Source organism: Coriobacterium glomerans PW2 (assembly GCF_000195315.1).
Taxonomy (GTDB): Bacteria; Actinomycetota; Coriobacteriia; order Coriobacteriales; family Coriobacteriaceae; genus Coriobacterium; species Coriobacterium glomerans.
Genome location: NC_015389.1, coordinates 2017554 through 2115681, shown reverse-complemented (window position 1 = coordinate 2115681; position 98128 = coordinate 2017554). Strand labels below are relative to the sequence as shown.

The following is a 98128-nucleotide window of genomic DNA, read 5'->3' as shown; positions in this document are numbered from 1 at the left end:
TGAAATCATATGTTCACCGATATGCATGATGCGGGTTATTTTCATGTGTGATTACGATGGAACTCGGCGTTTCTCTGCATCAATGGTGTGCTCATTGACATTCCCGCACGGTATTCCTACAATCTTGAGGCTTACGTCTCTACTTCTTAGGTAAAGAAAACCGCAGCAGGAGGATATCTATTATGAAGCGTACGTATCAGCCGAACAAGCGTAAACGCGCCAAGTCGCATGGCTTCCGCGCCCGCATGGCGACCAAGGGCGGTCGTGCCGTTCTGGCTCGCCGTCGCGCCAAGGGCCGCCGTCGCCTGACCGTCTAGCGCCGTGTGCGGCGAGCATGAGGACCATCGCATCTCATTCTGATTTCGAGCGGGTGTTCAGTCGCGGATATCGACTCAATCATCCGTTGATGAGAATGGTCATATGTCGTCTCGACGACGAGGGCGCGCCCGGGCGGGTTGCCTTTGCTGCAGCGAAGCGCCTCGGTTGCGCGCCTCGCCGCAATCGCGCGAAGCGCGTCATGCGCGCGTGCGCGCGCAACCTTGGTTTTCCCGTTCAGGGCTTCGACGTCATTTTATTTGCGACGCGCGCAACGGGGTCGGCATCGCAGGCAGATCTGACTTCGGCACTCACCTCTCTTTGCGGAAGGGCGGGCATGCATGCGCACTGAGATCGCAAATCGCTCTCGCGGCGGGTGCCGCCTCGATTTAGCTCGGAGGTCCTGCAGAAGAATCGCGACGGTACCCATCCGGCTGTATCAGCGAGGGATCTCTCCCCTGCTGCCGGATGCGTGCATATATGAACCGAGCTGCTCGCGGTATGCGATAGAGGCTATCGAGAGGCACGGGCTCGTCCGTGGCTGCTGGCTCGCATCTTGTCGCATCCTGCGCTGCACTCCTTGGCACGCCGGGGGCTATGATCCCGTTCCTTAGTGAACAGACAGTATCGGAGGACTTCCCATGTGGGATTGGATTGTCAATATACTCTTTCAGATCTTGAAATTCATTCAGTCGCTCGCAGGCGACTGGGGGCTTTCGGTTATCATCTTGACCCTCATCGTGCGTCTGGTCCTGGCCCCCGTGCTTTTGAAGTCGACGAAATCGACAGCTCGTATGCAGGTCTATCAGCCCAAGATGGAGGAAATCAAGCAGAAGTACGCAGATGACCCGCAGCGGCAGCAGCAGGAGATCCAGAAGTTCTACGCGGAGAATCATTTCAACCCACTCGGCGGATGCATGCCGTTGCTGTTGCAGATGCCGATCATGATCGCCCTGTTCACCTTGTTGAAAAGCTTGCCGACGTATTTCCCGGATTTTGACAAGGGCAGCTTCTCGTTCTATAACCTCTTGCCTGATCTGACAACCTCTCCAAGCGCCTCCTTCGCGCAAGGGGGAGCGTCAGGAGCCGCTCCCTACCTGGTCATACTCGTGCTGTTTGGTTTGCTCAGTCTGATACCTCAGCTCTATATGGCTAAGAATCAGACGGGCTCGCAGGCTCAGTCGATGAAGATGATGTCCGTGGTCATGGCGGTCGTGATGCTGTGGTTCGGTTGGGCTCTTCCCGCCGGCGTTCTTCTCTACTACGATGTCTCCAGCGCCTGGCAGACCGTTCAGCAGATTTTTGTCACGCAGAAGATTCTCGAGCGCACGAAGGCCGAGGAGGAGCAGCGTTTGGCGAACGCGCCGATTGAGGTCGATGTCGTTCGCCGTGAGCACAAAGTGAGACCCAAGAAGAAGAATTGAAAGGTTGCACTATAATTAGGTACCTTATTAGTGGAGGATGCCATGGACGTTCAATCATCTGCTGTGTTACCTGTGATCGGGCAACCTGAAGACCAAACGAGTGTCGAAGCCATTTCCGATCTTGCATCTCGCTATAGAAGCGGTGAGCAGCTCAGTGAGGCAGATATCGATGTCATCGCTGATACGGCGATCACTGTTCTTCGCGACTTACTTGGTTATTTTGATGCTTCCGATGTCTCGATCGATGAATATGAGAGCGATGAGGGCGAACTGATTCTTGATATCGGCGCTTCAAATCTCGCCGTTCTGATCGGTCGACATGGACGCACACTTGATTCCCTTCAAACCATGCTGTCCTTGCTTGTGAGCCGAAAATTCGGTTTCAGATATCCGATCTCTGTTGATATCGAAGGATATAAATCTCGTCGGCGCCATAAGCTGATAGATATGGCGAATTCTGCCGCGATGCGCGTGGTCGCGCAGAACTCCTCTCTTTCGCTTCCCCCTATGAATCCCTATGAGCGTCGCATTGTTCACATATGCTTACGGGAGCATGCGGGTATAGAAACACATTCAGAAGGTCTTGAACCTGATCGGCATGTTGTCATCTCCCCCGTATAGACCACTAGTGAATTTCTGGGTACGCGATAAGCCGTACCACTTTTCTGCCTCAACTTCACGAAGCATAGAGGACTGTCATTCAGGAGGTAATTGTGGGGAGGTCATTCGATCCATTGCCAGTCGATGAAGATGAATTGAATGATCTCTGCATCAGGCTGCTTTTATATTGTGAATCCTGCCGGTTAGAGCTTTTCACGGATCAAGCAGAACTCTGTGTCAGGCATCTGCTCCTTGTTCTCAAGTTGAATCGAACCCAAAATCTTACACGCATCACCGATCCCAACAAGGGACTTATACTGCATGTTCTGGATTCGCTGCTTCTCAGTCGCTATATTCATAGCGATGAGCAGGCTTCACTGCTTGATATGGGTACCGGCCCGGGATTTCCTGGTATTCCTTTACATATCCTCACTCGTTACCCAACTGTTCTCGTTGATTCTGTCCGAAAAAAGATCGAGGCGGTCACTGACATCATTTCTGCCCTTGACTTGAGTTCTGTTTCCGCTATCCACACGCGGTTAGAGGACTTTGCTTTGTCTGATTACGATGGCTTTCCATTTGTTGTTGCACGAGCTCTTGCTCCTTTACCAACGTTACTAGAACTTGCAGCCCCGCTTGTACCTCTTGGTGGTCGCTTGGTACTTACAAAAGGGTTACCGAAACCTGCTGAAGTTACTTCAGGTTTGAGGGTTGCAGATATTGTCGGATTTGCTCTTGTTGACTCTGATGAATTCGATCTACCGGAGAATCTCGGGCATAGATTGATTTTTGTGTTTCAGCGTACTGCTGAATCTCGTGTGAAGCTTCCCCGTCAAAACGGTCTTGCGAAAAAGAATCCTCTTGCATAGATGTTTCACGTGAAACATAATTGAATAGTACCTGATGCCCCTACAGATGTTTCACGTGAAACATCTGTATATAAACTCCGTATCGTGAAAACTACAGTCCTTGGAGGAAATGTGACATATAAAGATGTCAAAAGATCGAAATCTGGAAAAAATACGAGAATAATTGCAATAATCAATCAAAAGGGCGGAGTTGGAAAGTCGACAACAGCTGTCAATCTCGCTGCTGCATTAAGTGAAATGGGCAGAAAGACACTGCTGATCGATTTCGATCCACAGGGAAATTCAACAAGTGGATTCGGAATTGAAAAAGAAGAGCTGGACCAATGTATCTACGACGCTCTTCTGCATAACACTCCCGCTTCCGATCTGATAATACAAACGAATTCCAAACGCGTGTTCATAGTCCCAGCGACAATTCAATTAGCTGGTGCGGAAATAGAGCTTGTCTCAACAATGGCGCGTGAGACCCGTTTAAAGGAACTGATTGCACCAGTGAAGCATGAGTTTGATTTCATCTTGATCGATTGTCCTCCTTCACTTGGATTGCTTACGATCAATGCATTGGCAGCAGCTGACAGCGTGTTGATTCCGATCCAATGTGAATACTATGCACTTGAGGGAGTCACGAAGCTTCTTGAATCTATGAAAATGGTCAAAGGAAGAATCAATACAAACCTTACGATCTATGGCGTCGTTCTGACCATGTATGATTCAAGAACCTCGCTTGCAAATCAGGTTGTTGAAGAAGTCCGTTCGTTTTTTGGAGCAGAAACCTTTAAGACATTGATACCTCGGACCGTTAAGCTATCAGAGGCACCTTCTTACGGGTTGCCCATCACAACGTACGCACCAAACAACAAGGGATCAAAAGCATATATGTCATTGGCAAAAGAGGTGATAAAACGTGCCTAACTCAAAGAGAAAGACGGGATTGGGAAAAGGGCTCAACGCGTTGGTTGATGAAGCCCAGTATGAGACGGGTAACGGGTCTGGTGATATCGCTGTACCAATAGAAGAGGTTGTGCCCAATCCGCATCAACCGAGAACTCAGTTCCATAAGGATGAGCTGAATGAACTGAGCGATTCTATACGGGAGCATGGCGTACTTCAACCGCTTCTGGTGCGGAAAACGAAAAAAGGTTATGAAATAATCGCAGGTGAAAGAAGATATCAAGCTTCAAAACTCGCCGGTTTACGTGAAGTTCCGGTTATCATACGAGATGTAGACAACGAAGAGATGCTGACGCTTGCCCTGATTGAAAATCTTCAACGGTCAGATCTCAATCCGATCGAGGAAGCAAGAGGTTACCAACAACTGCTCAAAGAAGGTCATCTGACCCAAGAGGCATTGTCGAAGGCTGTCTCAAAATCGCGCTCTGCAATAACAAATACATTGCGTCTTCTGGATCTTCCAGTTCAGGTGCAAGATCTACTTTTCGGGGGAAAACTTACAGCGGGTCATGCGCGCGCAATTCTTGCGGTTCCCTATGAAGATGAGCGCATCCGACTTGCGGAAAAAGTAGTCAACGATGGCCTGTCGGTCAGAGCGACTGAAACCCTCGCTCCATTGTTCTCAGTCGAAACCGCATCGCGCTCGCCACGCCCTCTGACCCCCCATTCATTCAAGAAGGCTGCTCGGACTTTACGTCAGAAATTCAATACCAATGTACGAGTCAAAACACTTCGGGGTAAAAATAAGATCGAAATCGAGTTCAAGGATGAGGAAGAGCTGATGCGCATCCTCGCACAAATCATTGATCAAAAGGAGTAGACAAGATATGACACGAAACATTGCAAAAGGAATTTTGGTTGGAGCTGCGATCGCTGCGGGATCCTATATCGGATACCATATAATCGGTGATGAGGAATTCAGAAGCAGCGTCGCAGATAGTTTTCAGCGGGCGAGAGCATCTTCTCAGCAAAAACTTGATGCATTCAACGAGGACGTCGCATTAAAGCGTGCAAAGGTGACTCGCAATCCCGGGGTAAATCAAGGTTGGGTTGAAAAGCAGTGGCATGAAATTGGATATTAAGGTACCTAAGTATTAAGGAAACTCTCTTCCTCTCGTTCCGGAGTATCTTGCCTCGGTTCTCATCGAGCTGCGATAGTCCGGAACAGATGAAGAGAGCACCAAAAGAGGCTATCGTGCGTTGGGCCGTCTCTGCTTCAGTTGTCCGCATGCCGCGTCTATATCCGCACCGCGCGAGCACCTGATTGTCGTCTGAACACCGCGTGCGGTCAAACGCTTCTGCAGCTCCTCCAGTTTGAAGAGCGGTGAGGGATGAAGTTCGCTGTCGGGGAAGTCGCTCAGTTGGATGAGATTGACGTGGCACAAGGTTCCCTCGCAGAAGTCGCAGATAGCACGCATTTCTGGATTCGTATCGTTTATACCCTCGATCATGGCGATCTCATATGTCGGTCTACGTCCGGTTGCCTCGACGTACTCTTGAAGCGCCTCGTACAGACGCGGTAGCGTGTATTTCTTCACGCCGGGCATAAGTTGGTTGCGTGTCTGCTGAGAGGCCGAATGAAGCGAGATCGCGAGTGTGAACTGTTCGGGAAGCTTTGCAAAGGCCCGAATTCCCGGAATGATGCCGCACGTTGAAACAGTGAGATGGCGTGCGCCTATCTTGAGTCCCCGAGGATCGTTCAGCGTGCGCAGGGCTCGTACGGTCTCGTCGAAGTTGGCAAAGGGTTCGCCTTGACCCATGAAGACGACACTGGTCACTCGCTCGTTGAAGTCGCGAGCGATATGAAGAACCTGGTCGACCATCTCGCGCGCCGTGCAGGAGCGGGCGAGACCGGCCAGTCCGGTGGCGCAAAACGCGCAGCGCATACCGCATCCCGCCTGTGTCGAGATGCAAGCCGTCAGTTTGCCTCTTCCCGGGATGCCCACCGCTTCGACCGAGACGCCATCTGAAAACTCAAGGAGGTACTTGCGGGTTCTGTCGCGTGAAATCTGTTGTGCGATCTGACGCGGGACCGCGAAAGAGAACCGTTCGGCCAGTTGCGTGCGAAACGATTTCGGCAAGTTCGTCATCTCATCGAATGACGAAGCATTCTTCTTGTGAAGCCACTCCAGAACCTGAGTGGCGCGAAACATCGGCTGATCAAGCTGGGCAACAGCTGAGCGGATATCGTCATCGCTGAGAGAGCGTATGTCCCTCATCTGATTTGTTTGTTCCATCATGCACCTTTCGGATAACCGGAACGCTCGCGTATATCTATACAATAGGATAGCGTGGGCAGCAGCGCACACGAGATTGAAAGAAGGCGGGAGGAATCATCGCATGCCGATAAGTCGTCGAGAGTCCATGAGCATAGCGGTACTTGCCGGAGGCACATCACCGGAGCGCGAGATATCATTCGCGTCGGGTGAAAGCGTCTGTCGAGCTCTGAAACAGGCAGGTTACGGCAGGGTTGAGACGTTGGATCCGGCCGATAGTGGGTTTTTAAAAGAGATTGAATCGGCATCATTCGATGCGGTGTTCATTGCCCTGCACGGCGCGGGCGGAGAAGACGGAACAATTCAGGGAGTCCTTGACTATCTGCATATACCCTACACTGGCTCAGGTGTCCGCGCGAGCGCTTGCGCAGCGGACAAAGACGTGTCGAAGATTATCTTCGAGCATGCGGGCATCCCTGTGGCACGAGGGGTCACTCTTTGTCGTGGAGATGAGCTGAATCCCGATAGTCTGGTTGCCGAGCTCGGAAAAGAGTGCTTTGTGAAACCGGCGATGAACGGTTCCAGTCTGGGTGTCTCCCTCATCCGTCATCCGAGCGAGTTGCCGAAGGCCGTCGAGAGGGCCTTCGAATCGAGTGACAAGGTGCTGATCGAGCAGCGCTTGATCGGTACCGAGATCAGCGTCGGCGTTCTCGGTGGTCGCGATGCAAAAGCGCTGCCGGTGGTCGAAATCATGGGGCAGGAGGGCACCGACTTCTACAACAAAGAGGTCAAATATATCGATCCCGCGCTCGTGCATCGCATCCCGGCCCGGTTGCCGACCGGAATCTGCGAGACCGCGGGCGCCCTCGCGCTTGGAGCTCATCGAGCGCTGGGCTGCTACGGATTCTCCCGCAGCGACTTCATCGTGACAGAGGAGGGGCCGGTGATACTCGAGACCAATACCATACCCGGCATGACCGAGGCGTCGCTGTTTCCCGACGAGATCCGGCATTGCGGGCGGACGTTCGCGGAGGCCTGTGACGAGATGATCATGCTCGCGCTACAACGAGTTCGCGCATGATATCGTCCGCGTCGTCCTCGCGACTTGCCTCCAGAATCGCCCGGGCGGTGCTCCCGGGGACCCCGTCGGCCGTCATCGAGGCCTACCAGAGTCTTCCGGATAGAGCTCGCACGCGCACGTTCGGTCTCATCGAGCAGGACGTTGTCGTGCTCGATACCGAGACCACCGGTCTGTCTCGCCAAGATGACGAGCTGATAGAGATATCGGCTGCGGTCCTGTCCGGTCGAGAGGTGACAGAGCGCTTCGAGACGTTCGTGCGCCCCTCGAAGCCCATTCCCGCCGAGATCGTCGAGCTCACCGGTATCCGCGACGCTGATGTCCGCGACGCTCCCCCGGCGACCCAAGCTGTCAGGGATCTGGCCCGCTTCGTGGGAGGACGGCCCGTGATCGCCCATAACGCGGCGTTCGATCGCGCGTTCATAGAAGCGGTCCCCGGGGGCTCGGATGCGAGCGATATCTGGATCGATTCGCTCGCGCTCTCGCGCATCGCCCTGCCGCGGCTCGCATCGCACCGCCTGTCATCTCTTGCCGAGACGTTTGGATGCGCCGACGTATCGCATCGCGCCGGAGATGATGTCCGCGCGCTCTGCGGGGTCTGGAGGATCCTGCTGTGCGCCCTGGCCGACCTGCCCGCAGGCCTGCTTCGCCGTCTTGCGGACATGCACCCCGATGTCGCATGGAGCTATCGGCCGATCTTCTCCCATATCGCCAGCGAGAACCCCGGTGAGCACTTCTCGCTCGCTCAGTCGCGCTCCGATGTTCTGCGCGATGACGCATCTCGAGACCATGTTGATGCCGACGAGCTGCCTGCCCTGGATCTGCCGGCGCGCTCGGAGATCGCTTCCATGTTCTGCCCGGGAAGTCTGGTAGACCGGATGTATCCGTCTTTCGAGCCGCGACCCGAGCAGACGGAGATGGCCCTGAGCGTCAGGGACGCACTTGAAACCTCGACGCATCGTGTGATCGAGGCGGGCACCGGCGTGGGCAAATCCATCGCCTATCTCATTCCGGCGGCGGAGGCGGCGAAGCGCAATCGCATTACCATCGGGGTGGCGACGAAGTCGAACAACCTTGCAGACCAGCTTATGTTCCACGAGCTTCCGAAGTTGGCCGCCGAGCTGGACGGCGGCCTCTCCTTCTGCGCTCTCAAGGGCTCCGATCACTATCCGTGCCTGCGCAAGCTCGAGGCGATGAGCAGAGGATCGGCGGAGATCAAGACCCGTCGCGATCCTGCCGATACCCTGACGGCGGTGGCGGTCATCTATGCCCATGTGTGCCAGGCACCCGCCGGTGATCTCGATTCTTTGGGAATTCGCTGGAGAAGCGTGAGTCGAAGCGATCTCACGTGCGCATCGCGCGAGTGCGCGCGGCGTCTGTGCCCGTTCTTTCCGGACAAATGCCTGGTGCACGGCGCCCGCCGCCGCGCCGCGCGAGCGGATATCGTTGTGACCAATCATTCGCTTTTGTTTCGCAATGTCGCGGCGGAGGGCAAGATCTTGCCGCCGATCAGGCATTGGGTGATCGATGAGGCACATTCGATCGAGGGCGAGGCGCGACGTCAATGGGCGGTGAGTGTTTCGGCGGACGAAACCCGATCCGTCTTCGAGCGGCTCGGCGACGAGCGGGTGGGGGTTCTCGGTCGTCTCATTCGCGACGCGGCCTCATCGGAAGCGGCCACGCTTCATATGGGTCTCGCAGCGAAGGCGGCGGCGCATGTCTGCCGTGCGGGAGCAGCGATGGCGGAGATGTTCGATGCGGTTCGCGACGCGGCCTCATCGAGCCGGACGGGGGGCTTTGACAGATCCGTGCTCTGGATCGGCCCGGAGCTGCGCGCCTCGGATGCTTGGAAGAGACTCGACCGCTTCGGGCGCGCGGCGCGCGATGCCGTCCGCGATGCGGCGCGCGATCTCGTCGCGCTGACGGAGGCGACGGCAGATGAGACCGGCGAAGGCCTCATCGAGGTCGCTGACGGCGCGCGCAGGCTCAAGGATCTGGCGGCTGCGATTGATCTTATCGTCTGCGGTCAGGACGATCGGTTCGTCTATTCCATCCGCATCAATCGAAGGTCCAAAGCGGGAGGGGAGGAGCTCGTCGCAGAGCGCATCGACATCGGTGAAGCCCTCGCCGAGCAGTGGCTGCCCGAGGTGCACACCGCGATCTTCACTTCGGCGACCATCTCCGTATCTGGATCTTTCAAGCATTTCGATCATCAAGTCGGTCTGGATCGTCTGGGCGCCGACGCGCATCGCGATCTCCATTTGGAATCGAGCTACGACTTCGACGAGAACATGGCGGTCGTCGTGGCGGCAGACATGCCAGATCCCCGAGATCGGGACGCCTACATCGACGCGCTGGAGAACATACTGTGCGATGTGCACATGGCCATGGGAGGCTCCACGCTCACCCTATTCACGAACAGGCGCGATATGGAGACGCTGTTCGAACGCGTGGAGCCGCGTCTGGCTCGTGCGGGTCTGGAGCTCGGCTGCCAGCTGCGCGGCGCGCCCGGCAAGCAGCTCCGCGATAGATTCGTTCAAAAGACGGAGTCCTCGCTTTTCGCCCTCAAGGCGTTCTGGGAGGGTTTCGACGCCTCGGGTGAAACCCTGCGCTGCGTGGTGATCCCGAAGCTTCCGTTCACGAGTCCCACGGATCCGCTGTCCTGCGAGCGGAGCCTGCGCGAGGATCGAGCCTGGGCGAAATATGCGTTGCCCGATGCCGTCTTGGAGATCAAGCAGGCTGCCGGTCGGCTCATCCGCTCCTCGTCCGACAGGGGGGTGCTCGTCTTGGCTGATTCTCGTCTCATGACGAAGGGCTACGGAAAGAAGTTCCTGCACTCTCTTCCGAACAGTTCCTATCAGCGCATCGAGACCGCGCAGATGGGCAGGTTCCTGAAGCTCTGGAGGCGCTCGCATGAGCACCGGCGCGGCTAGTCGTCTCGGGGGCTCTCCCAGCAGCAGCCGACCTGTCGTTCCAATCGATATGGAGATAGAGGGTATATAACAGTCAGACTTGCCGCCGCTCTGCTCGATAGCTGCAGATATCATGGAATCGCGGTATACTTGCGAGAATGTATGGGCGCAGCGCTCCGTGCGGGGCCTCGCCGATGACTATATCGGTACATGGATGCGGAGTCCAGATGGCACAGACCCGGAATTACCTCAACCACCTACTTCAGAGTACGGGGATAACGCCTGCGTGCAGCATGGAGGAGCGAGCAGCTGCCGACGAGATAGCAAAGACGTTCAGGCGCCACGGCTTCGCGCCCGAGGTGCAGGAGTTCAGCGCCTCGGGTTCACCGAGGATCATATCGGCGGTTCTTGGCGTGCTCGTCTTCATCGCCTCGGTGCTCGCCGGATTCGGCGGGGCAGCGGGGGTCATCGGATTTCTTCTGGTCATCGCCGCTTGCGCGCTCTTCACGCTCGAGAGGCATGGCCGCGTCGTTTTGCCGAGCATAGGCGCCGGAGGGCTGAGTCAGAACGTCATCGCCCATCATGAGGCGTCAGGACCGATGGCATCGCCGCGCAATCGTCCGGTCGTCGTCGTCGCCCATTATGATTCTCCGCGCGCAGACGTGTTCGCTCAGATGCCGTACGCGACCTATCGTCCCCTGATCGCCAAGCTCATGCCCGCGGCGATGGTGCTGCCGGCGGTATTCATGGTCATGAGGATTCTTCCGCTGCCCGCTGCGGTGAAGATCATTCTTTGGATCCTCGCGATTCTGACGGCGGGCGTGCCGCTTCTTCGCGCGATCGCCATTCTGCTCAATCGGGTCGCTCTGCCCTACACCTCGGGCGCGGTGTGCAACAAGTCTTCAGTCGCCGCGCTGCTCGGCATCATGGACGAGGTCTGTCCATATCGAGGCGAGCGCGAGTTCCCCGACGACATTCCATTCGATACCTATATCGCCGATCAGCGCCGCAGCTCCGAGCAGCAGCTTCTCGCAGAGAAACCCGCTGCGGTCGAAACCGCGCCCTCTGATGGGCTGATCCCCGTCGACGGGCTCGATTCTGCCGCCGCGAACCCGGATGCCGGGCAAGGCAGGACGGGAATCTTGGAGCAGCCCGCCGCAGGCGACGCTATCGAGAACAGCGATGAGCCCGCTGCGACATCATCGATCCCACCGACGGTCGAACCTGCAGCGACCTCTTCGATCTCATCGACGGTCGGGACCGCTTATCAGGCCGAGACGAGTGAGCGCGAGCCCGTGCGGACGCCGAGCGCGGAAGAGCCGGCCGCAGATACCGAGTCCGGTGAGGAGAGCGCCGCGTCGGCGCAGCCTGCGCCGGCAGACGCGGCTCGCACCGACGAGCAGGACAGCGCGCAAATCTCAGCTGAGCCGAAGACGCCATCTCTGAAAGATGAGGGGAACCCCGCCTCCGACGGCGCAGACGATCGATCCTCATCGCACGCCGAGCGAGATGCCGCCTTCGCCCAGAGCGCCGAGCAACCCCGCGCGAGGCACACCGAGCCAGGCTGGCGATTCGGCCCGGGCGTCGTCAGAGATCTGGGTATGATCCCGCAAGCCTGCGAGTTGGTCTATGTGGATGAGGACGTGAAGGAACCGGATCACATCGACGAGCACCCCGCCGCGTCGTCCGGTGCACCCTCTGAGGAAGCCGCCGCGCACGTACCGGTTCTCGAGACCGTTTCCGCCGGCGTCGAGCCAGTCCGCACCGATATAGCTGAATCATCTGACACGGACCACGCGGAGCTCGGGGGGTCACAAGAAAACGGCCTCGCCGATCATCGCAAAGAATCCAAGAGTTCTCCCGTGCCCGTTCAAGAACCTTCCGTCAAATCGGGATTGGTCGGGACGCTCTCAGAGGTCGGTGCCGGTGCCGCACGTATCTTCGATGCGACGATTCGTGCGGGACGGGGCCTGATCCAAGGAGCGACCGGCGACATTGCCGCAGCTGCGCGCGATGGTGAACCGGATTCGGACGCCAAGGCGCGTTCGAGCGAATCTTTTGCCGAGCGCCCCGAAGGTCGAGATGAAGATCTGTCCGATCAGGGTGTTGCAAAACAGAGTGAACCTGATGGGGACCGCGAGCCCAGCCCCTCGCAGCCCCTTTCCACGCCCGAGCAGCTCATAGATGATCCGGGCGCAACGGTCGCTCACGAGCCATCCTTCGCTGAGCAGACCCCGCCTCAAGATGATGCGCATACTCAAATGACTGAATCAGGCGAACCGAAGCAGCCCATCGAGCGATCCAACTCGGAGCAGAGCGTCTCTGAGGTCGCGAGCGACGAGGCATCGCGCGGAGTCGCCGCGGCGGATACCGTCGACTCGCTCATGGCTCAGATATCGCAAGACACCGTTCGCACCTCAAGGCGCTCTCGTCGCATCCCGGCGGTTCCGCTTGTGACCGGAGACGCGGCGCAGGTCGTGCCTTCAGCCCCCGGTTGGGATCTGCCGCGCGCGAATCCGCAGATAGCTGTACCCGCGCCCTCTGCTCCCGCATCTGTCGATCAGGCGACATCGACAAATCGTTCGTCTCTGTTCGATCTTCCCGATCCCGCTATCTCCCCGGCGGACCCGTTCTCACCCGATACCGGAGACATGTCTTCGGAATCGGATCCTGTGGTCGCGCCGACACCGAACGTCGCGCCCGCGCATCCCGAGGGCACTTCGAGTGCGGGGAAATTCGAGGTCATTTCCGTCAAGGAAAACAGCTCCGTCGTCGATACCGACGGCTCGCCGCACGATACGGACAGAAGACGAGGACTTGGACGGCTGTTCGGCAGAAAGAGCAGGGAACATGACAGCATGTCCGACTGGCTCGGCATCGAGAAGGATTTCGATGCCAAGAAGTTCGGGCGCGATGCCGGTTCATGGGATAACTTCGACGATGGCGATGAAGACTGGAAGGGCGGTGCAACCGGGGAGGAGGATGCCAGCCCAGCCGAGATGAGAAACGCGATCGCCTCTATGGGCGACGAGGAGCTGCTCGGTCACGATATCTGGTTCGTGGCGACGGGGGCTTCCGAATTCGGCAACGCCGGGATGAGGGCGTTTCTTGAAACGCATCGCGATAGCCTGCGCGGTGTGTTTCTGATAAATCTGGATTGCGTCGGCGCCGGTGAGCTCGCGATGGTCGCGACCGAGGGGGAGGAGCGCGTCCTCAAGGGTGACAAGCGCATCATGAACCTCGTCCGCAAAGTCTCCGCAGCCTTCCATCATGAGTTCGGTGCGGTGAACATGCCCTATCTCAGCACCGATGCGCACGCTGCGATGTCCATGAGCCTGCGCGCTCTCACGATAGCGGGAGTCGATGGGCCCGGTCTCGCCCGCTCGCACTCTGAAGATGACATGCCCTGCAACGTGGATGTCGACAACATCGCATTGGTCTGCGATGTGGTGACCGAAGTCATCCGCAGGTCCTAGATATAGGATACCGATAACGGACGAGGGGCCCAGCTGGGCCCCTCGTCCGTTATACGCCTGCTCGTGTCGAGCAACGGCGACTTTGAAATCGATGACTATTGATCTAGTCGCCGGCCTCGGTTTGCACCACGTCTTGGATTGACTGGTCGCCCTCGTCATTCACGTGGAACGCCGTCTCCAGAAACGTGATGATGTCATCTGACTCGAACAGCGGCTTTCCATTGATGAACAGACACGGAACCTGCATCTTGCCGCCTTGCTCCTCAAGGGTGGTTCGAGCAGTCGGTTCGGAGGTGATATCATGACGGGGAATATCGATGTTGTGAACTTCCATGTAGTTGAGCACCCTTCGACAGAAGGGGCATGTCGGCATGTAGTAGAGCTCTAGGGTATCGGACATCGCTGTGTTCCTTTCATCGTCTGCTGACCGTGTCCTGATCTGTACCCACAATCATACGCTTCGTATCGGCTGTCTTCCCTGAAGGTTGCCGAGCAGTCAGCTGGCTGATGCCGCCATGTCCGACGACTGCGGGAACGATTGTATGATCGACCATCGGGGAAAGCTGATAGCATAGGTCCCAGACGTATTCTTTGGAGGATCCATGTTCGCGTTCATCAAACGACATTGGCTGTGCTATCTCATCGGGCTCGCGATCGCTGTCGCGCTCGGTCTGGGTGGCGCATTCCTCGTGGGGGTCAAGGGGTCGACGCATCGCGATGGGAGGCAGACGGTCGATCAGCTCGACGGAGGATCGTCCGGATTATCCGGCGTCGCCGGATCAGGAGCTGACGCAGCCGCATCGTGATCCGGCGCGCCTCAGGATCGTCCGAGCGCATCCGTCGCGCACCGAGTCATGTTGAGCTTGCGAACACGATCAGGGTTCGCAGCCGCTCGGATGGGCGAGCAGATGAGCACGTGACCAGTGTCAGCACCCGTCTGGCATTCCCCGCGGTCTTGTGCCAGTCGGCTATGGCGGCTTGGGACTCGCGTGCGATCGAGCAGACCCATTCGCGCAAGTCGGCCTCATCGCTGAATCCGAAACGCTGCACATCGGCATACCTCTCGTTGACCCGCTCGGCGCATATCGGGGAGAACTCCGTCGTGGTTCCATCAGGCAGATAGAGCACCGCATCACCGATCGCTTCAAGAATTCTTTGGTGCCATGCATCTTCAAGTTCGGAGAACATACCTGAACCGGCACCGAGATTGTGGCCGTATATGAGAATGTGACGAGCGTCGAGCGAGCTTCTGCGATCGATGAAGGGGCACCCGGATCGCCTTGGTGCGCCCGAGGGGTCATGGGAGAGGAAGAAGCCATCTGCGAGATCGCTGCGATCCTGCGCGATGGAATAATCTATCTCGGTCCCCCTTACAAGGATGCGGGGCATCTCGGGCACCGCATCGCCCCGCGTTCCTTGAATCTCGCGGTATCGAGTCGATTCGGCGTCCACCCCGGTGTTGTGCATCTGCGCCATCTGCTGGAATGAAGCTTGGATCGAGCAGGTTTCAACCGAGACCAGCGCGAGAAGCGTCGCGGCGCACAGAAGGACTCTCCGTCTCGGATCTCCGCGATCCGTCGTTTGATGCCGCCCGCTCACGTCGCGCGCCGTCGCCGTCGGGCTGCCCTTCCCACTCCGCCGCTCCGCGTCCGATGACGCCATAGACCGATCAGGCAGGCCGCCGATGCCGCTGTGGCGCTGAGGGCGCATGTAACATAAGCGAGCGGAGCGGCCCCGGTTTGCGGCAGGGGCACGGCAACGGTTCCCGGCGTCTGCGTGACCCGATCCGTATCATGGTCCTCGAGGTCGTCTCCGCCTCCGTTGCGATACAGATCCACCCTGCCCGATGTGTTCAGTGCGACGCCCTCGGTGTATGAGGCGCCCGCGCGCAGATGCAAAACGGCTCCGGCGAGTTCGTTCCGATCGCTTCCGTGCGAATCGCCTCCCCGGTCGCCTCCGATCCAGTCAAGGTCGTCATGGGGATCTTTGATATCATCTCGGTCCCATTCACCTGCGCGCGTGGTGAACCCCGCATCCACGCGACCGTACTCGAAGCGCACCCCGACGATCCGCTGGCCGCTCGCGAGACCGAGGTCGGAAACCTTGAGTTCGGTTGACCTGTCGGTCGAGACGTCGGCTGCCCAGAGCTTCCAGCCCGTGTAGTCAAGCGCGCGACCGTCATCTCCAAGTGTCGAGGAGGTGGAGTCGTCATCGAGCCATGGATTCACATGGCCATCAGATCGCGACGCGTTAGCCGCTTGCGCCTCGTTGCCATCGACGTGTCCGTCCGTCTTGAACCAGACGTTCATCTTGCCATCGTAGTCACCTCGCGCACGCGGGGTGATGAGACGCTCGAGTTCTGAGGCGCCCGCTGAGACGGCATCCAAGGAGCACTCGACGGTGAATTCATCCACCCAAGTGGAGGAGGTGCTGCGGAAGTCGAAGCTGCATGCATAGCGCCCGTCGTCGCGTTGGTTCACGGTGGCGCGATTTCGTCCGTCGCCGTTCGGCCGACTTCCCGCTGCGGTGGGCCGCGCGATCTCCTGCCGCACATCGATCCCACCGGAAACAGCGATCGGTTCATCGTACATGATGACATGCTGTATCTCGCCGGTCGGCTCCACCTTGAAGGGAACCTCGGTTGTCTGGTCGTACGTGTGAGGCGCTATCGTCTCGATGAGGGTATAGCTCCCCGGTGCGAGCCGGTCTATGCGGTGCGGATCCCCACCGCTGACCCATGTCGCGACGACGTCGCGATTCTCGTCCAAGATCGACAGGGTCGCCCCCGGCAGCTCCTGCTCATCGGTTATATCTCGTTTTGAGATAGCCAGCTTGGTGCAATCATCCGAGATTCTGATCGTCCAGATCGGCATGCCCTCGGTGAGGCCGCGATCATCTACGGTGAAGGATCTGGGCTCGGCGTCGATGAGATATCCCGGAGGCGCCGCCGTCTCGGCGATGCGGTAGGAGCCGGCCCTCAGGTGGCCGATGAAGATTCGGCCGCTGTCGTCGGTGGTGAGTTCATCAGGCTGGGCGTTATCCGCAAGCAGGACGGGAAGCGATCGGTATGACCCCGATTCCAAACTGCCGTAGCTCACGCGCCCCGGCATGATCTGCACGGAGCCCGCTTTGGTCTCAGCGGCCCCGTCCTCATCGGTCCCTCGATCATCCCCGCCTGCCGGCCCGCTCGATATGATCTCGTAGTCATCGGGCAGGAGTCGCTCTGCGTGCCAGTATCCCGTCTGCTTGTCTCGTTCGAGCTCCACGAAGGTGCTCGCATCGTCTGCGCGCGGGTCGGCGTCGTCCTCGCTGCTCGCGCGCAGACGAATGCCGGTCGCGTCCGGTGCCAGCAGCGCGATCGCTCCGGTCTCGGCGTCCGGTGTGATGTCGATCTCGTCATCGGCGCACCAAAGCGCGAACGTCGCTCCTGCCAGGGCGGATCCATCGCTGCCGGTCTTCTCGATGACCGTCCGAGTCGGGGCATCATCCACGTCGGTGCCCGCGCTCACGATCGGGGTCCTCGCGTCCTTGTACGTGAGCGTCACCTCGTGAGGCGTGTCGTCGAGCACGTGACCGGCGGGTGCCACGGTCTCGATGAAGGCGTATACGGCGCTGCCCGATCCAAGATACAGCGGTTTGGTGGTGGCGAGCCCGTCCTCATCGGTCGTGACATGATCGACGATCTCTCCTTGGAGGGCGCGCACGCGGCCGTCGGGCCCCACGACGTCGTGCACCGCCTTGACATCGAATTGAGCACCGGCCAGCGCTTTGGCGCAGCCGTTGTCGAAATCGGATCCGCCGGCTCCCCCATCGGTGGCGGACTTCTCCTCAGCGCAGGTCTTTGTGATGGCCGCTCGCCCCATAGCCTGACTGTCGGGGAACTCGACGACGACGATCGGCGCGGCTTTCCTGAAGTCGGCGGGGATCTCAAATTCGACCTCGATGTCGCCGATGAGGTACGGTGCGCTCGAAGCGATTTCTCGAATCCGGTAGCGTCCGCTGGAAAGCCGTTCAGGTAAGGTGACGCTGCCTGAGGAGTCCGTGGTGAACGCATCGAGTTCGGTGGGACTCGGATACGGATCGACCATATGGATGACATGACCGTCTTCGTCGAGTATCTGGAACGTGAAACCGGCCAGCGGAACGGGGGAGTTCGTTTCGGCATCGGTCTTCACGATCTTGAGACTCGAGGTGATCCGCTCGTCGTCCAAGATGTAGCGAAGCTTGACCCCGTCGAGCATCTGCTCCGGTGTGATGGACCACTCTCCGACGCGGTCAAATCCATCCGGCACGGTCGACGCGACCTCTTGGACCCTGTAGCCCGCGCGGTCATAAGGTATGGCTCCCGCGATGCCGACGACGCGCTCTCCCTGTCCGAACCATAGATTCGGATCTGAGGCCGTGTCCACGAATCCGTCAGCCCCCGTTGCGATCGATCCGATCGCCTTGCCCGATGCATTGGAGATGATCTCGAACACCACACCTGCTGCGGGCTGCTCATGTCCGGAGCTGTCATCTTGTGCGGCGTCATCGCCGCCGCCCTTGAATTTTGCGATCTCCAGATCGAACGCGAGGGGAATCTCGGCGAAGTCATCTTTCGGCTCGATTACGGCCTCGCCTTCGACTGACAGGTCGTCTGCGCTGATCTGATAGGAATGCACCTTGGTATCGAGGCGGTATCCCTCGGGCGCCTTGGTTTCGGTCACGGTGATGCTCCCCAAGGGCACGGCATCGAATGCGAGCCGACCCGAGACATCGGTCGTCTTCTCCTGGGATCTTCCCTTGGCGTCCACGAGTCGATAGGTCGCTCCGCTGAGATCCGCGCCGATCTGGATCTTGCCGGTCGCATCCAGCTTCACGATCTTGAAGAGAACCCGTCCGGGCTCCTCGGGCATGTTCACGTCAGCGCCCTCGCTCGCGGTGAAATACCATCGTTTCGTATCGATCTTGAAACCCTTGGGCGCTTTCGTCTCGACAGCGTAATAGCGAATTCCCGGCGACAGCGACAGCTTCGCGTGGCCGTTCCCGTCGGTCACGATGTGTCCCGCGATGGCGTCGTTCTCGGCGCAAAAGATATCATACTCTGCACCTGCGAGCGCGTATTGCGAGTTCCCATCGGTAAAGGACGCGTCAGCTGACACCTTGTCGAATGCTACATCCACATCGTGCTGCGTCTTGATCACGAGATAATAGGTCGCGGGGCTTTTAGGTGTGATGCGCGAGATCATGTTTCCCGGCTGAGCTCCTGCGACGAGACCGTCGCCGTGAAACGCGGAGTGCCAGAACAGGTCCTCGTCGCTTCTGCTTCCCCAGAAGAATCCCATGTGACAATCATTGGAGCCGGTGAAGTCGACGGGATTTATGTAGATGATATCGCCTCGCTTGAGTATGCCCGAAGCCAGCATCTGCTCTTTGGTGGCGAACCTGCCCGCTGCGAATCCCTTCTCGGAGACGTAGAGGTTCCATTTGAATGCGTTCGTGTCGTTGCCGCGACGGTATCCGTTGGCGGCGACGAAATTCGCGATCGGCGAGACGTCGGCACCGCACTCGGTGAGCACCGAGGAGACGAAGCCGGCGCAGTTCATATAGCCGCCGACCCCGGGCTTGGGTCGTCCGTTCGGGTATCTGCAGTCCCAGCTGTCGATGGTGCTGAAGTCACCGAAGCTGCCCGGGGCGATGGTTCCATAGGATGTTCCCAGATAGCAATTGTCGGCAAGATGGGATTCGAGCACCTCCTCGACCGATCGGGTGGCACCGAGAGCTCTGTCTATCGGGACGGCGATCTCGCCGCGCGCAGACGGCGCAGCATTGAGGTCGCCCAGCATCATGCCGCTTGCGATCAGGGTGGCGGCTGTGACGAGCAGGATCTTTCTCGCAGCTAGCGCACAGATGCCTCGCGGGATGCGAAACCGTCGCGGACGGGCTCTTCTTACCATGGTTCTCCCCTCGCCTCAGATGAGGGGAGCCTATCGCGAAGGGCCAGGCGCATCTGCATGATTTTCTCGCACAGATCTCGCTCGAACACGATCGCCGTCTGACCGCTTCTCCGTATCCCGACGCCGGGAGCCTCTCGCGGTGGATGCCGTCGCCCTGTCGCATCCGAATCGCATACGCAAGATCACACAGAACACATCTTGCGATCGCACCGCCGCCGCGCACGAGAGGGTCGCGTGCGAATCACTGGATTTCCAAGGAAAAATAAGTTGACTTGCAAGAATGGACCGGGGTATCATCTCCTAGTGCGATGGACCTGTAGCTCAGTTGGTTAGAGCGTCCGGCTGATAACCGGGAGGTCACAAGTTCGAATCTTGTCAGGTCCACCACTCCTTTACAATAGACACCCCAGCGAGAGCCGAGTCGCCGCTGGGGTGTTTATTACCGTGGGGGTTTAGCTCAGCTGGGAGAGCGCGGGCTTTGCAAGCCTGAGGTCAGGGGTTCGAGCCCCCTAACCTCCACCATTTTTCAATCTCCGGATCGGTCGCATCGCCGATTCTTCGCTTTGCCATCCTCCGGACGTCGCACATCGGCGTCTCCTGTCGGGAAGATCTCTGTGTGAGCGGAACTGGCACCGAAGCTCGTTCACGAGCCGCCCATCTTGTTGCGCTACACTGGGCTGCGCCGTGTGCGAATCGGCATGAGTTGCTCGGTGCGAGGGAGGTGTGCAGCTTTGACCCGTGATGAGGCGTTCAGCGTGATGGGTCTCAGGCCAGAGGCGTCGGCCGATGAGATCGCCATCGCCTATCGCGAGCTGGCTTTGATGCTTCATCCCGACAAGTTCGCTGACAGCAAAAAGCTTCAGGCGCGCGCCGAGCGGCAGATGCGAACCATCAACGAGGCGCGCGCCGTGCTCGTCGGCCGCTCGGCCTCGTGCAGGCCCGGCGGAGACGCCCGCGGGCATACGGCCCGCAGATCAACCGGATCTTCGGAACCGGCTGCCATACGCTTCGAGGCCGAGGCCCGCGCACATGCCGCCGAGACGGCGCGGTTGACGGTCGTGAGCCAGGCGCGCACGATGCGAGAGCGCCGCGGAAGCATGCTCGCGGTGCTCGGTATCGGAATCATGGGTATGATCGTGCTCTCACGCTTTCATGGTGCGGTTGGCAGACTCGGTATGTCGGTCTCATCGATGCTGGCGATCTGGGGTGCCGTGGACATCTTCACGATGTCGAGTCAGATCAACGTGCTCGATCAGCGCGCGCGCAAGCTTTTGGAAACACGTGATCGCGCCCGTGAGATCGCGCGGCAGGCGCAGGAACTGTAGAGTGAGGGTGCGACGGCATATGGATGAGAGCGCGCAGGAGTTCGGAACCGTTTCCCAAGAGCTCGATCGCATGGTATGCGAGCTCATCGGTCGCTTTCTCGATGAGCTTGCCTCAGGCACCGACCCGGGCGTCGTCGTATCCATGCAGGACAAGGCATCGAATTCGCACGACATCGTTTTCTGCGAGGACGACGAGCAGGTGTGTCTCGACGCCGCGAAACGCTTCGTCAGCAGTCACGCCGATGGCGGGGAGGCGCTTCCGATCGACAAGATCGAGCGCTACGCGATCGCCTGCACCGGCAGCATCGAGAGCGCCGGCGCATCTCACGACGCGCTGCTTGTGAGCTTCTTTGAACGCGGGCTTTCCAGTGGTTTCTCGGCTTATGTGCTCTATCGTCGCGTCGGGGCCGGAGCCGATTTTGTATGGAGCGCGCCCGCGCCCGCAGGTGCGGAGCCACCTTTGATATGAGAGCCGCTAAGATAGAGAACGTTTGATCGAGGGCTGTCCGAGCGGCACCGTGTCGCCATCAGGATGGGTAAAGAGACAGGAAGTTTCATGCAAGTAGAGCATTTGAGGAATATTGCGATCATAGCCCACGTTGATCACGGCAAGACCACGCTTGTGGACAAGCTTCTTCGCGCCACTGATGCGTTCAGGTCGAATCAGCAGATCGAAGAGCGTGTTCTCGACTCGAACGACCAGGAGCGCGAACGAGGCATCACGATTCTCGCGAAGAACTGCTCGATCGAATACAAGGGTGTGAAGATCAACGTCATCGATACTCCGGGCCACGCTGACTTCGGCGGAGAGGTCGAGCGCGTGCTCAAGATGGCCGACGGAGCGCTGCTGCTCGTCGACGCGTTCGAGGGTCCCATGCCTCAGACAAGATTCGTGCTTCGCCACGCGATCGACACCGGGCTCAGAATCATGATCGTCATCAACAAGATCGACCGACCCGCCGCAGACCCCGAACGCGCCTACAATGACTGCCTCGATCTCATGGCGGATCTCGGTGCAACCGATGAGCAGCTCGAATTCGCCATGGAGCACGTCGTGTACGCGAGCGCCGTCAACGGATACGCTCGCCGGTCGCCCGAGGATGACAACAACGACATGTTCCCGCTTCTCGATATGATTATCGACGACATGCCCGCTCCCGAGGTCGATGAGTGCGCGCCGCTCGCTATGCAATGCGTGACGATCGATCATTCCAACTTCGTCGGTCGCATCGGCATAGGAAGGGTATTCTCCGGAACGCTGCACGAAGGCGACACGATCCTCGTGCAGAAAAACGATGGCACGACGACGACTTCGAAGATCAAGCAGCTGTTCACGTTCGACTATCTGGGCCGAACGGAATGCAGCGAGGTCGGCGCCGGCGACATCGCCGCGGTCGTCGGCGTGGAGGGCGCCGACATCGGGGATGTCTACACCGATCCCGAGCACCCTGTCGAGCTCGCACCGATACTGATCGATCCGCCGACCCTGTCGGTGGTGTTCGAGGCCTCGACCTCACCGCTCGTGGGCCGCGACGGCGACACCGTCGGCGCCCGCCAGCTCAAGGAGCGCCTGCTCGCCGAAGCTGACAACAATGTCACCATGCGGATAGCTGAGCTCGAGGACAAGTCCGGCGTAGAGGTATCGGGTCGCGGGATCTTGCATCTGTCCGTGCTCATGGAGACGATGCGCCGTGAGGGGTTCGAGTTTCAGGTCGCCCGTCCGCGCGTGCTGTTCCGCACCGGAGAAGATGGCAAGCGCCAGGAACCGATCGAGCAGGCTGTGGTCGAGTGCCCTGATGAGTACTCCGGCAAGGTGATCGAGGTGTTCGGCAATGCCGGCGGCACGATGACGAGCATGCAGACCGGCGTCACCGTCACTCATCTTGAATTCCGCATCCCCACACGCGGCATCATGGGTCTTAAGAACCGGATTCTCAACGTTACCCACGGAGAGGGTGTGTTCTATCACACGTTTCTTGAATACGGTCCCTATGCGGGTGAGATCGGCGGCCGAAACAACGGTGCCATGATCTCGATGACGACCGAGAAGGCCGTGGCATATGCGCTGGGAACCCTTCAGGAGCGCGGGCAGCTGTTCGTGGAGCCCGGTACGGAATGCTACGAGGGCATGCTCGTCGGTGAGCGCAACAAACCCGGGGACATGGTCGTGAACATTGCGCGTACGAAGAATCTGGGCAACCAGCGCTCTTCGACATCGGATATCTCCGTGCAGCTCACCCCGCCGCGCACGTTTTCGCTTGAGGAGGCGCTCGAGTACATAGCAGACGACGAACTCGTTGAGATCACACCGAAGAACGTTCGCCTTCGCAAGCGGCTGCTCTCGGCAAACGAGCGCAAGAAGGCCGCCGTTCGGCGAGGCCAGTGAGCTGCGGTCATTTTCTCCGCAGCAACCAAAGCCGTCTGCGCTGAGTGCTGGCCTCAGCGTCGCGTCTGCGTCCGATATCACGCAAGATGCGCTCGCGTCGATCGGCGAGCGCATCGCCGGAGTGAGACGATCTCGCCGGTGCGGCGCCATCTGCCGTGCGCCTGCGGCGCCGAGAGATTGCCACCACCCGACCGAGATCGATCTCGGTCGGAGACATGATGTTGTACCGCAGGGAAAGCCAGCGAAGCCCCATGGTCACAAGCGTACCGAGGATGAGGGCTGCGATATTGTACAGACCTGTGACTCTGATGAGAATGACATAGCTCATGGCGCCTGCGATCGCGGCTATCGCATAGAAGTTGCCCCGGCGGAAGATGGCCGGCGTCTGGCCCAGGCATATATCGCGCAGCATGCCCCCTCCGACAGCGGTGAAAAATCCCATCATTATGCAGACCGTTGGTTCGAATCCGTACACCATCGCCTTGTCTGCGCCCATGACGGCGTAGATCCCAACCGACATGATGTCCAAAAACGCAATGATGCGCTCGCGTCTGGCCACCACGACGGGAAAGGCGAAGACGGTCGTCGCTGCAGCGACAGAGATCGGCAACGCAAGCGGTTGATTCAGGATATAGACGTTGCCGACCTGCAGGATCATATCTCGTAGGAGCCCGCCGCCAAGTCCGCACACGATGGCGAGTCCGATGGCCCCGACGAAATCGAGCTGGTGCTCGCGTGCTGTGAGCACACCGGATGCGGACGCGACGATCACCGCGATCATCTCGAGCCATAGCGGGACGGGAAGCTGCGGTGCCGTCGCGCGTGCGGTAACGATGGTCGCCGCTGCGGCGGGCACGTGGAAAAGCATTGTCTCAGGCATGGGGTCGCGCCTCTCATCGACGGGTGACAGGTCATCACGATGGATGCACGCCGCTATCTTACATGGTTGCGCCGGCGTCTGCGGTGCCTGCATGAACAGGTCACAAGTCAGATGGGGATTCACCGGCTCGCGCGCCTCGAGGGCCGTCAGATGAAAACCAATCGGCGCGCGTGATCAACGCATGCTGAAAGAGAGATGCTCAGACGTGCCGCCCGCGTGGACCCTCGCCGGCGCGTTCCCAATAGTTGCCAGTGACAGAAGCCGAGACTCGAGCGGTGCCAGAAAACCGATTGACGACGATTCATGATCATCTGGCCCCACATGTCGTGATGAAATGGGGTCTGGTCGGGTGATCATTCTTTCAGTCGAATCGTTGATGCGAACCCGCCTCCATAGAAGAGGAGGCGGTGTTCGTATAAAAAACAGCTGGCGGAGGAGGAGGGATTCGAACCCTCGTATCCGGGGATACCGGATAAACGGTTTTCGAGACCGCCGCATTCAACCGCTCTGCCACCCCTCCGCATGGGGTGAAATACGACGTGCCCCGAGGGGCCCGCCGAGAATACGCTGGCGGAGAGTCAGGGATTTGAACCCTGGAGACGCTTTTGACGCCTACACGATTTCCAATCGTGCTCCTTAAGCCGCTCGGACAACTCTCCGTGAAGTGCACAGGCAATTGTAGCGTAGTTCTTGGCCTTTGCAAATGCGTGAATCGGGGGCACCGGCGAGCGTGACATCGGCTCTCCACAAGCCCGATGAGCCGATCGAATTCTTAAATACAGCTTATCGCTCGGGGAAGCGTCATGTAAACGGGTATCGAGGAGACGATGGAGTGCCGTCGCAATGATAGACTTGAAGGATTCAGAGTGGATTGAGCGCCTCTGACCTCCGGGGAACCGACCGGGCGCGGGGACAGCAGGGATGAAAGGGTGTTCATGCTCTATAGACAAATAAGTTTCTCAACCTCTTGGAAGAGGCTGCTCGGGCAGAGAGACTGGTTCAGGCCCCTTTTGAAAATTGCCCTGCTGGCTTGGATTCCGATTCTTGGTGAGATCGTCGTCTTCGGATACGGCTACGAGCGGGCGCGGCTGATCGCATGGGGTGTTGATGCGTCATCTGACAGACACGGCACCGACTATCGAACGCTGCTGCACACCGGCGTTCGAGCCTTTTTGGTGTCATTCAGCATGCGCGCCGTGCTGCTTTGCCTTCCGGTGCTCTTTTTCGGACTTGACCTGATGCGGGTTCCGCTTCCGTTCTTTCCGCTGGAAGCCGGATCGTACCGCATCTATCTCCTGCTCGACGGCGGGGACGATCTGCTCTATCCGCTGTTGCTCGTCATGCTGTTGCTCGCTGGTACGTTCATCTCCGTCGCAGCCATGCGCGCGACGATCTACGACCAATTCAGCGCCGGCTGGCGCATCGATCGTCTGCTTCAGATGGTCGCGCGTGATCTCACCGGCTTCTTCAGGACCTATGGCGTCGCGCTCATGAGTTCCGCTCTCTCATTCGCCTCGATCGTCTTGACGGGATTCATCGCTCGGATCGCGACCCGCTACCTCGTGTACGCCTTGAGCATCGTGCGCTACGCGCAGGAGCAGGACATGCTCAGCTCTCTGCTCATCACGTACTTCGTTCCGCTCCTGCTGCTCGTCGTGATCACGCTCGCATTCGCCTATGGACTCGCGCTGCTCGCATCGATCATGCAGCTTGTCTCTATCAGCGCCATGGGGCAGTGGTTCAGCGGATTCGAGGTCGATCGCTGGGATGTCTCATCTGCGCCCCTGCCGCCAGCTGTCATAGCCTCAGGACCGGGCGCGCCCGAGCCCCCGCGCGCGCCGGCTGCCGAGGCCACCTCGCCGTCCGCGAGCCCGGCCGCCCCTGCGGATACGGATCGGCAGCCCGATCCCGTTCCGGAGCCGGAGCCGAGAGTCCGTCAGATACCGCTCGCTCCGATGCTTGGCGAGGCGAGCGGGAACGCTTCGGAGAGCGAGCCCGCTCATCGCGTTTGAGAAAGGTGCTCGTGCATGGTGAGCGGTGGCGAATCTCCCGCAGCCGATGAGATGGACCGATGGACATCGCGTGGTTTTCGCCGTCCCCCTCGCGCGCCGTCAATTCTTGCGAGCATCGGTTTATGTGCGCGAATTTGAATCGTGTCAGTCACCGAGGAGATCGCGTCACCCATCAGGCAATCGCAGTCAGATCTACGCAAGGTCGTCGTGTCAGCCTTTGTTATGTGGAGGTCATGAGCGTGTAGCAGCGACTTCTTGTGGTTTCACGACGAGAAGGATATAGTTGCTGAATCCTTTCCTGCTCCGGGCGCGCCTTCACGACCCGGGGCCATATGCCCGAAGGAGGTGACCAAATGAAGGCCTATGAACTGCTGTTCTTTGTTGACCCTGCATTGGATGTCGAATCGCGCGCCGCTGTCATGAAGCGCATCGATGTTGCGATCGCCGATGGCTCCGGCAAGGTTGACAACGTTGAGGAGTGGGGCAAGCGCAAGCTCGCCTACGAGATCAACAAGCTCATCGAAGGTGACTACACCCTCATCAACTTCCATGCAGATCCCACTCAGATCGCCGAGCTCGATCGCGTGCTTCGCGTCACGGACGCGGTGCAGCGCCATATGATCGTGCGGCGTGATGACCAAGAGTAGATCTTTGCTGGAAAAGGCGCAGGCGAAGCGTTTCAGGAAACGACGAGCATGTGCACCGCAATGCATGAGAGGCAGTGATCGTATATGAGCATCAATCGAGTGAACATCTCCGGCAACCTGACCCGCGATCCCGATTTGCGCATGACGCAGGGCGGCACGCAGGTCCTCTCCTTCGGCGTGGCCGTCAACGACCGTCGGCGCAACCCGCAGAGCGGGGAATGGGAGGACTACCCCAACTTCGTGGATTGCACGATGTTCGGTGCTCGCGCCGAGGCGATCTCCCGCTACCTGTCCAAGGGCGCGAAGGTCGCCATCGAGGGAAAGCTGCGCTACAGCAGCTGGGAGCGCGACGGCCAGCGCCGAAGCAAGCTCGAGGTCATCGTCGACGAGATCGAGTTCCTCTCCCGCACTCAGCAGGGCCGCTCCGAGGGCGGATACGCCTCCGCTCCCACAAGCGCCCCCTCAGCACCGAGCGCGGCACCTGTGCAGGCTCCGCCCTCGGTCGAGGTCTACGATGAGGACATCCCGTTTTAAGGGGTGTCGCCCGAATCAGTGAGGACGGCGGGCGCAGCTCGCTTCGTCTGAAGAAAGGTAGTGGTATCCAGACATGGCTAATGATTACGCAGCACGTCAGCCGCGTCGCAAGTACTGCCAGTTCTGCAAGGAGAACACCGAGCATATCGACTACAAGGATATTCAGCTTCTCCGCAAGTATATGACCGACCGCGGCAAGATCAAGCCGCGTCGGGTCACTGGCACCTGCACGCAGCATCAGCACGACATCGCCAACGCTATCAAGCGCGCGAGAGAGATGGCACTTCTTCCGTATACCGTCCCCGTGGTCTCCGCCCGCGGAGAGCGCAATCGCGGATAAGATAGGAAGGTTCTGCAGATTGATGATGAACGAGGCTCCGGATCCACTGCGAAAGCAGATCATACCTGCGCCGCCTGCGGGTCGTTCGAGGCAGCCTCATGATGCTCATGCGGCGCTGTGCGTGCTCGTGGGATCGATTCTGGGCATCGTCTCGCCTCTGATCGGCTGCTGCGCGCTGGGTTGCGGCATCCGCGAGTTCATGGAGACAAGGCAGCTCAAGGGCTTCGCGCTCGGCGCGCTGGAGGGCGCGGCCATCGCCGCGGCCTCTTGGTTCTTTGATGCGGGCTACGCCTTTTCCCTGGCGCAGGGGCTTCTCGTCGCACTTGGTGTGACGTGGTGCATGCGAGACCGCCGCGCGACGGCACTGGGGATCAGCGCCGTGATCGCATCGGTCGCCTGCATCACGATGGTGGCCGTCTCGGTCATCGCATCGATGGCGGGCTCGAACATCGCCGAGTTCTCTATCGCCTACCTTCTGTCGACGGCAAGGGAGACATCGGGAAACGGCATCGAGCAGACCGTGTTCATAAGCTCGATCGCGCCGATCGTCCAGATGCTGTGGCCTCTTCAGTATGTCTTGGAGGCCGCCGTCCAGGCAGGAGCGGTGGGCTTGGGGGTTCAGGTGATGCGCATGCGCGTCGACGGCACCCAGAGCGCAGCGCGTCTGAGCGCGTTTCGCGCTCCTGGTTGGTCGGTCGCGGTCCTCGCGGTGGCGATAATCGGATTCGGCCTCTCTTGGGCCGGTGTTCCATATGCGCATGTCCTGCGTGTCGCGAGCGCCACCGTTGCCATGAGCGTCAGGTTCATCTTCGCCATCCAGGGTTTCGGCATCATGTTCGCGCTCTTTGAACACCACAGGGTGGGATGCGCGATGCGCACCATGCTCGTCATCATCGCAGTCGTGGTCGAGATGGTGTCGTTTGTCTTCAGCGTCGTCGGTCTCGTCGACGTGTGGGCGAACTTCCGCAGTCTGCTGCGGATCGAGCGCCCCTCATCAAGAAACGCTATGTAAGCAGGGCACCGCGCGAGTGCGGTGCGTGTCGCTAGGGAGATTTCATGAAAGTCGTTCTTCTGAGCGAGCTCAAGGGCAAGGGCGGCGAGGGTGACATCGTTGATGTCGCTCAGGGATACGCCGAGAACTACCTGTTCCCGAAGAAGCTCGCCGTCGCCGCCACCAAGGGCAATCTGAAACAGCTCGAGGAGCGCCGCAGCAATATCGAGAAGCGCGAGGCCGCTCGTATCGAGCAGGCTGGCGCGCTCAAAGCAGCCCTTGAGGGCAAACAGGTCATCGTGGATGCCAAAGTCGGCGATGAGGGCATCCTGTTCGGATCGGTGACCGCGGCCATGATCGCAGAGGCGATCCAGAAGCAGTTGGACGTCGAGATCGATCGCAAGCGCGTCGAGCTCGGAAAGCCCATCAAGGTCGCGGGTGTCCACGAGGTCGTCATCGGTCTGTATCGCGATATTCGCGCTTCTGTGGAGGTCCTGATCGGCATCACCGCCGAGGAGGCGGACGAGCAGGCGAAAGCTCAGCTCGCAAAGGATGCCGCCGAGGGCCCTGCGACTGATGGGGCTGACGCAGAGGAAGCCGAGCAGCCCTCTGAGGCCGAGCCGACCGCGTCGAGCGAGTAAGAGACCGAAGAGGCTGATCGAATCAGCCTCTCGCATGCAGCGACTCAAAACCGCGATCTCTGGTCGAAAGCTCTTCGCATCACGCGATCAGCGCGACTGTATTTCAAGATCGGGATGCGAACGCGATCAACCGATCGCGACGCGTCCCGATCTTTTTTCATCCGGTGAGCATTCAAACCCATCGATGTGCGTTTGATTCAGAGAATATCGGAATTCTTTTTTTCTTGACAAATGAATGAGATGAGAAGTTAACAGGTCTTTGGTGCTCCAGCTGAAAAACTCGATTCAAACGGTACTTTGTTCACACCATCGTGCAGTTGTCATCTGCACATTCTTTGAGTGCAATGTACTGCGCGTTTTCTGATATCTATACTCTGAGCTGCCATTTCATGAGATCAGCATATTCGCGACTCCTCCATACCTGCGTCGAAATCTCCAAAATTCAGGCCCCCCGTCAAAAATCTTGCACGTGTGGATAACTTTCAGATATCGGTGTTTTGAATTGTGGAAAACGTTGATAACTTATATTCGCGCTGAACCGACCTATAGGGTTTTCTACACGCCCGTGTGGAGAGCGCGCGACTTCAGATGAGCCTGCTCGCATCTCGCCGCATCTTGGACGGCAGACCCTTGCCAACGTCTTCGGATGCTTTAGTATTGATGCTCGCACACCTCCGAGAAACAACAGTCAGACAGGAGCAGATCGCATGGACGTTGCGTCAACCGACTACGCATGGGCGCCGTCAACCTTCGTCGATCGCGGCTCTAGACAGGGTCTGCCGAACAATCCTGAAGCCGAGGCGAATGTTCTCGCAGCGATGATCCTGTCGGGCGATGTCGTGGAGGATGCCACCGTCGAGCTCGTACCCGATGACTTCTACCGGCCCGCGCACAGGACCCTGTTCATGGCGATGCAGGACATGAGCGCTCGCAGCCTTCCGATCGATTCCATCTCGCTCATCGATTACCTGCGCTCCATAGACAAGCTCGCCGCCATCGGCGGGGAGGCATACGTCTTGGAGCTCATAGGGCAGACGCTGGCGCTGGTGAATTGGCAGCACCACGCCGGCATCGTGCGGCGCGATGCCATGTTACGCGAGATCATCGGGGCCACGAATCAGATCAACGCCCTGGCCTTTGATGCGCCCCTCGACACGCATGAGGTCATCGAGCGCGCGGAGGGCATGCTCCTGTCGGTGACCGCACGCGAGGTCAAAAGCTCCTTTCAACCGCTCACCGCGTTCATGGCAGAAGCGTATGCCGAGGCTGAGGAGGTCAGCCTCGCAGGTGGCGTGGCGCAAGGCGTCCCCACTGATTTCCCGAGTCTCGACCGCTTGCTGCTGGGTCTGCGCGAGGGGCAGCTCATCATCGTGGGAGCCCGTCCCGCGGTGGGCAAAACGTCGTTCTCGCTCAATCTCGCGCTCAATGCCGCCGCGGCCGGTTACCGCGTCGGGTTCTTCTCGCTCGAGATGAGTGGAAAGGAGATCGCCCAGCGACTCATCTGCGCACAGGCTATGATCTCGATCTCAGATTTTCGCTGCGGCAATATTCGAGCCGAGCAATGGGCGAGCATCAATGAGGCGACCAGAGATCTGTCAAACCTCGACATCCTGATCGATGACACCCCCGGGACGACTATCACCGAGGTCAGAGCCAAGGCCCGCCGCATGCTCCATAACCACGAGCGAGCCGTCATCATCCTTGATTATCTGCAGCTCGTGAGCCCGCCCCCCGGCCGCCGCGCTGAGAACCGCGCCGTCGAGGTCTCCGAGATGAGCCGCGCGCTCAAGATCATGGCAAAGGATCTCAAGGCCCCCGTCATCGCCTTGTCGCAGCTATCCCGTGCAGTGGAATCGCGCACGGGGAAACGCCCGCAGCTTTCAGATCTTCGCGAGTCCGGATCCATCGAGCAGGATGCGGATATCGTCATGTTTCTGGACCGATCTTCTGACGAGCAGGAGGCCCAGCGCCCCGATCGTCCCGACACGGGGGTCACCCGAATCATCGTCGCGAAGAACCGCTCCGGCCCGACCGGTGAGGTCGATCTCATGTTCATCCCCGCTTCGACAAAGTTCTATGAGCTTGATGGCGTGCATGGAGAGGTCTGAGGACGCGATATAATGTGAGCGTTTGTCGCTCGTCTTGAGCCGCGCGCGCCGTGCGGCTCACGATGGAGCTCGAGTGAGGAGATGCGATGGCTTCAGCAATACTGGTCGGGACGCAATGGGGTGACGAGGGCAAGGGAAAGATCTGCGATCTGATAGCCCCCTCCTTCGATTGCGTCGTGCGCTACCAAGGTGGTAACAACGCCGGGCACACCATCGTTGTCGGCGAAAAGAGGTTCGGCCTCCATCTGGTGCCATCCGGCGTGCTCTACGAGCACGTCATCCCTATGATCGGCAACGGATGCGTCGTCGATCCGAGCGTGCTCATCCAGGAGATCGACATGCTCGAGGCCGAAGGCGTCAGCTGCGAGCGGTTGAAGGTCTCGGGCAATGCGCACATCATCATGCCCTATCACCTGGATCTTGACGGCGCCTCGGAGCGGCGCCTCGGGAAAAACCTCATCGGTACCACGAAGCGCGGCATCGGCCCATGCTACCAAGACAAGGCGGCGCGCATCGGCCTGCGCATGCAGGACATGCTCGACCCAGATATATTTAGCAAGAAGCTCGCTTGCGCGCTCGACAGAGCCAATCCGGAGCTGGAGCTGCTCTTCGGCTTGCCCACCTACAGCGTGGAGCAGATCTGCGAGGCGTACCTGCCTTTCGCCGAGCGGTTGGCTCCCTACATCTGCGAGAGCTCGCTTGTACTCAACGACTTGCTCGATCAGGGGAGATCCATCTTGTTCGAGGGAGCTCAGGCGACGCTTCTGGATATCGACCATGGAACGTATCCCTTCGTCACATCCTCGAGTTGCACGGCGGGTGGAGCTATCACCGGATCCGGCGTCGGCATGGGTCATGTCGAGCGGATCCTCGGCATCGCCAAGGCCTATGTGACCCGCGTGGGGTCCGGGCCGTTCCCCACCGAGCTCTCCTATGAGGACGAGATCGGTCGGCAGCTGACTGAGACCGGTGCGGAATACGGCGTCACAACCGGTCGCCGCCGCCGCTGCGGGTGGTTCGATGGCGTTATCGCCAATTACTCGGCGCGCGTGAACGGTTTGACCGATATCGCGCTCACGAAGCTCGATGTTCTGTCCGAGCTGCCGATCATCAAGGTGTGCGTGGCCTATGAGTGCGACGGTCGCCGCTACACCTCGGTGCCGGAGCATCAAAGCGCCTTCCATCATGCGCGCCCCGTCTACGAGGATCTGCCGGGATGGCAGTGCGACATCACGAGATGCCGGTCCTTTGACGAGCTGCCCGACGCCGCCCGGGCCTACGTGCACGTCATCGAGGACCTCGCGCACACCAAGGTGTCCATCATAGCTGTGGGGCCTGATCGCGAGCAGACCATCATGCGCAGCTGGGACTGAGCTAAAACGACCAATGGTTCGCCAGGCGCATCGCGAGGAGGATTCATGCTTGAAGCCAAAGATGACATCGATCGATCGATTGATATCCTGCTGCTGGGGGCAGGTGGTCGCGAGCATGCGATCGCATCCCGGCTCAGCGCGTCCGCGCGCGCCGGAGCCCTCTACATCGCACCCGGAAACGCCGGAACTGCGCAGGTCGGCGAGAACGTCGAGCTCGACGAGAGCGATCCCGCCGCGGTGTGCTCCTTCGCCCGCGAGCACGGGGTCGGCCTCGTGGTCATCGGGCCCGAGGCACCGCTTGTAGCCGGCGTCGCCGATGCCGTGCGCGCAGCCGGTATCCCCTGCTTCGGTCCCGGCCGCGATGCGGCTCGGCTCGAGGGCTCGAAGAGCTTCTCTAAGCGGCTCATGGAGCGCGCATCGATTCCCACGGCGCGCTATGCCGTGTTCTCTGAGGTGAACGACGCACTCGCCTATGTTCGCGAGCAGGGCGCCCCGCTCGTGATCAAGGCTGATGGCCTGGCAGCCGGCAAGGGTGTCACCGTGGCCCATGAGCTGGATCAGGCCCTCGACGCGGTTCGCGCATGCTTCTCGGGAAGCTTCGGCGACGCCGGCTCGCAGGTGGTCATCGAGGAGATGCTGAGCGGACCGGAGTGCTCGCTGCTCGCTTTCACCGACGGGCGCGTGGTGCGCGCCATGGCTCCCTCGCAGGATCATAAGCGCGCCTGGGACGGGGATCGAGGTCCCAACACCGGTGGCATGGGCGCCGTGAGCCCGGTGCCCGTCGTGAGCGACGCCGAGCGCAGGGAGATGGAGCGAATTCTCGATGCCGTCATGGTCGCTCTCGCCGAGGACGGCATCGAGTATCGCGGCTGCATCTACGGGGGCTTCATGCTCACCCCGAGCGGCCCCAAGGTGATCGAGTTCAACGCGCGGTTCGGTGATCCCGAGACGCAGGTGGTTCTGCCGCGCATGGAGGGCGATCTGTTGGAGATCATGCTCGCGTGCGCGCGCGGAGGTCTCGATGAGGTCGAGATCGGATGGCGCGAGGATTGCGCGCTCACGGTGGTGCTCGCCTCTGCCGGCTACCCGGGCTCCTACAAAACGGGCAAGCCGATCAGCGGCATCGCCGCAGCCGAGGAGATCGATGGCGTAACGGTCTTTCATGCGGGCACGACCCGTCTCGGCGATCGCGTGGTGAGCTCGGGGGGTCGCGTGCTGGCGGTGACAGCGCTGGGGTCGACGCTTTCGATCGCCCGTGAGCGCGCCTATGCGGCGTGCGAGATGATCGACTTCGAAGGCAAGGTATACAGGAGCGACATCGGCGAGCGCGCGCTTCAGGGTCGCTCCCGCCGGGTTTGAGCTCCTTTTCGCATCGCGGTCTCGGCTTCAGCTTCGAGCCTCGCCGAAATGGGATTCGAAGGTATGATTTCCAGCAGAAAGGAAGGGCGGACAGCAATGAGCGACACAACTGGAGATAGCGGCTCTGAAGCCGGGGATGCACGGTCGGCTTCTTGTGGCCGGTCGAAAGACGACCATGTCGCCGATTCGGAGCCCGACGTCCGCGACGCCGAGCACGAGGGTCTTGTCTTGGGCGATGAAGACGAGCATGATGTCGAGCTTCACGAAGACATTCTCACGCAGGACACCGTCTGGTCCGGCAAGATCTTCAATGTGGAGACCTCCGATGTACGGCTTCCCAACGGGCGCTGCTCACAGCGCGATGTCGTGCGCCACGTGGGCGCGGTCGCCATCGTCGCGCTCACCGAGACGGGCAAGATCGCCCTGGTGCGCCAATACCGGACCGCTCTTGACCGTGTGACCGTGGAGATACCGGCCGGCAAGATCGATCCGGGTGAGGAGCCGTTGGAAGCCGCTCGCCGCGAACTCAAGGAGGAGACCGGCTTCGTGCCCGGTCGCATCGCGTATCTGACGACGATCGCCACCTCTCCCGGGTTCACCGACGAGCTCATTCATCTGTATTTCGCCACGCAGCTCGAGCTCGGCGACGCCTGTCCCGATGAGGATGAGTTCCTGAATGTGGATCTCGTCGACGTGCACGAGCTTGTCGACGCGGTGCTCGACGGCAAGATCGAGGACGCGAAGACGGTGATAGGCGCGCTCGCATGCGATGTCATGGCGCACCGCCTCGAGCAGGAGCTTTCACAGCCACATGAGGACACGTCAGCGGCTTGCGATGAGCGCGATATCTAATCTGTTTCGTCTGAGAGGAGACCGAGCCATCCATGTTTAGACGGTTCATCTCATACTACCGGCCCCAGCGGCTCCTGTTCGCAGCCGACACCGTCTGCGCTCTGGTCATGGCCGGGATAGATCTGGCCTTTCCCAGCATCTTGCGGGCGCTCACAGGCGGGTTGTTCACGCGCGACAGCGACGCGATCACAGGCGCGCTCGGCTATATCGCCGCAGGTCTCATCTGCATGTATGCGTTACGGTGCGGCTGCCGGTACTTCGTCTCGGCTCAGGGTCACGTCATGGGCGCGCGCATGGAATCGAGGATGCGGCAAGATCTGTTCGATCAATACGAGCGATTCTCGTTCAGCTATTTCGATCGCGTGAACTCCGGCGACATGATGAGCCGCGTCGTGAACGATCTGTTCGACATCTGCGAGGCGGCCCATCACGTGCCCGAATGGATCGTCATCTGCGGCACCGAGATCATCGGAGCCTTCGTGATCCTGTTTCTGATCTCGCAGACCCTGGCCGCGGTCATGGCCGCGGTCACGCTGATCTTCGTCATCGTCATGGTGCGCCAGAATCTCACGATGCGAGCCGTCTACACCGACAACCGCATCAAGATATCCGAGGTCAATTCCCAGCTGCAGGATTCGCTGGCCGGCATGCGCGTCGTGAAATCCTTCGCGAACGAAGAGACGGAGCGCCGCAAGTTCTACCGATCGAATGACCGCTATCTCGGGTCAAAGGAATCGATGTACAAGGTCATGGGCACCTATCAGACCACGAGCGCTCTCATGACCGGATCGCTCTACACCATCATCGTCGTCCTCGGAGGCTATCTCGTTGCGCAGCGCTCGATGAGCCCGGTCGACATGGCGACGTTCGCGCTCTACATCACGTTGTTCACAGGCCCCATCGAGACGCTTGTGAACTCCACGGAGGTCTTCCAGAAGGCGATCGCGGGGTTCCGGCGCATGGACGAGGTGCTCGAGAGCATGCCCGAGATCAAGGATCGCCCTGGAGCCACCGATCTGGTCGTCAGGCGTGGCGCGATAGAGTATCGCGACGTCAGCTTCTCTTACGAGAACCGCGAGATCTCCGAGAGGGGACATGCGCGCCCGGTCATCGATCACATGAATCTCGCTATCGCCCCCGGTGAAACCATTGCGCTCGTGGGCCCCTCGGGAGGCGGGAAATCGACGACTTGCGCGCTGCTCCCGCGTTTCTACGATGTGAGCGCCGGTGCGATCACCATCGATGGTCAAGATGTGCGCGATGTGACGCAGGAGAGCCTTCGTCGGAGCATCGGTCTCGTGCAGCAGGACGTCTACCTGTTCGATGGGACGATTCGCGACAACATCGAATACGGACGGCCGGGAGCGACCGACGAGGAGATCGCCGACGCGGCACGCAAGGCGAACATCCATGAGTTCATAGAATCGCTTGAGGACGGCTACGATACCGTTGTCGGCGAGCGCGGCGGTCGGCTCTCCGGCGGGCAGAAGCAGCGCATCGCGATCGCTCGCGTCTTTCTAAAGGACCCGGCGATCCTCATCTTGGATGAGGCGACCAGCGCCTTGGACAACGAGAGCGAGGAAGCCGTGCAGGATTCGCTGGAGCATCTGGCGGAGAACCGCACGACCGTCATCATCGCGCACCGCCTATCAACTATCAAACACGCCGATGAAATCGTCACCGTGGAACATGGTCAGGTCGTGGAGCGCGGTACCCATGAGGAGCTTCTTGCCCGTGGCGGAACCTATGCACGGTACTATCGAATGCAGTTCGAGGGCGTGCGCATGGTGGGGAAATCGAACGCGACAGGCAGATGATGGCGAAGAAACCGCTGACACGTGAAGAGGTCACAGAGCTGTTCTCCGAGCTCGATGCTTCGGGCGTGCTTGATCCAGCTTATGGTCGCTCCCACGAGTCCGCTCGTCAGCGACCCGATGGAGCAGGCAGGCCGACGGCGGGCGCAGGGCCCATCGGCAGACTTCTGGGTCAAGGGGATCGGCCTCGACGCCGTCGAACGATCGACCCGCTTTCCGCCGACGATCCATCCGGCTCAAAGGTCGGGCACACCATCTCCCGCGCCGCGATCGGCTTCGTCGTCGCCACGTTCGCCCTGATCGTCGGCATCCAGATCATCTACGGCGTGATCCGGCGTCTCAACACGGCGAACCTCTCCGAGTCGGTCACGATCGATACCGTGAAGACGGCGCTGAAGGGCGGTGTGGAGTGGGGCAGCGGTTTCACGCAGTTCCCGCAGGAGTTCACTGTCGATCAGGCTGACGAGCGCTCCGGCGACGTCGAGGTGAGCGTCACCGATACGCGCTCTCATAACGAGCTCGAGGTATTTTCGAACGCCCAGATCCAAGGATCTGCATTCGCCACGAATGCTCTGTTGAACAATAAGATCAGCCGAGTGGTTTACAACGTCTGGGCCCGCGTCGACGGCGATGGGAACATCTCGCACAGCTCCCTTTTCGGTCTCTTGCCGGCACAAGGCACCAAGCGCCAGATTCTGACATTCATCTGGACGAAGCAGCGCTCAGCCGCTACGAGCAATATCGATCTTGAGCTCAGGATCGTCGGTATGGATGAACAGATCGCCGATCGCATTCAAAAGCAGGTGAACTCCGTGTCCTCCCTCATCGTGAAACCGGGCATCTCGCAGGGCGATCTTGAAGCGGAGAGAGACGATCGCAACCTCCAGGACGCTCTCAAGGGCGCAGAGACGCTCACGGGGGGCGCCCCCGAGAAGGACCCGGCTGGCGTCGTGAGGAAATTCAAGCAGAGCATGCAATGAGCGAGAACTTCAAAGGGTGGCACGTGAGCGAGACCGAGCAGCCGGACGGCTGCCGACACCGCAGCAGAAGCGCGGTTTTCGACTACTATTTACCGAAAATGTAGCGGAAAATGGTCGAAAACCGCGCTTTTGCGTGTCGCTGGCCATGATGGCGAATCGTACCAAACCGGCGTCTTCGCCAAGACGGGCCACACATTGCTCTATCTGATCTGCGACAAGGACAAGGCCTCGGTGACCGGAACAGCGCTGGCGGGATCCTCTATTACCAAGCTCTATGCGCCCGCTTCTTAAAAAGGGGGACGACGAGCCGGTCGGCCGGTGGCAAGACATTCTCGATAGCGGCGGGCACGCTCATCATCATGGATCCAGTGATGCAGCCGATGAGCAGCTCGCGATAGATGGACACGAGTGGCCTCGCTGTGGTTACGATCACGACGAGCCAGAAATTCAAAATGAATATATCCGCTCCGGGCAAGTCGCTCGTCGACTATCAGGTGAACGCGGATCCGAAGGTGCCGGCTCATGGCGACGGAGAAACTCATTGCCGCCAGGGCGAGGCAGGCGACCAACATGAGCTCGGCTTGAGCATCGTCGCGCGATCCTCTGGCGGCGCTCCCGCCGACCGAACCGATGCGGCCGTTGGTTTTCCCCGCTCTTGCGGTCCGCGGTTCATACTATACTTAGAGGCGATGAGTCGGCTTGCTGCAATGCCGGTCGCGATCTCGCAGAAGAAGGAGCCACATGTCAGATCAAAGCACGCAGTCCCAGATGCACCCGCTCTATCAGCGCGAGGGAGACTACATCCCCCGTGTTGCCGCCGTGCACGACATGTGCGGATATGGGAAATGCTCACTTGGCGTCGCGATCCCGGTGCTCTCCGCGGCGGGGGTCGACGTGTGCCCCGTGCCCACCGCGCTGTTCTCCGCTCATACGAAGTTTCCTTACTTCTATATGCATGATACGACGAGCATGCTCACCGAGTATCTGGACGCCTGGCGCGAGGAGGGCATCGATCTGGACGGGGTGTACTCGGGTTTTTTGGGTTCCGCGGCGCAGGTCGACACGATCCAGCGACTGTACCGAGAGTACCCGCGCGCTCTGCGCATCGTCGATCCCGTCATGGGCGATGGCGGCGAGAAATACCCCACCTACACCGATGAACTGTGCTCCGCGATGGCCGGTCTCGTCAAGGGAGCCGACGTGCTCCTTCCCAATCTGACCGAGGTCTCGATCCTGTCGGGTATTCCCTATGAGGGGCAAGACGTCGAGGTTGCCTTCGTCCAGAGAAACGCCGATGCGATGCTCGAGATGGGAGCGAAATCCGTCGTCATAAAGGGCATCGTGCATGAGGGAGAGCATGTCATCCGCAACTATCTGGCGATGGCGGAAATGGATGGCGGTCGCATCCGAGAGATCGCGAGCGATCTTTTGCCCTTTATGCTGCACGGCACCGGTGACCTGTTTGCCAGCGGCGTCACGGCCGCACTGTTCTGCGGGCGCACCCTGATCGAGGCTGTCGGCTTCGCGGGCGATCTGGTGCGCGACGCCATGCGGGTCACGCGCGCCCAGCCCGACTATGAACTTCGCGGAGTCTCGTTCGAATCGGTGCTCGGCGAGGTGACCGATCTGCTGCATCCGAGCAGGCATGCCTGAGCAGACCACTCGGATCGATCTGGCGCGCGATCTCTATCGGGTGCGCGAGCGCGCGAGCGTCCCGAAGTTAAGAATCGAGCGTCCTCGCGTCTGCAAGAAACGGTACAATACGTGAAACCAATCCTTTAAGCCGGTCCCGAGAGACCGGAAAGGAGCGCATATGCACGACAAGCAGCAGGCAAGCCCGGCAGGTTCCGATGCAGAGTCGAGAAGCATGGCCGAGCGCATCATGGCATCGACATCCAAGGGCATCCGCGGTCCCGCGATCCTTCTTTTGGAGGACGGGACCGTTTTTTATGGCCGAGGTTGCGGAGCATGCGGCACATCGATCGGCGAGGTGTGCTTCAACACCTCGATTGAAGGCTATTTCGAGGTGCTGAGCGACCCTTCCTACGCCGGCCAGATCGTGACGATGTGCTATCCGCAGATCGGCAACTACGGCGTCGCGTCCGCAGACAGCCAGATGCCCGCAGGGGATCGGGCGCGCCCCGCACTCAGCGGGATGATCGTCCACGATATGTGTCCGACGCCATCGAGCTGGCGATCGAACGAGAGCTTGCCGGCCTATCTCAAAAGGCACGGTGTCGTCGCCATCGAGGACGTTGACACGCGCGCACTCGTGCGCCATCTGCGCGATCATGGTTCCCAGCAGGGGATCATCTCGACCGACACGCTCGATCTCGACGAGTTGGCGCGCTCGCTTTCGGAGGCGCCCTCGCTGGTCGGAACGAATCTCGTCAAGAAGGTGAGCGGGCTCGCTCCTGCCAGCTGGGGGACAGCCGAACTGGCCTGTGGACATGCGTTTGCGCTCAATGAGCCACCGCGCCCCCGCCATCGCGTGGTCGTCTTGGACTGCGGGGTCAAGCGTTCGATTCTGGACGGTCTCGTTCGAGCGGGTTGCGAGCTTCGTATCGTCTCTTGGGACACGCCGGCCGCCGAGGTGCTCGCAGCTGAGCCGGACGGTGTGTTCTTGTCAAACGGACCCGGAGATCCCGAGGCGGTACGTGTCACCTATGAACAGGTGGCCGAACTCATCGGGCGCGTGCCCGTCTTCGGCATATGCCTGGGACATCAGATGATCAGCTTGGCCGCAGGCGGACGCACCGAGAAACTCGCCTTCGGGCACCACGGCGGCAACCATCCGGTCATGAATCTCATCAGCCGCCGTGTCGAGATCACGGCGCAAAACCACGGATTCGGCCTCGACTTCTCTTCGCTGGGTCCGATCGCGCCGGCGCTTTCGGGCGGCTTCTCCGCCCATGTCGAGGATGGCGATCTGCGCGCTTGGGTCGAGCGCGGGATCGCTCCGGTAGTGGACAACGAGCGCTTCGGGCGGATCCGCCTCACGCACGTGAATCTGAACGACGGCACACCCGAAGGCATCCAGCTGCTCGATCGATCCGCGTTTTCGGTGCAGTACCATCCCGAGGCGTCTCCGGGGCCAACTGATGCGCGCTACCTGTTCGGCGCCTTCAGCCGACTCATGGACGGCGACCCCGACTATCTGGACATAGATATCTCACGCGACCGCGTCGCCGGCTGGCGTTTTGGAGCCGATCCCGCGCGGTTCGACCGTGCGTCGGCTCAAGCGGATCAGCACGAGGCGACATCTTCGAGAACGGAGGTCGCTCATGCCTAGACGGGACGACATCAAGCGGATTCTCGTGATCGGATCGGGCCCCATCGTCATCGGTCAGGCTTGCGAGTTCGACTACTCCGGCGCGCAGGCGTGCAAGGTCTTGAAAGAGGAGGGATACGAGGTCATTCTTGTGAACTCGAACCCCGCGACGATCATGACCGACCCCGGACTCGCTGATCGCACCTATGTGGAGCCGGTCACCGCCGAGTTCATCGAGCGCGTCATCGCCCGCGAGCGACCCTGCGCCCTGCTTCCGACGCTCGGTGGCCAAACCGGGCTCAATACCGCGGTCGAGCTGGCTGAAAGCGGCGTCCTCGATCGATGGGGAGTCGAGATGATCGGCTGTGATCTGGCTGCCATCGAGCGCGGCGAGGATCGCAGGCTCTTCAACGAGGCCATGGCCGAGATCGGCTTGCCTCTGGCGCGCTCCGGCTATGCCTATTCAGTCGACGACGCGATCGAGATCGCGGCCCGAGTCGGCTATCCGTGTGTCCTGCGTCCGAGCTACACGCTGGGAGGCGCGGGGGGTGGCATCGCGCACGACGAGGAGGAGCTTCGCGAGATCGTCTCCCAAGGTCTCGAGCTGTCCTGTGCCGGCGAGGTGCTCGTCGAGGAGAGCATCGAGGGTTGGAAGGAATACGAGATGGAGGTCATGCGCGACGCCGCAGGCAATGGCATCATCGTGTGCTCCATCGAGAATCTCGACCCCATGGGGGTGCACACCGGCGACTCCATCACGGTCGCGCCCGCGCAGACGCTCTCCGATATCGAATACCAGCGCATGCGAGCCGCTTCGCTGGCCGTGCTCGAGAAAGTGGGCGTCGAGACCGGCGGGTCCAACGTCCAGTTCGCTGTCAACCCCCGTGACGGCCGCCTGATCATCATCGAGATGAATCCGCGTGTGAGCCGCTCCTCGGCTCTTGCGTCGAAGGCGACCGGCTTTCCTATCGCGAAGGCGGCTGCACGGTTGGCGGTCGGCTACACGCTCGATGAGATCGTAAATGACATCACGGGGGCGACGCCGGCCTGTTTCGAGCCTGCGATCGACTACTGCGTCGTCAAGATGCCGCGCTTCGCTTTCGAGAAGTTCAAGGGGACCGACACCACCCTCACGACTCGTATGAAGGCCGTGGGCGAGATCATGGCGATCGGGCGCACATTCGAGGAGGCGCTCGGCAAGGCGATCCGCTCGCTTGAGGACGGACGAATCGGACTCATCAGCGGTGCGCTCGCAGAGGCTGGCTCGCTGACAGACGAGGAGCTGGCGGCGCGGGTGTCCGATCCCACCGAAGGCCGTCTGCTCGCGGTCGCTTGCGCTCTCGACCGGGGCTGGGCACCGACGCGCGTGAACGAGCTTTGCGGCATTGATCCATGGTATCTCGATCGCATCTGCGACATGGTCTCAGCGATGCGCTGCGTGCGCGCCTCGCGCGTCGAAGACATCGACGCCGACGCGATGCGACTGCTCAAATGCTATGGTGCCTCCGATGCGGAGATCGCCGAGCTATGCGGCAGCGATGAGCGCATCGTGCGTGCCTGGCGCAAGGGCCTGGGCGTGATACCGTCCATGCGAGGGGTCGATACGTGCGCCGCCGAGTTCGCCAGCACGACCGAGTATCACTACAAGGCATATGATGGGCTCATGCGCACCTCTCCGAAGGCGAGCCGACGCGCGAGCACGGATGAGTCCAGGGGAGCTTCGCGACCCAAGATCATGATTCTGGGGGCGGGGCCCAATCGCATCGGCCAAGGTATCGAGTTCGACTACTGCTGCGTGCATGCGAGCTACGCGTTGCAAGACGCCGGCTTCGAGACGATCATGGTCAATTGCAATCCAGAGACGGTCTCAACCGATTACGATACCTCGGACAGACTCTACTTCGAGCCGCTCACCTACGAGGACGTCATGGACGTCGTCGATGTCGAGCGCCCCGACGGCGTCATCGTCACATTGGGAGGGCAGACGCCGCTCAAGCTCGCCGGCGCTCTGGCGGCCTCCGGTGTGCCCATCTTGGGCACCCAGCCCGAGGCGATCGATCTTGCCGAGGATCGCGAGCGCTTCTCCGCGCTTCTGGACGAGCTCGGTATCCGATATCCGAAGGCGGGGATGGCGACGAGCTGCGCTCAGGCCGAGCAGGTTGCGGATCGAATCGGTTATCCGCTGCTCGTGCGTCCGAGTTACGTTCTCGGAGGACGTGGCATGATGATCGCCTACGACGGAGAGCATCTGGGAGCCTATATGAGGGAAGCGGCTCGCGTGAGTCCGGATCACCCCGTCTACCTCGATCGGTTCCTGGAGGGTGCCATCGAGTCGGATGTCGATGCGCTCTCAGATGGCGAGCAGGTCTACATCGGGGGCATCTTGGAGCATATCGAGGAGGCGGGCATCCATTCCGGCGACTCGGCCACATGTCTTCCGGCGTTCTCGTTCTCCGACGCTCTGATCGCGCGGTTGCGTCAGACGACGCGCCGGCTCGCTCTGGCTCTGGGCGTGCGCGGACTGGTGAACATCCAATATGCCATCCAGGGCGAGACGGTCTACGTCATCGAGGCGAATCCGCGGGCGAGTCGCACCGTGCCATTCATCTCGAAGGCAACCGGAGTGCCTCTTGCCAAGTGCGCCGCGCGGATCATGGCCGGCTCGACCATAGCCGAGCTCGGTCTGCCCGATGATGAACGCAATCTGGAATGGTTCTGCATGAAGGAGGCGGTGATGCCGTGGGGTCGCTTCCCCGGTGCCGATGTCGTGCTCGGGCCCGAGATGAAGTCGACCGGGGAGGTCATGGGTATCGCGCGCAGCTACCCGGAGGCATATGCGAAGTCCCAGCTTGCGATCAGCTACAAACTGCCGACCCCCGAAGGGGGCAAGGTCTTCATCTCCGTGTGCGATCGCGACAAGCGGCATATCTTGGCGCTCGCGCGCATCTTACGCTATCTGGGCTTCTCCATATGCTCGACGGAGGGCACCGCGCGTGTGCTCACCGGGGGAAATGTTCGCTGCGAGGTCGTGCGCAAGTTCAGCGAGGCTCATCCCAACATAGGCGACATGATCGGCGACGATGAGATAGGGCTCATCATCAACACCCCTTATGGCCCAGGTTCGCGCGGCGACGGCTATCGACTGCGCACCGAGGCGGCACGACGCGGGATCACCTGCGTGACTGCCCTATCCGCCGCCAACGCCTTCGTCGCCGCGCTCGAAGCGGTCCGTCAGGATCGGGAGGTCTGCCGAAGCGAGGCCGGTGCCGAGGCCCTCACGGCTCACGCGGGCCTCGAGGTCATAGCGCTCCAGGATCTGCCGCAATATGATCTCTAGTCGAAGGCGTTCGCCTGCGCCGCGCTATACTTGATCGAGTTCGAACCGTCATTTGGAGGCAAATTATGGCAGAAACTGTCGAGAGGGACCCCCTTGTGGGTATCATTCTAGGGTCGAAGTCCGATCTTCCGGTCATGGAGGGGTGCACATCGGAGCTTGAGCGCTTGGGGGTGCCCTATGAGCTCAAGGTCGCCAGTGCGCATCGCTCACCGGACAGAGTGCACGAGTGGGCGGAAACGGCGGCGCAGCGCGGCTTGCGAGTCATCATCGCAGCGGCTGGAAAGGCGGCGCACCTGGGAGGTGTGGTCGCGGCCTACACGCCGCTTCCCGTTATAGGCGTCCCCATCAAGACGAGTGATCTGGGAGGTCTTGACTCGCTGCTGTCGATGGTGCAGATGCCCTCGGGGGTGCCGGTCGCCTGCGTCGCCATCAACGGCGCCAAGAACGCCGCCATCTTCGCGACGCAGATATTGGGTGCCGGAATGCCAGAGCATCGTCGTGCCATCGAGCGTATGAAACAGGAAATGGCCGAAGCGTAGAGGATGGCGCATGGGAGCATATCAGCCAAAGAGGTTCGCGCACCCAGATGGCCGACGCGCTGGCAGCACCTTTGGTACAGCTCAGAGCGCTGACGCGCCGCGTCACGCCCGCTCCTCAGGGCTCGCACCGATGCCGCGTCGGTCAAGCTGCGGCGCGCACGCGAGGTCCGCTCACGCATGTGCGGATGATCCGCACCGCGGACGTCGCCCGCGCGGAAATCGGCGCATCGTCTCGACGCTGCTGCTCTTGGTGGGTCTCGCGCTCGCGGGCGCGGCGGCGTACATCTTCATCTCCGCGCAGCTGGGCTATCACGAGGCGGTCGACTCCTATAGCGGTCTCACGAAGTACGCCCACATCTCAGAGGGTGACGACGACGTTCCGCCGAAGGTTGATTTCGACCAGTTGAACGCTATCAATCCGGAGATCGTCGGTTGGATCTACATTCCCGGTACGAACATCAACTACCCGGTCGCTCAAGCGTCCGACAACGAGAAGTACCTGACGACGCTGTTCGACGGGAAGAAGAATCCCTCCGGATCGATCTTCATGGACGCGTCTTGCACCTCGCCGGGCATGATTGATCAGCAGACATCGCTGTATGGACACCACATGAACAACAAGACGATGTTCTATCAGGTGAACGATACGACCGATCAGGCGGCTTTTGATAAGATCACGATCGCCTACTATATTACCCGGGAAGGGACCTCCAAACTCAGGCCCCTTCTCACCGCTGTGGTTCCCGACTCCTATTCGAAGGCGCGCGCGCGGACCTTCATCGGTGACGGTGCTCTGTCCGATTATCTGAGGGACATCATGAAAAGCGCGAAGGCGAAGGCTCCTGATGCGGAAGAGCGCTTGGACTCGACAGAGAAGGTGCTCTCGCTCATCACCTGCAGCAGCGAGATCCCCACAAGCGATAGAACCGTCATGGTGCTGACGCTCGAGCAAAGCGACTCCTGAGATGGCGGGTGCGCGCAAGGTTGACAACGAGCTCTCAGCAGGCTACGAGGGCGCAAGCGAGCACAAGAGCCTGCCGCTGATCATCAAAGCGTATGGTCTTCTGTGCTTGGCCGACGGAGCGTTCTCGCTTCCCTCTGTATCGGTCCATATCGGCAAGATGATCTGGGCGCTCCTGCGCGATCCCCGGGCAGCGATCGTGGGAATAGATCCGTCTCTGGCGACGGTGGTCGCCGCTCTCGCGCTCGGCGTGTCGGTCATCGATGGGACCGCGCTCGTGGCATTCGGCATCGCCCTGCTCAGAAATCGACGACGATACGCGGGGCGCGTCTCGCAGATCCTGATCATCACGACGTTTTTCCAGATCGTGCTCGGCGCGATGATGCAGGGAATCGGAACTCATCTGATCGCTCCGGCGATCCAGCTGCTCATCTTGCTGCCGCTTTCGGTCATCGTCGATCCCGCGCTGCTCCAAGAGCGTCGTCTTCAGCGTCGGCTGCGCAACATGGTGGAGCGCGACGCCGCCGACGAGGGGATGCTCGGGCGCGATCTGGATGGGCGAGGCTACATTCAGCTCAACTTCTTCAACCTGTTCTGGGTCTTCATGGTCTCCAGTGTTCTCGGTCTCGCCATCGAGCTCGCATTTCACATGCTTTTCGTGGATCCCGGTTCCTATCAGGATCGCGCCGGGATGCTGTTCGGCCCGTTCTCCCCGATCTACGGATACGGAGCGGTGCTGCTCACGATCGCGCTCAACCGATTCTATCGGAGCAACTTCTTGATCATCTTTCTCGTGAGCGCTCTGATCGGGGGCCTGTTCGAGTTCGCTGTGAGCTGGTTTATGCAGACGGCGTTCGGTGCCGTGGCGTGGAATTATTCAGATGCCGTGATCTTCGGGGTGCCCGATCCGGTCGCCTCGCTTCTGCAGGGCAGGACGAGCACGGAGTTCATGATCATGTGGGGTCTTCTCGGTCTCGGCTGGATTCGGTTCTGCCTGCCCAGACTCCTGCGCCTCATCAACAAGATCCCGTGGAAGATGCGCTACTCGCTCACCACGCTGTGCGCCGTGCTCATGATCATCAACGGCGTTATGACGCTTCAGGCGATCGACTGCTGGTTCGAGCGGATCTCCGGAATTCCGCCGAGCGACCCGGTTCAGATCTTCTACGCGACCTACTTCGATAACAGACGCATGGAGCGCAGGTTCCAGTCCATGTCGATCAATCCTGAGGTCTCGAGCCGCATCGATGCCGATAGGGCGGATCGCGCGGTGAACTCAGATCGATAGCGGCGCTCTCCTGTGATTCACCGAATGGATCTAGAGCGCGTCGATAAAGCGCTGCAGCGCTGCGCGTCCCGCCTCGTCCCACTTGAACACCCCGGCGTCCTCGAGTACACCGGCGAACACGCCACCTACCTCATCGCGCAGCACCTGGGAAGCGGTGTCTCGCGATATGTCCGGGTGCCGCGCGAAGACATTCTCAGCCCAAGCGGCATGCGGCTCGCTCAAGGGATCCGATGCGAGCGCCTCGGCGAGCCGATGCTCTGCGAGGGTACGGTCCTCGGTGTCCTCGGCTGCGTCCACAAGATGGGTCTCGACGGCATCCAGCTCATCGATGAGGCGCGCCGGGAGGATCGCGAGCCCCATCACCTCGATGAGTCCGATGTTCTCCTTTTTGATGTGATGGTATTCGGCATGGGGATGGAACAGGCCGAGCGGATGGGCTTCACTGGCAATGTTGCATCGCAGCGCGAGGTAGACCTCATAACGAGATTCGGGTGCGCACGCCGAGCTCGCGGTCGCGTCCTCGCAGATCCTCATGATGGGCGTCACCGTGTTGTGGGGGATGCCATCCGGTGTGCGCGAAAGGATTCCCTGAGATTCGTCGGACCAGCCCCGCCAGGTATCGATCACGTGGACGCACGCGTCAATCAGGTCGACGCGGTTCGCGCTCCGCAGGCGGATGACCGACAGCGGCCAGCGCAACGTGGCGAACTCCACATCCGGATATGCCGGCACGCCGAAGCGCCCCTCCACCTGAGCGCGCATCATGGGAAACTCGTGCGCCCCCCCTTGGAAGTGGTCATGGGACAGGATCGAGCCTCCCACGATGGGCAGATCGGCGTTGGATCCGATGAAGTAGTGGGGGATGGCATCCAAAAAGTCAAGCAAGCATGCGAGTGCCGCTCGATCGATGTGCATGGGCCGATGTATCGCACTCATGGCGATGCAGTGCTCGCTGAAGTACGCATAGGGGCTGTATTGCAATCCCCAGGGTTGCCCGCCCATCTCGATCGGCACGATACGCAGGTTCTGACGAGCCGGGTGAGCGCCGCCGGCCTCATCTGCAGATCGGCCCGGGTACCCTTCGTTCTCGATGCACAGCTGGCAGGCCGGGTAGTTCCGCTGAAGGGGCCGTGCTTTACCGGCGGCGGCGATCTCTCGTGGATCCTTCTCCGGCTTCGAGAGGTTGATCGTGATCTCGAGATCACCCCAGCGCGTGGGAGCGCACCAGCGCACGTTGCGTGCGATGGCTTCACGACGCACATACCCGACATCGCAGCACATACCGTAGAAGTAATCGGTGGCAGAGCGCGGACCCCGCTCCTCGGCGAGAGCCTTGAAGCGCTCCGCCACCTCGGAGGGACGCGGCGTGAGCGCACCCATGATGCGCATCGAGATGCGATCGCGCGCGCTGGCGGTGTCTTCGACGACACCGCGCGCCACAGCGTCCTCGGCGAGCGTGTGAAGGGTTGCCTGCAGATCGACTTCGATGGCCGGTCGGGTGCCCTCCGCGCTCGTCCGGCGCAGCGTCCAGTCCTCAGAGGGACCCGGCCCGCTGGCATCGATGGCACCGAGAAGGACGTTATACGCCCATGTGCTGTCGCCACCCTCTATGAGATCGCGGGCGATCGCGTAGTCGACCAGCTTCTCGATCGCCTCTGCGCGCCGCTGCGCCATCACAGCCATGTCGCTGATGCCCCCTGAGCAGCGATAACGTAGCGCCGGCATGATCCCGCTCCCAGCCAGGCGTCCATGCGTCGGCTGAATTCATCGGTGAGATCGAGGGGAACGAAGGCTTGAATCGAGCCACCGAACCCACCGCCATGGATGCGCGTGGCCCCGCGTCCGCTGAGCACGCGCTCCGCGAGACCGAGTGCGAGCATCGCCGGCTGGTATCGATCTCCGCTCGAGACATTTTGGAGAAACATCGCCGAGCTCGCGCCCGATTCGCGTGTGAGGTCGAGAAATGCGTCCATATCACCGCGTCTGAGCGCGTCCCACCTCTCATCGACCAGCTCGTTCTCACGCCAGTAGTGGATGGCGCGCAGCACCGCGCGATCACCGAGTTCCTCGCGCAGGCGCATCGCGCGCGCATCGAAGTCCGCCGGATCGACTTCGCACAGCCGCTTCTTGCCAAAGTTAGCGGCGACCTTTTGCATCTCATCGGGAACAGCCGCGTAATCCTGAGTGAAGCGACTGTGGTCGCAGCCGACGTCAATGAGCATCAGAGCGTAGCCGTGCCGCTCGAAGTCCAAATCGAGCTTGGCGCTTCGCGGCTCGTTCGCGATCTCGAAATCCATGAACGCGAGCCCCCCCAAGCACACGGCGAGCTGATCCATGAGGCCGCAGGGTTTGCCGAAGTAGTCGTTCTCAGCTCGCTGGCCCATGCGCGCGAGCGTCTGGGGCTTCAAGGCCACGCCTTCCCAAAGCGCCTCCATCGCCCGACCCAAAGCTGCTTCCATGGCAGCAGAGGACGATAGCCCGCCGCCGTTGGGTATGGTGCTCGCGAGCACGAGATCCAACCCCTGCGGGCTCCGACCGGTTTCCCGCATCGCTTGGGCCATGCCCCGGACGAGCGCCGCGGGACTGACGCGCTCATCGACGTGTTGAGCGAGGTCGTCGACGCAGACGCAGAAGTCGGGATAGCCCTCGCTTGATACGCGGATCTCGCGGCAGCCGTTCGCGGCGGCAACACCGGAGATCGCCGCATCGAGTGCTCCTGCGATCACATGGCCGCCTTCGTGATCGGTGTGGTTGCCGGCGATCTCGGAGCGCGCCGGCGCGTGCACGGCGAGCAAACGTGCTCCATGAGCCGATCCGAATGCCTCCTCAAACAGGTTGAGGACGTGATCAGTGGCGGTCATGATGATCCTTTCTCTGGACACGGCATCTGGAATAGGTTGGATGGATGATGCGAAACACCGGCCCTCCAGAGCATGCGAAGGGCATCCATCTGCTTCGGATGCACCTTTTTCGCGAACAATCCAACCCGCGCAATCGAGAGCTGCGCAAATCCTCTGCGACGCTCTCTTTGACAGTATACGTTCGAAACCGCTCGGAGCGAATCCAGTCGGTCGATTCTTTGATATCGGAGTATTCGGGCAAACCCGTCGCATCTCTCATGTATCGAGCGCGCTGGGATCCCCTTCGATCAGCTTCGTAGCCTGTCGCATCGCTCCGTATAGATTGGCGTCGTTGCCGAGGCGCGCGCGCACGACGCGCGGCGCTGAAACGACCGCCAAGGGACCCAGGTAATCAGCATGCTGCCGCGTGACCTCGGAGGAGATCGCTTGAATCAGCTCGGGTCGGCAGCTGATGCCTCCGGCGATCGCGAAGACGTCAGGATCGAGAATCGACTGAAGGTTGAAAAGATGACCGGCGAAGATGCGCGCATAGCGTCGCAGCCCCCGCAGAGCCGCCTCATCGCCCGCCTCGATCCAGGCGAACAGCTTTCGGCCATCGACGTCAGCGTAGGCGGGGTTCTCCTCTAGACCCTTCTCTGCGAGGATGAGGGAGCGCAGCCCGAGCCATCCGCACTGCGCGGCGAATGCGTTTTCGGAGTCGATGGGTTCCTCGACATTGTTGCGCAGGCCGCTGAACTCACCAGAGGCGCAGTGCGTGCCGTTGAGCACGTTGCCTTCGATGACGATGCCGCCGCCGATCCCGGTCCCGATTGCGAGCACCACGCCCACGTGAGCTCCGGCGAGCGCTCCGGCGGCATATTCGCCCATCGCGCAGCATTTCCCATCGTTGTTCACGGAGACCGGTACATCGAAGCGCTCGCGCAGGATGCGACCGACAGGACAGCCGTCCATATAGGGCAGGGCACCGCCGTAATGGATGGTGCCATCTCGGTCTCCGGCGGCGACGAGGCCCGGCGCGCTCACCCCGATGGTCCCAAAGCAGCCAGCGTGAGCCCGTCCGATCGATGAGATCGCGTCAACGACCTCGTCACATCCATTGAACGCAGTCGGAAGCTCGCCGCGCTCGATGATATCCGATTCGCGTGAGAACAGTGCCCATTTGATGCACGTTCCACCGATATCGATCCCAAGACAGCTTGCCATGCAGGTTCCCCCTCACGTGTCCTGACTCATCTTCGAGCAGCATCCGCATCGGCCAGGAAGCGATGAGCCGAGTTTTTTCGAGTGCCTGACGCGACATAGAGCTATCGTAATACAAGAGCGTATCATCGTTTCTCAAGACGTATGACAGCATAGCGCTCTCGGATTTCTCGAACGGTAATCGTAGATCCTCTGCTCAAAAAATGTAAGCAACCTGATTGATTGAGCAGTTCGGGAGTATCAAAGTCATCGAGAAGAGGCGACAGATCAAACGTACGGTCTTTCCCGTGCGTTCGTGCGAATAGATAGCAGGTGTGATCGCGACGCGTTCCATAAACATCAGGGGGAAACCCATCTGGTAACACAAGCGGTCTCGTCTTATAGATACCTTCCCCGTAGTTAGAAAGCCAGGATCCCAGCCGAGCTAGGATGTCGAGCGCTTCATAGGGAAGCTCTCCGTTTGGCTTTGGCCCGATACCGAAAAGAGCATTCCCTCCTTTGGAAACGATACAAATGAGATCGTCAAGAATCTCTTCAAATGGTTTATACGAGTCTCGAGGAACATAACCCCAGTTTTTTGCGAGCGGAATGCCGCTCTCCCAAGCTTTGATCGGAGTGATGGATGGAATCATGCGTTCAGGTGTGACATAGTTCTCATATTTGCCGCCTAACGTGCGATCAACCACGATGAGGTCAGCTCGTACCGTCCGAAGCGCGGCTACGATATCGTCCATGTCCAGTATTTCGTTGTTATCCCTATTAACCCATCCGCCGTCAAGCCATAGGATCTCCTGCGGTCCATACTTGCTGCAGATCTCCACGAGTTGTCGTTTGACGAACTTGTTGAACGCTCGCCATTTCTCAGGTTTTTGCAAAGGATCGTAGGAAGCGTAGCGTCCCCGAGGCTTAGATCCATGTTCCCAGTAAAAGGGAGAGTGCCAGTCAGGCTTTGAATAATATGCTCCTGTCAGGATATGAGCTCGCTGAAACGCTTCGGAAACAGCACTGAACACATCGCGTTTAAAAGGGGTGTTCAGAACGGAGAATGCTGAAGCGTCGGTTCCGAACATGTTGAAGCCGTCGTGATGCTTCGTCGTGAACAGCATGTATCTGATGCCGGCCTCATTGCAGATGCGAGCCCACTCATCGGGATGGAATCGTGTCGGATTGAACTTGTCTGCAAGGCCCCAATAGTCCCGACGAAGTGTAGAGAGGTCATCGCGCCATGGTTTTTTGCGCGCCCACGTATCTTCTTCGGAGAGCTGCCACGATTCGACTATTCCAGCTAAGGAATAGAGCCCCCAATGGAAGATGACGCCGATTTTGAGATCGCGAAACGCTTCGATTTTCCTGAGCACGACATCGGATACACCGTCATACGTCTCCTGCAAACCAGAGCCATGTTTGACGATATCGAGTCTTTGTGAAGTGTCCGCAGCTTCCATATTCTGTACCTCCATGCTATGCATGGCTGATGAAATCCTCAATGAGCATGAGCGCAGCTCCCAGTGGGATCCCGTACTGTGCGTGTTTACTCAGTATCACCGATGGATAATCATGCGAGTTGAATAGTTTGCGTTCACCTATATGAAGCAAGATGTTATCGAAATGCGGGCCGAGAAACTGACAGATTCGACCCCCGATCACCACTTCGCAGTCGAAGCAGGTGATGATCGTCGCGATACCGCGTGCTAAATGCTCGACGTAATCATTCCAGATCTCACGTTCCTCGGCGCTTCTTCGTCCAAGAGCATCAAAAAATTGGTCGAGTGACAACCCGCTGTCCCGCTCGATTCTAGTAGCGGAGCAATACGTCTCAAGGCATCCGCGATTTCCGCAGGCGCAGGTCTTACCGTTTTCCTCAACGCAGATGTGGCCGAACTCAGCGCTTCTGTTGTTGTTGCCTATATAGGGTCTTCCGTCTAGAAAAACGGAACCACTGACTTCGTGCTCAATTGACAGATACGCCATATTGCAGTCGGAAGGTCTCGTATGGTACTCGGCGCAGCCGCCGCAGACTGCGGCGGCCTCGGCGTATGCGGGTACAGGAAGACCATCGGTGAGCAGGGTGATCGGGATATCCGAGAGCCCTGCAAGGGGAGAATTGAAGATGGTATCGCTTTCGCGGTCTATGAAGCCGGGAATCGCGATCATTACTCCGAGCAGCAGTCCACGTGAGAAGCTCGTGGCCTTGAGAAATCTTTCGGTTTCTTCTTGTAGAAGGTCGGCCAACGCATCTGCGGATCGTGGAAGCTCCCTAGCTATGCAACTCGAGTAGATGGTGTGACCTTGAAGGTCGACAGCGACTGAACTGATGCTATCGCCCGCAAGCGATATCCCTAAAGATATGCGTGCGCCGGCGTTGATGCCGACACTATTTGGTCTTCTTCCTCCGGACGAGCTTTGCTCACCGCAAGAACGAACGAGACCCCTCTCGATCAGTTCGCTGACATTTTGATAAACCGTAGGAAGGCTGACCCCCAAACTCATCGAGAGCTGTTTCATCGTCATGGGTGAAGGGCTTGCGGCAATGAGACGAAAAAGGGAACCGTGAGATTTTGACTGGCGAGATCTCTGGTCTCGCGTATCTGGCATAGGCTTACCTGCCTTCTGTTTGAGAACGCTTCATTCTTCAAACGGGAAACTTTTTAAACAAGTTTAAATTACAATGATTCTACCGTAAAGGGCGGACATCGCCCAAGTGATGCAATTAGTCCGATCTGCTCAAGCCAATGAGGGATTATGCGTTGCCGTTTAAGCTGATCTTCCAACCGTTGATGGAATCGGTATATACGTATTCCATAAAAATGCTAAATTAAATGAGCTTTTTAAATCACTTTGAAAAAGATGTAATGAATCTGAAGGGGGACGGATGAACGTTATCGATAGATTCGCAGACAAACTCATGCCTATCATGGCAAAGGTGAGCAGCCAGCGTCATCTTGTTGCTATTCGAGACAGTTTTATCGAAACGATGCCTCTTATCATGGCGGCGTCGTTGATGACATTGCTAAATGCCCTCGTGTTCACGAACGAGTCGATCGCACACATAGTTGATCTGGGCTATTTATCTCGTTTGGCGATTATCATCACGAATGGAACCATGAACATCATGGCGATCATTGTCGCCTATCAAATTGGTTCGAATCTTGCGAAAGAATATATCCGTCGAGGCTTCATCAACGATCCAGCGTTCAGCGAATTGCACTCCGGCGTACTCGCAGTCGGAGCCATGTTCATAGTGATGCCCCTTGAAACTCTGGTAACCCTTACCGATGGAACGACGGCAACAGCAACAGGGGTGTACTCCACGGCCCTCACCTCATCTTCGGGTGTAGCGACAGCAATGATCTGCGGACTCATCAGCACCGAGCTTTTCTGCCGGTTGGCTCGCGTCAATTGTTTTAAGATAAAAATGCCTGATGGTGTGCCGCCGGCGGTCGCAAAATCATTCAACTCGCTGATTCCGGAAATGCTCGTCGTTCTTCTGTTTGGCATTCTCGTGTATGCGCTCGACACCTTTACGGGATATAGCGTCCCTCAGCTCATCGAGTTAGCGATTCAATTACCGCTCAAGGGTCTCGTGCTATCTGTCGGCGGCATGCTTGGCCTGCAATTCGTCTCCGACACGCTTTGGGTGTTCGGAATGCATGGCTCAAGCATCCTTGCACCGATTCGCCAAGCTCCCATGCTCGAGGCGCTTCAAGAGAACATGCTTGCGCTTCAGCATGGAGCACCAATTCCAAATATCATCACCGAGAATTTTACCAATGCTTTCGGGCTTATCGGTGGCGGGGGTTGCATTCTACCGCTGACGATCGCACTGTTTATCAGTTCGCGACGTCCCGATTATCGAAAGATTGCCAAACTCGGTGTGACCACTACTCTGTTTAATATTACCGAACCCGTGATGTTCGGTCTTCCAGTTGTGTTAAACCCCGTTTTCATGATTCCATGTGCGATAATCCCATCCATCAATCTCATTATCGCCTACGCGTGCACGGCGGTGGGCATTATCGGAAGAATCTCCGTGAGCGCTCCGTGGGTAACTCCACCCGTTTTACAGACCTATATTGCGTCTTCAGGCGACATACCGGCAACGATTCTCACGGTTTTGCTGATCGGCTTGGATATCGTTTTGTTCCTGCCTTTTGTCATAGCGTCTAACCGAACTATGAAGGTTGAAGCGAATGTCTGATTTCCCCTACACAGATTCATCGCTCACGATACGGGCTCGCGTCGAGGATCTGCTTGGCCGGATGAGTCTCGAGGAGAAAATCGGTCAGATAAATCAGCACCTGTATGGTTGGCAGTGCGTGAGTCAGTCACAGACAGGTTCTTGGTATCTTACCGACATGTTTAAACGACATGTCGAGTGGTCCAAGGGATTGGGCGCGCTCTATGGAGCATTTCGAGCTGATCCGTGGTCCAAGATTGATTTCACAAATGGTGTTCGCGGTCGAGATGGCTGGAGAATCACAAATCTCATTCAAGACTACGTCAAAAGCCACTCGAGGTGGGGTATTCCAGCGCTTATCGTCGAGGAGTGTCCACACGGACATCAGGGTCTTGACGGCATTTCATATCCGACAAATATCGGACGAGGTTGCATGTTTAATACGGATCTGATCAGAGAGGGTGCCCATCTAATGGGCCGCGAGCTCTCTTGCATGGGCGTCGATCTTGCGCTCGTGTCAACACTTGATTTGGCTCGCGATCCAAGATGGGGCAGGACGGAGGAATGCTTTGGTGAAGAGCCATATCTATCGGCAAAATACAGCGAAGCGATAGTGGAGGGTTTTCAAGGCAGGCTCATAAGACACGGGTCGAGTTTTCTTGACCGGCCCGTTCACACCAGAGAGCCACAAGAGAGACCGGTCGGTGCCGTTCTCAAGCACTGCATAGCGCAAGGAGATGCGCAGGGAGGACACAATTCGGGCACGGTGGTGATCGGCGATCGCGAATTCAACGATGTGTACATGCCGCTGATGCGCGCTGGACGCGAAGCTGTGGGAATCATGGCGGCCTACAATGATATCGATGGAGTCCCTTGTCATAGCAACACCGCGTTGCTCACCGATGTGCTTCGCACGAATGTAGGCTTCCAAGGGATCGTCATGGCAGATGGTATCGCCCTCGATCGTCTATTCGGACCTTATCCCACAATATCGGCAGCCGCTGCAGCGGCATTGACGGCTGGCGTCGATATGAGTCTATGGGATGATGCATTCTTGCATGTCGATTCTGCCATCAAGCAAAACCTCACCTCGGAGCTCGATCTGAATCGTGCGGTCGCTCGGGTACTTTCAATCAAATTTTTACTCGGACTGTTCGATCGTCCGCCGCTGACTGATCCGGGTGAAGAGTATGAGCGCGTACTCAAACGATCACGCGAGCTCAACTTCGAGACAGCTCGAAGAACGATGGTGCTCGTCAAAAACAACGGAACGTTGCCATTTGATGAGTCTGGTAAATCAATTGCAGTGTTAGGGCCGAATGCTGATTCCGTATACAGCATGCTTGGAGATTACACTGCCCCCCAAGATGATGATTCTCTTGCCGCGACAATACTTCATGAATTACGTAAGATCTCTCCCTCTGCAACTTTCACGTATGCGAAGGGCTGCGAAATCAGACAGATAGATGGTCAGGACGAAGCTCTGGACGATGCGCTTGCTTGTGCTCAAGCGAGCGATGCGGTCGTGCTTTGTCTAGGAGGGTCAAGCGAGCGTAACTTCAACATGGAGTTTCTCAGAAATGGAGCAGTTTCATCACGCGGAGCAAACATGGACTCGGGTGAGAACGTGGACGTTGCATCATTGTCGCTCGGGGGGTGTCAGATGCAGATGGCACGAGAGGTTGCGAAGCTCGGAAAACCGATGGTTAGCGTGCTCGTACAGGGCAGACCCTATGATATCCAAGAACTTGAGCAACTTTCCGATGCCGTGCTCATCGCCTGGTATCCCGGACAGAGTGGTGGGGCTGCAGTAGCGCGCGTGCTTACCGGCGCGGACAATCCAAGCGGAAAGCTCAGTATCTCATATCCTCGGAACGCTTCTCAGTTGCCCGTATATCATCATCAACGCAGGTCGTTTGGAAATGCGGATTATCTCGATGAACCAGGGAGTCCGCTTCATCCCTTTGGCTTCGGACTGAGTTACACCAATATATCGTATCATGATCTGATAGCTCATATTTCAGAAGATAATGTAGAAATACGTGTCCAGGTACGAAACCTTGGTGATAGAGGTGCTATAGAAACGATTTTGGCCTATGTCGAACTAATAGGTGGGGGCGTTCTACAACGTGAGATGCTCCAGGGATTCGAGTCTGTCAAACTGAATCCCGGCGAGGTGCAATCGGTCATCATTCGTTTTGATCGTTCCGCATTTTCTTACATGGATGCGCGCCGTAACCTAGCTACGGCTTCGCGCGCAAGAATTCGGGTCAATGAGCTCGAGACATTAATTGATCTGTCCGAAGGAACTGCCTCTCGCATGACCGATGCATAAACGGAGCCCCTTCGTTGTGCACGCCGGGACCGCGGGGTCACAGCTGTTGAGCGTCACGGTCGGGCTGTGATATCGGTGATGGGCGTTGCATGCATCTGCTGCAATGCCATAATAGGTTGATCGCGCCGCTCGGCGCGGCCATACCACGCCCATGAGAGGATGTTATGTCCCACCAGACCCTCATCGCGGCCGGGGCGCGCGCCTCGCGATTCGTCCCGTCTGCATCGCTTGTGCGAGTGCCCGAGGCACGGGTAAATCCGGAGTCTGATGCCCTCCATGAGGAATGCGGCGTATTCGGCGTATGGGCCCCGAGACGCGACGTGGCGCGTCTCACGTATTTCGGTTTGCGCGCGCTTCAGCACCGCGGTCAGGAGTCCGCCGGCATAGCCGTCGGCGACGGTGCCACGGTCATGGTGCGCAAGGATCTCGGTCTCGTGGGCCAGGTCTTCTCGGAAGCGGATCTCTCCTCGTTGCCCGGCCAGCTCGCCGTCGGCCATGTGCGCTACGGCACAGCCGGTGCGAAGAGCTGGGAGGCCGCGCAGCCGCATCTTTCATCCATCGGCGATGTGATCATCGCCCTGGCTCACAACGGCACCCTCGTCAACACCGACGATCTGCGCGATCAGCTCGCCGATCTCGGCGCGTCGTTCCTGTCGAATTCGGATTCCGAGGTCGCAGCCCAGCTCATCGGCTACTTCACTCAGCGCACGAGCCATCTGCGCGAGGGCATTCGCAAGACGATGGAGATCATTCGCGGCGGCTATGCGATGACCCTCATCAACGAGCAGGCGCTCTACGCCTTTCGCGATCCCAACGGCATCCGGCCCCTCGTGCTGGGGCGCCTGCCAAATCCTGGTTTCGACGACGCAGACGTCTCCATGCTGCCGGCCAAGCAGAGGGACCATGTCGGCGATCGCGGTGTCTCGGTCCCGGCGGAGGAGAGCCCAGATGGCTGGGTCGTGGCTTCGGAGACCTGCGCCCTCGATATCGTCGGCGCCGAGTACGTGCGCGATATCCGTCCCGGCGAGATCGTGCGCATCTCGGCGGAAGGCATCGTGTCCGAGCGGGGCGTCGCTCCCGCTGAGCCGGCGGCGTGCATCTTCGAGCAGGTGTACTTCGCACGACCCGATTCGATCATGGATGGCAAGTCGGTGTACGCGTGCCGCTATGATATGGGCAGGCGCCTCGCGCGGGAGGCTCCAGCCGCTGCGGACATGGTGATCGGCGTTCCCGATTCCGGTCTGCCTCCGGCCGAGGGCTTCGCGCACGAGAGCGGCATCCCGTTCGGTGAGGGCCTCATCAAGAACCGCTATATCGCCCGGACGTTCATCGAGCCTGCGCAGGAGCTTCGCGCGATGGGCGTGCGCATGAAGCTCAACCCGCTGCGCGACAACGTGGCCGGCCGACGCCTCGTGCTCGTCGACGATTCGATCGTGCGCGGCACGACGATGCGACAGATCGTGCGGATGCTGCGCGGTGCCGGCGCGCGGGAGATCCATGTGCGCGTGAACTGTCCGGAGGTCGTCTGGCCGTGCTTCTACGGCATCGATACCGACACGCAGGATCAGCTTATCTCGGCGACCAGGTCCGCAGCAGAGGTCTGTGATTTCATCGGTGCCGATACTCTGGCGTTCCTCTCGATCGAGGGCCTCATCGCGAGCGTGCCGGGGGCAGGCCATTGCGCCGCGTGCTTCACCGGGCGCTATCCCGTTTCGATTCCGGATGACTTCGGTCGCGAGAAGTTTCTCGAGGGTTTTGCGCCGATCTCTCCCGGGCGGGTCGCAGAGGCACCCGAGCGCAGCGTCACGGAGATCGAGGCGGATCGCTGATAGAGACAGTCCACGCGGCCGAGCCATGAGGCGCGCGACCGTCGGGCGCGCGACCTATATAGTTGATGGACGCACTTCGATTGAGAGGATCACAGATGAGCGAGAGCACTGAGCACGTTACCTACGCCCAAGCTGGTGTGGATGTGGTCGAGGGCGCCCGGGCGGTCGAGGCTATCCGGGCGTGCGCGGCCAGCACCGCGCGCCCCGAGGTGATCGGTGGTCTGGGGGGCTTCGGCTGCCTGTTCTCAGCCGAGGCGTTGAAGCGGATGGAGGATCCCGTGCTCGTGTCCGGTACCGACGGTGTCGGCACGAAGCTCGCCTTGGCCCAGCTGCTCGGTCGGCATGACAGCGTCGGTCAAGATCTCGTCGCCATGTGCGTCGACGACATCGTGCCCTCCGGTGCCGAGCCGTTGTTCTTTCTTGATTATCTCGCCACCGGAAAACTCGACGCGACTCAAGCCGCCCGGGTCATCTCGGGTATCGCGCGCGGTTGTCGCATGGCGGGCTGCGCACTCATCGGCGGCGAGATGGCCGAGCATCCCGGTGTCATGAGACCGGACGACTACGATCTCGCCGGTTTCTGCGTCGGTGCGGTCGACCGGCCCAAAATGCTCGGTTCGCATCGCGTGCACGCGGGGGATGTCATACTCGGTCTGCCGAGCTCGGGTATCCACTCGAATGGTTATTCGCTGGTACGACGCGTTTTGGGCACCGTCGGCATCGAGCCTGGTACGCCCGAGGCATCTGCCAAGGCTGCCGAGTTGATGCGGCCTCGCGCCGATCTCGGCGGCCAGAGCATGGCCGACGCGGTAATGGCTCCGACTGCGATCTACGCGCGCGCGATTACAGAGGTCTTGGCCGATGGCTCGCCTATACATGCGATGGCCCACATCACCGGCGGCGGCATCACGGAGAATCTCGCTCGAGCGATCCCGAACGGGCTTTGCGCCGAGGTCATGCGCGGTGCCGCGCCGAACAACCCGGCTTGGGAGGTACCGGCCGTCATCGGCTGCATCATCCAAGCTGCCGCGCTCACTCCCGACGAGGCATATCAGACATTCAACATGGGGGTCGGCATGAGCGTCGTGTGCGACTCCGACGATGAGGCAAAGATCACGTCCGCGTTTCAAGAGCGCGGCATCAAGCCGTTTCCCATGGGGCGCGTCATCGAGGGTCATCCCGGTGAGAGAGCGCAGGTGGTGTACAGATGAGCGACGCCCCCGCGGGGATCTTCACCCGAGTCGAGCCCGGAGGCGACGTGGATGCCGCCGCTCTCGAGGATGATATGATCGAATTGGAGCGCCGCTCGGCACCCTTCTCGCGGCCCACGGGCACGCCCGTGAGCGATCCTCTGAAGATCGGGGTGCTCATCTCGGGGTCGGGCACGAACCTGCAGGCGCTCATCGACCGGATCGATCGAGGGGATCTCAACGCCCGGATCGTGCTCGTGGTCTCGAGCAGAGGCGATGCGGGCGGACTCAAGCGTGCGGCACGCTCGGGTATCCAGACCCTCGCCCTGTCCAAGGAGATCTACGATGCCGATCCGTGGGATGCCGATGAGGTGATCGCAACCGAGATGCGCAGGCTCGAGGCGGAGTACATCATCATGGCCGGCTACATGCGTCGGGTTCACGAGCCCCTGCTCGCACTGTGGCCCAATCGCATCGTGAACATACATCCGGCGCTGCTGCCGAGCTTTCCGGGGGCTCATGCTATCGCGGAGGCCTACGCACGCGGTGTCAAGGTGAGCGGTGTGACCGTCCATTTTGCGAACGCGGACTACGATCAGGGTCCCATCATCGCCCAAGAGCCCGTGCGGATCCGCCAGGACATGGATCTCGAGGCGTTCGAGGCCGCGATCCACGAGGTCGAGCACCGTCTCTATCCGGATACGGTGCAGCTTCTCGCCGAGGGAAGGGTTCATGTGCGCGGCGATCTCACGGTGGCGATCGATCCTCGATGAGCATGGCTCGCGCGCGAGTCGGTCTTCTGGTGTTTTGGGTATCTACTTCAAATCAGAGTTCATGCTCAGGCGATGTGCGACAATAGCTCGCAGTGCAAGGTGATCGCAATGCGAACTCGAGCAGACGAAGGACTTGTTCATGGTAACGAAAAGAAAAGCTCGCCAGCGGCATGAGAAGTCAGCGACCTTTCGCGCATTCGTCAAGCCCGGCGTCAGGGACGGGCATCGCGAGAAGGTCGGCAGAATCGTCAAGATCGTCCTCGTCGCCATCGGTGTCTTCGCCATGCTGCTGTCGGTCACCACGATGGCATGCGCCGGCATCATGAATCAGGCCAAGACGAAGAAGTCCTATGAGCTGACCGGTGGCGTCGCCGCAACGGTGAACGGGGTCAACATCAAAGAGGATTCGATCACAGAGCAGATCATGCAGACGAAAGAGGGCGGCAAATACGATACCGACGAAAAATGGGCAAAGTACCTCGTAGACAGCAATCAGACCCCCGAGGAGCTGCGCAAGACAAAGATCAAGAGTCTCGCGAAGCAGTATCTGATCGAGGATGCCGAGAAGAAGCATGACATTACCGTTTCGGATGATGAGTTGAATGATGACTGGAAGGATCAGGTAAAAAAATACGACTCCGAGCAGGCCTTCATCGATCAGATCAAGAAGATGGGCATGACCGAGGCGTCTTATAAGAGCTCGATCAGAAACAGCCTCATGCAGAAGAAGCTCAAGGAGGAGGTCGCACCAGAGAAGGATCCGAGCGATCAGGATATCATCGATTACGTGAACAAGGATATCTCAAAGTACAACGATGCGCGCCGCTCCTCGAACATCCTGTTCAAGATCGAATCCGGTGCCGATGAGCAGTCGGATGCAAAGGTAAAGGAAAAGGCGCAAGGGGTGCTTGACAAGATCAACTCCGGTGAGCTCACATTCGAGGACGCCGCAGAGAAGTACTCAGAAGATGATGGCTCCAAGAAGGACAAGGGCGATGTGGGCTGGGACAAGCTCACGACCTTTGTCAAGGAGTACCAAGACGCTCTCAACAATCTCGCTGCGGATCAGGTGAGCGGTTTGGTGAAATCGACCTACGGATACCATATCATCCGATGCACCGGCTACTTCCATGTGGACGGCACCGTGAACTCGATCGATCAGATTCCGAAGAACATGAAGGAAAAGATCAGCGACACCATCAAGAAGGACAGCTCCAGCAAGGCGTATACGGCTTGGGAGGACGATCTTGTGGACAAGGCAGATATCAAGATCAACGATATGCCCTCCAATGTACCCTACAACGTGTCACTGGACGGCGTGAAGAAAACCAACGACAACGGAAGCGCGAGCTGATCGAGAGGCGAGCGCATGAATGGAGTCGCACATGACAGGCACCGAGCTGCACAACGAGATGATCGCCGCGATGAAGTCGAAGGACAAGACGCGCCTGTCCATCGTTCGACAGGTAATGGGCGAGCTGAGAAACATCGAGGTGAACGAGAGACGCGATATCACCGAGCAGGATGTCTCAAACATGATCAAGCGGCTCATCAAGCAGACCGGGGAGACCCTCGAGATGTCCAAGAGAGCCGGCAACGATGAAGAGCGCACCGCTCGACTCGCCGAGCAGGTCTCGATTCTTGAATCGCTTCTCCCCGAACAGGTTTCGGGCGAGAAACTGCGCGCTCTCGTCGATCAGACAATCAATGAGATCGGTGCGCGGACGCGCAGAGACACCGGGCGCGTGATGGGTGCGCTCGCCGAGCGGACCGGCGGCGACTTTGACAAGGCCCAAGCAGCAAAACAGATTTCATCGCGACTTTCCTGATCGCCAGATGCTCATGGGGACGTTTTGCGAGACGTGCTGCGCCCATGTTGCCAACTTGTTGCCGAGACGGCACTTCGTTTCGCTGGACTTGCGCGCAATAGCCTCCGCATGGTAAAGTGCTTACCCATCGACCCGCGGGGTATACTGACCAAATCATGACCTTGCCCGGGGTCGCCTCGAAGAAATGTTCAAGATGCCCGGTAGGGCACTCCGGTCGATCACGATCGGTCGCACTGGAGGCAGACATGGGATCTGCCGGAGACCCTTGTGAGGAAGCGCAGAGGCGTCAAGGGCGTGTGTTCGCATCACACCAGAATATCTTGGGCGAGTTCATAGTCGATCGCGAGAGGAGCGCTCATGCCTGTGATGATCGAGCTTGAAGGGCTCAACAAGTATTTTGGCGACCTGCATGTTCTCAAAGACGTGAATTTGCGCGTCGATGAAGGGGAGAAGGTCGTCGTCATCGGGCCATCCGGTTCAGGCAAGTCGACCCTCATCCGATGCGTGAACTTCTTGGAGGAGCCGACGAGCGGTACCGTGAAGATAGCCGGTCAGCTGATCACCAAAAAGAATCACCTTCAGATGACTCGGAAATACTCCTCTATGGTGTTTCAGCAATTCAATCTCTATCCGAATATGACTGTGCTCGGAAACCTGACTCTGGCACCCATCAAGCTACAGAAGAAGAGCAAAAAAGAGGCGAACGAGATCGCGATGGAGAGTCTCAGGCGCGTCGGCTTGGCACAGAAGGCCGGAGAGTACCCCCAGAACCTCTCAGGGGGTCAGCAACAGCGTGTCGCGATTGCTCGCGCCCTGTGCACGAGGCAGCCGATCATCCTGTTCGACGAGCCGACCTCCGCGCTCGATCCGGAGATGATTCAGGAGGTGCTCGATGTCATGATCGAGCTCGCGCATGAGAACATCACGATGGTCTGCGTGACCCACGAGATGAACTTCGCTCGACAGGTCGCTGACCAGGTCATCTTCATGGATGACGGTCAGATTCTGGAAACCGGAACACCCGAGCACTTCTTCACCAATCCCCAGAACCCCCGGTGCAGGGAGTTTCTGGCCAAGATACTGCACTGATATGGTCTTTCGGCGCATGTGCGCCGCATACCTCGGATCATGTCCGTTCTCGGACTTCTCCGAGCTGACTGGAGGGAGCAATGCTCATGAGTGTTTCACGTCGACAATTTATCGAGATGTTCGGAATGGCTGCGATCGGTGTGGCGGCAGCAGGCTCGCTCGTCGGATGCGGGGAGGATTCGGGATCCGGATCCTCCAAGATCGAAGCGATCAAGAGCCGAGGCAAGCTCAAGGCCGGTGTCAAGAAGGACGTACCGGGCTATGGCTATCTCGACCCCGCCAGCGGCAAGTACGAGGGCATGGAGATCGATCTGTGCTATCAGGTCGCGGCATCGGTGCTTGAGGTCTCCTATGAGGAGGCCAAGCAGAAGGATCTCGTTGAGTTCAAGGATGTCACGCCCAAGACGCGCGGACCGCTCATCGATAACGACAACTTGGATATCATCTGCGCCACGTACACGATCACCGATACGCGCAAGGAGTCCTACGACTTCTCCGAGCCCTATCGCACCGATTACGTCGGCATGATGGTCAAGAAGAGCAGCGGCATGGAAGACTTGGACGATCTCGATGGCAAGGTCATCGGCGTGTCGCAGGGCTCCGATACAAAAGCTGCCATCACAAAGATGCTCGCCGATCAGAAGGCGGACGCCAAGCCCACATATCAGGAGTTTCCCGACTACCCATCACTCAAAAGCGCGCTCGATGCCGGCAACGTCGACGTGTTCGCAATGGATCGCTCGACGCTCAAGAACTATATGGACGATTCGGTCGAGCTGCTGCGCGAGGATATCAAGTTCGGACCGCAGGAGTACGGGATAGCGAGCAAAAAGGGATCCGACCTCTCGCCGGTCGTAGCCAAGACCGTCAAGGACCTCAAGTCTGATGGTTGGCTCGACAAAGAAGCCGAGACGTGGAAGCTGATCTAGACGGGTTCCACTCGCTGCGCCAGCGGAACCGCATCGCTGCGTCTCTGCTGCGCGAAGCATGCGAAACCGGCGACGCGATCTCGCGCGACCTGCAGAAAGGAGTACGATGCTTGAAGGAATTCTGAGTGCCAATCGCTGGCATTTGCTCTTCACTCAGATGGATATATTCTGGGAGGGCTTCTTCTTCACGCTTGCGGTCTCGGTGGCGGGCCTTGCGCTCTCGATGATTCTGGGGACGCTGCTCGGCGTGTTCTCGACGACCCGCTCGCGGGCGTTGCGTGCGATCAGCCGCATCTATGTCGAGTTCTATCAGAATACCCCACTGCCCGTGCAGATCTTCTTCATGTACATGGCGGGCCCGCAGATCCTCCAGGCGATTCTCGGCGCTGCGACCCCGGTGCGCATAGCCCCGTTCGCCATCGGCTCCCTTGGCGTCGGCCTCTATCATGCCGCCTATGTGGCCGAGGTCATTCGGACCGGCATCGAGAGCGTGCCCCGTGGTCAACTCGAATCGGCTCGCAGCCAGGGGTTCTCTCGCGCGCAGGCATATCGCTATATCGTGTTGCCGCAGACGTTCAAGATGATCCTGCCACCGTTGTGCAACCAGGCTCTCAATCTCATCAAGAACACATCGGTGCTGGCGCTCATAGCAGGCGGAGATCTCATGTACCAGGCAGATAACTTCGTTTCGAGTTCTGGATTTCTGCAGGGTTACATTATGGCGTGCGCCCTGTACTTCCTCATCTGCTTTCCGCTGGCCATACTCGTTCAAGTGCTTGAGAGTCGATCAAAGCGCAGACCTCGCGCCAAGGTGATACCGGGCATCACGACCGATCTCGATGCGAAGGAGGCGTAGGGCCATGACGGTTTTCGCACCTGAGAACATCGCCTTCATCATGGGCGGGTTTGTGAGAACGGTAGAGATATCCGCACTGGCGATTCTCTGCTCGCTGATCTTGGGTACGCTTCTCGCGCTTGTGAAGCAGTTCTGCACCGGGAGGCTGTGCGTGTTCCGCTGGATCGTGAGCATCTACATCGAGCTGTTCCGATGCACGCCGAACCTGCTTTGGATCCTGTTCATATACTTCACCGTCAAGGGCACGGACATCTTCATCTCGGTTCTCGCCTTCACGATCTTCACCTCGGCGGTCATGGCGGAGATCGTGCGAGGCGGGCTGAACTCCATCCCGGACAACCAGTTCGAGGCCGCGCGCTCCCAGGGCTTCGGCTTCGCGGCCATGCTCAGGCTGATCATTCTCCCGCAGACGTTTCGCACGATCATTCCCGCGCTGTTCAGCCAGTGCACGACGGTCATCAAGGATTCGTCGTATCTTGCCGGTATCAATGTGGCGGAATTCATGTACACCACCAGAGTCATCATGGCGCAGGCGACCAATCTCTCCCAGGTGCTTCTGCTGTACGGGTTCGTGTTCGCACTCTATTTCATCTTGAACTTCGGTATCTCGCTGTTTGTTCGCGCGTACCAGCGCCGACTGGTCGCGGCCTAAAGGAGGCATCATGAGCATCAAATCGAAGATCGAAGCGCTCGCTCCGGGAGGCCCTTCCGCTGTGATCCGAGCCGGGCAGCCCGTTGTGATAACCATCACCCGTGATTTTGGCGCGGAGGCCCATGAGATCGGCAAGATGCTCTCGAACGAGCTCGAGATCCCGCTCTACGACAACGAGATACTCGTGCGCTCCGCCTTGCGCGCCGGCGAGTCCATCGAGAAGATGGCCGACTACGACGAGCGTCTGACTGCGGAGTTCATGGCATTCATGCCCGATCGGGTTGATGCGCGAACTCTGGCGGACAAGCTGTTCGAGAAGATGTCAGAGGTCATCGTCGATCTCGGCTCAACGGAGAGCTGCATCATCGAGGGTCGTCTCTCAGACTATCTGCTGCGGTGCAATCCGAATCAGATCGCGGTCCTCGTGACGGCGCCGCTGGCAGATCGCATCGAGATCGTGCGTCGGAACCGGGGTCTCACACGCCGAAAGGCCGCCACGCTCGTGAAGCAGATGCAGCGCGCTCGCGAGCATTTCTACAGGCGTTATTCCGCCGGCAGATGGAAGATGCGCACCGACAAGGACCTGATTGTGAATCGCGCCAAGCTGGGACGCCAGGGCTGCGTAGACGTGATCGCGGCTGCCTATCGCGCGAAGGCCGCGAGTCTGGGAATCTATGAGGAGGAGTCCGCGATCGCAGTTGAGAACGACTCCGTCAGGACCGCTTGCGAGAAGCTCGAGAAGTAGCGCGCGTACAGGGAGGTCGACGCGGAATGGAATCGCCGCCGCCTCTCTTCTTGGGCGATGAGCGACATGCGATCACAGAGATGCCCGCCTGCCAGAGGATCTGGGCAGGCGGGCATCGCCATAGGTATATCAGCCGAGCAGGCAAGCGCTCCATCGAGAACCTGGCGGCTCTCGATGGAGCACCCGAATCTAATCGCCGATGAGCGTCTCCTTGATCGACGCGGCGGCCTTTTTGCCCGCACCCATCGCCAAGATGACGGTTGCCGCACCGGTCACGATGTCGCCGCCGGCCCAGATCTTGGGGTTCGATGTCCGGCCGTCCTCGTCGGCCTCGATGAGGCCCCAGCGGTCGAGCTCGATGTCGGCGCAGAGCTTCGCGAACGGGTTCGCGCGCGTGCCGATGGCTGTGATCGCGACGTCGCACTCGATCTCGAATTCGGAGTCGGGGATGACGATAGGCCGACGGCGTCCGGATGCATCCGGCTCACCGAGTTCCATCCGATCGAGGAGCATCCGAGAGAGGTTGCCCAACTCATCGGCGATGAACTCCTTGGGGGAGACGAGCTCGCGGAAGATCACACCTTCCTCCTTGGCATGGTGGATCTCGGCGATACGCGCGGGCATCTCCTTCTCGGTCCGGCGGTACGCGAGCGTGACCTCATCGGCACCGAGACGCAGAGCCGTGCGCGCGGCGTCCATGGCGACGTTGCCGCCACCGAACACCACGACGCGCCTGCCGTGCTTGATCGGCGTGTCATAGGAGGGGAAATCATAGGCGTGCATCAGATTGTTGCGCGTCAGGTATTCGTTGGCGCAATACACTCCCGGCAGGTTCTCGCCTGGAATGTGCAGAAAGCGCGGAAGACCGGCACCGACAGCCAGATACAGCGCATCGAATCCCTCGTCGTTGAAAAGCTCCTCCGCGTCGAACAGCCGCCCGGCGACCGAATCGTACTCGAACTTCACGCCGAGCTGCGCCAGACCCTCGATCTCGCGCTTGACGATGGCTTTCGGCAGACGAAACTCGGGGATGCCGTAGGTCAGCACACCACCGCCGGTGAAGAACGCCTCGAAAACGGTGACCTCGAAGCCCATGCGTGCGAGCTCGCCGGCGCAAGCGATGCCGGAGGGCCCGGAGCCGACGACGGCGACCTTCTTGCCGTTAGCCGGTTCGCACTCGGGGGCTTTGCCGACTTCATCGGCCATGTCGCCGAGCACGCGTTCCAGCTGCCCGATCGCAACGGGTTCTCCCTTGCGGCCCAAGATGCACTTGCCCTCGCACTGAGTCTCCTGCGGACAGACGCGTCCGCAGACGGAGGGCAGCAGGTTGTCTGATTTGATGATCTCCAGACCGCGCTCCCAGTCCTCGGCGCGAATGGCTTCAAGGAACCGGGGGATGTCGACCCCGACGGGGCAGCCGTCTATGCAGAATGGTTTTTTGCAGTCCAGGCATCGGTTCGCCTCGGCTACCGCCTGAGCCTTCGTGAAGCCGTTGTCGACGGGCCGAAAATCCTTTGCGCGCGCATCGGCCGGCTCCTCGTTGGGCTCAACGCGGGGCGCCCCGATGTTCGGCCGGTACTTTACTTCCTGTGGCATGCGCAGTCCTCCTCATGATGCTTGATGGAATCGGCCTCTTCAGCCAGATAGGTCGCCTGCCGATGCGCGAGATCATCCCAGTCGACGAGGCTCGCGTCGAAGTCCGGGCCGTCGACGCAGGCGAACTTGGTCTCGCCACCGACCTCCACGCGGCAGCAGCCGCACATGCCGGTTCCGTCGACCATGATCGGGTTCAGGCTCGCCACGATGGGGATCTTGTACTTGCGGCACGTGAGCGTCGAGTACTTCATCATCGGTACAGGGCCGACGACGAAGGTGCTGTCGATGCTGTCGGTCTCGCACAGGCGCTCGAGCGGCAGGGTCACGACACCTTTCTCGCCCATGGTGCCGTCATCGGTCGTGATGAAGAGGTTTTCGAGTGGCAGAGCCGCGAACTGCTCGAACAAGATGAGCAGATCCTTGGTGCGGGCCCCCATGATGACCGACACCTTCTTGCCCTCCTCGCACATCGTGCGCGCCACCGGATAGGCGATCGCGAGGCCGACGCCGCCGCCGACGACGGCGACGCGGTCCCCCTCGATCTCAGTTGGGCAGCCGAGAGGTCCGGTCAGATCCGCGATCTCATCGCCCTCCTCGAGTTCGGCCAGACAGCGAGTCGTCTTGCCGATCACCATGAAGATGAACTCGATCCAGCCCTCCTCAGGGCTCCAGTTAGCAAACGTGAATGGCACCCGCTCGCCGGTTTCACAGGTGCGCACCATGAGAAACTGGCCGGCGTGAGCCTTCTTCGCCAGCTTCGGCGCGTGGACGCGATACTCGAAGACCTTCTCCGAGAACTGCGTCTTCTTCAGGATCTTGAACATAGAACCCCTCTCTTATAGATTGGACGCCTTCCGTCAAGCCCTCAGACCGAGATGGCGGACGAAATCAGTCCATGTGCAACCGCAGCTACGAAAGCACTGAAGTTTGGAGCGATGCGCGTCTCTCGACAGGGAGGCAAATCGCTTTTTTCCATCGGTATGCAGCACATACACAGCCCATGAGCAATAGTACACAATAATAATGGTTGGTGCAGAGTGAAAAATGACATCTTGCATGCTTTCCAGATCGCTGACGAATTCGGAGTACCTAGAATATCAAACATGCCGAGGCCCAGGACTTCTTGAAAGAATGGAAAACAGGCAACCGATGGCAGGTTTGTATTGATTGGTTGTGAACTGACATGTTTTGTTGCACAACTGCGTTACCGAAGCGGTTATTGCGGGCGTCGATAGAGCTAGATTGAGTCTGGGAAGGACCGAATTCCAGCTAGCTACTTTTGAAGTTGATAGTTGCGGGTAAGTCTAATTCATTTGTTGTATGACGTAAGAGGGACTGTCTTGTCGGCTAGCGTTCAGCGATGCGTGTGCACAACTGTGAGGGCGTTGGATTACCAGTCAGAGCGACACTGCTCCAAAACACCATAACGAATGCAAATTATGGGTGGCTGTATGTTAATGATGAGGAGTTTCGCATACCCAGTTTTCTTGGTATGCCATATTTTAAGGAGAGCACTCTTAACGGTAATCTAATATGTAACAATTTGGAGCAGCTGGTTAATGCATTTGACTACACGGATAGCAAAATTTATGTTGAGAATGCTTTAAACTTTGCCGGATTTTTTACCAAGCCCATTTATTGCAATGTGGAGCTAAAGCAAGACTGTTATGTTAACAGCCGATTTAAGCTGGTTACGGCTGAGATAAGCAAACTAACGGACAGCCATATATGGCATGTGGGAAGTCATACAGCAACTCTTGTCAGGCGTTATAGCTATATTGCCATGATGTCAAATGGTCTTGCCACCCTGTACATGAAGTAGGACGATGGCAAAATCGATTGATCAATTCTGGACGATATTTTCAACCATGGCAGTTTTATAAGTGTCAGTCCACTTCATTTTCTTCAAATGCTTCCGTTATTTCATCATATTCATCAGCAAAATCACCATATAAGTCATAGTCATCTGGGGCTGATTTTAAAAATCTTTTACGATTCTCTTTACCATAGCAAAACAGCCATTGCAGTCGGAATAGTTTTGACATGTCTGATACACTAAAATGTTCAACAATCTTAACGTCATAATCATTTTCAAGATTTAGTGGTTCTGCATCAGGCAATGCTTGTGTAATGAAATCAAGGGATTCAGCAGCCCAAGGGTCCTCATATGCATTTGATGCGTCAAAATGGATGCTATGGAATTGGTCCTCAACCAAACCAGTAACATTAAGCCCAGTTTTCTTTGATAGCTGAAGGCAGGAATTGAATGTAGGTTCAATTAGCTCCCCATCAGCTGATCTAAATGGAGCGCTTACCTTTTTAAATGCAGCTAGATCATTCGCATTAAGGTTTCCCCTTTCAAGTTCTGCTGTTGGGGATGTAAAATCAGCATCTGAATCAGGTTTTTTAGCACCAAGCGCTTTAAATACCTTATCTGCATTTTTAGCATTAATATGGAGTCCAATGAATGGACCAATAATATTAGGACCAGTATCTTTCACTTTTAATCACCCTATTTCTAGCATCATCCAAGCATTCCATGACGCTCATGTCCAAGTTTCTTAGGTTGGATTCTAACGCTCTTTTAAATACAAGGTTATCGGAGTACAGGGCGGATTTATACGCACTGATTAGTCTTTTTGCTGGTGTCCATTTACCGGAGAGAGTCCTGGTACTATCCCCCATGCATCTTATGCGGAAGGCATCCTCCTGCCTGATGTCAGCTTCGCCTATATCCATATGATATCTTTCCAGTTTATCAACCTCTTTGGCCAATCTGGATATATTTACCTGCTCAACCAATGATTCACCATTATCCATGACCATGATGACCGGTGTAGTCTCTCTATTGATGGAGCGCATGCGGCCTATTCTTTGCCAGTACATTATGTTGCTTTTACTTCTATCATCCATCATGATGGACATGTCAATATCATCAACATGCATACCTTGATTCATTTTATTAATGATGAACGGCACGTTAATGGACCCTCTTTTTGATTTCCCTGTCCATTCTGGGTCCAAATGCTCGTCTTCCCTTAGGTATGATGAGAACATTAATCTTCTGTTACCGTATGTTAAGCGCAACTCATTCATGATCATTGATCTTTGGGATTTAAAGTCAGTTCTTTCTTTAATGCTGGATTCAGTTGAGCTATTGCAGAATACCAATATCTTGATACCGGAGCCTGATCTGTCTCCTCTTTCAATTAACTCATTAATGGATTCACACAGCACTTTTCTGCTATGCTTGCAAATACCATCTTTATTTGTGGCTTCAGATATGCGTGATTTTTTACGCAAGGACAGCAATTTTCCTTTAAATTGCATAACTTTTGGTCTGCTATCAAGTGGGAATATGTGATATTCGGGCATGTCCAGTATCCCAGACCTAACGCATTCCTGATTACCAGTCAGAACGACACTGCTCCAAAACCGCACCGTTGCGCTGTCATCCTTATTTGTGGTTGGATTACCAGTCAGAACGACACTGCTCCAAAACAGCCAATAACGCTTCCTCTCCATTTTCTCCGTTGGATTACCAGTCAGAACGACACTGCTCCAAAACCCGTTGAGGGGTGAGCCGGTAAGAATAAGGTTAGATTACCAGTCAGAACGACACTGCTCCAAAACTAGCTGTCATCCTCCTCAGGGCTCCATGCAGTTGGATTACCAGTCAGAACGACACTGCTCCAAAACCCGGCCTGCTGGTCGATCTTGGTCTCCATCGTTGGATTACCAGTCAGAACGGCACTGCTCCAAAACAAATGCGTCCATTTGCACGGTGGTTTTCCGTTGGATTACCAGTCAGAACGACACTGCTCCAAAACCGACGATGCCCGCACCAGCACTGCCTTGGGGTTGGATTACCAGTCAGAACGACACTGCTCCAAAACTCCATACCCTTCCTCTCCCATGCTCGGTAGTTGGATTACCAGTCAGAACGACACTGCTCCAAAACCAGCCAGCTATTTTTGTCGTAAAAGAGGGAGTTGGATTACCAGTCAGAACGACACTGCTCCAAAACCATTGGATCAAAATCTTCTCTGCGCGGAAGACGCCCGTCCTGACCGGATATACTTGCTATTTCTCGATAAAGTCCAGGTCGATCGTAGTTTTTATCTCATTTTCGTGTCTATTCGGATCTGCTTTGTTTTCAAGGAGCAGCACCCTTGTTTTTGAGAAAAAAACGTGTTCGTACAGCTTCTCAAGTTCAATTTCTGTCAAAAAAGTTTTGAGATTAACGAACACCATTACTTTCGAACACTGGATGTCAAGAACAAAAGATAAGAAATCTATCAAATTGTCAAGGAACGTTTCTTGCGGGTTTGGATGGGCTCCAAACCCGAACGCTTTGATGAAGCGCTTGAGATCCCATTCTATAGCAAACGAATAGTCTCCGTACATGCTTAGTCCCAAGGAGGCTACTTGTGATGAGAGCGCGACTGCTGCATCTTCCAGCGTGCGTCGAAGTTCCTCATCTTCTATCAGCTCTTTTTCAAAGCGTTTCGATATCGAGCCCATCAGAGCTCGGTCATCCCAAGGCAACAACATCGGGTCACCGATGAACATAAGAGCGTCTCGGGTGGCGATCTCTTTTTCGCCTCTCCAGATCACATAGGGTTCTATAGCTTCGCGCTCTTCTCCACTTCGCAGGGAAAGGCACAGGCGTGTGAATAACGATGAGTTTTCGACCTGCAGGACGGTGGGCAATCCCGGTTCGATGTCGATCGGTCTTTCAAGTCCGGAAAAGACGATCCTCATAAGATCAGAAGCTCTTCCATGGAGTCGACCTCATCGTATGAGCGCACTTCACCGGTTATGTATTCCATGGTTGCAAACTGTCCTTCAGATACTTTCAGAACCTGCACTAATCCCGAGGGCGGTCGATTGTTGCGAAGACGGATCACGGCTGCGGCTGCTACGCCATCGTTTACAACAAGCTTTGCATAGACAGATTCCTGCATCATGAGATAGCCATCTTTCAAGAGATATCGTCTGAACTGACGGTAGTCTTTTCGCTGTCGAGCGGTATCGACCGGAAGATCGAAAAAAATCAGAAGCCGCATGTATCGAATCCTCGTTTCCGCACTCATACGATGTCAAACGGGTCAATCTCGTCAATCGCCAGCCTCTTGTTAAGCGCATTGAGGCAATCTTGCACATAAAGCGAGATGACGGAGCTTGTCTTGTAAGTTCCATCGCGATAGGCGATACACCCGTTCATAAGATCGACGAGCAACCTTCTATCGTTTCGCGTGAAGTCATCTTGAACATTGTCGAACACAATCCGATCAACGATCGGTCTGAATGGTTCCATGAGATCGCATGACAAATTAAACTGGTTGTATTCGTTTCTATGACATACACCGAGCTGGGTCAAATAGCCTCTCGAAACGATCTCGCGATTGACGGCTGAAAGGATAATGGCATATCCATAATTCAGCGCGGCATTGATTGCTAGGTCATCATCGCGAGAGAACGAATCACCAAACAATGATTGAAAATAACACCGCGCGGCATATGCCTCTCGATTTGTGGTGTCCCCCGAGCGCACGTCGGAAACGATGGCTCCGATTCGGCCGGCTTCTTCAGAACGTCCGCGAATTTCGAGCAAGCGAGCTTGATTGGTGATCTTGTCACGAACAACCCGCTGCCAGACGCGTTTTTTGATCGGTTCTTCCCAGGAGATCTGTTCCCCGATGCGCTTGCTTGTGTTATGGGCACCATAGATCGGAAGATACTGTCCGACGGGATTTCTTTTTTCATCGGAGATGACAAAGGTGATCTTAGCTTTGGCGAGTTCAGAGAGCAGATAGGCGCTCACAAAGACCTGCGTGGACTGAAGCGTCACCGAAGAAATCTCTGAAAGGTGGATCTTGGCAGCATCATCCTCCTTGCGAACAACAAGATAGCCGCCTTGGTAGGTGCATTTGCAAGCGCTTTCAATCAGCACGTTTCTAAAGGCCAATTTTCGTCCTCCTTTCGAACATTCCTGTTACCGATTGATCGATGAGATGGACATTGACCTTTGGGCTTGCGAGCTCTTTTTTATACTTGATTCGCACGTTTCCCGCGAATTTGCTTCCTCCGATATCGCTAAGGTTTACCATATTGGTTGACCCGTTGAAAATAGCGATAAGTCCTAGCACCACGTTACGCTGTACGTTGTCCGAGGCTTCGGAAAACGCTTCAGAAAGCAACGCGAGCTTCAGCTGTTTGGATAATCTTCGACTGGCCTGATCACCATGTAACAAGATCCTATTGAACAACGATATGACACATTCTCGTGAAACGGGTTTCTCGCTTACCAGCATCCTGATCACGCGCATCTCATCTTGTGCGAAGGCAAGTTCACAAGCATTGCGGACTTCTTCTTTCCCTGTGATGCAGAGCCGGTCGCCATCGATTTCGATAAGTTGATTTTTCAGGATCTTCGATCGTTCGATTCGGATGAACTCGAGGCCTTGATCCTTGGCAAGTTCGCGCGCGTAGCGCTCGAGCGCATTCTCATCTTGCCTGATCTGCGCTGACAACCGAACGGGGACTTGGGCGAATTCGAACAGCGTTTGCTCCTTTCTTGGATTCCGTGCCTTATATATAAAAAAGTAAGCAAACTGTTCACGCGAGAAAGAGCCGTATCTGCTTGGATTGAGCCCTTGCTTCAAAGGCAGCGCCGCGGTCTTCTTAGCGCGCGGAGAATAGATCGTCGCGTCCCAAAAGACCCCATGGTCTTCGAATGGCATGCGACTGATGAAACATTGTCGAAAATTCAACGAGCGACGGATGCCCTCGACTTCTGCTTCCGCATCCCAATCATCCTTGAAGATTTCGCCGGTTTCTTTGTCAAATCCAGAGGTCATGAAGCTGTTGACGATGAAGCCGCTTGAACCCGGGATGGTGCGGCACCTCTTGAAGATATCTGCTTGCTGTCTGACATAGTTTCTGACAACTTGGGACAGACCGATGGGGTTCTCGTAAACGCATGGATGGCGCTTCTGAATGAACAGTCCTACACGACATGCCAAGAAGGCGTCATGCGCATGATGAAAATCATTTGCCTCACGGCACTTTACGAGCTCTGCCGCCGTGCGTAGGTCATGAGAGATGCTCGCCTTCACGGAGATGATGTTCGTCTCCGGATATCTCGCCTCCAAGAGGGACCGAACAAGTTTGACCATCTGGCCTGTTTCAACGAGCTGGCGAGCTATGAAACCCTTCAGTGCCTTGTCGTCGATGCGCGAGCGCAGCAGGTTTCTGAATTTCTTGTCTCCGATGAGTTTGGCCTCATGAAGCATGCGCCAATATCCGCTCATCCGTCGTCGGATCTCGGGATCGATGAGCAGCATGTCGGTCTTGCGCTGGTTCTCCTCTCGATACACCAGTGCTTTGTTCTCCAAACTGTCGTCTTTGACATAGGTGCGCGGAATGATGTGATCGACCTCGTATATTCCGGCATTGCTGAGCTGATGAATATCGATCGCGCGTCCGGAATAGAGGCACTTGCCTCGCTGCATGAAATAGAGCGACAGACGCTCGTCCATATCATTGGGAGCCGTTTCGCAAAGCTCTCGCCATAGCTCGGGATCCTCTTTCTTGAATGCCTCAAGCGCATCTTTCAGGTCGTTGTATCGCCTTTTGGTGCGCCTGCCCTTCTTTTTGGGATCCTCATCCCTTGTGACCTCGATGAAGATGTTCGCCGGTGCCTTTCCGGCAATCGATGCGATCTCATCGACGATGCGTATCGATTGATTGAGGCTTCTGCGGACGGCGGGGGAACCGGGCAGCTCATTTACTCCGAGCGCTTGGGCATTCTCAGCGAAAAACGCCCTGTTGAAATCATCCACCTTCTTCTGAAAGCCCAGCTCCTCATCGCGCAGGATTTCCATCATCACCATGGCTCTCCCGCGTTTGCCCGAGACGGGGCACCCCTCGCGCAAAACGTCCATGATCGATACGCTGTCTTCATCAACCTGCACGGTGATGCCCGTCAGAAACTTCTCTGACAACCGGCCCCAACCGGTGAAACGTTTTTTGCAGATTGTTTTTATCTGCTCAGCCGATAGCCTGCTGCCGTACTCCTCCTTGAGGCGCTGGCTTAAAATCTTGCGATCCTCGAACAGCGTATTCCACAGAATGATCCGTTCGATCATGGGATAGTCTGATTGCTCCAGCCGTTCGACTTTGAAAACGTCCTTGCAGAAGAATATATATGATCCGAGTTTCGATTCGAATCCTTTTTCTCCCTGCCCGCCACACACGTGAGCTCCGATCTGATTTCGCTCGCGCTCCATCCAGCCGGCGACATCGCCGTAGCTCACCGTGCGCTTGCGCCGGAAGAGCTCCTCGATGATGCCTTCTCGATCGGCGGCATCGAAGCGATGCTCGTCATCACCGTCGATGGACCAATGGGCGCCGTTCAGCTCATTCAAGACGCAAAACTCCTCGTATAGGAGAGACGACTTGGGCAAAACCGGCTCCTGCTGAAGGTACGTGCACATCCCCGTCATACGCAGAATGAACTTCTCCGCGCTTTTGCTCCGATCGATAATGGACTCCCAGTTCCATGGAAAGATCGGCTCGTCCTGCATACCCGGCTTGCGTTCGGACCATGCGAATCGATTCTCGCCATGCTGATCGGTCCGGGCGTTTCTTGTTGAAAGCGGTCCAACATAATAGGGGATGCGAAATGAGACCAACGAGACGAGTTTGTCTGCGTCCCGCTTGAGAAACGGATAGAAGCGCCCTTGATTTTCGACGATGGCCTTGAGCTCTTCAAGGTGGAGTTGATGATAGATGCTTCCGTTGTCGCTTGTTTTGAGCCTACGGAGGAATTGCTGCTTGTCAAATCGATCCATCATCATGCGATAGCGTTCGTCAGCACGAGCGTCGGTTTTGGCGAAAAGCTTCTCAACCGCTTTTCTGAAGTCGTCATACTGCATGGATTCGCTTGGCTTGTATTCTGATTTTTTGGGCCCGAGATTGTATTTGGTGTAACCGCGTGCTTGGGCGGCATCATAGATACCCGTCCCTGGATAGGTGGCACCGGAGAAGAACATCCGGTACTGATCGGGAGCATAGATCTTGACCAGTTTCTTGAGCAACGCGAGATCTTCACCGTAACGGCGATACTTCTCTACCATATTGGCTGAGATGGTCTGTCCGGGCGCATACGACAGCAGACCTTGAAGCACGTATGCTGAGTAGACCTCGCACAGTCGATCGAACAGTTCGGCGCAGTCATCCGGACAAGCCGATCGGACCGCATCCACTGCTTCGTCATTTGAAAGATAGATGCTCGAGTCTTCGCAGGGGAAATCTCCGAAGATGTTCTTGAACTCCGTTTTGAGTCCGATCACAGCACCGGCCAACGCAATTCCGAGCTTCTTATCGGCCGCAGCGTCGTCGGATTTCACATCGAACAGGGGAGCGATCTTCTTTCGCCTGTCGGAGGGCGAGAGGTCCGGGTGCGTCAGCATGGCAAGAATGCTGCCGTTATCAGCAATGGAGCATTCGAATCCGCGCTCGGAGCTCCAGACCCGGAGCGTCTCTCGGAGGTGATTGAGCGCCTCGTCGGGCCGGGCGCTTTTTGCGCTCAGACTCTGTCCCTCTCGCAGAAAATTGCCACGGTGCTTGACGATATTGTGCAATGCGAGATAGATCAGACGAATATCCGCTTGCTCGTCAGTTTCCATAAGCCAGCTGCGTACATGGTAGATCGTCGGAAAGCGTTGATAATAGTCGCGTTCGGTAAACTTACAATCATTGAACAGCGGCCACCGATAGTCCGCGTGCTCCTCCGCGCGATCGTCCCGCAGCAACCTGGACTGTCTGAGTCGAATGAAAAAGTCTGGATCGGCCTGCTCCATCTGCTGTTCGAAGAGCTTCTGAAGAAGGTCGAGACGCCATCGCCGCCTGACATAGCGTCTTCGCTGACCGCGCGGCATGCGTGCGACAGCTGCGGTCTGAGCCTCTCGGAAGAGTCTGCTTCCCCATGTGGGCTTTCGCTTGAAGTGCGCGAGTGTCCCTCGTTCGTCCGTCACCGCCCATCCAACCGATGACGTACCCATGTCTAAGCCGATGCTGTAGTCGTCTTCAATCCCCCGCAATTTCATATTTGTTTACCCTTCACGACGTGATATACTACTTTCGTCTTGATTACCAGTCAGGACAGCACTGCGAGTCAAAATACGGCTTTGCCAAACTTGCCTCCCTTCGGAGGCGTCTCGTAGGAGACAATTTGAAGCCCCTTTAGGGGCTTCATTTTTCTTATATTAGAATACTGCAGGGGTGAATGCGTCGTCTTCTTGCGAAACGAGGAAAATCGTGCTTATCCCGACACAGTTTCCGCAGGGCGATGAGCCGCAGATCAAGTCAGCTTCAAGACTGCGGAACCTATCAAATTCGAGCGAGGAGATCTTTTAGATTTCGCCGTGACTGCCGTTGTGCGCGGCGCTGCCGTTCTTATGGTCGCGTGCGTAGACGGCGTCGTGGGTGATCGCCATCCCCGCCGCATCCGCAGCGATGGCGATCTCTACGGCGAACTCCTCGGCCTCTCGCGGTCGAAATCGCCTGAGCACGAAGTCGGCCACAGACATCTTGCCGGGTGGTTTGCCGATGCCGACGCGGATGCGCGCGAAGTCGCGGCTGCCGAGTTTATCGATGATGGATCGCAGGCCGTTGTGGCCCGCATGGCCGCCGCCGATCTTCACGCGAACGTCGCCGGCGGGGATATCGAGTTCATCGTGAATGACGAGCAACTCGCCGGGCTCGATGCCGTAGGCGGCGGCGAGCTTGGAGATCGGCCCGCCGCTCGTGTTCATGAACGACTGGGGCTTCACGAGCACGACCTCGCGCGCCTCTCCGCCGGCGCGCTCGTCGCTGAGCGCTATCGTGGCGACTTCGGCACCGAGCTGGTTTTTCCAGTATGTGACCTGCCAGCGCCGAGCGAGTTCGTCGACGGTCTGAAAACCCGCGTTGTGCCGCGTCTCGGAATACTCCTCGCCGGGGTTGCCGAGGCCTGCGATCATGCGAATGGGTTGCGGGGCGCTCGCTGTCATCAGAGTGCGAAGTCGCCGCCGACGAGCTTGGAGACGCTTTCCTCGTTGTAGACCGCAGAGATCGCGCTGGCGAACTCATCGGCCACCGTGATCGTCTTGATCTTGCCGGAGGTCTTGATCGGGATGGCATCGGTGACGACGCACTCCACCACCGGCGCGTCGTTCAAACGCTCGATGGCGGGCCCCGAGAAGATGCCGTGGGTGGCACACACGTAGATGTCACCTGCTCCCATGGCCTTGAGTTCCTTCACACCCGCGCACAGCGTCCCCGCCGTGTCGATCATGTCGTCGTTCACGATGCAGGTCTTGCCCCGGATATCCCCGATGACACCCATCACCTCGGCCGCATTGTGGCGCGGTCGGCCCTTGTGCGCGATAGCGAAGGAGCACTCGAGCATATCGGAGAGCTTCTTGGCCGCCTTGGCGCGGCCGACATCGGGGGACACGACGACGAGATTGTCGGTGTCGAAATTCATCGCCTGATAGTAGTCACCAAAGAGCGGCAGCGCCGAGAGATGGTTGACGGGGATGTCGAAGAATCCCTGAATCTGACCCTGGTGCAGATCGAGCGTGATGATGCGGTCCACCCCGGCGCGCTCGAGCAGGTTCGCGACGAGCCTGGCGGTGATGGGCTCGCGCGGCGCCGCTTTGCGATCCTGACGCGCGTAGCCGTAATGGGTGATGCAGGCGGTGATCGATCGCGCCGAGGCGCGCTTTGCCGCATCGGTTGCGATGAGCAACTCCATGAGCATGTCGTTCACGTTGCCGCCCGCGATGGACTGGACGAGAAAGACATCGGCGCCGCGAACGGATTCGACATAGCGCGCATAGATCTCGCCGTTGGCGAATTTCTCGACTGTGAGCCCTGACAGCTCGACACCCAGAATGCCCGCGATCTTCTCAGCGAGCGGTCGGTTGGATGACCCCGAATAAACGCGCAGGCTCTTGCGCATCTGAACCAGTTTTCTGGGATCGCTTGTTGACATTGCCCCGTCTCCTTCAGTCTGTTGCCGTGAGTGCCTACCGAGTGCTGTCTTCCGAGCTGTGCTGCGGGCGCATTCGCCTCTTCGCATAACCGGCTATGATGCGCTGCTCGACGCGCTCCAAGGCGAGCGCTCCGTCAGGAACATCCTGTGTGATCGTGCCGCCCGCGCCGGTGGTGGCGTGCGCGCCGATATTCACGGGGGCGACCATCATGGTGTCCGAGCCGATGAAGGTGCCGTCGCCGATGGTGGTGGGATTCTTGTTCACTCCATCGTAGTTGCATGTGATCGAGCCGGCACCGATGTTCACATCGGCGCCCATGATCGTGTCGCCGATATAGGAGAGATGCGGAACCTTCGATCCGCGACCGATCGTTGACTTCTTGATCTCGACATGCGTCCCGGCCTTCGAACCCTCGAGCATGTGCGTGCCCGGGCGAAGATACGCGCGTGGCCCGCAGCTGACGTCGTTCTCGAGCACGGCTTGGATGGCGACGGTTTCCTCCACGGTGCAGCCATTCCCGACCCGCGTGCTCTCGAGTCTGGTGTTCGGTCCGATGACGCAGTCCTCGCCGATGCATGTAGCACCTGTGACAAAGGTGAGCGGGTAGACGATCGTATCTGCTCCGATGCTCGCATCCGGGCCGATCCAGGCTTGAGTGGGATCGATCAGCGTGACACCGCTGTCCATGAGACGCGCGTTCACGCGATCGCGTGCCATAGCGTTCATCTCGGCGAGCTGGGATCGGCTGTTCACGCCTATGCCCTCTCGGTAGTCATCCAAGTGGACGACGGCGGTATCGAGCCCCGCGCGCCGCAGGATCTCGATCATGTCGGTCAGATAGTACTCGCTTTGCGTGTTGTCACAGCCGATTTCACCGATGTGGGCGGTCAGCGCCGCCCCGTCGAAAGCGTAGCAGCCGGCGTTGCACTCGTGCATATCAGCGTGTTGCGCGGGCGTGCACTCCGCCTGCTCTATGATGCGCTCGACCGCGCCGGTGCGTCCCAGCTCGATTCTGCCGTAGCCGAACGGATCGGGAGGGGTCATCGTGAGGATGGCGGCTGCGCTCGAGCCGTCTGCGACCGTCTCGGCGAACCGGCGGATCGTCTCAGGCGAGATGAGAGGCAGATCCCCGTTCAGAACGACGACGGGCTCGCCTGCCACGGGGCGGGCATCGAGCGCGCAGCGCACAGCATCAGCGGTTCCGAGCTGTCTGGGCTGATCGACGCAGGTGATGTCTGCAAGAGCTTCGGCCTCGGTGCCGCGGACGAGATCGCGGACCTGCTGCCCATGACAGCCGACCACGACATCGATTCGCGTACAGCCCGCGGCGACGGCTGCATCGAGGACCCAGCGGATCATCGGCTTTCCGAGGACCTCGTGTGCGACCTTCGCATGCCTCGATCTCATGCGCGTTCCCTCGCCTGCGGCGAGGATGATAGCGGTGATGTCCATTGAGTTCCCCTCATCGGCCGTTGTGCGCGTTGCCCGGATGATGCGACGATCTCACCGCACCGGTTTCGATCATACCCCAGACGGCTCCTCAGGATATGCACGAGCAGTGTGTGTCCTAAAACAATCTGACAAATGAGCGCCACGCATCCATATCGGCGTTCTCGCATGGCAAGCTTGCTATGAGGGTGCGCCGAGGGCACGGGGTCCGGTGATGGGAGGCTGCGAGGGTCCGCCCTGCTCTTGCTCCGGGTCCTGCTGCGGGCTCACGTTCGCTGCTGTTGTTAATGCGTATGATGTCATCGGCTTTCTGAAACCGTCTACCATAGAGGAAGCGGTTCTGCGCGTTTCGGCTGCTGTTCCGTTTGATCTCATGCACGGTCTGGCGACGGCGCTGTTCCTGGGACCGCTCTTCGCGCTCTGGACTCGTCGCATCGATCGCGTGGTGCGCAGGTTCGCGCTGCGCGGATAGGTGGAAAATCTATGCACGGTGATACCATCTTGCTGCTGAGCTTCGTGCTGGCGCTCGTGGCGGCCTTCGCAGGGGGTCTTCTGGCTCGCGTCCTGCACCTGCCGACCATCGTTGGCTATCTGGCGGGCGGGTTGGTCGTGGGGCCGTTCACGCCGGGGTTCGCAGGTGATTCCGCGGCTATGTCCCAGCTGGCCGAGGTGGGAATCATGTTCCTCATGTTCGGTACCGGTCTGCACTTCTCACTTCGTGATCTTTTAGAGGTCAAGGCCGTTGCCGTGCCCGGTGCCGTGCTCCAGATAACTCTGGGGACGCTTGCAGGTTTCGCGTTGGCGCGCGCGTTCGGTTGGGCCGTCGCTGCGGGTGTGCTGCTCGGTCTGTCGGTGAGCATCGCCTCGACGGTCGTGCTCATCCGCAACCTCACCGATCAGGGGTTGTATCAGTCGCGCGGTGGGCGCGTGGCGACCGGCTGGCTCATCGTGGAGGATCTCGCGACGGTGATGATCCTGGTCGTGCTGCCGGTCGTCTTCGGACCCGGCGAGGTCCACGGCGCGAGGCTCGTCTCGGAACTCGGTGTCGCCATCGCCAAGACCGTTGCCTTCATCGCGATCATGCTCATGATCGGATCGCGCGTTCTGCCTTGGCTTTTGCGCGGGATCGCGCGGTTCTGCCCGCGTGAGATGTTCCAGCTTGCGGTCGTGGTCATCGCGCTCGGGACGGCGACGGCAGCGTCCGTGCTGTTCGACCTCTCGGTGGCTCTTGGCGCGTTTCTCGCCGGGCTCGTCGTGAGCACCTCGAAGCTCTCTCATCGTGTGGCAGCTGAGAGCATTCCGCTGCAGGATCTATTCTCCATCTTGTTCTTCGCCTCTGTCGGCATGATGGTTGATCCGCTCGCGCTCTCGGCTCATCTGGTCGAGCTGGCCTGCCTCGTCGCCCTCATCGTAGCCGGCAAGTGGGCGATCAATATGCTGCTCGGCGTGGCTCTCTCCGCTGGGTTGCGCACATCGCTCACGGTAGCGGCGGGTCTGAGCCAGATCGGGGAGTTCTCATTCATCATCGGTCAGACCGGGATGGCCCTGGGGGTGCTGGATGCCGACCAGTACACGCTCATTCTGGGGGCGTCGGTGCTCTCGATCGCGCTCAACTCCTCCGCGTTCGGCTTCATAGACCTCATCGAGCGTCGGATGCAGCGCTGGCCCGGGCTCGCAGCCCTCTACGAGCGCAACACCCGCCCGCTCTGCGAGCCCTCCCGGGGTATCAGCGGGCACGTGGCCGTGATCGGCTACGGAGCCGCCGGCCACGGGGTGACCGAGGTCCTGCAGAATCTGGGGATACCCTGCTTGGTCGTCGAGCGCGACCTGGAAGCGGCCGAGGAGGCGGAGGAAGCGGGCTTCCCCGTTCTGGTGGGGGATGCCGCCAACTCGGAGATCCTCGACCACGCTCATCTCGATCGCGCCCGCGTGCTCGCGATCACGATCCGCCGCGAGCCGTCGGCTGAGAAGATCATCCGCGATGCCCTGCGTCGCGCCGGCGACCTGAGCATCGTCGTGCGCGCCGACAGCGAGGACGGCGTGCGCTCCATGATCGCCGCGGGAGCGCGCGACGTGGTGCGCCCCGAGCTGGAGGGCGGGATCGAGATCATGCGTCATACCCTGATCGATCTCGGATTTCGATCCAAGCAGATACAGTGCTATGCAAACGACCTGCGCGAGAGCGGTTACGAGGCGCTCGGCGACGACGCGCGCGCCAAGCGCCTGCACGCCTTCGAGCGCCTCCTCGCTTCTTTGAGCGGGGCCGATATGCACTGGATCGATCTCGGGGAGCGAAGCGCTGCAGCCGGTCAGACCCTCGCTTCGCTTGATCTGAGAGCGCGCACCGGCGCGACCGCCGTCGCGCTGCGGCGCGGTCAGAACCTCGAGTTGTTTCTGGATCCGGAGACGGTGCTTCGCGTCGGCGACTCACTCGGTCTCATCTGCACGCCAGATGAGCTGGATCAGGCGGAGGAGGTGCTCAACCGACCATGTGAGTGCGCTGATGGCACCGATTTTCCAGACGATGCGGCGGCACCGAGCACTAGAGCGCGATGACGAGTTCCACCGGGCAGTGGTCGGAGCCGAAGACGTCCTGGCGTATCGTCGCCTCCACGATGCGATCTCGTACGGAGTCGCTCACGAGGAAGTAGTCGATGCGCCAGCCGGCGTTGGTTCGGCGCGCATGGAACCGATAGCTCCACCAGCTGTAGGCATCGCGCACGTCCGGATACAGATAGCGGAACGTGTCGGTGAAGCCGGCTTCGAGCAGCCTGCTGAAGCTCGCTCGCTCCTCATCTGAGAAGCCGGCGTTCCCGCGGTTCGACTTGGGATTCCTGAGGTCTATCTCGTTGTGCGCCACATTGAAGTCGCCGCAGGTGACAACAGGTTTGTCTCCCATGCGCTCCAGCTGCTTCAAAAACGCGCGGTAGGCTTCGTCCCACGCCAAGCGCACCGGAAGCCGCGCGAGCCCGTCTTGCGAGTTGGGCGTGTAGACGTCCGCGAACCAGAAGCGCTCGAACTCAAGGGCGCACACGCGCCCCTCTCGTATCGCAGGCTCGAGCAACTCGCCGCCCTCGACGACATCCAGCATGGCATCTGCTCTCAGCGTCCGGATCGGCTGCTCGCGGGAAAACACCGCCGTGCCGGAATAGCCCTTGCGCGCGGCATAGCTCCACGTCTGATGGTATCCGGCCAGATCGAGATCGATCTGGCCCTCCTGAAGCTTCGTCTCTTGAATGGCCAGGATATCGGCATTGAGGCTCGCGGCGATCTCGCTGAAGTCCGGCTCCTTCTTCATGAGCGCGCGCAGGCCGTTCACATTCCAAGAAGCGAATCGATATATCCGCTCGTCAGCCCGCTCAGGTTGGGAGCCGGCGCGTTGCATGTCTGGCATGGCGATCCTTCCGACGAATCGATCTGGACGGCCGCTCGATCACAGGTCGAGGCGGTTCCTGACGGCCGCGATGAGATCTCGGCCGTGTTCTTCGCGCGGAACGGCTGACTCGCATCTCGCGTCACCGGTACCCTATCGTACTATGTTTTGATCGCATATGGCCTCCGTTCAGGGCCGTCAATGCGCACCTCCGTTGAAATCTCCTATCGAATCTGACTAATTCTTGCGTCATCGCGGTGGTGTTTCGTTGTGAGCCGATATGTCTGGATACAATAGAGTGAGTTGCATATCACCTGTACCAGACCGGCCCGGCAAAAGGGCTCGGCGGGAGTACGTGAAAGGACGCTCATGGCACGTGACAGCAAGACATGGCGATGCGGAAAGTTCGAGCTCAAGTTCGACCGTCCGCGCATCATGGGGATCCTGAACGTCACTCCCGATTCGTTCAGCGACGGGGGCTCCTATCTCGATCCGGATGCGGCGATCGCGCACGGCCTCAAGATGCTGGATGAAGGAGCCGACATCATCGATGTGGGAGGCGAGTCGACGCGGCCCAATTTCACGCCCGTCGGAGCCGATGAGGAGGCCAAGCGCGTCTTGCCCGTCGTGCGCGAACTCGTCGCTCACGGTGCCATCGTTTCGATCGACACCCGTCACGTCGAGGTCGCGAAGGCCGCTGTGCGCACGGGCGCCTCCATCGTGAACGACGTGACCGGCTTCACCGACCCCAAGATGGTCGAGTTCGTCAAGACGAACACCTGCGGCGTCATCATCATGCATGCCGGGGAGATCGTCGAGCCGGTGCGAACGCACACTCCGGTGCAGCTCGACACCTCTGCCGCCGCATTCGTGGCGCAGAAGGCTCGCGAAGCCGCTGAGCGAGGGAAGTCGAGCACGGTGACAGGCGCGATCGGCGTGAAGCCGATCCAGATAGAGCTGCCGTTGCAGGACGGCTCGAACGGTCCGCTCGCCGCCAAGGTCGAGAACGAGCCCGCGCCGACCGTTGCCGTAGCCTCAGGCGAGGTGCTGACCGAGCCCTCTTCAGCAGCCGAGGACGCGACCGATGCGGTCTCCGTTGAGGCGATCGCGGCGAGCCCGGTCGTCGATGCTCCCGAACCCATGCAAAATGATCATCTCGCAGACATCATGCGTCGAAGCGCCAAACGAGAAGATGCCTATGTCGGAACCTCGCAGCTGCGGCGATTCACGCTTCCGGATTCGGCGCCCATCATGCGTCGCGTCATGGGATTTCTTTCCGACCAGGCGCGCGCCCTCATGCATGCGGGCGTCGAGAGGGAGCGCATCTGCATCGATCCGGGAGCCGGTTTCGGCAAGACCATCAACGAGGACATCATCGTCATCCGAGAGACCGCCAAGATCGTCTCGCTGGGATATCCGCTGCTGTGCGCGGTTTCGCGCAAGCGTTTCGTCGGAACGATCAGCGATGTCGACGAGGCCACCAAGCGCGATGCGGCAACGTTCGGCATGTGTCTCGGTGCGATCGAGAACGGAGCGAACATCGTGCGGGTTCACGATGTCGCAGGCTTCGCTCAGTTCCTCAACGGCTTCTGGGCCGCGGCGCGCCCCCAGCCGCGGCGCGCGTTCGTCGCGCTCGGCTCCAATATGGGAAAGCGGATGGAGAACGTCCGGCAAGCCCGCGATCTCATCGCCGAGATCCCGCTCACCTGCGTCTCGAGCTGTTCGCGCATCTACGAGAGCGAACCGGCATACATGCGTCGGCAGGACTCCTTTGCCAACGCGGTTATCGAGATCAAAACCGAGCTCGCTCCTTTGGTACTGCTGAACGAGCTGCTCAAGGTCGAGGACAGGCTCGGTCGCAACCGCACGCGCAGCGCGCGCCCGAATGGTCCCAGGGTCATCGATTGCGATCTGCTCTGGATGGACGGCGAGATCCATGGCGGAGACAAGCTGCGTCTTCCTCATCCGAAGCTCGGAGAGCGCGATTTCGTACTCGTCCCTCTTGAGGATCTCATGCATGATCCGGCGAGGTTCTTCCGCTATGAGGGTGTCGAGGTGCTTGAACCCGAACAGCGCGTGGGCCACGTGACCGGAGAGCTCGGGAACCTGTAGTCGGCTACGGGCCGCCGCTCAGCTCATGCGACGGTAGATCTCACTGATTCCCTTGAGGGTGAGTTGCGCATCCATCGCATCGAACACGTCTGTCGAGCCGGCGATGACACCGGCGAGCCCACCTGTTGCGATCACGTGGCAGTGGGGGGCCCCCAGTTCGTTTCGGATTCGCTTGATCAGACCTTCAACCATGGCCGCTCCACCCACAACGATACCGACCTGCATGGCCTCGGCGGTGGTGCGCCCGATCATATGGGCGGGAGCCTCCAGCGGAATGCTCGCGAGGCGCGCGGCGCGCGCCGCCAGCGCATCAGCGGAGATGCGGATGCCCGGGGCTATGGCACCGCCGATGTAGTAGCCCTGCGGGTCCACCACATCGATGTTTGTCGCCGTACCGAAATCGACGACGATGGAGGGAGCTCCGTAGAGCTTCTCGGCGCCAACGGCGTTGGCGATGCGATCCGCGCCGATCTCCTCGGGGTTGCGCGCATGGATCTTGGTGACTCCTTCCGTGTCCGCCCCGATCACGACCACCGATGTCGAGAGTCGCCGTGCGACGGTGAACCACTCTCGCGTCAGCTCGGGTACGACGCCGGCGAAGGCGACGGCGTCCACGCTGCTGAGTTTCATATCACACATGCGAAAGTATCCATCCAGACGCACGTGGATCTCGTCGCTTGTAAAGGTGCGGTCGGTAGGCATGCGCCACGAACGCACGAGCACGTCGCCGTCAAAGAGCCCGAGGGCGGTTTGCGTGTTGCCCATATCGATCGCAAGCAGCATGATGATCTCCGTTTCAAGATGTCGTCGGTGCATCCGTTGTTGGTGGGGCACTGCTGGCCATTGTATCCATATTCGTTGCATCGGGCTCAAGTTTTTGATTTCGGTTATGAAGCCCTCATTTCAAATATGGATTTATGTGATCGAGTCAAAAGAAAGCTTGCGTTCGTAAGAGAGCACCCGTACTATAAATTCTTGCGCATCAAAGCGCGCTTCACATTGCGGGGTGGAGCAGTCTGGTAGCTCGCCGGGCTCATAACCCGGAGGTCATAGGTTCAAATCCTGTCCCCGCGACCAAAAACAAAGTCCCTGACCTGTGAAAACGGGTCGGGGATTTTTCGTTGCCACCGACCCGACAGTCTCTTTGCCACAATGTGACCTGAAAAACAGGTGCTCGTATTGGTGCTTCGGCGAAGACCGCTGTCCAAGCCCCTTCCATGCGACATGCTCGGTCCTGAGCGGACAGTTGACTTGGCAAGGGACGCTCTCGGCGGCCATGCAGGGGACGCAGGGCGCTGCAGATGCGCGGTTCATGGTGAGCGGAGACGTGCGGATCGGCGCTATTTGCCCTGGTGCTTCCGTTTGCGTTTCCCTGACGAAGCTCGAATCGCTCGCGCTTTTTGGTTTCGCGGCGCTCGCGGGCGCCGGCCTTGCGCTGCTGGGCGGACATTTCGCGCTCCTGCGACATGGCCTGCTGGGCCTTGGTAAACGAACCATTCTGCCGCAGCTCTCGCGCCGCCTCGCGCTGCCGGCGCTTGGGGTTGGCGGCGATCTTGGGCGCATCGGCGCACAACGCGGCCTCGGTGAAGCGCAGGCCGTTGCAGCCCTTGCATATGAGGCTCTGACCCTGCTCGTTCGACGGCTCCGCGCCGAGCATGACGCGGCACGCCGGGAGCCGCCAGTCCTCGACGTGATTGAACACCCCCACCCAGAACTGGCCGTCGTGGTAGACGGTCAGAGTGGAGGATACCCTGCGAGCGATCCTTCCTCAGCGATTTCAAGAGGTGCCTCAGCGCCGCGCCGATCCGCCCAATGTGTCGTTATACGATTCGATGGCATGGTAGCGGGCGATGAGCCGACGCTCCAGCTCGTTGAGTCTGGAGTGCCGGCAGCAGAAGATGCGGACGAAGACCCGATCGCCGTTGCGAACGTCTGCGAAGACGTTGCCGTTGCCGTGCCCGGTCAGATGTTGCCTGACGCGCGTGCAGACGCGCAGCGATTGGCCCACGTATACGTTGTCATGAGCGCGACGGCGCAAGCTCCAGCGCTTGGGATTGGTCAGGATCACATAGCACCCGGGGCGATCCAGGGTCTTGTAGCCCGCCGAGGCTCGCCCGCCGCTTTTGGAGGTGATCCAGTCGCGCAGGAACTCCTCGGCGGCTATCGGCGATCCGCGTCGCATGGTGCGTTTGAGGCTCGAGGGCGAAAGAAGTCGGACCGCACGCAGGGCGATAGCTGCTGCGAGGAAGAAGACAAGAATGAGAGGGATGAGGTCAGACAGGGCTGCGAGATCCGATGGTGGGAAACGAACGGGCATCGAGGTGACCTTCTGCGAAGCAATGCTGATTTCAGAGTGAATGGATCGCAGTGTAGCATAGATCGCGAGTTGAGGATCCCTGGGTGTCGATCCGCTCGCTCATCTGAGACAGCCCCGCGAGCCTGCGATTCTGTTGCAGGGCCGCCGGCGCTGTCTGCAGCTCGCGCACCGAAAGCTACCTTTCACCGAGCAGTCGCGTTCCCATTTTGGTAAATCAATAAACTATATGCTATGCTCCGCGAAAGGTCAGCCCGGAAGTGCCACGTAGATGAATCAAAAGGACGGAGATCTCCGCCACCGACACGAGCGAAGGGGAATCCATGGAAAAGCTATCGAGCAATCAGAACACCGGCATGACGAGAAAGCAGTTCGTAAAGGGGATGTGCGCGGCCGTGGTCGCCGGCATGGTGGTGCCGCTTGCCGCCTGCGGCGGCACGCGCGGAGACGATGCGTCAAAGAACGGCAGCAGCGGATCATCCAAGGTCAGCGTGGGCATCTCCATGCCCGAGCAGCAGCTTGAGCGCTGGCAGATCGACGGGGACAACCTGAAGAAGAAGCTCGAGGAGTACGGTTATGAGGTAACGCTCCAGTTCGCGGACGGCAAGACCGATCTGCAGTCCTCGCAGATACAGAATATGGCCAACCAAGGCGCCAACTACATCGTTGTCGCCTCCATCGACGGAACAGCGACCGGCGCGGCAGTCGAGCAGGCGGCAGCCAACGGTGCCAAGATCATCGCCTATGACCGCTTGATCATGAACACCGACGCCGTGGATTACTACACGACGTTCTCGCTGGACGAGGTCGGCAAGATGCAGGGGCGCTACATCGTTGACAAGCTCGGCTTGGAAGACGGCAAGAAAGGGCCGTTCAATGTCGAGCTCATGTCCGGGTCCCCGACTGACAACAATGCGAAGTACTACTATCAGGGCTCATGGTCGGTACTCGGGACGTATTTCGACTCCGGAGTGCTCAAGTCCAAGTCCGGCAAGATCCCGACATCGCAAGATGAGTGGCAATCCATCGGCATCGACAACTGGGACCGCCAAAAGGGCCAAGCCGAAATGGAGAACCGCATCAACTCGTTCTACAACGATGGCACCAAGCTCGACGCGGTATTGGCACCCAACGATGCCATCGCCCTGGGGACCGTGAACGCCGTCGAGGGAGCCGGGTGGAGCTATTTCCCGATCATCACGGGTCAAGATGCCGAAAAAGCCAATGTTCAGGCAATTGTACAGGGCAAGCAGGCAATGACCGTCTACAAGGACACAAGAGAGCTTGCCAAGACCACAGCAGAGCTCATCAAGGACATGGTCGACGGCAAAAAACCCGAGGCGAAGGATACCTTCAACAACGGGAACAAAGACGTACCCTCCGTTCTGCTGAAGCCGATTTCCGTTGACAAGAGCAACGTCAAAAAGGAACTGGTCGACTCGGGCTACATCTCAGCCGCTGATGCGGGCTTGTAGACGTTGAGCCCAGCGTGCCGCGCCCGAGGTCAAAAAGGGCGGGCACCCGTGCGTGTATACAATGAATCTCAGGAGGACTCGTGAGTAACGGGCATGATGTCATATTGCAAATGCGCCATATCACGAAGCGCTTTGGTCCCGTCGTCGCTCTGGATGACGTCAACATCACCGTGCGACAGGGGCAGATCTTCTCGGTGTGCGGAGAGAACGGTGCGGGCAAGTCCACCCTCATGAACGTGCTGTCCGGTGTATATCCGTACGGAAGCTACGAGGGGGACATTCTCTATAGAGGAAAGCCCTGCCAGTTCAAGAGCATCAGGGACTCGGAGAGCCAGGGAATCGTCATCATCCATCAGGAGCTCGCGCTGGTTCCCTATATGAGCATCGCCGACAACATCTTTTTAGGCAACCCGATTAAGAAGGGCATCAAGGTCGACGACGATGCGCAACGTGCATCCGCGGCAAAGGCGCTCGAGGCGGTCGGGTTGCATGAGAGCCCGGATACCCTGATCGCGAATATCGGCGTGGGCAAGCAGCAGCTCGTTGAGATCGCCAAGGCGCTGACCAAAGACGTCAGGCTGATGATCTTGGACGAGCCGACAGCCGCGCTGAACGACGAGGATTCCGGGCATCTGCTTCGTTTGATCGATGACCTGCGGCGCAACAAGGGCATCACCGCCATCATCATCTCCCACAAGCTCAACGAGATAGCAGCCTCGGCTGATGAGGTTCAGGTTATTCGTGACGGCAAGACCATATCGACCATGACGATCACGGAGGAGCAGCCGCTCGATCAGGATAGGCTGATTCGAGATATGGTCGGCCGTCCCTTGACCAATCTGTATCCCGAGCACATCCCGAATATAGGAGATGAGGTCTTTCGAATCGAGAACTGGTGCGTCCATCATCCGCTTGATGAGAAGCGGCTGGTGGCGGAGAACGTGTGCCTGAATGCGCGAGCAGGGGAGATCGTCGGTCTGACAGGCCTGATCGGAGCCGGCAGGACCGAGATGGCGATGAGCGTGTTCGGTCGCCAATACGGGGTGCGCGCATCCGGCAAGCTGTATCTGGAGGGCAGAGAAGTCTCATTTCCCACCGTCCGGTCCGCTATCGATCACGGTGTCGCATACGCGACCGAGGACAGGAAGACGTACGGACTCGACCTCTTGATGACGATCCGCGAGAACATCTCACTAGCGAGTCTCAAAAGCCTGAGCTGGCGAAGTGTGATCGACTGCGATAGAGAGAGAGCGGTATCGCAGAGGTACCGCAATGAATTTCGGATCAAGTGCCCGACGGTCGAGATGCCAGCGAGCAATCTGTCCGGCGGAAACCAGCAGAAAGTGGTGCTCGCCAAATGGATGGCGACAGCTCCCAAGGTCTTGATCCTCGATGAGCCGACGCGCGGTATCGATGTCGGGGCCAAGTTGGATATCTACGAGATCATCGATCAGCTCGCGGACAGCGGCAGCGCTGTCGTGGTCATCTCATCAGAGCTGCCGGAACTGCTCGGCATCTGCGATCGCATCTACACTATGTGCGAGGGATGCATCACGGCTTGCTTGAATGCGAGGGACACCGATCAAGAGGAGCTCATGCGCTATATGACAAATTGCGTCCCGGTGAAGCAGAATGGCTCTGCGGACATCCATCTGAATGAAAGGACATGCTGAGATGTCGACTACCAACATTGCGGTGTCAGCTGATGAGGAAAAGAGAGGCGATTCCGCGCATCGGGATAACGTGGCTCCGAGCTCGCAAGAAGACTCGATGAAGAAGCTGCTCTTCGGCAATATGCGCTCCTATGGAATCTATCTGGCCTTGGTCCTGGTCATCGTGATCTTTCAGGTCCTGACGGGCGGGCGCCTTCTTTTCCCCAACAACGTCGTCGCACTCGTTCAACAGAACGCCTACGTCTTGATCACCGCGATCGGCATGCTCATGATCATCATCGGTACGCACATCGATCTCTCGGTCGGTTCCGTCGTGGCCTTTATCGGTGGCCTGGGCGCTTTCGCCATGAGAAACTGGGGTATGGACTGGACGCTCGCGATTCTGTTCATGATGATCGTCGGGCTCGTTATCGGGGCGTGGCAGGGATTCTGGGTGGCGTATGTGCGCGTGCCGGCGTTTGTGACCACACTGGGCGGCATGCTCATATTTCGCGGATTGGCAACGGTGGTCGCCGGCGAGTCGATCCCCCTGCAGTCGCAGCCATTCCGAAGCATCGCCAAAGATTATCTGCCCAACGTGTTCGGCTTCTGGGGTGGTCTTGACGGCCTGACCGTTGTGATGGGCGCTTTGGCGATCATAGGCGTCATGTGGTCGCAGTGGAACAGATACCGCAAGGCCGCCGAGGCCAACCTTCAGACAGAGCCCAAGATGTGGCTGTTCTTGAAATGCCTGCTCGCTGCTCTCGCCATCGGCTACGTCACCTACCTCTTTGCCAGCTCGGGCAACGCTACTCAGGGCGGTGTCCCGATCGTTCTGGTCATTGTCGGCGTGCTGGTCGGGATCTACTGGTTCGTGCTGAATCGAACGGTGCTCGGACGCGATATCTATGCCGTCGGAGGCAACAGAAAAGCCGCCATCCTCTCAGGCATCAACACCAACATGGTCGATTTCAAGGTGTTCCTCAATATGGGATTGCTGACGGCGATAGCGGCGATCATCACGCTTTCTCGCTTGGCATCCGCTACGGCTGCAACCGGGCAGGAATATGAGCTGGATGCCATCGCAGCGTGCTTCATCGGCGGAGCGTCCGTCTCAGGTGGCGTCGGAACAATTCCCGGCGCCATGGTGGGCGCGCTCATCATGGGCGTCCTCAATCAAGGTCTCTCCATCATGGGTGCCGACGCTGCCATCGTGAAGACCATCAAGGGAGCCGTCGTCATCGCAGCGGTTGCATACGCCCTGCTCAGCAAGAGGAAAAAGGGTTGATCCGAGATCTTCACGCGCTGAAGGTGACGCGACGACGATGCGCGGCACCGTATGCGCTGCGGCATCGTTCGATATGATCGCGCGCCCGAGAACCGCTCAGAGGAGTCGACTCATGAACAGAAAGACGATCAGCGTGCGCATGCACGCACTGGCGGCATCGACATGCTTCGTGTGGCTCATCCAGACGACCGCGAAATCGCTGTCCTCGGGGTCTCCATGGACTCCGGCGGATATCTTTTTCTGCCTGTCCATCCTGATAGCCGCTGTCTATATGTCGACTCAGGCTTTTCTGCTCCATCGCAACGATTGATTCTCGACGGCCAGATCCGGACCCTGCTGCGAATCTCGGTAGCCTGTCATGCTGAAACCACCGATCCCGCAGTGACATGTCACAATCAATCCGGATTCCCAGACATGCGAACCGGATCAGAAGTCACAACCGGCGAGCAGCTGGTAAGCTAGATGAGATGTGAGAGGGGCCGTGTAGTGTCAACATTGAAAAGCATCAACCAAGATGATCTGCGCAATCACAACCTCTCCGTTGTGCTTGATACCATCTTGCGCTCGCAGGAGCCCATGAGTCGGGCCGAGCTGGCAAAGGCGACGGGGCTCACACGGGCTACCATGTCATTGCTCATATCCATGCTTCTGAGAGAGAAGATCCTTTACGAGGGCTCTCCTATTTCTGCTGCGACCTATGGGCGACCGAGTACGCCGCTCATGATCGCAGGAGGCAGGATCTGCGGCATCGGGTTGCAGATCAACACCGATGGATACGGTTACATGATTCTCGATCTCAATGGGGATGTTGTCAGCGAGAGGTGGATCAGCGCATCGATCGGCCACGTTCGGGCGGAGGATATCTTCTCCGAGCTGAATCGTCTGGTCAGCGAGGGCGAGGGACTGATCAGGCAGCGCGGATATCACGTCGCCGGAGCCGGCTTGGCCCTGCCTGGTCTGGTCACCGATGGCTTCTGCCTGCTCACAGCCCGCAATCTCGGCTGGGAGCAGCTGGATCTCAGACAGTTCGATCTGGTTGAGCGCTTGGGTGCGCGCGCGGACAACGAGGCCAACCTCGCGGCGATAGCCCAGATACCGGGATACGCGGTTCAGCGCGTCGACGGCGGAGTCGTCGGTCCGTCCGATTCCTTTCTCTACATCTCCACTGATATAGGTATCGGCGGCGCCGTGGTGCATCATGGACGCGTCTCAAGTGGCGATCACGGTTTCGCAGGAGAACTCGGTCACGTATCCGTGCAGATGAATGGACCGATATGCGCCTGCGGAAGAAGAGGCTGCGTAGAAGCATATGCTGGGCGACGAGCGCTTGTCGAATCCGCGGGCATAGCCACAGGTGAAGATGCCGTGCGCATCGAAGCGATCGGGGAGGTGCTGATGCGTTGGAATGAGGGCGATCCCAAGGCGGTTAAGGCTGTTGATACAGCTGTGGACGCCTTGGCGTCTGTCATGGCATCTGCCATCAATATGGTAGATGTGGATACCGTCGTGCTCGGCGGACTGTGGGAGCGCTTCGGTCCGGCCCTGGCTCAGGAGATCGAAGATCGGCTGCAGCCGCAGCTCCTCGGAGCGCCGGTGGTACGCGGTCACGTTGCGATGCCCTATATCAACGATCGACCGGCACTGCAGGGGGCGGCCGAACTTGGTCTTCGACGCTTTCTGAACGATCCATTGCCTCTTATCGATAAATGATGCCCTCTGTGTTCGAGCTGGCAGCTCCGTGCCCCAATTTCTCGAGGTCGGCGATGCCGCATCCGGTCAACTGTCCGGCAATATCCGAAAACCCGAAGCGAGCAGATGCGACCTGTGGGCAGGTCCTCCCGTGGGTTCGGGCCTCAGCGAGCTGAACGGGATACCGGTGCCGGAGAAAAGTCTGCCGTTCGCCAGGTTTCGCAATTTAGAAGCCATCCGGGCAGGTTCTTTTGTAAAATGATTTAACAGAGGCTGGCCGGCCGATCTCGAGCATAGATGCTCGTCAATGAGCACCCCTGTCCGGGTTCCACCTTTGATAGTCAATTACCATGAAAGGTCGAAGCGACATGAAATTCACCAATGGATATTGGCTTGCACGCGATGGAATTGAAATCTCAAGTCCTCAAGAAGTGTACGATTTCGATGTCACAGACCAATCCGTTACCGTGTTCGCGCCCTATAGGCACATCAAGGTGCGGGGCGATACGCTTAATTTGGGAATGAGCACCATTCATGTCACGTCTCCGCAGGAAAACGTTCTGGCGGTAAAACTTGTTCATTTCGACCAGTTGCCAAAAGCACCGTGTTTCAACATCAATGACCAGCACCGCTCGTTGGATACCAGCGTGAGCGATACGGAGATGACGATTTCGGCGGGCGAGCTGACAGCGCGGCTCCCTCTGGGCAAACGCGATTTCAAGATCGAGTTCACAGCAAACGATCGGGTGCTGACGGCATCAGAATATGGCGCGCAGGCAGAGATCTGCGACCGCAACGATCGAAAACACTATATGCGAGAGCAGCTATCGTTGAATATAGGTGCGCTGGTGTATGGATTGGGCGAGCGCTTCACACCGTTTGTGAAAAACGGACAGGTAGTTGATATCTGGAACCAAGACGGCGGAACGGGCAGCGAGCAAGCATATAAAAACATTCCGTTTTATCTCACCAACGATGGATACGGTGTATACGTCAATCACCCGGAGCGCGTCTCCTATGAAGTCGCGTCTGAAAACGTGTCACGCGTTCAATTCAGCGTCGAGGGTCAGGCTCTCGAGTATTATGTGATCTACGGACCCACACCAAAGGAGATCTTGGAACGGTATGCGAGTTTGACCGGCAAGCCGGCGCTTCCACCAGCATGGTCCTTCGGTCTTTGGCTCTCGACGTCGTTTACGACGGACTACAGCGAGAAGACGGTAATGAAGTTCATCGATGGCATGCAGGAGCGC

Annotated in this window: 82 protein-coding genes, 5 tRNA genes and 1 CRISPR repeat array (1 of these 88 running past the window's edge); of the genes, 59 read left to right on the top strand and 28 right to left on the bottom strand. The window is 58.6% G+C overall.

Annotated elements, in window-relative coordinates; all coding sequences use genetic code 11:
* Positions 1-182: 182 nt before the first annotated feature.
* From rpmH to CORGL_RS09195, 9 genes are all read left to right on the top strand, one after another.
* Entirely contained in the window at positions 183-317 is a 135-nt protein-coding gene (gene rpmH, locus CORGL_RS09225) for a 50S ribosomal protein L34 (protein ID WP_013709641.1), read from the top strand.
* 17 nt (positions 318-334) lie between these two features.
* Complete coding sequence (rnpA, locus tag CORGL_RS09220; protein WP_013709640.1) at positions 335-667, top strand: ribonuclease P protein component; 333 nt, start codon at positions 335-337, stop codon at positions 665-667.
* Positions 657-929 (top strand): membrane protein insertion efficiency factor YidD, encoded by a 273-nt coding sequence (yidD, locus tag CORGL_RS09755; RefSeq protein WP_013709639.1) that lies wholly within the window; start codon positions 657-659, stop codon positions 927-929. Before rnpA ends, yidD begins: the two co-directional genes overlap by 11 nt.
* A gap of 27 nt (positions 930-956) precedes the next feature.
* Positions 957-1739, top strand: a complete 783-nt coding sequence (locus CORGL_RS09215; protein WP_013709638.1) for a YidC/Oxa1 family membrane protein insertase — start codon at positions 957-959, stop codon at positions 1737-1739.
* A gap of 42 nt (positions 1740-1781) precedes the next feature.
* Positions 1782-2360, top strand: a complete 579-nt coding sequence (locus tag CORGL_RS09210) for a Jag family protein (RefSeq protein ID WP_013709637.1) — start codon at positions 1782-1784, stop codon at positions 2358-2360.
* Between the two features lie 92 nt (positions 2361-2452).
* Complete coding sequence (rsmG, locus tag CORGL_RS09750) at positions 2453-3208, top strand: 16S rRNA (guanine(527)-N(7))-methyltransferase RsmG (RefSeq protein WP_013709636.1); 756 nt, start codon at positions 2453-2455, stop codon at positions 3206-3208.
* Between the two features lie 111 nt (positions 3209-3319).
* Positions 3320-4120, top strand: a complete 801-nt coding sequence (locus CORGL_RS09205) for a ParA family protein (RefSeq protein WP_013709635.1) — start codon at positions 3320-3322, stop codon at positions 4118-4120.
* On the top strand, positions 4113-4979 hold the full coding sequence (locus CORGL_RS09200) for a ParB/RepB/Spo0J family partition protein (protein ID WP_013709634.1): 867 nt from the start codon (positions 4113-4115) through the stop codon (positions 4977-4979). The genes CORGL_RS09205 and CORGL_RS09200 overlap by 8 nt, the downstream gene beginning before the upstream one ends.
* Positions 4980-4986: 7 nt before the next feature.
* Positions 4987-5241, top strand: coding sequence for a hypothetical protein (locus tag CORGL_RS09195; protein ID WP_013709633.1), 255 nt, complete (start codon positions 4987-4989; stop codon positions 5239-5241).
* Between the two features lie 108 nt (positions 5242-5349).
* Here CORGL_RS09195 and rlmN read toward each other — a convergent pair whose 3' ends face one another.
* Complete coding sequence (rlmN, locus tag CORGL_RS09190; RefSeq protein ID WP_013709632.1) at positions 5350-6396, bottom strand: dual-specificity RNA methyltransferase RlmN; 1047 nt, start codon at positions 6394-6396, stop codon at positions 5350-5352.
* Between the two features lie 103 nt (positions 6397-6499).
* Between rlmN and CORGL_RS09185 the strand changes: the two genes are divergently transcribed.
* From CORGL_RS09185 to CORGL_RS09175, 3 genes are all read left to right on the top strand, one after another.
* Positions 6500-7456: a D-alanine--D-alanine ligase family protein gene (locus tag CORGL_RS09185; RefSeq protein WP_013709631.1), complete on the top strand. Its 957-nt coding sequence runs from the start codon at positions 6500-6502 to the stop codon at positions 7454-7456.
* A complete protein-coding gene (locus CORGL_RS09180; protein ID WP_013709630.1) occupies positions 7453-10386 on the top strand; it encodes a helicase C-terminal domain-containing protein in 2934 nt (977 codons plus the stop codon). Before CORGL_RS09185 ends, CORGL_RS09180 begins: the two co-directional genes overlap by 4 nt.
* Positions 10387-10658: 272 nt before the next feature.
* Positions 10659-13841: a M28 family peptidase gene (locus CORGL_RS09175; RefSeq protein WP_049777714.1), complete on the top strand. Its 3183-nt coding sequence runs from the start codon at positions 10659-10661 to the stop codon at positions 13839-13841.
* A gap of 103 nt (positions 13842-13944) precedes the next feature.
* On the opposite strand, the gene CORGL_RS09170 is transcribed toward CORGL_RS09175, so the two are convergent.
* Positions 13945-14241: a glutaredoxin family protein gene (locus tag CORGL_RS09170; RefSeq protein WP_013709628.1), complete on the bottom strand. Its 297-nt coding sequence runs from the start codon at positions 14239-14241 to the stop codon at positions 13945-13947.
* A 202-nt stretch (positions 14242-14443) separates the two neighbouring features.
* Between CORGL_RS09170 and CORGL_RS09165 the strand changes: the two genes are divergently transcribed.
* Entirely contained in the window at positions 14444-14647 is a 204-nt protein-coding gene (locus tag CORGL_RS09165; protein WP_013709627.1) for a hypothetical protein, read from the top strand.
* A gap of 46 nt (positions 14648-14693) precedes the next feature.
* Here CORGL_RS09165 and CORGL_RS09500 read toward each other — a convergent pair whose 3' ends face one another.
* Together CORGL_RS09500 and CORGL_RS09155 are read right to left on the bottom strand one after the other, a co-directional pair.
* Positions 14694-15440 (bottom strand): class B sortase, encoded by a 747-nt coding sequence (locus CORGL_RS09500; protein WP_013709626.1) that lies wholly within the window; start codon positions 15438-15440, stop codon positions 14694-14696.
* The gene (locus tag CORGL_RS09155) at positions 15437-19777 is read right to left on the bottom strand and encodes a SpaA isopeptide-forming pilin-related protein (RefSeq protein ID WP_013709625.1); all 4341 of its coding nucleotides are present in this window, start codon (positions 19775-19777) and stop codon (positions 15437-15439) included. The genes CORGL_RS09500 and CORGL_RS09155 overlap by 4 nt, the downstream gene beginning before the upstream one ends.
* Positions 19778-20087: 310 nt before the next feature.
* On the opposite strand from CORGL_RS09155, the gene CORGL_RS09150 reads away from it, so the two are divergent.
* From CORGL_RS09150 to typA, 5 genes are all read left to right on the top strand, one after another.
* Positions 20088-20164 (top strand) — tRNA-Ile (locus CORGL_RS09150).
* 59 nt (positions 20165-20223) lie between these two features.
* A tRNA-Ala gene (locus tag CORGL_RS09145) sits at positions 20224-20299 on the top strand.
* 209 nt (positions 20300-20508) lie between these two features.
* Positions 20509-21102 (top strand): J domain-containing protein, encoded by a 594-nt coding sequence (locus tag CORGL_RS09140; protein ID WP_013709624.1) that lies wholly within the window; start codon positions 20509-20511, stop codon positions 21100-21102.
* Positions 21103-21121: 19 nt separating this feature from the next.
* Positions 21122-21571, top strand: coding sequence for a hypothetical protein (locus CORGL_RS09135; RefSeq protein ID WP_013709623.1), 450 nt, complete (start codon positions 21122-21124; stop codon positions 21569-21571).
* 87 nt (positions 21572-21658) lie between these two features.
* Positions 21659-23488: a translational GTPase TypA gene (typA, locus tag CORGL_RS09130; RefSeq protein ID WP_013709622.1), complete on the top strand. Its 1830-nt coding sequence runs from the start codon at positions 21659-21661 to the stop codon at positions 23486-23488.
* 7 nt (positions 23489-23495) lie between these two features.
* Here typA and CORGL_RS09125 read toward each other — a convergent pair whose 3' ends face one another.
* The 3 genes from CORGL_RS09125 to CORGL_RS09115 all read right to left on the bottom strand — a co-directional run bounded on the left by CORGL_RS09125 (position 23496) and on the right by CORGL_RS09115 (position 25027).
* Entirely contained in the window at positions 23496-24368 is an 873-nt protein-coding gene (locus tag CORGL_RS09125) for a trimeric intracellular cation channel family protein (protein WP_013709621.1), read from the bottom strand.
* Between the two features lie 427 nt (positions 24369-24795).
* Positions 24796-24888, bottom strand: a tRNA-Ser gene (locus CORGL_RS09120).
* Between the two features lie 48 nt (positions 24889-24936).
* Positions 24937-25027: transfer RNA gene (locus CORGL_RS09115), tRNA-Ser, on the bottom strand.
* 276 nt (positions 25028-25303) lie between these two features.
* Between CORGL_RS09115 and CORGL_RS09110 the strand changes: the two genes are divergently transcribed.
* The 12 genes from CORGL_RS09110 to CORGL_RS09055 all read left to right on the top strand — a co-directional run bounded on the left by CORGL_RS09110 (position 25304) and on the right by CORGL_RS09055 (position 38019).
* Entirely contained in the window at positions 25304-26380 is a 1077-nt protein-coding gene (locus tag CORGL_RS09110; RefSeq protein ID WP_083810027.1) for a DUF4013 domain-containing protein, read from the top strand.
* Positions 26381-26733: 353 nt separating this feature from the next.
* Positions 26734-27027 carry a 30S ribosomal protein S6 gene (gene rpsF / locus CORGL_RS09105; RefSeq protein ID WP_013709619.1) on the top strand — a complete coding sequence of 98 codons (294 nt, stop codon included), beginning with the start codon at positions 26734-26736 and terminating at the stop codon, positions 27025-27027.
* Positions 27028-27111: 84 nt separating this feature from the next.
* On the top strand, positions 27112-27561 hold the full coding sequence (locus CORGL_RS09100) for a single-stranded DNA-binding protein (RefSeq protein ID WP_013709618.1): 450 nt from the start codon (positions 27112-27114) through the stop codon (positions 27559-27561).
* A gap of 73 nt (positions 27562-27634) precedes the next feature.
* Positions 27635-27901: a 30S ribosomal protein S18 gene (gene rpsR, locus CORGL_RS09095; protein ID WP_013709617.1), complete on the top strand. Its 267-nt coding sequence runs from the start codon at positions 27635-27637 to the stop codon at positions 27899-27901.
* Between the two features lie 22 nt (positions 27902-27923).
* The gene (locus tag CORGL_RS09090) at positions 27924-28913 is read left to right on the top strand and encodes a DUF2232 domain-containing protein (RefSeq protein WP_013709616.1); all 990 of its coding nucleotides are present in this window, start codon (positions 27924-27926) and stop codon (positions 28911-28913) included.
* A 44-nt stretch (positions 28914-28957) separates the two neighbouring features.
* Positions 28958-29533, top strand: a complete 576-nt coding sequence (gene rplI / locus CORGL_RS09085; RefSeq protein ID WP_013709615.1) for a 50S ribosomal protein L9 — start codon at positions 28958-28960, stop codon at positions 29531-29533.
* Positions 29534-30240: 707 nt separating this feature from the next.
* Positions 30241-31641 carry a replicative DNA helicase gene (dnaB, locus tag CORGL_RS09080; protein ID WP_013709614.1) on the top strand — a complete coding sequence of 467 codons (1401 nt, stop codon included), beginning with the start codon at positions 30241-30243 and terminating at the stop codon, positions 31639-31641.
* Between the two features lie 86 nt (positions 31642-31727).
* Positions 31728-33014 (top strand): adenylosuccinate synthase, encoded by a 1287-nt coding sequence (locus CORGL_RS09075; RefSeq protein ID WP_013709613.1) that lies wholly within the window; start codon positions 31728-31730, stop codon positions 33012-33014.
* A gap of 45 nt (positions 33015-33059) precedes the next feature.
* A complete protein-coding gene (gene purD / locus CORGL_RS09070; RefSeq protein WP_013709612.1) occupies positions 33060-34373 on the top strand; it encodes a phosphoribosylamine--glycine ligase in 1314 nt (437 codons plus the stop codon).
* A gap of 96 nt (positions 34374-34469) precedes the next feature.
* A complete protein-coding gene (locus CORGL_RS09065; protein WP_013709611.1) occupies positions 34470-35225 on the top strand; it encodes an NUDIX hydrolase in 756 nt (251 codons plus the stop codon).
* Positions 35226-35257: 32 nt separating this feature from the next.
* Positions 35258-37042 (top strand): ABC transporter ATP-binding protein, encoded by a 1785-nt coding sequence (locus tag CORGL_RS09060; protein WP_013709610.1) that lies wholly within the window; start codon positions 35258-35260, stop codon positions 37040-37042.
* On the top strand, positions 37039-38019 hold the full coding sequence (locus tag CORGL_RS09055) for a hypothetical protein (RefSeq protein ID WP_049777712.1): 981 nt from the start codon (positions 37039-37041) through the stop codon (positions 38017-38019). Before CORGL_RS09060 ends, CORGL_RS09055 begins: the two co-directional genes overlap by 4 nt.
* A gap of 262 nt (positions 38020-38281) precedes the next feature.
* Here CORGL_RS09055 and CORGL_RS09050 read toward each other — a convergent pair whose 3' ends face one another.
* The gene (locus CORGL_RS09050) at positions 38282-38452 is read right to left on the bottom strand and encodes a hypothetical protein (RefSeq protein ID WP_172633565.1); all 171 of its coding nucleotides are present in this window, start codon (positions 38450-38452) and stop codon (positions 38282-38284) included.
* Between the two features lie 308 nt (positions 38453-38760).
* Here CORGL_RS09050 and CORGL_RS09045 point away from each other — a divergent pair, with 308 nt between their 5' ends.
* From CORGL_RS09045 to CORGL_RS09020, 6 genes are all read left to right on the top strand, one after another.
* Positions 38761-39672, top strand: a complete 912-nt coding sequence (locus CORGL_RS09045) for a bifunctional hydroxymethylpyrimidine kinase/phosphomethylpyrimidine kinase (RefSeq protein WP_013709607.1) — start codon at positions 38761-38763, stop codon at positions 39670-39672.
* 160 nt (positions 39673-39832) lie between these two features.
* The gene (gene carA, locus CORGL_RS09040) at positions 39833-41311 is read left to right on the top strand and encodes a glutamine-hydrolyzing carbamoyl-phosphate synthase small subunit (protein WP_013709606.1); all 1479 of its coding nucleotides are present in this window, start codon (positions 39833-39835) and stop codon (positions 41309-41311) included.
* The gene (gene carB, locus CORGL_RS09035) at positions 41304-44627 is read left to right on the top strand and encodes a carbamoyl-phosphate synthase large subunit (RefSeq protein ID WP_013709605.1); all 3324 of its coding nucleotides are present in this window, start codon (positions 41304-41306) and stop codon (positions 44625-44627) included. Before carA ends, carB begins: the two co-directional genes overlap by 8 nt.
* Positions 44628-44692: 65 nt before the next feature.
* The gene (gene purE, locus CORGL_RS09030; protein ID WP_013709604.1) at positions 44693-45166 is read left to right on the top strand and encodes a 5-(carboxyamino)imidazole ribonucleotide mutase; all 474 of its coding nucleotides are present in this window, start codon (positions 44693-44695) and stop codon (positions 45164-45166) included.
* Between the two features lie 10 nt (positions 45167-45176).
* Positions 45177-46130 (top strand): class B sortase, encoded by a 954-nt coding sequence (locus CORGL_RS09025; protein ID WP_013709603.1) that lies wholly within the window; start codon positions 45177-45179, stop codon positions 46128-46130.
* A gap of 1 nt (position 46131) precedes the next feature.
* Complete coding sequence (locus CORGL_RS09020) at positions 46132-47415, top strand: putative ABC transporter permease (protein WP_013709602.1); 1284 nt, start codon at positions 46132-46134, stop codon at positions 47413-47415.
* 30 nt (positions 47416-47445) lie between these two features.
* Here CORGL_RS09020 and CORGL_RS09015 read toward each other — a convergent pair whose 3' ends face one another.
* From CORGL_RS09015 to CORGL_RS08990, 5 genes are all read right to left on the bottom strand, one after another.
* Positions 47446-49098, bottom strand: a complete 1653-nt coding sequence (locus tag CORGL_RS09015) for a UDP-glucose--hexose-1-phosphate uridylyltransferase (RefSeq protein WP_013709601.1) — start codon at positions 49096-49098, stop codon at positions 47446-47448.
* On the bottom strand, positions 49089-50276 hold the full coding sequence (locus CORGL_RS09010; protein ID WP_013709600.1) for a galactokinase: 1188 nt from the start codon (positions 50274-50276) through the stop codon (positions 49089-49091). The genes CORGL_RS09015 and CORGL_RS09010 overlap by 10 nt, the downstream gene beginning before the upstream one ends.
* Before the next feature lie 255 nt (positions 50277-50531).
* Positions 50532-51479: an ROK family protein gene (locus CORGL_RS09000; RefSeq protein WP_013709599.1), complete on the bottom strand. Its 948-nt coding sequence runs from the start codon at positions 51477-51479 to the stop codon at positions 50532-50534.
* Positions 51480-51601: 122 nt separating this feature from the next.
* Positions 51602-52936, bottom strand: coding sequence for an alpha-L-fucosidase (locus CORGL_RS08995; RefSeq protein ID WP_172633564.1), 1335 nt, complete (start codon positions 52934-52936; stop codon positions 51602-51604).
* A gap of 1 nt (position 52937) precedes the next feature.
* Positions 52938-54071, bottom strand: a complete 1134-nt coding sequence (locus CORGL_RS08990) for an ROK family transcriptional regulator (protein WP_013709597.1) — start codon at positions 54069-54071, stop codon at positions 52938-52940.
* Positions 54072-54348: 277 nt separating this feature from the next.
* Here CORGL_RS08990 and CORGL_RS08985 point away from each other — a divergent pair, with 277 nt between their 5' ends.
* The 12 genes from CORGL_RS08985 (at position 54349) to CORGL_RS08930 (ending at position 67880) form a co-directional block, all read left to right on the top strand.
* Positions 54349-55674 carry a PTS sugar transporter subunit IIC gene (locus tag CORGL_RS08985; protein WP_013709596.1) on the top strand — a complete coding sequence of 442 codons (1326 nt, stop codon included), beginning with the start codon at positions 54349-54351 and terminating at the stop codon, positions 55672-55674.
* Positions 55667-57988 carry a glycoside hydrolase family 3 C-terminal domain-containing protein gene (locus CORGL_RS08980; RefSeq protein ID WP_013709595.1) on the top strand — a complete coding sequence of 774 codons (2322 nt, stop codon included), beginning with the start codon at positions 55667-55669 and terminating at the stop codon, positions 57986-57988. Before CORGL_RS08985 ends, CORGL_RS08980 begins: the two co-directional genes overlap by 8 nt.
* A 164-nt stretch (positions 57989-58152) precedes the next feature.
* Complete coding sequence (locus CORGL_RS08975) at positions 58153-59817, top strand: amidophosphoribosyltransferase (protein ID WP_013709594.1); 1665 nt, start codon at positions 58153-58155, stop codon at positions 59815-59817.
* 95 nt (positions 59818-59912) lie between these two features.
* Positions 59913-61028 carry a phosphoribosylformylglycinamidine cyclo-ligase gene (gene purM, locus CORGL_RS08970; protein ID WP_013709593.1) on the top strand — a complete coding sequence of 372 codons (1116 nt, stop codon included), beginning with the start codon at positions 59913-59915 and terminating at the stop codon, positions 61026-61028.
* Positions 61025-61780, top strand: coding sequence for a phosphoribosylglycinamide formyltransferase (purN, locus tag CORGL_RS08965; RefSeq protein WP_013709592.1), 756 nt, complete (start codon positions 61025-61027; stop codon positions 61778-61780). Before purM ends, purN begins: the two co-directional genes overlap by 4 nt.
* A 139-nt stretch (positions 61781-61919) precedes the next feature.
* Positions 61920-63134: a peptidylprolyl isomerase gene (locus CORGL_RS08960; protein WP_013709591.1), complete on the top strand. Its 1215-nt coding sequence runs from the start codon at positions 61920-61922 to the stop codon at positions 63132-63134.
* A 31-nt stretch (positions 63135-63165) separates the two neighbouring features.
* A complete protein-coding gene (locus tag CORGL_RS08955; RefSeq protein ID WP_013709590.1) occupies positions 63166-63609 on the top strand; it encodes a GatB/YqeY domain-containing protein in 444 nt (147 codons plus the stop codon).
* Positions 63610-63966: 357 nt separating this feature from the next.
* Positions 63967-64698: an amino acid ABC transporter ATP-binding protein gene (locus tag CORGL_RS08950; RefSeq protein WP_013709589.1), complete on the top strand. Its 732-nt coding sequence runs from the start codon at positions 63967-63969 to the stop codon at positions 64696-64698.
* Positions 64699-64784: 86 nt separating this feature from the next.
* Positions 64785-65627, top strand: a complete 843-nt coding sequence (locus tag CORGL_RS08945; RefSeq protein WP_041739678.1) for a transporter substrate-binding domain-containing protein — start codon at positions 64785-64787, stop codon at positions 65625-65627.
* A 106-nt stretch (positions 65628-65733) separates the two neighbouring features.
* A complete protein-coding gene (locus CORGL_RS08940; protein WP_013709587.1) occupies positions 65734-66483 on the top strand; it encodes an amino acid ABC transporter permease in 750 nt (249 codons plus the stop codon).
* 4 nt (positions 66484-66487) lie between these two features.
* The gene (locus CORGL_RS08935) at positions 66488-67135 is read left to right on the top strand and encodes an amino acid ABC transporter permease (protein WP_013709586.1); all 648 of its coding nucleotides are present in this window, start codon (positions 66488-66490) and stop codon (positions 67133-67135) included.
* A gap of 10 nt (positions 67136-67145) precedes the next feature.
* Complete coding sequence (locus CORGL_RS08930; protein ID WP_013709585.1) at positions 67146-67880, top strand: cytidylate kinase-like family protein; 735 nt, start codon at positions 67146-67148, stop codon at positions 67878-67880.
* A 189-nt stretch (positions 67881-68069) separates the two neighbouring features.
* Here the strand turns inward: CORGL_RS08930 and gltA are convergent, their stop codons facing one another.
* Positions 68070-69476, bottom strand: coding sequence for an NADPH-dependent glutamate synthase (gltA, locus tag CORGL_RS08925; protein WP_013709583.1), 1407 nt, complete (start codon positions 69474-69476; stop codon positions 68070-68072).
* Entirely contained in the window at positions 69461-70300 is an 840-nt protein-coding gene (locus CORGL_RS08920; RefSeq protein ID WP_013709582.1) for a sulfide/dihydroorotate dehydrogenase-like FAD/NAD-binding protein, read from the bottom strand. The genes gltA and CORGL_RS08920 overlap by 16 nt, the downstream gene beginning before the upstream one ends.
* A 719-nt stretch (positions 70301-71019) precedes the next feature.
* Here CORGL_RS08920 and CORGL_RS09995 point away from each other — a divergent pair.
* A complete protein-coding gene (locus CORGL_RS09995; RefSeq protein ID WP_172633563.1) occupies positions 71020-71298 on the top strand; it encodes a hypothetical protein in 279 nt (92 codons plus the stop codon).
* Positions 71299-71362: 64 nt separating this feature from the next.
* Here the strand turns inward: CORGL_RS09995 and CORGL_RS09865 are convergent, their stop codons facing one another.
* From CORGL_RS09865 to glmU, 9 genes are all read right to left on the bottom strand, one after another.
* Positions 71363-71977, bottom strand: a complete 615-nt coding sequence (locus CORGL_RS09865) for a hypothetical protein (protein WP_013709580.1) — start codon at positions 71975-71977, stop codon at positions 71363-71365.
* Positions 71958-72851: a hypothetical protein gene (locus tag CORGL_RS09860; RefSeq protein WP_156789838.1), complete on the bottom strand. Its 894-nt coding sequence runs from the start codon at positions 72849-72851 to the stop codon at positions 71958-71960. Before CORGL_RS09860 ends, CORGL_RS09865 begins: the two co-directional genes overlap by 20 nt.
* 29 nt (positions 72852-72880) lie before the next feature.
* Positions 72881-73503: direct repeats of the CRISPR family, unit length 32 nt; unit sequence GATTACCAGTCAGAACGACACTGCTCCAAAAC.
* A 56-nt stretch (positions 73504-73559) separates the two neighbouring features.
* Positions 73560-74240 carry a type II-A CRISPR-associated protein Csn2 gene (gene csn2, locus CORGL_RS08905; protein WP_013709578.1) on the bottom strand — a complete coding sequence of 227 codons (681 nt, stop codon included), beginning with the start codon at positions 74238-74240 and terminating at the stop codon, positions 73560-73562.
* A complete protein-coding gene (cas2, locus tag CORGL_RS08900) occupies positions 74237-74545 on the bottom strand; it encodes a CRISPR-associated endonuclease Cas2 (RefSeq protein ID WP_013709577.1) in 309 nt (102 codons plus the stop codon). The genes csn2 and cas2 overlap by 4 nt, the downstream gene beginning before the upstream one ends.
* Before the next feature lie 23 nt (positions 74546-74568).
* Complete coding sequence (cas1, locus tag CORGL_RS08895; protein ID WP_013709576.1) at positions 74569-75447, bottom strand: type II CRISPR-associated endonuclease Cas1; 879 nt, start codon at positions 75445-75447, stop codon at positions 74569-74571.
* Positions 75437-79591 carry a type II CRISPR RNA-guided endonuclease Cas9 gene (cas9, locus tag CORGL_RS08890; protein ID WP_013709575.1) on the bottom strand — a complete coding sequence of 1385 codons (4155 nt, stop codon included), beginning with the start codon at positions 79589-79591 and terminating at the stop codon, positions 75437-75439. The genes cas1 and cas9 overlap by 11 nt, the downstream gene beginning before the upstream one ends.
* A 306-nt stretch (positions 79592-79897) precedes the next feature.
* Positions 79898-80536 carry an aminoacyl-tRNA hydrolase gene (gene pth / locus CORGL_RS08885; protein WP_013709574.1) on the bottom strand — a complete coding sequence of 213 codons (639 nt, stop codon included), beginning with the start codon at positions 80534-80536 and terminating at the stop codon, positions 79898-79900.
* Positions 80536-81522 carry a ribose-phosphate diphosphokinase gene (locus tag CORGL_RS08880; RefSeq protein ID WP_013709573.1) on the bottom strand — a complete coding sequence of 329 codons (987 nt, stop codon included), beginning with the start codon at positions 81520-81522 and terminating at the stop codon, positions 80536-80538. The genes pth and CORGL_RS08880 overlap by 1 nt, the downstream gene beginning before the upstream one ends.
* Positions 81523-81556: 34 nt before the next feature.
* Positions 81557-82975 (bottom strand): bifunctional UDP-N-acetylglucosamine diphosphorylase/glucosamine-1-phosphate N-acetyltransferase GlmU, encoded by a 1419-nt coding sequence (gene glmU, locus CORGL_RS08875; RefSeq protein ID WP_013709572.1) that lies wholly within the window; start codon positions 82973-82975, stop codon positions 81557-81559.
* Between the two features lie 211 nt (positions 82976-83186).
* Here glmU and CORGL_RS08870 point away from each other — a divergent pair, with 211 nt between their 5' ends.
* Positions 83187-83444 (top strand): hypothetical protein, encoded by a 258-nt coding sequence (locus tag CORGL_RS08870; protein WP_041738743.1) that lies wholly within the window; start codon positions 83187-83189, stop codon positions 83442-83444.
* A gap of 11 nt (positions 83445-83455) precedes the next feature.
* Positions 83456-85528, top strand: a complete 2073-nt coding sequence (locus tag CORGL_RS08865) for a monovalent cation:proton antiporter family protein (RefSeq protein WP_013709571.1) — start codon at positions 83456-83458, stop codon at positions 85526-85528.
* On the opposite strand, the gene CORGL_RS08860 is transcribed toward CORGL_RS08865, so the two are convergent.
* Positions 85515-86366, bottom strand: a complete 852-nt coding sequence (locus CORGL_RS08860) for an exodeoxyribonuclease III (protein WP_013709570.1) — start codon at positions 86364-86366, stop codon at positions 85515-85517. The genes CORGL_RS08865 and CORGL_RS08860 overlap by 14 nt on opposite strands.
* A 348-nt stretch (positions 86367-86714) precedes the next feature.
* Here CORGL_RS08860 and folP point away from each other — a divergent pair, with 348 nt between their 5' ends.
* Positions 86715-88457 (top strand): dihydropteroate synthase, encoded by a 1743-nt coding sequence (folP, locus tag CORGL_RS08855; protein WP_013709569.1) that lies wholly within the window; start codon positions 86715-86717, stop codon positions 88455-88457.
* A gap of 18 nt (positions 88458-88475) precedes the next feature.
* On the opposite strand, the gene CORGL_RS08850 is transcribed toward folP, so the two are convergent.
* The gene (locus tag CORGL_RS08850; RefSeq protein ID WP_013709568.1) at positions 88476-89240 is read right to left on the bottom strand and encodes a type III pantothenate kinase; all 765 of its coding nucleotides are present in this window, start codon (positions 89238-89240) and stop codon (positions 88476-88478) included.
* A gap of 217 nt (positions 89241-89457) precedes the next feature.
* On the opposite strand from CORGL_RS08850, the gene CORGL_RS08845 reads away from it, so the two are divergent.
* Positions 89458-89534, top strand: a tRNA-Met gene (locus tag CORGL_RS08845).
* Here CORGL_RS08845 and CORGL_RS10255 read toward each other — a convergent pair.
* Positions 89491-90195: a YjdF family protein gene (locus tag CORGL_RS10255; RefSeq protein WP_425358167.1), complete on the bottom strand. Its 705-nt coding sequence runs from the start codon at positions 90193-90195 to the stop codon at positions 89491-89493. The two genes, CORGL_RS08845 and CORGL_RS10255, sit on opposite strands and share 44 nt — an antisense overlap.
* Before the next feature lie 51 nt (positions 90196-90246).
* Positions 90247-90774, bottom strand: coding sequence for a GIY-YIG nuclease family protein (locus CORGL_RS09495; RefSeq protein WP_013709566.1), 528 nt, complete (start codon positions 90772-90774; stop codon positions 90247-90249).
* Between the two features lie 320 nt (positions 90775-91094).
* Here CORGL_RS09495 and CORGL_RS08835 point away from each other — a divergent pair, with 320 nt between their 5' ends.
* From CORGL_RS08835 to yicI, 6 genes are all read left to right on the top strand, one after another.
* The gene (locus CORGL_RS08835) at positions 91095-92246 is read left to right on the top strand and encodes a substrate-binding domain-containing protein (RefSeq protein WP_013709565.1); all 1152 of its coding nucleotides are present in this window, start codon (positions 91095-91097) and stop codon (positions 92244-92246) included.
* A gap of 80 nt (positions 92247-92326) precedes the next feature.
* Entirely contained in the window at positions 92327-93919 is a 1593-nt protein-coding gene (locus CORGL_RS08830) for a sugar ABC transporter ATP-binding protein (protein WP_013709564.1), read from the top strand.
* A gap of 97 nt (positions 93920-94016) precedes the next feature.
* Positions 94017-95186 (top strand): multiple monosaccharide ABC transporter permease, encoded by a 1170-nt coding sequence (mmsB, locus tag CORGL_RS08825; RefSeq protein ID WP_216476089.1) that lies wholly within the window; start codon positions 94017-94019, stop codon positions 95184-95186.
* Positions 95187-95298: 112 nt separating this feature from the next.
* Positions 95299-95496 carry a hypothetical protein gene (locus CORGL_RS08820; protein WP_013709562.1) on the top strand — a complete coding sequence of 66 codons (198 nt, stop codon included), beginning with the start codon at positions 95299-95301 and terminating at the stop codon, positions 95494-95496.
* A 176-nt stretch (positions 95497-95672) separates the two neighbouring features.
* Positions 95673-96896: an ROK family transcriptional regulator gene (locus tag CORGL_RS08815; protein ID WP_013709561.1), complete on the top strand. Its 1224-nt coding sequence runs from the start codon at positions 95673-95675 to the stop codon at positions 96894-96896.
* A 347-nt stretch (positions 96897-97243) separates the two neighbouring features.
* Positions 97244-98128, top strand: the 5' portion of a protein-coding gene (gene yicI / locus CORGL_RS08810) for an alpha-xylosidase (protein WP_013709560.1). It continues 1398 nt past the right edge of the window; 885 of the gene's 2283 nt are visible here — the first part of the coding sequence; the start codon lies at positions 97244-97246; the stop codon falls past the right edge of the window.

What these genes read in the sequence shown, in the direction of transcription:
- yidD (WP_013709639.1), top strand. Translation starts at nt 657, where the DNA reads ATGCGCACTGAGATCGCAAATCGCTCTCGCGGCGGGTGCCGCCTCGAT.
- purD (WP_013709612.1), top strand. Translation starts at nt 33,060, where the DNA reads ATGCTTGAAGCCAAAGATGACATCGATCGATCGATTGATATCCTGCTG.
- CORGL_RS09125 (WP_013709621.1), bottom strand. Translation starts at nt 24,368, where the DNA reads ATGCCTGAGACAATGCTTTTCCACGTGCCCGCCGCAGCGGCGACCATC.
- CORGL_RS09060 (WP_013709610.1), top strand. Translation starts at nt 35,258, where the DNA reads ATGTTTAGACGGTTCATCTCATACTACCGGCCCCAGCGGCTCCTGTTC.
- CORGL_RS08985 (WP_013709596.1), top strand. Translation starts at nt 54,349, where the DNA reads ATGAACGTTATCGATAGATTCGCAGACAAACTCATGCCTATCATGGCA.
- CORGL_RS08870 (WP_041738743.1), top strand. Translation starts at nt 83,187, where the DNA reads ATGGGAGGCTGCGAGGGTCCGCCCTGCTCTTGCTCCGGGTCCTGCTGC.
- rpsR (WP_013709617.1), top strand. Translation starts at nt 27,635, where the DNA reads ATGGCTAATGATTACGCAGCACGTCAGCCGCGTCGCAAGTACTGCCAG.
- CORGL_RS09045 (WP_013709607.1), top strand. Translation starts at nt 38,761, where the DNA reads ATGTCAGATCAAAGCACGCAGTCCCAGATGCACCCGCTCTATCAGCGC.
- CORGL_RS09000 (WP_013709599.1), bottom strand. Translation starts at nt 51,479, where the DNA reads ATGGCAAGCTGTCTTGGGATCGATATCGGTGGAACGTGCATCAAATGG.
- CORGL_RS09135 (WP_013709623.1), top strand. Translation starts at nt 21,122, where the DNA reads ATGGATGAGAGCGCGCAGGAGTTCGGAACCGTTTCCCAAGAGCTCGAT.
- CORGL_RS09165 (WP_013709627.1), top strand. Translation starts at nt 14,444, where the DNA reads ATGTTCGCGTTCATCAAACGACATTGGCTGTGCTATCTCATCGGGCTC.
- CORGL_RS09210 (WP_013709637.1), top strand. Translation starts at nt 1,782, where the DNA reads ATGGACGTTCAATCATCTGCTGTGTTACCTGTGATCGGGCAACCTGAA.
- CORGL_RS09495 (WP_013709566.1), bottom strand. Translation starts at nt 90,774, where the DNA reads ATGCCCGTTCGTTTCCCACCATCGGATCTCGCAGCCCTGTCTGACCTC.
- CORGL_RS08930 (WP_013709585.1), top strand. Translation starts at nt 67,146, where the DNA reads ATGAGCATCAAATCGAAGATCGAAGCGCTCGCTCCGGGAGGCCCTTCC.
- CORGL_RS08820 (WP_013709562.1), top strand. Translation starts at nt 95,299, where the DNA reads ATGAACAGAAAGACGATCAGCGTGCGCATGCACGCACTGGCGGCATCG.
- CORGL_RS09015 (WP_013709601.1), bottom strand. Translation starts at nt 49,098, where the DNA reads ATGGCTGTGATGGCGCAGCGGCGCGCAGAGGCGATCGAGAAGCTGGTC.
- CORGL_RS09110 (WP_083810027.1), top strand. Translation starts at nt 25,304, where the DNA reads ATGCTCTATAGACAAATAAGTTTCTCAACCTCTTGGAAGAGGCTGCTC.
- CORGL_RS08935 (WP_013709586.1), top strand. Translation starts at nt 66,488, where the DNA reads ATGACGGTTTTCGCACCTGAGAACATCGCCTTCATCATGGGCGGGTTT.
- carA (WP_013709606.1), top strand. Translation starts at nt 39,833, where the DNA reads ATGCACGACAAGCAGCAGGCAAGCCCGGCAGGTTCCGATGCAGAGTCG.
- CORGL_RS08945 (WP_041739678.1), top strand. Translation starts at nt 64,785, where the DNA reads ATGAGTGTTTCACGTCGACAATTTATCGAGATGTTCGGAATGGCTGCG.
- CORGL_RS09010 (WP_013709600.1), bottom strand. Translation starts at nt 50,276, where the DNA reads ATGACCGCCACTGATCACGTCCTCAACCTGTTTGAGGAGGCATTCGGA.
- CORGL_RS08865 (WP_013709571.1), top strand. Translation starts at nt 83,456, where the DNA reads ATGCACGGTGATACCATCTTGCTGCTGAGCTTCGTGCTGGCGCTCGTG.
- CORGL_RS09090 (WP_013709616.1), top strand. Translation starts at nt 27,924, where the DNA reads ATGATGAACGAGGCTCCGGATCCACTGCGAAAGCAGATCATACCTGCG.
- CORGL_RS08880 (WP_013709573.1), bottom strand. Translation starts at nt 81,522, where the DNA reads ATGTCAACAAGCGATCCCAGAAAACTGGTTCAGATGCGCAAGAGCCTG.
- CORGL_RS09055 (WP_049777712.1), top strand. Translation starts at nt 37,039, where the DNA reads ATGATGGCGAAGAAACCGCTGACACGTGAAGAGGTCACAGAGCTGTTC.
- CORGL_RS08955 (WP_013709590.1), top strand. Translation starts at nt 63,166, where the DNA reads ATGACAGGCACCGAGCTGCACAACGAGATGATCGCCGCGATGAAGTCG.
- rnpA (WP_013709640.1), top strand. Translation starts at nt 335, where the DNA reads ATGAGGACCATCGCATCTCATTCTGATTTCGAGCGGGTGTTCAGTCGC.
- typA (WP_013709622.1), top strand. Translation starts at nt 21,659, where the DNA reads ATGCAAGTAGAGCATTTGAGGAATATTGCGATCATAGCCCACGTTGAT.
- CORGL_RS08975 (WP_013709594.1), top strand. Translation starts at nt 58,153, where the DNA reads ATGTCCCACCAGACCCTCATCGCGGCCGGGGCGCGCGCCTCGCGATTC.
- purM (WP_013709593.1), top strand. Translation starts at nt 59,913, where the DNA reads ATGAGCGAGAGCACTGAGCACGTTACCTACGCCCAAGCTGGTGTGGAT.
- CORGL_RS08920 (WP_013709582.1), bottom strand. Translation starts at nt 70,300, where the DNA reads ATGTTCAAGATCCTGAAGAAGACGCAGTTCTCGGAGAAGGTCTTCGAG.
- CORGL_RS08950 (WP_013709589.1), top strand. Translation starts at nt 63,967, where the DNA reads ATGCCTGTGATGATCGAGCTTGAAGGGCTCAACAAGTATTTTGGCGAC.
- CORGL_RS08835 (WP_013709565.1), top strand. Translation starts at nt 91,095, where the DNA reads ATGGAAAAGCTATCGAGCAATCAGAACACCGGCATGACGAGAAAGCAG.
- CORGL_RS08980 (WP_013709595.1), top strand. Translation starts at nt 55,667, where the DNA reads ATGTCTGATTTCCCCTACACAGATTCATCGCTCACGATACGGGCTCGC.
- rplI (WP_013709615.1), top strand. Translation starts at nt 28,958, where the DNA reads ATGAAAGTCGTTCTTCTGAGCGAGCTCAAGGGCAAGGGCGGCGAGGGT.
- CORGL_RS09195 (WP_013709633.1), top strand. Translation starts at nt 4,987, where the DNA reads ATGACACGAAACATTGCAAAAGGAATTTTGGTTGGAGCTGCGATCGCT.
- CORGL_RS09185 (WP_013709631.1), top strand. Translation starts at nt 6,500, where the DNA reads ATGCCGATAAGTCGTCGAGAGTCCATGAGCATAGCGGTACTTGCCGGA.
- CORGL_RS09100 (WP_013709618.1), top strand. Translation starts at nt 27,112, where the DNA reads ATGAGCATCAATCGAGTGAACATCTCCGGCAACCTGACCCGCGATCCC.
- CORGL_RS09065 (WP_013709611.1), top strand. Translation starts at nt 34,470, where the DNA reads ATGAGCGACACAACTGGAGATAGCGGCTCTGAAGCCGGGGATGCACGG.
- csn2 (WP_013709578.1), bottom strand. Translation starts at nt 74,240, where the DNA reads ATGAGGATCGTCTTTTCCGGACTTGAAAGACCGATCGACATCGAACCG.
- purE (WP_013709604.1), top strand. Translation starts at nt 44,693, where the DNA reads ATGGCAGAAACTGTCGAGAGGGACCCCCTTGTGGGTATCATTCTAGGG.
- CORGL_RS09025 (WP_013709603.1), top strand. Translation starts at nt 45,177, where the DNA reads ATGGGAGCATATCAGCCAAAGAGGTTCGCGCACCCAGATGGCCGACGC.
- CORGL_RS09215 (WP_013709638.1), top strand. Translation starts at nt 957, where the DNA reads ATGTGGGATTGGATTGTCAATATACTCTTTCAGATCTTGAAATTCATT.
- CORGL_RS08850 (WP_013709568.1), bottom strand. Translation starts at nt 89,240, where the DNA reads ATGCTGCTTGCGATCGATATGGGCAACACGCAAACCGCCCTCGGGCTC.
- CORGL_RS08960 (WP_013709591.1), top strand. Translation starts at nt 61,920, where the DNA reads ATGGTAACGAAAAGAAAAGCTCGCCAGCGGCATGAGAAGTCAGCGACC.
- rpmH (WP_013709641.1), top strand. Translation starts at nt 183, where the DNA reads ATGAAGCGTACGTATCAGCCGAACAAGCGTAAACGCGCCAAGTCGCAT.
- dnaB (WP_013709614.1), top strand. Translation starts at nt 30,241, where the DNA reads ATGGACGTTGCGTCAACCGACTACGCATGGGCGCCGTCAACCTTCGTC.
- glmU (WP_013709572.1), bottom strand. Translation starts at nt 82,975, where the DNA reads ATGGACATCACCGCTATCATCCTCGCCGCAGGCGAGGGAACGCGCATG.
- CORGL_RS09020 (WP_013709602.1), top strand. Translation starts at nt 46,132, where the DNA reads ATGGCGGGTGCGCGCAAGGTTGACAACGAGCTCTCAGCAGGCTACGAG.
- cas9 (WP_013709575.1), bottom strand. Translation starts at nt 79,591, where the DNA reads ATGAAATTGCGGGGGATTGAAGACGACTACAGCATCGGCTTAGACATG.
- mmsB (WP_216476089.1), top strand. Translation starts at nt 94,017, where the DNA reads ATGAAGAAGCTGCTCTTCGGCAATATGCGCTCCTATGGAATCTATCTG.
- carB (WP_013709605.1), top strand. Translation starts at nt 41,304, where the DNA reads ATGCCTAGACGGGACGACATCAAGCGGATTCTCGTGATCGGATCGGGC.
- purN (WP_013709592.1), top strand. Translation starts at nt 61,025, where the DNA reads ATGAGCGACGCCCCCGCGGGGATCTTCACCCGAGTCGAGCCCGGAGGC.
- rpsF (WP_013709619.1), top strand. Translation starts at nt 26,734, where the DNA reads ATGAAGGCCTATGAACTGCTGTTCTTTGTTGACCCTGCATTGGATGTC.
- CORGL_RS08995 (WP_172633564.1), bottom strand. Translation starts at nt 52,936, where the DNA reads ATGGAGGTACAGAATATGGAAGCTGCGGACACTTCACAAAGACTCGAT.
- CORGL_RS08860 (WP_013709570.1), bottom strand. Translation starts at nt 86,366, where the DNA reads ATGCCAGACATGCAACGCGCCGGCTCCCAACCTGAGCGGGCTGACGAG.
- CORGL_RS09170 (WP_013709628.1), bottom strand. Translation starts at nt 14,241, where the DNA reads ATGTCCGATACCCTAGAGCTCTACTACATGCCGACATGCCCCTTCTGT.
- gltA (WP_013709583.1), bottom strand. Translation starts at nt 69,476, where the DNA reads ATGCCACAGGAAGTAAAGTACCGGCCGAACATCGGGGCGCCCCGCGTT.
- CORGL_RS08990 (WP_013709597.1), bottom strand. Translation starts at nt 54,071, where the DNA reads ATGCCAGATACGCGAGACCAGAGATCTCGCCAGTCAAAATCTCACGGT.
- CORGL_RS09180 (WP_013709630.1), top strand. Translation starts at nt 7,453, where the DNA reads ATGATATCGTCCGCGTCGTCCTCGCGACTTGCCTCCAGAATCGCCCGG.
- rlmN (WP_013709632.1), bottom strand. Translation starts at nt 6,396, where the DNA reads ATGGAACAAACAAATCAGATGAGGGACATACGCTCTCTCAGCGATGAC.
- CORGL_RS08940 (WP_013709587.1), top strand. Translation starts at nt 65,734, where the DNA reads ATGCTTGAAGGAATTCTGAGTGCCAATCGCTGGCATTTGCTCTTCACT.
- CORGL_RS09860 (WP_156789838.1), bottom strand. Translation starts at nt 72,851, where the DNA reads ATGCCCGAATATCACATATTCCCACTTGATAGCAGACCAAAAGTTATG.
- CORGL_RS09155 (WP_013709625.1), bottom strand. Translation starts at nt 19,777, where the DNA reads ATGGTAAGAAGAGCCCGTCCGCGACGGTTTCGCATCCCGCGAGGCATC.
- pth (WP_013709574.1), bottom strand. Translation starts at nt 80,536, where the DNA reads ATGACAGCGAGCGCCCCGCAACCCATTCGCATGATCGCAGGCCTCGGC.
- CORGL_RS09075 (WP_013709613.1), top strand. Translation starts at nt 31,728, where the DNA reads ATGGCTTCAGCAATACTGGTCGGGACGCAATGGGGTGACGAGGGCAAG.
- folP (WP_013709569.1), top strand. Translation starts at nt 86,715, where the DNA reads ATGGCACGTGACAGCAAGACATGGCGATGCGGAAAGTTCGAGCTCAAG.
- cas2 (WP_013709577.1), bottom strand. Translation starts at nt 74,545, where the DNA reads ATGCGGCTTCTGATTTTTTTCGATCTTCCGGTCGATACCGCTCGACAG.
- CORGL_RS09175 (WP_049777714.1), top strand. Translation starts at nt 10,659, where the DNA reads ATGGAGGAGCGAGCAGCTGCCGACGAGATAGCAAAGACGTTCAGGCGC.